86 protein-coding genes and 3 tRNA genes (2 of these 89 running past the window's edge) are annotated in these 115343 nt (G+C 61.6%); 59 read left to right on the plus strand and 30 right to left on the minus strand.

Going from position 1 to position 115343, the window contains the following annotated elements; translation table 11 throughout:
• Nucleotides 1-353, plus strand: the final stretch of a protein-coding gene (gene phbB, locus FHS81_RS05655) for an acetoacetyl-CoA reductase (protein ID WP_183751063.1). 376 nt of this gene lie to the left of the window's left edge; only the last 353 of its 729 coding nucleotides appear in the window; the start codon falls outside the window, past its left edge; it ends in the stop codon at nt 351-353.
• A gap of 78 nt (nt 354-431) precedes the next feature.
• Here phbB and gloB read toward each other — a convergent pair whose 3' ends face one another.
• On the minus strand, nt 432-1229 hold the full coding sequence (gene gloB / locus FHS81_RS05660) for a hydroxyacylglutathione hydrolase (RefSeq protein WP_183751064.1): 798 nt from the start codon (nt 1227-1229) through the stop codon (nt 432-434).
• Nucleotides 1230-1388: 159 nt separating this feature from the next.
• Between gloB and FHS81_RS05665 the strand changes: the two genes are divergently transcribed.
• Nucleotides 1389-2189 (plus strand): class I SAM-dependent methyltransferase, encoded by an 801-nt coding sequence (locus FHS81_RS05665; protein ID WP_183751065.1) that lies wholly within the window; start codon nt 1389-1391, stop codon nt 2187-2189.
• Between the two features lie 110 nt (nt 2190-2299).
• A complete protein-coding gene (locus FHS81_RS05670) occupies nt 2300-3253 on the plus strand; it encodes an acetyl-CoA carboxylase carboxyltransferase subunit alpha (RefSeq protein WP_183751287.1) in 954 nt (317 codons plus the stop codon).
• Nucleotides 3254-3314: 61 nt separating this feature from the next.
• On the opposite strand, the gene FHS81_RS05675 is transcribed toward FHS81_RS05670, so the two are convergent.
• A complete protein-coding gene (locus tag FHS81_RS05675; RefSeq protein ID WP_183751067.1) occupies nt 3315-4316 on the minus strand; it encodes an NAD(P)H-quinone oxidoreductase in 1002 nt (333 codons plus the stop codon).
• 6 nt (nt 4317-4322) lie between these two features.
• Entirely contained in the window at nt 4323-5198 is an 876-nt protein-coding gene (galU, locus tag FHS81_RS05680) for a UTP--glucose-1-phosphate uridylyltransferase GalU (protein WP_183751068.1), read from the minus strand.
• A gap of 390 nt (nt 5199-5588) precedes the next feature.
• On the opposite strand from galU, the gene FHS81_RS05685 reads away from it, so the two are divergent.
• The 3 genes from FHS81_RS05685 to FHS81_RS05695 all read left to right on the plus strand — a co-directional run bounded on the left by FHS81_RS05685 (nt 5589) and on the right by FHS81_RS05695 (nt 9114).
• Complete coding sequence (locus tag FHS81_RS05685; protein ID WP_246374763.1) at nt 5589-6953, plus strand: lytic murein transglycosylase; 1365 nt, start codon at nt 5589-5591, stop codon at nt 6951-6953.
• A gap of 290 nt (nt 6954-7243) precedes the next feature.
• Nucleotides 7244-8572, plus strand: coding sequence for an SGNH/GDSL hydrolase family protein (locus FHS81_RS05690; RefSeq protein WP_183751069.1), 1329 nt, complete (start codon nt 7244-7246; stop codon nt 8570-8572).
• A 410-nt stretch (nt 8573-8982) separates the two neighbouring features.
• Nucleotides 8983-9114: an aa3-type cytochrome c oxidase subunit IV gene (locus FHS81_RS05695; protein WP_343052427.1), complete on the plus strand. Its 132-nt coding sequence runs from the start codon at nt 8983-8985 to the stop codon at nt 9112-9114.
• A 12-nt stretch (nt 9115-9126) separates the two neighbouring features.
• On the opposite strand, the gene FHS81_RS18680 is transcribed toward FHS81_RS05695, so the two are convergent.
• Nucleotides 9127-9465, minus strand: coding sequence for a hypothetical protein (locus FHS81_RS18680; protein ID WP_210281559.1), 339 nt, complete (start codon nt 9463-9465; stop codon nt 9127-9129).
• A 44-nt stretch (nt 9466-9509) separates the two neighbouring features.
• On the opposite strand from FHS81_RS18680, the gene FHS81_RS05700 reads away from it, so the two are divergent.
• The 4 genes from FHS81_RS05700 (at nt 9510) to hisN (ending at nt 13854) form a co-directional block, all read left to right on the plus strand.
• Complete coding sequence (locus FHS81_RS05700; RefSeq protein WP_183751070.1) at nt 9510-10646, plus strand: Re/Si-specific NAD(P)(+) transhydrogenase subunit alpha; 1137 nt, start codon at nt 9510-9512, stop codon at nt 10644-10646.
• A gap of 57 nt (nt 10647-10703) precedes the next feature.
• Nucleotides 10704-11189, plus strand: coding sequence for a proton-translocating transhydrogenase family protein (locus FHS81_RS05705; protein ID WP_183751071.1), 486 nt, complete (start codon nt 10704-10706; stop codon nt 11187-11189).
• A gap of 5 nt (nt 11190-11194) precedes the next feature.
• Entirely contained in the window at nt 11195-12598 is a 1404-nt protein-coding gene (locus tag FHS81_RS05710; protein WP_183751072.1) for an NAD(P)(+) transhydrogenase (Re/Si-specific) subunit beta, read from the plus strand.
• A gap of 446 nt (nt 12599-13044) precedes the next feature.
• Complete coding sequence (gene hisN, locus FHS81_RS05715) at nt 13045-13854, plus strand: histidinol-phosphatase (RefSeq protein ID WP_343052428.1); 810 nt, start codon at nt 13045-13047, stop codon at nt 13852-13854.
• Here hisN and FHS81_RS05720 read toward each other — a convergent pair.
• Nucleotides 13821-14861 (minus strand): alpha/beta fold hydrolase, encoded by a 1041-nt coding sequence (locus tag FHS81_RS05720; protein ID WP_183751073.1) that lies wholly within the window; start codon nt 14859-14861, stop codon nt 13821-13823. The two genes, hisN and FHS81_RS05720, sit on opposite strands and share 34 nt — an antisense overlap.
• Before the next feature lie 300 nt (nt 14862-15161).
• Here FHS81_RS05720 and FHS81_RS05725 point away from each other — a divergent pair, with 300 nt between their 5' ends.
• From FHS81_RS05725 to FHS81_RS05740, 4 genes are all read left to right on the plus strand, one after another.
• Nucleotides 15162-15650 carry an Hsp20 family protein gene (locus FHS81_RS05725; protein WP_183751074.1) on the plus strand — a complete coding sequence of 163 codons (489 nt, stop codon included), beginning with the start codon at nt 15162-15164 and terminating at the stop codon, nt 15648-15650.
• An 827-nt stretch (nt 15651-16477) separates the two neighbouring features.
• Nucleotides 16478-21181 carry a glutamate synthase large subunit gene (gene gltB, locus FHS81_RS05730; RefSeq protein ID WP_183751291.1) on the plus strand — a complete coding sequence of 1568 codons (4704 nt, stop codon included), beginning with the start codon at nt 16478-16480 and terminating at the stop codon, nt 21179-21181.
• A gap of 11 nt (nt 21182-21192) precedes the next feature.
• Nucleotides 21193-22620, plus strand: coding sequence for a glutamate synthase subunit beta (locus tag FHS81_RS05735; protein ID WP_183751075.1), 1428 nt, complete (start codon nt 21193-21195; stop codon nt 22618-22620).
• 226 nt (nt 22621-22846) lie between these two features.
• Entirely contained in the window at nt 22847-23548 is a 702-nt protein-coding gene (locus tag FHS81_RS05740; protein ID WP_183751076.1) for a VIT1/CCC1 transporter family protein, read from the plus strand.
• An 84-nt stretch (nt 23549-23632) separates the two neighbouring features.
• Here the strand turns inward: FHS81_RS05740 and FHS81_RS05745 are convergent, their stop codons facing one another.
• The 3 genes from FHS81_RS05745 to FHS81_RS05755 all read right to left on the minus strand — a co-directional run bounded on the left by FHS81_RS05745 (nt 23633) and on the right by FHS81_RS05755 (nt 25410).
• A complete protein-coding gene (locus FHS81_RS05745) occupies nt 23633-24031 on the minus strand; it encodes a hypothetical protein (protein WP_183751077.1) in 399 nt (132 codons plus the stop codon).
• Between the two features lie 377 nt (nt 24032-24408).
• Nucleotides 24409-24486 (minus strand) — tRNA-Pro (locus FHS81_RS05750).
• 114 nt (nt 24487-24600) lie between these two features.
• The gene (locus tag FHS81_RS05755) at nt 24601-25410 is read right to left on the minus strand and encodes a SapC family protein (protein ID WP_183751078.1); all 810 of its coding nucleotides are present in this window, start codon (nt 25408-25410) and stop codon (nt 24601-24603) included.
• A gap of 562 nt (nt 25411-25972) precedes the next feature.
• On the opposite strand from FHS81_RS05755, the gene FHS81_RS05760 reads away from it, so the two are divergent.
• The 6 genes from FHS81_RS05760 (at nt 25973) to FHS81_RS05785 (ending at nt 33309) form a co-directional block, all read left to right on the plus strand.
• Nucleotides 25973-27808, plus strand: coding sequence for a DUF4214 domain-containing protein (locus tag FHS81_RS05760; RefSeq protein WP_183751079.1), 1836 nt, complete (start codon nt 25973-25975; stop codon nt 27806-27808).
• Between the two features lie 154 nt (nt 27809-27962).
• Nucleotides 27963-29516, plus strand: a complete 1554-nt coding sequence (locus FHS81_RS05765) for a methyltransferase regulatory domain-containing protein (RefSeq protein WP_183751080.1) — start codon at nt 27963-27965, stop codon at nt 29514-29516.
• Nucleotides 29517-29662: 146 nt separating this feature from the next.
• Nucleotides 29663-29998 carry a helix-turn-helix domain-containing protein gene (locus FHS81_RS05770; RefSeq protein WP_183751292.1) on the plus strand — a complete coding sequence of 112 codons (336 nt, stop codon included), beginning with the start codon at nt 29663-29665 and terminating at the stop codon, nt 29996-29998.
• A 38-nt stretch (nt 29999-30036) separates the two neighbouring features.
• A complete protein-coding gene (locus tag FHS81_RS05775) occupies nt 30037-31641 on the plus strand; it encodes a hypothetical protein (protein ID WP_183751082.1) in 1605 nt (534 codons plus the stop codon).
• Nucleotides 31642-31696: 55 nt separating this feature from the next.
• Entirely contained in the window at nt 31697-32152 is a 456-nt protein-coding gene (locus FHS81_RS05780) for a hypothetical protein (RefSeq protein WP_183751083.1), read from the plus strand.
• Entirely contained in the window at nt 32149-33309 is a 1161-nt protein-coding gene (locus FHS81_RS05785) for a glycosyltransferase family 4 protein (RefSeq protein WP_183751085.1), read from the plus strand. Before FHS81_RS05780 ends, FHS81_RS05785 begins: the two co-directional genes overlap by 4 nt.
• A 30-nt stretch (nt 33310-33339) precedes the next feature.
• Here the strand turns inward: FHS81_RS05785 and FHS81_RS05790 are convergent, their stop codons facing one another.
• The 5 genes from FHS81_RS05790 to FHS81_RS05810 form a co-directional block, all read right to left on the minus strand.
• On the minus strand, nt 33340-36120 hold the full coding sequence (locus tag FHS81_RS05790; protein WP_183751087.1) for a glycosyltransferase: 2781 nt from the start codon (nt 36118-36120) through the stop codon (nt 33340-33342).
• Between the two features lie 167 nt (nt 36121-36287).
• Nucleotides 36288-36551 carry a hypothetical protein gene (locus FHS81_RS05795; protein ID WP_183751088.1) on the minus strand — a complete coding sequence of 88 codons (264 nt, stop codon included), beginning with the start codon at nt 36549-36551 and terminating at the stop codon, nt 36288-36290.
• Between the two features lie 581 nt (nt 36552-37132).
• Nucleotides 37133-37208 (minus strand) — tRNA-Ala (locus tag FHS81_RS05800).
• A gap of 70 nt (nt 37209-37278) precedes the next feature.
• Nucleotides 37279-37354, minus strand: a tRNA-Ala gene (locus FHS81_RS05805).
• Nucleotides 37355-37577: 223 nt separating this feature from the next.
• Complete coding sequence (locus tag FHS81_RS05810; protein ID WP_343052429.1) at nt 37578-37970, minus strand: TIGR02300 family protein; 393 nt, start codon at nt 37968-37970, stop codon at nt 37578-37580.
• Between the two features lie 442 nt (nt 37971-38412).
• Here FHS81_RS05810 and rimP point away from each other — a divergent pair, with 442 nt between their 5' ends.
• From rimP to FHS81_RS05855, 9 genes are all read left to right on the plus strand, one after another.
• Entirely contained in the window at nt 38413-39144 is a 732-nt protein-coding gene (gene rimP / locus FHS81_RS05815) for a ribosome maturation factor RimP (protein ID WP_183751089.1), read from the plus strand.
• Entirely contained in the window at nt 39141-40781 is a 1641-nt protein-coding gene (gene nusA / locus FHS81_RS05820; RefSeq protein ID WP_183751090.1) for a transcription termination factor NusA, read from the plus strand. The genes rimP and nusA overlap by 4 nt, the downstream gene beginning before the upstream one ends.
• 68 nt (nt 40782-40849) lie before the next feature.
• Entirely contained in the window at nt 40850-41686 is an 837-nt protein-coding gene (locus FHS81_RS05825; protein WP_428982438.1) for an RNA-binding protein, read from the plus strand.
• Between the two features lie 26 nt (nt 41687-41712).
• Nucleotides 41713-44850, plus strand: a complete 3138-nt coding sequence (gene infB, locus FHS81_RS05830) for a translation initiation factor IF-2 (protein ID WP_183751092.1) — start codon at nt 41713-41715, stop codon at nt 44848-44850.
• Nucleotides 44851-44980: 130 nt separating this feature from the next.
• Nucleotides 44981-45421 (plus strand): 30S ribosome-binding factor RbfA, encoded by a 441-nt coding sequence (gene rbfA / locus FHS81_RS05835; RefSeq protein ID WP_183751094.1) that lies wholly within the window; start codon nt 44981-44983, stop codon nt 45419-45421.
• Entirely contained in the window at nt 45396-46520 is a 1125-nt protein-coding gene (truB, locus tag FHS81_RS05840; protein ID WP_246374767.1) for a tRNA pseudouridine(55) synthase TruB, read from the plus strand. Before rbfA ends, truB begins: the two co-directional genes overlap by 26 nt.
• Nucleotides 46521-46547: 27 nt before the next feature.
• Nucleotides 46548-46817, plus strand: a complete 270-nt coding sequence (gene rpsO / locus FHS81_RS05845) for a 30S ribosomal protein S15 (protein ID WP_183751095.1) — start codon at nt 46548-46550, stop codon at nt 46815-46817.
• Between the two features lie 388 nt (nt 46818-47205).
• Nucleotides 47206-49347 (plus strand): polyribonucleotide nucleotidyltransferase, encoded by a 2142-nt coding sequence (gene pnp / locus FHS81_RS05850; RefSeq protein WP_183751097.1) that lies wholly within the window; start codon nt 47206-47208, stop codon nt 49345-49347.
• Between the two features lie 198 nt (nt 49348-49545).
• Complete coding sequence (locus FHS81_RS05855; protein ID WP_183751099.1) at nt 49546-50586, plus strand: lysylphosphatidylglycerol synthase domain-containing protein; 1041 nt, start codon at nt 49546-49548, stop codon at nt 50584-50586.
• A gap of 9 nt (nt 50587-50595) precedes the next feature.
• Here FHS81_RS05855 and FHS81_RS05860 read toward each other — a convergent pair whose 3' ends face one another.
• Nucleotides 50596-51570 carry a quinone oxidoreductase family protein gene (locus FHS81_RS05860; protein WP_183751101.1) on the minus strand — a complete coding sequence of 325 codons (975 nt, stop codon included), beginning with the start codon at nt 51568-51570 and terminating at the stop codon, nt 50596-50598.
• A 193-nt stretch (nt 51571-51763) separates the two neighbouring features.
• Here FHS81_RS05860 and FHS81_RS05865 point away from each other — a divergent pair, with 193 nt between their 5' ends.
• The 6 genes from FHS81_RS05865 (at nt 51764) to murJ (ending at nt 59185) form a co-directional block, all read left to right on the plus strand.
• The gene (locus FHS81_RS05865) at nt 51764-53056 is read left to right on the plus strand and encodes a UbiH/UbiF family hydroxylase (protein WP_183751102.1); all 1293 of its coding nucleotides are present in this window, start codon (nt 51764-51766) and stop codon (nt 53054-53056) included.
• Nucleotides 53053-53595 (plus strand): hypoxanthine phosphoribosyltransferase, encoded by a 543-nt coding sequence (gene hpt, locus FHS81_RS05870; protein ID WP_183751103.1) that lies wholly within the window; start codon nt 53053-53055, stop codon nt 53593-53595. The genes FHS81_RS05865 and hpt overlap by 4 nt, the downstream gene beginning before the upstream one ends.
• Before the next feature lie 3 nt (nt 53596-53598).
• Nucleotides 53599-53958, plus strand: coding sequence for a response regulator (locus tag FHS81_RS05875; protein ID WP_183751104.1), 360 nt, complete (start codon nt 53599-53601; stop codon nt 53956-53958).
• A gap of 458 nt (nt 53959-54416) precedes the next feature.
• A complete protein-coding gene (locus tag FHS81_RS05880) occupies nt 54417-56615 on the plus strand; it encodes an EAL domain-containing protein (protein WP_343052430.1) in 2199 nt (732 codons plus the stop codon).
• A 261-nt stretch (nt 56616-56876) separates the two neighbouring features.
• Nucleotides 56877-57635 carry a peptidoglycan-binding domain-containing protein gene (locus FHS81_RS05885; RefSeq protein WP_183751106.1) on the plus strand — a complete coding sequence of 253 codons (759 nt, stop codon included), beginning with the start codon at nt 56877-56879 and terminating at the stop codon, nt 57633-57635.
• Nucleotides 57636-57640: 5 nt separating this feature from the next.
• Nucleotides 57641-59185: a murein biosynthesis integral membrane protein MurJ gene (murJ, locus tag FHS81_RS05890; RefSeq protein WP_183751107.1), complete on the plus strand. Its 1545-nt coding sequence runs from the start codon at nt 57641-57643 to the stop codon at nt 59183-59185.
• Between the two features lie 90 nt (nt 59186-59275).
• Here the strand turns inward: murJ and FHS81_RS05895 are convergent, their stop codons facing one another.
• From FHS81_RS05895 to mutS, 3 genes are read right to left on the minus strand one after another with little or no spacing between them, the layout of a single operon-like run.
• Nucleotides 59276-60658: a dipeptidase gene (locus tag FHS81_RS05895; protein ID WP_183751108.1), complete on the minus strand. Its 1383-nt coding sequence runs from the start codon at nt 60656-60658 to the stop codon at nt 59276-59278.
• A gap of 32 nt (nt 60659-60690) precedes the next feature.
• On the minus strand, nt 60691-62253 hold the full coding sequence (locus FHS81_RS05900) for a helicase HerA-like domain-containing protein (RefSeq protein WP_183751109.1): 1563 nt from the start codon (nt 62251-62253) through the stop codon (nt 60691-60693).
• A 27-nt stretch (nt 62254-62280) separates the two neighbouring features.
• Nucleotides 62281-65031, minus strand: coding sequence for a DNA mismatch repair protein MutS (mutS, locus tag FHS81_RS05905; RefSeq protein ID WP_428982432.1), 2751 nt, complete (start codon nt 65029-65031; stop codon nt 62281-62283).
• Nucleotides 65032-65188: 157 nt separating this feature from the next.
• On the opposite strand from mutS, the gene FHS81_RS05910 reads away from it, so the two are divergent.
• The gene (locus tag FHS81_RS05910) at nt 65189-67471 is read left to right on the plus strand and encodes an NADP-dependent malic enzyme (protein WP_183751111.1); all 2283 of its coding nucleotides are present in this window, start codon (nt 65189-65191) and stop codon (nt 67469-67471) included.
• Between the two features lie 198 nt (nt 67472-67669).
• Here the strand turns inward: FHS81_RS05910 and FHS81_RS19155 are convergent, their stop codons facing one another.
• Nucleotides 67670-69130, minus strand: coding sequence for a hypothetical protein (locus FHS81_RS19155; RefSeq protein WP_183751112.1), 1461 nt, complete (start codon nt 69128-69130; stop codon nt 67670-67672).
• Between the two features lie 462 nt (nt 69131-69592).
• On the opposite strand from FHS81_RS19155, the gene cckA reads away from it, so the two are divergent.
• Nucleotides 69593-72166 carry a cell cycle histidine kinase CckA gene (gene cckA, locus FHS81_RS05920; protein ID WP_183751113.1) on the plus strand — a complete coding sequence of 858 codons (2574 nt, stop codon included), beginning with the start codon at nt 69593-69595 and terminating at the stop codon, nt 72164-72166.
• Nucleotides 72167-72293: 127 nt separating this feature from the next.
• Here cckA and FHS81_RS05925 read toward each other — a convergent pair whose 3' ends face one another.
• Nucleotides 72294-73388, minus strand: a complete 1095-nt coding sequence (locus FHS81_RS05925; RefSeq protein ID WP_183751115.1) for an ATP-dependent DNA helicase — start codon at nt 73386-73388, stop codon at nt 72294-72296.
• A 273-nt stretch (nt 73389-73661) separates the two neighbouring features.
• On the opposite strand from FHS81_RS05925, the gene FHS81_RS05930 reads away from it, so the two are divergent.
• A complete protein-coding gene (locus tag FHS81_RS05930) occupies nt 73662-74522 on the plus strand; it encodes an ABC transporter ATP-binding protein (RefSeq protein ID WP_246374776.1) in 861 nt (286 codons plus the stop codon).
• Complete coding sequence (locus FHS81_RS05935; protein ID WP_183751116.1) at nt 74519-75253, plus strand: ABC transporter ATP-binding protein; 735 nt, start codon at nt 74519-74521, stop codon at nt 75251-75253. Before FHS81_RS05930 ends, FHS81_RS05935 begins: the two co-directional genes overlap by 4 nt.
• A 122-nt stretch (nt 75254-75375) precedes the next feature.
• Here FHS81_RS05935 and rfbA read toward each other — a convergent pair whose 3' ends face one another.
• The gene (gene rfbA, locus FHS81_RS05940; protein WP_183751118.1) at nt 75376-76272 is read right to left on the minus strand and encodes a glucose-1-phosphate thymidylyltransferase RfbA; all 897 of its coding nucleotides are present in this window, start codon (nt 76270-76272) and stop codon (nt 75376-75378) included.
• Nucleotides 76273-77001: 729 nt separating this feature from the next.
• On the opposite strand from rfbA, the gene FHS81_RS05945 reads away from it, so the two are divergent.
• From FHS81_RS05945 to FHS81_RS05980, 8 genes are all read left to right on the plus strand, one after another.
• On the plus strand, nt 77002-78783 hold the full coding sequence (locus tag FHS81_RS05945; RefSeq protein ID WP_210281560.1) for a glycosyltransferase family 2 protein: 1782 nt from the start codon (nt 77002-77004) through the stop codon (nt 78781-78783).
• A gap of 377 nt (nt 78784-79160) precedes the next feature.
• Nucleotides 79161-79715 (plus strand): dTDP-4-dehydrorhamnose 3,5-epimerase, encoded by a 555-nt coding sequence (rfbC, locus tag FHS81_RS05950; RefSeq protein ID WP_183751119.1) that lies wholly within the window; start codon nt 79161-79163, stop codon nt 79713-79715.
• 47 nt (nt 79716-79762) lie between these two features.
• Entirely contained in the window at nt 79763-80854 is a 1092-nt protein-coding gene (gene rfbB, locus FHS81_RS05955; protein WP_183751120.1) for a dTDP-glucose 4,6-dehydratase, read from the plus strand.
• Nucleotides 80851-81729, plus strand: a complete 879-nt coding sequence (gene rfbD, locus FHS81_RS05960) for a dTDP-4-dehydrorhamnose reductase (RefSeq protein WP_183751122.1) — start codon at nt 80851-80853, stop codon at nt 81727-81729. Before rfbB ends, rfbD begins: the two co-directional genes overlap by 4 nt.
• 5 nt (nt 81730-81734) lie before the next feature.
• A complete protein-coding gene (locus FHS81_RS05965) occupies nt 81735-82697 on the plus strand; it encodes a rhamnan synthesis F family protein (RefSeq protein WP_246374858.1) in 963 nt (320 codons plus the stop codon).
• Nucleotides 82698-82867: 170 nt separating this feature from the next.
• Complete coding sequence (gene panB, locus FHS81_RS05970) at nt 82868-83734, plus strand: 3-methyl-2-oxobutanoate hydroxymethyltransferase (RefSeq protein WP_183751124.1); 867 nt, start codon at nt 82868-82870, stop codon at nt 83732-83734.
• Nucleotides 83731-84588, plus strand: coding sequence for a pantoate--beta-alanine ligase (gene panC, locus FHS81_RS05975; protein WP_183751126.1), 858 nt, complete (start codon nt 83731-83733; stop codon nt 84586-84588). The genes panB and panC overlap by 4 nt, the downstream gene beginning before the upstream one ends.
• 135 nt (nt 84589-84723) lie before the next feature.
• Entirely contained in the window at nt 84724-85737 is a 1014-nt protein-coding gene (locus FHS81_RS05980) for an Ldh family oxidoreductase (protein ID WP_183751127.1), read from the plus strand.
• Nucleotides 85738-85855: 118 nt separating this feature from the next.
• Here FHS81_RS05980 and FHS81_RS05985 read toward each other — a convergent pair whose 3' ends face one another.
• The gene (locus tag FHS81_RS05985; RefSeq protein ID WP_183751128.1) at nt 85856-86557 is read right to left on the minus strand and encodes a hypothetical protein; all 702 of its coding nucleotides are present in this window, start codon (nt 86555-86557) and stop codon (nt 85856-85858) included.
• Between the two features lie 387 nt (nt 86558-86944).
• Nucleotides 86945-87970 carry an oxygen-dependent tRNA uridine(34) hydroxylase TrhO gene (gene trhO / locus FHS81_RS05990; protein WP_183751129.1) on the minus strand — a complete coding sequence of 342 codons (1026 nt, stop codon included), beginning with the start codon at nt 87968-87970 and terminating at the stop codon, nt 86945-86947.
• Nucleotides 87971-88213: 243 nt separating this feature from the next.
• Between trhO and FHS81_RS05995 the strand changes: the two genes are divergently transcribed.
• The 3 genes from FHS81_RS05995 to FHS81_RS06005 all read left to right on the plus strand — a co-directional run bounded on the left by FHS81_RS05995 (nt 88214) and on the right by FHS81_RS06005 (nt 92975).
• On the plus strand, nt 88214-89068 hold the full coding sequence (locus FHS81_RS05995; RefSeq protein WP_183751130.1) for a sulfite exporter TauE/SafE family protein: 855 nt from the start codon (nt 88214-88216) through the stop codon (nt 89066-89068).
• Nucleotides 89069-89418: 350 nt separating this feature from the next.
• Nucleotides 89419-90936 carry a catalase gene (locus FHS81_RS06000; RefSeq protein WP_183751131.1) on the plus strand — a complete coding sequence of 506 codons (1518 nt, stop codon included), beginning with the start codon at nt 89419-89421 and terminating at the stop codon, nt 90934-90936.
• Nucleotides 90937-91079: 143 nt separating this feature from the next.
• Nucleotides 91080-92975 carry a Na/Pi cotransporter family protein gene (locus FHS81_RS06005; protein ID WP_183751132.1) on the plus strand — a complete coding sequence of 632 codons (1896 nt, stop codon included), beginning with the start codon at nt 91080-91082 and terminating at the stop codon, nt 92973-92975.
• A 30-nt stretch (nt 92976-93005) separates the two neighbouring features.
• Here the strand turns inward: FHS81_RS06005 and FHS81_RS06010 are convergent, their stop codons facing one another.
• Complete coding sequence (locus FHS81_RS06010; protein WP_343052431.1) at nt 93006-93440, minus strand: MerR family transcriptional regulator; 435 nt, start codon at nt 93438-93440, stop codon at nt 93006-93008.
• 82 nt (nt 93441-93522) lie between these two features.
• On the opposite strand from FHS81_RS06010, the gene FHS81_RS06015 reads away from it, so the two are divergent.
• A complete protein-coding gene (locus FHS81_RS06015) occupies nt 93523-95766 on the plus strand; it encodes a heavy metal translocating P-type ATPase (protein ID WP_183751134.1) in 2244 nt (747 codons plus the stop codon).
• Nucleotides 95767-95910: 144 nt separating this feature from the next.
• Here FHS81_RS06015 and FHS81_RS06020 read toward each other — a convergent pair whose 3' ends face one another.
• A complete protein-coding gene (locus FHS81_RS06020; RefSeq protein ID WP_183751135.1) occupies nt 95911-96576 on the minus strand; it encodes a Ros/MucR family transcriptional regulator in 666 nt (221 codons plus the stop codon).
• Nucleotides 96577-96966: 390 nt separating this feature from the next.
• Here FHS81_RS06020 and FHS81_RS06025 point away from each other — a divergent pair, with 390 nt between their 5' ends.
• Entirely contained in the window at nt 96967-97929 is a 963-nt protein-coding gene (locus FHS81_RS06025; RefSeq protein ID WP_183751136.1) for a DMT family transporter, read from the plus strand.
• A 10-nt stretch (nt 97930-97939) separates the two neighbouring features.
• On the opposite strand, the gene FHS81_RS06030 is transcribed toward FHS81_RS06025, so the two are convergent.
• Nucleotides 97940-99055: an alkene reductase gene (locus FHS81_RS06030; protein ID WP_183751137.1), complete on the minus strand. Its 1116-nt coding sequence runs from the start codon at nt 99053-99055 to the stop codon at nt 97940-97942.
• Nucleotides 99056-99430: 375 nt separating this feature from the next.
• On the opposite strand from FHS81_RS06030, the gene FHS81_RS06035 reads away from it, so the two are divergent.
• From FHS81_RS06035 to FHS81_RS06045, 3 genes are read left to right on the plus strand one after another with little or no spacing between them, the layout of a single operon-like run.
• On the plus strand, nt 99431-100615 hold the full coding sequence (locus FHS81_RS06035; RefSeq protein WP_183751138.1) for a cell surface protein: 1185 nt from the start codon (nt 99431-99433) through the stop codon (nt 100613-100615).
• A complete protein-coding gene (locus tag FHS81_RS06040; RefSeq protein ID WP_183751139.1) occupies nt 100599-101543 on the plus strand; it encodes a DUF6384 family protein in 945 nt (314 codons plus the stop codon). The genes FHS81_RS06035 and FHS81_RS06040 overlap by 17 nt, the downstream gene beginning before the upstream one ends.
• 4 nt (nt 101544-101547) lie before the next feature.
• Nucleotides 101548-103011 (plus strand): coiled-coil domain-containing protein, encoded by a 1464-nt coding sequence (locus FHS81_RS06045; RefSeq protein ID WP_183751140.1) that lies wholly within the window; start codon nt 101548-101550, stop codon nt 103009-103011.
• Here the strand turns inward: FHS81_RS06045 and FHS81_RS06050 are convergent.
• From FHS81_RS06050 to ahpC, 3 genes are all read right to left on the minus strand, one after another.
• Nucleotides 102973-103926 carry a LysR substrate-binding domain-containing protein gene (locus FHS81_RS06050; RefSeq protein ID WP_183751141.1) on the minus strand — a complete coding sequence of 318 codons (954 nt, stop codon included), beginning with the start codon at nt 103924-103926 and terminating at the stop codon, nt 102973-102975. The two genes, FHS81_RS06045 and FHS81_RS06050, sit on opposite strands and share 39 nt — an antisense overlap.
• Before the next feature lie 5 nt (nt 103927-103931).
• Nucleotides 103932-105500, minus strand: a complete 1569-nt coding sequence (gene ahpF, locus FHS81_RS06055; protein WP_183751142.1) for an alkyl hydroperoxide reductase subunit F — start codon at nt 105498-105500, stop codon at nt 103932-103934.
• 393 nt (nt 105501-105893) lie between these two features.
• The gene (ahpC, locus tag FHS81_RS06060) at nt 105894-106457 is read right to left on the minus strand and encodes an alkyl hydroperoxide reductase subunit C (protein ID WP_183751143.1); all 564 of its coding nucleotides are present in this window, start codon (nt 106455-106457) and stop codon (nt 105894-105896) included.
• Nucleotides 106458-107135: 678 nt separating this feature from the next.
• Between ahpC and FHS81_RS06065 the strand changes: the two genes are divergently transcribed.
• Nucleotides 107136-108599 (plus strand): YncE family protein, encoded by a 1464-nt coding sequence (locus FHS81_RS06065; protein ID WP_210281561.1) that lies wholly within the window; start codon nt 107136-107138, stop codon nt 108597-108599.
• 215 nt (nt 108600-108814) lie between these two features.
• Here the strand turns inward: FHS81_RS06065 and FHS81_RS06070 are convergent, their stop codons facing one another.
• Nucleotides 108815-109123, minus strand: a complete 309-nt coding sequence (locus tag FHS81_RS06070; RefSeq protein WP_183751144.1) for an RcnB family protein — start codon at nt 109121-109123, stop codon at nt 108815-108817.
• 570 nt (nt 109124-109693) lie between these two features.
• On the opposite strand from FHS81_RS06070, the gene FHS81_RS06075 reads away from it, so the two are divergent.
• From FHS81_RS06075 to FHS81_RS06085, 3 genes are read left to right on the plus strand one after another with little or no spacing between them, the layout of a single operon-like run.
• On the plus strand, nt 109694-111637 hold the full coding sequence (locus tag FHS81_RS06075) for a PrkA family serine protein kinase (RefSeq protein WP_183751145.1): 1944 nt from the start codon (nt 109694-109696) through the stop codon (nt 111635-111637).
• A 7-nt stretch (nt 111638-111644) separates the two neighbouring features.
• On the plus strand, nt 111645-112949 hold the full coding sequence (locus FHS81_RS06080) for a DUF444 family protein (RefSeq protein WP_183751146.1): 1305 nt from the start codon (nt 111645-111647) through the stop codon (nt 112947-112949).
• Complete coding sequence (locus FHS81_RS06085; protein ID WP_183751147.1) at nt 112949-114520, plus strand: SpoVR family protein; 1572 nt, start codon at nt 112949-112951, stop codon at nt 114518-114520. The genes FHS81_RS06080 and FHS81_RS06085 overlap by 1 nt, the downstream gene beginning before the upstream one ends.
• Before the next feature lie 75 nt (nt 114521-114595).
• Here FHS81_RS06085 and FHS81_RS06090 read toward each other — a convergent pair whose 3' ends face one another.
• Nucleotides 114596-115343, minus strand: partial view of a PHA/PHB synthase family protein gene (locus FHS81_RS06090; RefSeq protein WP_183751148.1) — the 3' end only. The gene runs 1067 nt beyond the window's last position; only the last 748 of its 1815 coding nucleotides appear in the window; its start codon lies off the right edge, out of view; it ends in the stop codon at nt 114596-114598.

Here is a 115343-nt window from a genome sequence, read left to right on the forward strand (position 1 = left end):
GGGGCCGCATCATCAACATCTCGTCCATCAACGGCCAGAAGGGGCAGGCCGGGCAGACGAACTACTCCGCCGCCAAGGCCGGCATGATCGGATTCACCAAAGCGCTGGCGCAGGAAAACGCTGCCAAGGGCATCACGGTGAACGTCATCGCCCCTGGCTACATCGACACCGAGATGGTCGCCGCCGTGCCGGAAGACGTGCTGAAGAAGATCATCGCCACCATCCCGACCGGCCGTCTTGGCCGCGCAGAGGAAATCGCCGCCACCGTGGCATTCCTCGCATCGGAAAAAGCAAGCTTCTTCAATGGCTCCGTGCTGACCGTCAATGGCGCGCAGTACATCGCCAACGGCTGATCCTGTCAAAAAATCAGGGCGGGCTGCGATGCGGCCCGCCCTTTTTGATTCGGGCTTCGATCAAAAGCAATTGCTGCTTCAGGATCGATTTTTGCGCTCGCGCAGTTCCGCGAACACGGAAACAGCATCCGCCCCATCGAGACCCACGGCCCGTGCAATCGCCGGATCGTCGGCACGCAGGAACGGGTTGAGCGCCTTTTCATCTCCCAGCCGCGCCGGAATCGTCAGGCGGCCCTCTGCCCGCGTTTGTTCGGCGGATGCGGCATAGGCGCGCAGTGCGGCATTGTCCCCGTCAAGCGAGAGGGCAAAGCGCGCGTTCGATAGGGTATAATCATGCCCGCAATACAGCCGCGCCTCATCCGGCAGGTTGCGCAGCACTTGCAGCGCGCCCCACATGTCACCGGGCGAGCCTTCGAACAGGCGACCACACCCAAGGGAAAACAGGGTGTCGCCGGCGAACAGCGCCTCGTCGCGCGCAAACCAGTAGGCCACATGCCCAGCCGTATGCCCCGGAGTTGCGATAACGCGTGCTTCCAGCTCCCCGACCTTGACCGTATCGCCATCTGACACCGTCACGTCGACCAGCGGGATGTCATCTTTCTCCGCCAGCGGCGCGACGACACGCACGCCGGGAAAACGCTGTTTCAGCTCCGGGATGCCATCAATGTGGTCGGCATGCTTGTGGGTGACGAGGATATCCGTCAACGTCCAGCCTGTGTGGGTGAGCGCGGCCAGAACGGCTCCGGCCTCGGGCGCATCCACAGCGGCAGTCGCGCCGGTGGCGGGATCGTGAATCAGAACGCCGATATTGTCGGTGCGGGCCGGAAAGACCTCGATCTGTGCCGGTTGCTGTGCCGCCTGCCTGTCATCAGCCATAGCCGTATCCTCTCGTCAGTCTTCGTCGATCATGCACGCCGTGTGACGTCATGTTGCATCTACCATCTCGCTGCATCATGCCACGGCAACGCACTCTGTCGCCAGAACGATGCATGTCGGGGCTACGATTATGCCCGAAGATGATCTAGTCTGCGGCCCATGAGCCTCGATGTGGTCGACCTGAGAAATTTCTATTCCAGCCCGCTGGGCACAGTCGCGCGTCGGCTGGTGTCGAAGGCGGTCGAGCGAATCTGGCCCGATGTGCGCGGCCAGAACGTTCTGGGCTTCGGCTATCCGACGCCTTATCTGGCCTCGTTGCGCGCCAGCGCGGACAGGGTCGTGGCCTTCATGCCCGCGACACAGGGTGTGACGCATTGGCCCCGGCAAGGCCCCTCAGCAACGGCGCTGGTCAGCAGGGGCGCGTTGCCACTGCAGATCGGCAGTGTCGACCGGGTGATTCTGGCGCATGCGCTGGAAACCACGGATTCGCCACTGGCGCTGATGGAGGAAATCTGGCGCGTGCTGACGCCCGGCGGCCGGGTGATCGTCATCGTGCCGAACCGGCGCGGCCTGTGGGCGCGCATGGACAGCACCCCCTTCGGCCACGGGCAGCCGTTCAGCCGCTCCCAGTTGACCGCGCTGATGCAGCAAAGCCTGTTTGCGCCTGAAACATGGAGTGAAGCGCTCTATATACCGCCCGTGCCGCGCCGGCTGGCGCTGCGCTCTGCCGTGGCGTTCGAGCGAATCGGCGCTGGCCTGTCGCTGCCGTTTGCAGGCGTCCATGTGATGGAAGCGGTGAAACAGCTCTATCGTCCGATTTCGGTGCCAAGGCCCGTGCGGGCGGTTCGCCTGTCGCCGGTTATGGCTCCCGTTCCATCAACCCGTGCGGCAACGAGCGAGCCGTCTTCCACGCTGCGCACGCCGACACCAACGCAAACCTCCCCCCATACAACTGCCTGACTTATGCTTGACTTGCCACCGCCACGACGCCAAGGTCCGCTCGTCAAGCGCCCGCGCCGGGGGCGCGGGGCGGTCTCACCTGTGGCATTCAACCGGCAGCTGGCGGAATGATGCGAAGCTACCTCGACTTTGAAAAACCCGTTGCCGAACTCGAAGCCAAGATCGGGGAATTGAGAGCGCTCGGCGATTCGGGAGACGCTGTCGCCATCCATGATGAAATTGCGCACCTCGAAACGAAAGCGCGCAAGGCGCTGAACGATCTTTACGCCGCACTGACGCCCTGGCAGAAAACGCTGGTGGCGCGTCATCCCCAGCGCCCGCATTTCATGGACTATCTCGATGGTCTGATAACCGATTTCACGCCGCTGGCGGGCGATCGCAAGTTCGGCGAAGATGAAGCCATTCTCGGCGGTCTCGGACGCTTCCGGGGTGAGGCCGTCTGCATTATCGGGCAGGAAAAGGGCTCGTCCACGGAAACCCGCATCCGCCATAACTTCGGCATGGCCCGGCCGGAAGGCTACCGCAAGGCGGTGCGCCTGATGGAACTCGCGGGCCGCTTCAACCTGCCGGTCATCACCTTCGTCGATACGGCGGGCGCCTATCCCGGCATTGGCGCGGAAGAGCGCGGGCAGGCTGAAGCCATCGCCCGCTCCACCGACGCGTGCCTGCTTCTGCCGACCCCCAACGTCTCCATCGTCATCGGCGAGGGCGGCTCCGGTGGCGCAATTGCGCTGGCCACGGCCAACCGCGTGCTGATGCTGGAACACGCTATTTATTCAGTGATCTCGCCGGAAGGCGCGGCCTCGATCCTGTGGCGCGATCCCACCCGTGCGCAGGATGCGGCCACCGCGATGAAGATCACCGCGCAGGATCTTCTCCGGCTGCACATTATCGATGCTATCGTGCCCGAACCGACGGGCGGGGCGCACCGCGATCCTGAAACCGCCATCCGCACGGCGGGCGACGCCATCGCCGCATCGTTGCAGGAACTGTCTGGACTGAGCGAAGAGGCAATCAAGCGCGACCGCGCCGACAAGTTCCTCGACATTGGCCGCAAGCTTTAAGAACCAAGCTTTAAGAACAGAGTGTTTCCGATCAGACGATTCCATCTGATCGGAAGGCGCTTCAGTTGACAGCCAGAACGATCTTGCCGATGTGGCCGCTCGACTCCATCAACTCATGGGCGGCAGCGGCTTCCTCAAGCGGCAACACGGTATGGATCACCGGCAGGCATCGCCCGGTGCTCAGCAGCGGCCATACCTTTTCCCGCAGGGCTTCAGCAATCACGACTTTTTCCGCCAGCGGGCGCGAACGCAGCGTGGAGCCGGTGTGCGTGAACCGTTTCAGCATCAGCCGCGTGAAGTCGATTTCCACCTTCGCACCTTTAAGAAAGGCGATCTGCACGATACGTCCATCCTGCGCGGCGGCCTGATAGTTGCGTGCGATGTAATCGCCGCCGACCATGTCGAGGATAACGTTCGCACCCCGGCCATCGGTCGCTTCCTTGACGGCGGCAACGAAGTCCTGCTCGCGATAATCGATGGCCAGATCGGCGCCCAGCCGCAGGCAGGCGGCGCATTTCTCAGGCGAGCCAGCTGTTGTCAGAACCCGTGCGCCGAAGGCCTTGCCGAGCTGGATGGCGGTCGTGCCGATGCCGGATGTACCGCCGTGGACGAGCAGCGTCTCCCCGGCCGCGAGCCGCCCGCGGTCGAATACGTTCGACCATACGGTGAAGACGGTTTCGGGGATCGCCGCGGCAGCGACGAAGTCGAGCCCGTCGGGGATGGGCAGCGCAAGCGCGGCGTCGGCGATGCAATATTGCGCATAGCCGCCACCCGTGACGAGCGCGGTGACATGCGCACCGAGAGCCGGCTGCGTCACCCCCTCGCCAACCGCGACGACTTCCCCGGCCACTTCAAGGCCGGGAATATCCGAAGCTCCCGGAGGGGCGGGATAGCGGCCCTGCCGCTGCACCACATCCGGCCGGTTGACGCCGGCCGCGCGCACGCGCACCAGCACCTCTCCCGGCCCCGGACGCGGCACTGGCCGGCGCTCGGGGACGAGCACCTCGGGACCACCCGGCGCGGAAATGCCGATAACGGTCTGCTCTTCGGGAAACGATGCCATGGCGGCTCAGCGATCCAGCAGCTTGCTGAGAGCGGCGCGGAAATCGCCGGCCAGATCCTCGCGCGCCAGTGCATAGGCGACATTGGCAGCGAGAAAGCCGATCTTGGAACCGCAGTCGTAGATATCGCCATCAAAGCGATATGCGGAGAACTCCTGCGTCTTCGCCAGCGTGATCATGGCGTCGGTGAGCTGGATCTCGCCACCCGCGCCATGCTCCTGCTTCGCCAGAATGTCGAAGATCTCCGGCTGTAGAATGTAGCGTCCGGAAATGGCGAGATCGGAAGGCGCCGTACCGCGAGGAGGCTTCTCGACCATGGCCCGGATAGGCGACACCTTGGCGCTCGGGTCTTCGACGTCTACGATTCCGTATTGGTGCGTCTGGTCCTGAGGAACCTGATACACACCGACGATGTTGCCGCCCGTCTCGTTATAGGCTTCGATCATGCCGCGCAGGCATGGAACGGGCGCGTGATGCAGCATATCCGGCAGCAGGAGGGCGAAAGGCTCATTGCCGAGGATTTCGCGCGCGCACCACACGGCATGCCCGAGTCCCAACGGGTTCTGCTGGCGGGTGAAGCTGGTCTGGCCGGGGCCGGGCAGATCGCGCAGCAGCGCTTCCAGTTCCTTCGTCTTGCCGCGCTCCTGCAACGTGCGTTCAAGTTCGAACTGGTTGTCGAAATGATCCTCGATCACAACCTTGTTGCGCCCGGTGACGAAGACCAGATGCTCGATCCCGGCAGCGCGCGCCTCGTCCACCACGTGCTGGATCACGGGCCTGTCGACCACGGTGAGCATTTCTTTCGGCATTGCCTTGGTCGCCGGGAGAAAGCGCGTGCCAAGGCCAGCGACGGGAAACACTGCCTTGCGGATAGGTTTGTTCATTGCCGTTCCGACTTATGGGGGCGTTAAAGACCGGCGGACAGCGCCCCCTTCGACACTGCCCGCCCACATGAATAACGGCATCATCACCGCCAAATTTCACCGCGTCCTGTATCATCATGACGCGAAATGAGCAAAGCGTGACATGCACTGTACTTAATCGTTGAAGACTGTTTCATCCGTTCAACAATTTCTAAACCATATTTGCGCAACGATAACACCAGCATGAAACTGTTTGCTAAAGAGTTCGGTGCGATCGACAAACATGGGGAGCGATGCTGCCCTCCGGGTTGCCCGTCATCCGGCACAGGCCAAGCGTGACGAGCAGGCGGCTATCGCGGAAAGATATTGCGCGAAAAAATATTGCGCGAGACGATATTGATGGAGCGGCAGATGACGCGTGACAGGCAGTTCCCCGCACAAGAGCAGGAAGCCCTCCGGCCGCTGGCAGGCGGAAGGGCATACCCGGCCGCGCATCTGGGAATAACCATCGCCGCCGCCACCCTGCTGGCCTCGTGCTCGTCCTTCGGCTTTTTCTCCGCCACCACGGTCGATACGGTGACGACGGCGTCGATTCCCGCGTCCCGCACGGCGGCTCCGGCTCCGGCAATGCCCTATGTGTCATCCGCTACGCAGGACGCTTCCATGCAGAGCTTTTCGGATTTCACCCGCGGGCTGTGGCCGGAAGCGTCGGCACGCGGCGTCTCGCGGCGCACGTTCGACACCGCCCTCGCGGGTGTGGAACCGAATGCGCGTATCATCGCGCTGACGAAAAAGCAGTCGGAGTTCGTCAAGCCGGTGTGGGACTATCTGGAGTCGGCCACTTCCGCGCAGCGGCTGTCGCGCGGACGCGCCGCGACAACGCAGTGGCGCGAGACGTTCGTCGCCGTCGAGCAGCGATTTGGCGTAGATCGAAAAGTAATTGCCGGCGTGTGGGGCATGGAGACCAATTTCGGCTCCACCATGGGCAGTCATTATGTCATCGAGGCGCTGGCAACACTGGCGCATGCGCAATATCGCGGACCATTCTTCCGCAACGAACTGCTGACCGCGCTCAAGATTCTGGATGAAGGCCACATCAACCGCGAAGGGATGATCGGGTCGTGGGCCGGCGCGATGGGGCAAACCCAGTTCATGCCCACCAGCTTCATGCGCTATGCCGTCGACTTCACCGGCGAGGGCCGGCGCGACATCTGGACATCCGTGCCGGATGCTCTCGCCTCCACCGGCAACTACCTGCGCGAACACGGCTGGGTCACGGGTCTGCCATGGGGCTTCGAGGTCAAGCTGCCGCAGAACTACAATTACCGCCAGCGCAACGGCGATTTCGGCACCTTCGCATCGGCCGGCGTGCGCCGCATGGATGGCAAGGCCATGCCGCGTACCGGCGAGGCGCGGCTGTTCATGCCAGCCGGCGCACGCGGCCCGGTGTTTCTGGTGACGAAGAACTTCGATGTCATCAAGCGCTATAACAACTCCGATTCCTACGCGCTGGGCGTGGCCCTGCTCGGCGACATGATCCACGGCGGTCAGGGCGTGCAGGCTGCATGGCCCCGCGACGAAAAACCGTTGAGCCGCAATGAGCGCGAGGATCTGCAACGCTATCTGGCCCGGCTCGGTTACCCTGTCGGCGAGCCGGACGGGCGAATCGGCACCCAGACCCGCGCGGCGATCACCGCCTATCAGGAGCAGCGAGGCCTCGTGCCGGACGGGCATCCCAGCACCGCCCTGCTCGCGCATCTGCGACGCAACATCTGAGCAGCCTGGAGCGCCTTCAAGCGAAGCGGATACCGCTTTGCTTGAAGAAAACACGTAAGACCAATAAGATAGAGCACTTCTGCGTTTCAACGAAATGCCGAAATGCTCTAACCTCTTTTCTTCATGCGCGATTCACCTTGTCGCCCGTGATACGGGATAACGATACATGGCAGACGGGACTCGCGTGTTCCGATGCCGTAGGATAAATAGTTGTGCCCGATCGTGTTGGCGATGCGGAGAAAAGACGTCGAGACGTTTTCCGTCACCCAACACTTCATAATGAGTAGTCCATGCCGATGCGTCGGAACAGGTTTCCAGCAAGAGGGCGAAAATGCCTGCTGGTTGCAGGTCTCGCAGCGATTATCGCTGCGGGAGGAACGACGTATGCGGCAGCAGATCCGCTGACGCGCTTTCTCGACGGACTATTCAAACAGGAGCAGCCGCAAGCGCAGCCGCAGGCCAAGCCCCGTGCGGCGCCACAAAAACCGCGCCCGGCGACCCGGCAGGTGCCGCGCAAGCCTCAACCCGCGACCGTGATCGTGCGTGACGCCCAACAAAAGCGCGAGGCCAATGCCTTCATCGCCGTGATCGGCGACTCGCTGGCCGAATCGCTGGTCGGCGGTCTGCGCGACGCGTTCGCCGCAACGAACGAAATCGCAGTCGTCAACCGCGCATCCAACCGCAATGCCCTGGGGCGCACGCAGGATGAGGACTGGAAGTTTCTCACCCGTGATTATATGCGCGACAGCAACGCCGCCACGCAGCCCATCACACTCGGCGTTGTATTATTCGGCGCGGATGACAAGCAGAGCATTCTCGACGGGACCGGCAAGCCGGTGCCTTTCGGCACGCCGGAATGGCAGGCGGCGATGTCCGCGCACATCGACACGGCCATCCGCGCATTTGCGGACCGTGGCGTGCCATTGGTCTGGGTCGGCCCGCCGCCGATGAGGGCCGAGGCGCACAACGCCATGTCCGCCGCGCTGAACGCTTTGTATCGCGAGGAAGTGCTGAAGGCCGGCGGCGTGTTCGTCGACATCTGGAGCGCTTTTTCCAGCGAAGACAAAGGGTTCATCGCCAATGGCCCGGACGTCAGGGGGCAGGATGCACGTCTGCGTACCGCAGATGGCGTCGGCCTCACAGCCAGCGGTGCGCGCAAGGTGGCGCATTTCACCGAAATCGAGATCCGGCGCCTGCTGCAAGCGCGCGGCATAGCGACGGTGATCGCCTCCCCTACCGGCGCCACGGACAACCAGAGCACCGGCGGCCCGTCCGACGCGCTTCTGTCACTGCCGGACATGCCTGTGCCGGTGGTGATTCCGGTCAAGCCCGTGGCTGGTCCGATTCTGCCGCTGCTGGCGCTTCAGCCGACGCCCGATGGCACGCTGCTGCATAATCGCCCGGCGGCCAAGGGAGACGCGGCAGCGCTCATTCACCGTGTCTACGGCGAAGGACGCGCGCCGGAACCCGTCACTGGCCGGGCTGACGATTTTTCCTGGCAGAACAATGCCATAGCAGGCGATTTCGTACCGGCCTCAGTGCCGGATCACGCTGCCCTGCCTTCCACCGACGATGGCGGAAACGATCCCATGGCTGTCGCGGCCCGCAGCGCGCCTTGAAACAACCGCCGAAACCGCTGAAAATGTGAAAAAACCCGCCCTGCGCCGCAGGACGGGTTTCGCATCTTGAACGATGCTGTTCAGAAGGGCGCTCTGGATACGCCGTTTGTTGCCTACCCTTATAATCGGGCGTTGCTTCCCTAGACCTGGGCCGCTGCGTCGAGGCGCGCGGTTCTTATCGTTTCGCAATCCAGGATAGGGGCCCTTAGAGGCAACCGTTCTTGGATGTCTATAGTTGCGCACGAAACTTAATCGAATGCAACATTTTTTTGCATGCCCCGCCTGGAAGGCGATACAAAAAGCGACATGGCTTTGAAATTTACCACAAAAACGCTTCCATGAATTGTGGCCATTGCAAGGCTGCACGCCTTGCGTTACGACTTTCGACGAAAGAGTAAGGGGAGCATGCCGTGGTCACAGATCACGCGGACATGGATTATCGCGAACATGAACGGACCTACGCGGGTTTCGTCCGCCTGTTGAGGTCCGTCACGCTTGCGATTGTTGTTGTCCTGGTTCTGATGGCGGTCGTCCTCATCTAATACGGTTTGCGTTCACATCGATTCAGCGAATTGAATGCAAGATGCGGTAAAATATGGAATTGAGGACGCCGGATGTTCTGGGCCCGTCTGGTCATCGTACTGCTTAAAATAGTTCCAGCAAAAATTGGTGCTGTTTTTATTGCCGAAGTTGCGCTGGAACAGTGAGATGAAATATTCCTGCGCTATGGAATGAAGACTGGGATGCTTTGTCGCTGCCGTGCTGTCATCCTTGTTTGTTATTCGACGTATAATCCGCTTGGCGATACCCGAAAACAGCGGATCGAACCGGGGCGGAACACCGCTCTTTACCTTTTGGCGCAATAGTGCCGGACATTTCGCCGTATCCGGCAAATCCCGGAATTAACGCTGTCTCGTACTGCTCTGGAGTGAATGCCATGCTGGTCGCCATCCCGAAAGAAACCGTGGCCGATGAGAGCCGCGTCGCCGCAACACCTGAAACGGTCAAGAAATTCGTGGCGCTCGGCGCCGGGGTGCGAGTGCAGTCGGAAGCGGGCGTTGCATCGGGCATCCTCGACGCCGACTACGAGGCGGCAGGCGCATCCATCGCCGCCGATGCGGCAGCAACCCTCGCGGACGCGGACATCGTGCTGAAAGTACGCCGCCCCGATGCCGCCGAAACCGCGTTGCTCAAGCGCGGCGCCATCCTCATCGCGACACTCGACCCCTATGGCCATGAAGACGCTATCCGCGCGCTGGCCGATGCGGGCATCGTCGCCTTCGCCACGGAGCTGACGCCGCGCATCACGCGTGCGCAGGTGATGGACGTGTTGTCCTCGCAGGCCAACCTTGCCGGTTACCGCGCCGTGGTCGACGCCGCCGCGGAATACGGCCGCGCACTGCCGATGATGATGACGGCGGCCGGCACGGTGCCGGCGGCGCGTGTGTTCATCATGGGCGCGGGCGTGGCCGGTTTGCAGGCCATCGCTACGGCGCGGCGTCTGGGAGCCATCGTCACCGCGACCGACGTGCGCCCCGCCGCGAAGGAACAGGTCGAATCGCTCGGCGCGAAGTTCATCGCCGTCGAGGACGAGGAATTCAAGCAGGCCGAAACCGCTGGCGGTTACGCCCGCGAGATGTCAGACGACTACAAGCGCAAGCAGGCGGATCTGGTTGCTTCCCACATCGCCAAGCAGGACATCGTCATCACCACGGCGCTGATTCCCGGCCGTCCGGCTCCGCGCCTCGTGACCGACGCGATGGTGCGCTCCATGAAGCCCGGTTCCGTCCTTATCGACCTGGCGGTCGAGCGCGGCGGCAACGTCGAGGGTGCACAGGCCGGTGAGGTCGTGACGGTGGAGGGCGTGAAGATCGTTGGTCACCTCAACGTGCCGGGACGCCTCGCCGCCACGGCATCGACGCTTTACGCCAAGAATTTGCTGGCCTTCGCCGAGCAGGTCATCGACCGGGAAACGAAGGCAATCGCCGTCAACTGGGACGACGAGATCATCAAGGCAACGGCGCTCACGCGTGACGGCGCCGTCATCCACCCGGCCTTCCAGCCGAAATCCTGAACCAGACCCTCGCGATAAGTCCCTTCATTATTCGTCGCTCTCGAAAGGAAACGCGTCATGGCGGATTCCACGGTTAATCTCACAGCTTCCCTGGCGTCAGCCGCCGCTCCCGAGAACGCGCTGGAAAAAGCGCGCCTCGCAGCCGATGCGGCGCGCGCTGCCGCCGACGCGGCGCAGGTCTATGCCGATCAGGCCGCTGCGGCCATCGGCGCTTTCGCCCACACGGCCACCGGCGGCGCGGTCGACCCGACCGTGTTCCAGTTGGCAATCTTCGTGCTCGCGGTATTCGTCGGCTACTACGTGGTGTGGTCGGTGACGCCCGCGCTGCATACGCCGCTGATGTCGGTCACCAACGCCATTTCCTCGGTCATCGTCGTCGGCGCGCTACTGGCTGTCGGCGTCGACACCGCCTCGGCGCTTGAGGGCAGCTCGGTGTGGGCGCGCGTGTTCGGCTTCCTCGCGCTGATCCTCGCCTCCGTCAACATCTTCGGCGGCTTCCTCGTCACCCAGCGCATGCTGGCCATGTACAAGAAGAAGGGCTGAGCGCCATGTCCGAAAACATCTCCGCCCTGCTCTACCTGGTTTCAGGCGTTCTCTTCATCCTGGCGTTGCGCGGGCTGTCGTCGCCGTCAACATCGCGTCAGGGTAATCTTTACGGCATCATCGGTATGGCGCTGGCCATCGTCACCACGCTCGTCGGCCATCCGCCGGCCGGCCTAGGGGCATGGGTGCTGATCATCGCCGGCATCGCCATCGGTGGCGGTATCGGCGCGGTGATCGCGCGGCGCGTGCCGATGACGGCCATGCCGCAGCTCGTCGCGGCGTTCCACTCGCTCGTCGGCCTCGCCGCCGTGCTGGTGGCCGCAGGTGCGCTTTATGCGCCGCGCGCTTTCGGCATCGGCGACATCGGCTCCATCAAGGGTGCGAGCTTGTTCGAGATGGGCCTTGGTCTCGCCATCGGTGCGATCACCTTCTCCGGCTCCATCATCGCCTTCCTCAAGCTTGACGGACGCATGTCCGGCAAGCCGATCATGCTGCCGAACAGGCATCTCATCAACATCGTGCTGGCGCTGCTGCTGGTGGTGCTTTTCGGGCTGTTCATCGGCACGGAAAACCACCTCATCTTCTGGCTCATCGCGATCGTCAGCCTCGTGCTCGGCTTCCTGCTGATCGTGCCGATCGGCGGCGCCGACATGCCGGTCGTGGTGTCGATGCTCAACTCGTATTCGGGCTGGGCGGCGGCCGGCATCGGCTTCACGGTGGGCAATCTCGCGCTCATCATCACCGGCGCGCTGGTGGGTTCTTCGGGTGCGATCCTGTCCTACATCATGTGCAAGGGCATGAACCGCTCGTTCATCTCGGTGATCCTCGGCGGCTTCGGCGGCGATGACGCTGCGGCAGGCCCCGGCGGCGAAGTGGAAAGCCGCCCGGTGAAGCAGGGTTCGGCCGAAGACGCCGCCTTCCTGCTGAAGAACGCCGGCAAGGTCATCATCGTCCCCGGCTACGGCATGGCGGTTGCGCAGGCACAGCACGCGCTGCGCGAAATGGGCGATCTGCTGAAGGCCGAAGGCGTCGAGGTCAAGTACGCCATCCACCCGGTGGCGGGCCGCATGCCCGGCCATATGAACGTGCTGCTGGCCGAAGCCAACGTGCCCTACGACGAAGTCTTCGAGCTTGAGGACATCAACTCGGAATTCTCGCAGGCGGATGTTGCCTTCGTCATCGGCGCCAACGACGTGACCAACCCGGCCGCCAAGACCGACCCGTCATCGCCGATCTTCGGCATGCCGATCCTCGATGTCGAGAAGGCCAAGACCGTGCTGTTCAGCAAGCGCGGAATGGGCTCGGGTTATGCGGGCGTCGAAAATGAGTTGTTCTTCCGCGACAACACGATGATGCTCTTCGGCGATGCCAAGAAAATGGTCGAAACCATTTTGAAGTCGCTGAACTGACGCTTTTTGATGTCCAGATCCACCTGTCATTGCGTTCGCGCAATGACAGGGTTTTGGTCGGACCATAAAAAAGGGGCCGCACATTTACATGTACGGCCCAAGTCTAGGGAGGAAACGCCCAAGGAGGGCAGCGATAAGGCGACGCCATCGCCATATCGCACTGCAACAATATGCCAGTGCGCTGCACAAAAAACAAGGCGCATCGGTGTACATTTTGTTGCCCGCAGGCGTTTCCGTGGCCGGTCGCCATCGTCCGGTCCACAGGCGAGTATCATAATCCGGCAAGAAATGGCCGGTTATCAAAAGGATAAGGCGGATAGCATCAAGCTGTCCGCCTTCTTGCCGTTTCCATCTCCGTGCTGCATTTTTCTTCCGCGCGCTGTTGCGTCTGCAAGCTTAAGTGCGTCTGCAAGTCAGGTGCCTCTGCAAGTCCAAGGGAGTTTCCGGTGCCTTCCTCAGTCTTCGCCACTGAAATCGCAACTTTCGCCGACAGGCTCGCTGCCGCTTCGGCAAATGTCACACTGCCGCTGTTCCGTACCCCGCTCGATGCGGATGACAAGTCTGACGATGGCGTGTTCGACCCCGTTACTGCCGCTGACCGGGACGCGGAAACCGCCATGCGGGCGCTCATTCGCGATGCCTATCCCGAACACGGCATCGAGGGCGAGGAGCATGACGACGAACGCACGGACGCAGATTACGTCTGGGTGCTCGATCCCATTGACGGGACTCGTGCCTTCATTTCCGGCCTGCCACTGTGGGGCACGCTGATCGGGCTGAAACACAAGGGCAAGCCTGTGTTCGGACTGCTGCATCAGCCCTTTACCGGCGAGACTTTCACAGGCGCCACCTTTCCCGGCGAAGAGCCTGTGAGCCTTTATAGGCGCGGTTCCATCCGGCATGATCTGCGCACGCGTGCCCGTCCCGAGCTGTCGGAAGCGACGATTTCAACCACGTCGCCGCGGCAGTTCTCCGGAGCGACGCTGGAGGCCTATGACCGGGTGGAGCGTCAGTGCCGCCTCGCCCGCTATGGCTATGACTGCTACGCTTATGCGATGCTGGCGGCGGGGCATGTTGATCTGGTCGTCGAGGCCGGCCTCAAGCCGTGCGATATCCTGCCTCTGGTGCCCATCATCGAAGCGGCGGGCGGCATCGTGACCACGTGGGACGGTGCGCCGGTAACGGCGGGCGGCACGGCGATTGCCGCCGGCGACGCGCGGCTTCACGAGGCCGCGCTGGCGCTGCTCGGAGCCTGAACGCTGGCCGGCGGCTCGCTGCCGATCAAGCCCTTGCCGGGAATAAAGGCATCGAACGCCGCCCAGAAAACCTCGCGATAATCGTCGCTCTCGATCAAAATTTCGTGCCGCGCGTGCGGTAATACGAGGGCGTTGCCGGTTTTCAGCCGGGAACCGAAGCGTTCGATGGCAGGCGTCGAGACGACCTTGTCGTCGCCAGCGGCGATAATCAGCGTCGGCGTGGCGACACGCAGGGCAAAACCGGGAGACGCCAGACGCCCCATCGCCCGGTAGGCCGCGGCCAGCCAGCCGAAAGTGGGGCCGCCGGACACGATCCACGGCGCGCGCTCGATCACCGCACGCAGACGCTGGAGCCGGGCGGGATCGTGGCTGATGGCGTTGTCGCCGGCAGCGCGCCGCGCCCGCACCGCCGCGCGATAATGCGGGACGACGAGCCGCCCGAGCCCTATGGCGGCAAACAGGCCCGCGAGCGGCCCCGTGAATGCCGGCGCGGTATGCCGCGACAGGGCAATCATGGGCGACACGGCAACAATGCGGGTAAAATCTTGTCGGGGGCGCTGACCTGCCTCGGCGCGCAACAACGCGACAGTGCCGCCCATGGAATGGCAGAGAGCAAAATTCGGGCCGCCGAGCGGCGCAACGACCTGCTCCATCACGGCATCGAGATCGCGCTGGTAGGCGGCAAAATCTCGCACCGGCACCCGGCGCATGCGTCGGCCCGCAGCGCCGTGACGCTTGAGGGGGCGCGAGCCGCCCTGCCCGCGCCAGTCGAACGCGACGACATGAAACCCGCGAGCGCGCAGATCGGCAATCGTCTCGAAATATTTTTCAATAAACTCTCCCCGCCCCTGCAGGAGAGTGACAACGCCCTGTGCTTCACCCGCCAGCGGCGACCATGATGCGGCGCGCAGGCGCAGACGATCACGCGTCTTCACCTCGTGCAGGGTTGCACCGGCCGGGATGGGATTATCGGGTGTCGCGACGAGATCCAGATCATATTCTGACATGCCGATGCCGCATCCGTTCCTGTCGTAACCTTGGGCAGATCATAAGCTTGGGCAGACGGATTCGCCGCCACCAGCCGCCTGCGCATATTTCAGAAAACCCGCTTCCCGGTCAAACACGCGGACGCGCCGATAAACAATTCCGTAAAGCCCAAAAAGGCTCTTGAAAACGGTTCGCCCCGAACTATTTCAGAGCCGTGCAGGCCATTGCGGCTGCACGCGAGCCCGATGATCCCCGGCCCGGCCATATGGCGGGCAGGATATCGGAAGCTTAATCATATCGCTTCATCAGGAGGATGTGTCATGCGTCATTTCGATCTTTCCCCCCTTTATCGCTCCACCGTGGGCTTCGACCGTCTGTTTTCGTTGCTGGATCAGGCAAGCGGCGTCGACCAGTCGCCGACCTATCCGCCCTACAACATCGAGCGCACCGGCGAGAATAACTATCGCATCTCGCTCGCGGTCGCCGGGTTCACGCAGGATAACCTGACCATCGAGACCCGGGATAACGCGCTCACCGTGCGCGGCGACAAGCAGGCCCAGACGCCAGCCGAAGGCACCGCCGAAGAGCCGGCAGAGGTGCTGTATCAGGGCATCGCCTCGCGGGCGTTCGAGCGCCGCTTCCAGCTTGCCGACCATGTGCACGTGACCGGCGCGACGCTTGAAAACGGGTTGCTGCACATCGATCTCGTCCGCGAGATCCCCGAGGCCAAGAAGCCGCGCCTCGTGCCGATCGGCGCTCCGTCGCGCCGTGTCGAGACCATTCAGGCCGACACGCAGCAGGCGGCCTGACACACGCAACGGCGATGATCGTACTTTCGGGAAGGGCGCCTCACGGCGCCCTTTTTCATGCCCGGCTTTCCATAATGCGTTCCGTGCGAAATTGTTCCGAAACGGGATCAAAGCGGGGCAACGGCGCAAGCTAATAATTTTATTCCAATTTATCCCAATTCCTCGCACCAAAATTTCCGGCACCGATGCCCTGGCAGCAACTTCGGACAAAAAAGTCGAAATTCGGTGCTTGTAATGCTTCAAAAAGTCTGCCATTGTCCGCCACGGATTAGGACAGCCTTACTGTCCCATTCCGGGTGCGGCCAATCGGCCGAGATCCATATCCGGGCGGACGGCCACGCGATTCGAATCGTTATCGCGAATGCCGGAACCGCATGTTTCGAGGCGCGTTGGCTATCATGGCACGCATTATTGTCGCTCCGTTCTCGGTTGCTCCATTCGAGACAGAGCCTGCCATCCGTAAAGACGGTACGCGAACGGGCGGATAAGCGGCGTGATCCCGCGTCCCGCCCGATGCGTGAAGACGCAAACGGTGCGGGCGTGAATGCAGGCGCTCCCGCGCCAGAGTTTTCCAGACAAACCACCTGCCAACAAACAAGATGATCGGTTCAGGCGTCGGGCCAGCCCGCTGCCTGCCCAGTCGACCCCGCAAGAAACGGACACGAACGACGGATCACTTTCCCGGCGAGCGTAGACGCGACTCTCGCGCCCATCGCGATAACCAAGGAGGCCGTAACGGCCGCATACAGGATCGAATTATGAGCCATTTCAACGAGATGCCCCATCATGGATCGCAGCAGCCGCAGCCCGCATCCCGCGCGCGCGACATGAGCGCCGCAACATCCATTGACAGGACGGCCTCCGTTGACAAACAGGCCGACAACGGGCGCATTCGCTGGGCCGCCGCTGGCCGACCGGCGGCGCAAGGACTTTACGATCCATCGCGTGAGCACGATGCCTGCGGCGTCGGCTTTGCGGCGAATATCCATAATGTGGCCTCGCACGATATCGTGCAGCACGGCCTCACCATCCTGAAGAACATCGATCATCGCGGTGCTGTGGGCGCTGACCCGCTGGCCGGCGATGGCTGCGGCATGCTGGTGCAGATCCCGCATGAATTCTTCGCGGAAGAAGCTGCAGCGCTTGGCTTTACCCTGCCCGCACCGGGTGATTACGCCGTGGGTCATCTCTTCATGCCGCGTGACGGCGAGGGCTTTCGCATCGTCACCGACATTGTGGAGAAGGTGTTCGCGGACGAGGGACTGACGGTGCTCGGCTGGCGTGCCGTGCCGGTCGATCCTTCGGGATTGGGCGAATCCGTGCGCCCGACCGAGCCGCAGCAGCGGCAGATCTTCGTTGCTCCCGGCCCCGGCATCGCCACTGGCGACGAGTTCGAGCGCCGGCTGTTCATCGCCCGCAAGGTGGTGTCGAACGCCGTTTACGGCATGAACGATCCGCGTGTGGATGATTATTACCCGGTCAGCCTGTCCTCGCGCACGCTGGTATACAAGGGCATGCTGCTGGCCACGGGTCTTGGCGACTATTATCTCGATTTGCAGAATCCGCGCTTCAAAAGCGCCATTTCGCTGGTGCACCAGCGTTTCGCCACCAACACCTTCCCGACATGGTCGCTGGCGCATCCCTACCGGATGATGGCCCACAACGGCGAGATCAACACCCTGCGCGGCAACGTCAACTGGATGGCGGCGCGGCAGGCTTCAGTGGATTCCGAGCTGTTCGGCAATGACATTGCCAAGCTGTGGCCCATCTCCTACGAGGGCCAGTCCGACACCGCATGCCTCGACAACGCGCTGGAATTTCTGGTGCGCGGCGGCTATTCGCTGGCCCACGCCATGATGATGTTGGTGCCGGAAGCCTGGGCCGGCAACCCGCTGATGGACGAGGAACGGCGCGCCTTCTACGAGTACCACGCCGCGCTGATGGAACCGTGGGATGGGCCCGCGGCGCTCATTTTCACAGACGGGCGCCAGATCGGCGCGATGCTGGACCGCAACGGCCTGCGCCCCACCCGCTATGTCGTGACCGACGACGGCCTCGTGGTCGGCGCGTCTGAAATGGGCGTGCTCGACATCCCGCAGGAAAAGATCGTCGAGAAGTGGCGGCTGCAACCGGGCAAGATGCTGCTCATCGACCTTGAAGAAGGGCGCATCGTTCCGGACGAGGAAGTGAAGCGCGCCTACAGCAGCGCCCACCCCTATCGCGAATGGCTGGACCGCACGCAGCTGGTGCTGGAGGAACTGCCCCCTGTGCAAGCGCGCGAATCGCGCACGGATGTCAGCCTGCTCGACCGGCAGCAAGCGTTCGGCTACACGCAGGAAGACCTCAAGCTGGTGCTGCCGCCCATGGCCGTTACCGGCCAGGAGGCTGTCGGCTCCATGGGTAACGACGCGCCGATCTCGGTGCTGTCGCGCCATTCAAAGCCGCTCTATTCCTACTTCAAGCAGAACTTTGCCCAGGTGACGAACCCGCCGATCGACCCGATCCGCGAGGAACTCGTCATGAGCCTCGTGTCCTTCATTGGCCCGCGCCCCAACATTCTCGACCTGGAGGGCACCTCGCGCAAGAAGCGGCTCGAAGTGCGCCAGCCGATCCTCACCAACGAGGATCTGGAGAAAATCCGCTGCATCGGCCATTACGAAGACCGCTTCGACACCAAGACACTGGACATGACCTACCCGGCGCTGCAAGGCGCGGCCGGCATGGAGGGCGCGCTGGAGCGCCTGTGCGAGCGCGCGGAAGCCGCCGTGCATGGCGGCTACAACATCATCATCCTCTCCGACCGGCAGGTGGGGGCTGATCGCATCGCCATTCCCGCGCTGCTGGCCACCGCTGCCGTGCATCACCACCTGATCCGCAAGGGCCTGCGCACCTCCGTAGGGCTCGTGGTTGAATCCGGCGAACCGCGCGAAGTGCATCACTTTGCCTGCCTCGCCGGTTATGGCGCGGAAGCGATCAATCCATATCTGGCCTTCGACACGCTCGCCTCGATGCACGAGGCGCTCGATTTCCCCGAGGAAGTCTCCGAGGATGAAATCGTGCATCGTTACATCAAGTCCGTGGACAAGGGGCTGCTCAAGGTCATGTCCAAGATGGGCATTTCGACCTACCAGTCCTATTGCGGCGCGCAGATCTTCGATGCCATCGGCCTCAGCAGCGATTTCGTGAACCGCTACTTCTTCGGCACCGCGACCGGCATCGAGGGCATTGGCCTTGCCGAAATCGCGGAAGAAACCGTGCGCCGCCACCGTGCCGCGTTCGAGAATGTGCCGGTGCTGCGCCACGCGCTCGATGTCGGCGGCGATTATGCCTATCGCATCCGCGGCGAGGACCACGTCTGGACGCCGGACACCGTGGCGGAGCTTCAGCATGCCGTGCGCCTGAATGCGCAGGATCAGTACCGCTCGTTTGCCCGGCGCATCAACGAGCAGGACAACCGGCTCACCACCATTCGCGGCCTCTTTCGCCTCAAGAGCGCGGCGGAGCTGCACCGCAAGCCGGTGCTGCTCGAACTCGTCGAGCCGGCGTCCGAGATCGTTAAGCGCTTTTCCACCGGCGCGATGTCCTTCGGCTCGATCTCGCGCGAGGCGCATGAAACGCTGGCCATCGCCCTCAACGCCATCGGCGGTAAATCCAACACCGGCGAGGGCGGCGAGGAGGCGGAACGCTTCACTCCCGATGCTGACGGACGCTCGCGCCGCTCGGCCATCAAGCAGGTGGCCTCGGGCCGCTTCGGCGTCACGGCGGAATATCTCGTCAACGCCGACATGATGCAGATCAAGGTGGCGCAGGGCGCAAAGCCCGGCGAAGGCGGCCAGTTGCCCGGCCACAAGGTGAACGCGGTCATCGCACGCGTGCGCCACTCAACGCCGGGTGTCGGTCTCATCTCGCCGCCGCCGCACCACGATATCTACTCCATCGAGGATCTGGCGCAGCTCATCTTCGACCTCAAGAACGTCAATCCGGCGGCTGACGTGTCGGTGAAGCTGGTGTCGGAAGCGGGCGTCGGCACCGTGGCGGCCGGCGTTGCCAAGGCACGCGCCGATCACATCACCATTTCCGGCTACGAGGGCGGAACGGGTGCAAGCCCCCTCACCTCGCTGAAGCATGCCGGTTCCCCTTGGGAGCCGGGGCTGGCGGAAACGCAGCAGACGCTGGTGCTGAACGGCTTGCGCAGCCGCGTGGTGTTGCAGGTCGACGGCGGCCTTCGCACCGGCCGCGATGTGATGATCGGCGCGCTGATGGGTGCGGATGAGTTCGGTTTCTCCACCGCGCCGCTGATCGCCGCCGGCTGCATCATGATGCGCAAGTGCCACCTCAACACCTGCCCCGTGGGCGTGGCGACGCAAGACCCCGTGCTGCGCAAGCGCTTCAAGGGCCTGCCGGAGCACGTCATCAACTACTTCTTCTTCCTCGCCGAGGAAGTGCGTGAGTTGATGGCCGAGATGGGCTTTACCCGCTTCGAGGATTTGATCGGCCGCGCCGACCTCATCGACCAGCGCGAGGCGGTGTCGCACTGGAAAACGAAGGGCCTCGACTTCTCGCGCCTGCTGCATGTGCCGGAAAGCGACGAGCCGCTGCATCACGCCATCCGCCAGCACCATCCGATCGACAACGTGCTCGATCGCGGCCTGATCACGGATGCCAAGGCCGCTATCGAGACGGGCGAGCCCGTGGTTCTGGAGCGCAGCATCCGCAGCGTCGACCGCACCACCGGCGCGATGCTCTCCGGCGAGATCGCCAAGCGCTACGGCATGGATGGCCTGCCCGACGACACCATCACCGTGAAGCTCACAGGCACGGCGGGACAGAGCTTTGGCGCTTTCCTCGCGGCGGGCGTCACGCTCGATCTCGAAGGCGAGGCCAACGACTATGTCGGCAAGGGCCTGTCCGGCGGCAAGATCATCGTGCGCCCCGCGCCCGCCATGCAGGTTGCCCCCGAGCGCGCCATCATCGCCGGCAACACCGTGCTCTACGGCGCCATCGCCGGCGAGTGCTATCTGCGCGGCAACGCCGGCGAACGCTTCGCCGTGCGCAACTCCGGTGCGGTCGCTGTTGTCGAAGGCACCGGCGATCACGGCTGCGAATACATGACCGGCGGCGTGGTCGTGGTGCTGGGCGAAACCGGCCGCAACTTCGCGGCAGGCATGTCCGGCGGCATCGCCTATGTCCTCGACGAGGACCGCACGTTCGCCCAGCGCTGCAATCTCTCCATGGTCGATCTCGAACCCGTGGAAGAGGAAGAGGATCTGATGGAGCGCCTCCACCACCACGGCGGCGACCTCGAAACCAAGGGACGCATCGACATCATGGCCGACATGTCCGGCCACGACGAGGAAAGGTTGCGGCAACTCATCGCCAACCACGTTCGCGCCACCGGCTCGGCGCGCGGGCGCACCATTCTCGACAACTGGCAGGATTATCGCACCAAATTCGTGAAGGTGATGCCCGTCGAGTACCGGCGCGCGCTACGCGAGATGGAACGGGCGCGTGTGTTGCAGGCAGCGGAATAAGGGAGGCCACGATGGGAAAAGTCACCGGATTTCTTGAATACGACCGGCAGGATGCCAAGTACGAGCCTGCCTCTGACCGCGTGCGCCACTACCGCGAGTTCACGCTGCCGCTGGACAACAAGGATGTGGAGCGGCAGGCCGCCCGCTGCATGGACTGCGGCATCCCCTTCTGCCACGGCGACACGGGCTGCCCAGTTCACAACCAGATCCCGGACTGGAACGACCTCGTCTACCATCAGGACTGGAAGGACGCGGCGCTCAACCTGCACTCCACCAACAACTTCCCCGAGTTCACCGGCCGCGTCTGCCCCGCCCCCTGCGAGGAAGCCTGCACGCTGAACCTGGAAAATACGCCGGTTGCCATCAAGACCATCGAGCAGACCATTGCCGACAAGGCATGGGAAGAAGGCTGGATCGTGCCGGAAATCCCGGCGCAGCAGACCGGCAAGCGCATCGCCATCATCGGCTCCGGCCCTGCTGGCCTCGCAGCTGCCCAGCAGCTCGCCCGCGCCGGACACGAGGTGCATCTGTTCGAGCGCGAGCCCAAGGCCGGCGGCCTGCTGCGCTATGGCATTCCTGACTTCAAGATGGAGAAGCACCACATCGACAGGCGCGTCGCGCAGATGGAAGCGGAAGGCGTGCGTTTCCACTACGGCGTCAACGTCGGCGTCACGCATCCGTTCGACGATCTGGTGGAAGGCTTCGATGCCGTGCTGCTGACGGGCGGGTCGGAAAAGCCGCGCGACCCGCAGTTGCCGGGCACCAACCTGAAGGGCGTCTACTACGCCATGCCCTATCTCATCCAGCAGAACCGTCGCAACGGCGGCGAGAGCCTGCCGGATCACGAGGAGCCAATCCTTGCCACCGGCAAGCACGTGGTTGTGGTGGGCGGCGGCGACACGGCGTCGGACTGCGTCGGCACCGCGTTCCGTCAAGGCGCGCTGTCGGTGACGCAGCTCGACATCCGCCCCATGGCCCCGATGCTGGAAGACAAGCTCACCGTGTGGCCCTATTGGCCAACGAAGTTCCGCACCTCCTCCAGCCAGGCCGAAGGGGCGGAGCGCGAGTTCCAGGCTGCGACCCTGGGTCTTGAAGGCAAGAACGGCCTCGTCACCGGCGTACGCTGCGCCCGTGTGGATGAACGGCGCAAGCCCATTCCCGGCACCGAGTTCGTCCGCAAGGCCGAGCTGGTGTTCATCGCCATCGGATTCGCCAGCCCTGTGCACGAAGGCATGCTGGAGCAGGCGGGTGTTGCTTTCGACCGTCGTGGAAACGTTGCCGCCGATACGCTCGCCTATCGCACCTCCCGCGACAAGGTTTTCGCCGCCGGTGACATGCGGCGCGGCCAGTCGCTGGTGGTATGGGCCATCCGCGAAGGCCGGCAGGCAGCCCACGCCATCGACACGTGGCTGATGGGCACGAGCCTGCTGCCGCGCTGACGTGACAACATCGGTCAGAGCGATCTCACGATCTGACCGATAAAACCTCGCCCACACTCAAAAGCGATCTGATACCGCGCCCCGGGAGGCTGAACGCCTTTCCGGGGCGATGCATGTCTGACCTGTAAATAAAAGTTATTATAATTCCAATAAAGTGAGCGCAGACTGACTTGAAGGTGATCCGCGGGATTCGCGCGACATCTTTGACATCAACGGGCGACACGACATGCAAGACAACGCCGGCCATCGGGAAAATCATCTTGTCACACGTATCGGCTGGCTGCGCGCGGCCGTTCTTGGCGCCAACGATGGCATCATCTCCACCGCAAGTCTGATTCTGGGCGTGGCCGCCGCGGAACCATCCGGTGAGGGAGTGCTACTGGCGGGTGTGGCGGGGCTCGTCGCCGGCGCCATGTCGATGGCGGCAGGGGAGTACGTTTCGGTCAGTTCGCAGTCGGATACTGAAAATGCCGATCTCGCCCGCGAGAAGCGTGAACTCGAAACCGATCCGGCCTATGAGCGGGAAGAACTTGCGAATATCTATATCGCGCGCGGCGTCGACAGTGTGCTTGCCCACCAGGTCGCCGATCAACTCATGGCCAGGGATGCCCTGGCGGCACATGCCCGAGACGAACTGGGAATATCGGAGATCAGCGTCGCACGTCCGGTGCAGGCCGCGCTGACATCCGCCGCAACCTTCACCGTTGGCGCAGCCGCACCGTTGATTCTTGCGCTCGTTTCGCCGGAAGAATGGTTGTGGACAGCGGTCGCCGCGGGATCGCTGCTGTTCCTTGCGGTGCTCGGCGCGGTAGGCGCAGTGGCTGGCGGTGCTGGCATCGTGAAACCCACCATCCGGGTAACGTTCTGGGGCGCGCTGGCCATGGCCCTGACATCCGCGATCGGCGGAATATTCGGCACTGTGGTATAAACGTTTACGCGTCAAACGATTATGGCCTCCCCGGACCAGTATCCGGAAAGGCCAATATTCAGAGTGATGATGACGGACCGGGTATTACCAATATCCGGGAGCGCCCCACGGTCCGAAAGCCCCCCAAGGACCCATATCGAACGCGGTCTGCTGATTCATCGCGGCGGTCAACTGACGCTCGTCAGCGAGGCTTTTCTGCAGGCGAAGCTGCTGATAAGCTTGATAATTCTGCTGTGTGCCATAGTACAGGCAGCTGCACACCGTCGGGTCCGCATAGAAATAAATCGGCTGGTCATTCTTGACCTGCACAAAGAATTTGTGCGGCGGAAGCTTTTTGAGCGAGGCAATCTGATCCGATGTAGCTGCCGGCCGCATCTTGAAGCCCGCGGCGGACAGCATGTCCTCCCTGCTCTGTTCAGCGGTCACGCAAGCGCCCAGGCTGACGCCGATCAAAGCCATAACGGCAATGGAAGCCCGTTTCATGTGCAGTCCCTTCCAGAATACATCGGTTAACTGAAACGAAAAATTGAATAACCACTGATTATGAAAGACGCAAGACATCAACAGACAACAATTTCAGTATTCATGGATATATAAATTTGAATCATAAAAATAAAGATGCTGCGTTTTCCAGCCATGAAAACTGAAAACCTTCACCGCGCGCATTATGAAATTGAATGCTCACAAGAGAATACTCCGAGCATAGTCATGCGCCGACATCCGCGGATAGCGGTTGCCCGTTATCCCGGAAAAAATCTGAAATGATCGGAATGAATGATGCGGCTGTCGAACGCGTTTTTGATTGTGAGTGCATTTTATAGGTCGGATGAGTTTATCCGACCATAAAGCGTTCTCAATAATGGTCGGAGCGAGAGGATTTGAACCTCCGACCCCTAGTCCCCCAGACTAGTGCGCTAACCGGGCTGCGCTACGCTCCGTGACCAGATTGCGGAATCAACGCCGTTTCCAGCATGCCACCTGCCTGTCTTTATGCAAAACCCAGGCCGGTGGCAAGAAAAAAGCACGATATTTTCCACATGCTCATCGCCGGCTCACAATTTGCCGTCGCTGAGAACGGCGTCCCAGTCGATCTGGATAGTGCCGTCCGTATCGAGGCCGAAGGTGGAGGCTACCTGTTTCTGGTGTTTTTGGGCAGCTTCCGTCTCATGTGCATGCAGCGTTTCAAGCTGGGCAAGCACCTGTGCATTGTCCGTCGATAACAGATGCGCATAAGCCAGCGCCAGCGCGCCGCTGTCGCGCAGATCGGCGAGAGCGTCCGGCCCCAGAGCATTGAGACGGGCCTCATTGACGCGCAACAGGCCATCGACACCGATCAAACCTTCGCCCTCTCCCACGCGAATCGGCCACGGCTCCAGCACATCATGAGCCTGCAGTTTTTCAACGGCCAGGGTTGCGGCTTCAAGCCCCTGACGGATATTCAGAAGGAACTGCAATGTCTGGCGAACACGATCCGCAGGCTGGCCATCGGCGTTGAAGAACGGCTCGCCTTCCCCCGAAAGGCGGAGCAACCCGCTGTCGACATCATACCCCAGCGCGAACTCGCCGCTGCCGGCCGTCAGCAGCCGGAACGGGTAACCGCGCAGCACGGCGGGCACGTAAGGCCCACGCCATTTGCCATCCAGCCCGACAAACAGGTTGCTTCTCTGCCTCAAGCCGAGCAAGGCGACGAAGGTCGGGCGCTCACCGGGCAGAAAACCGAGCAGAAAGCTGCCAACCGCCTTGCGAAGCTCACTTGCGGTGATCCCGGCAACCTGCATGCCGGCGGCGAAATCGAGGCTATCGAAAGGTTGCCATGCCTTGTCGCCGAAGCCGGAGAACGTGATTGCCTGAATGTCCGCCATTATTGGTTTCTCCATCTGCATACGGGAGGCACTTCGCGTCGATACCGTATAAATCGACCAGAGACTTTATATAGGCCCGCCGCCGCGCAAAGACATCCGTAAAGTGTGGCATATTTGTTATATTGAGCACGCATTTCATGCGCGGCAACGGCACCACGATCTGCCGCGGGCATCAGACGCCAGCGACCACACCCCTCACCCGGCCCCAAACCAGCTCTATACACCATAGGCAACTTTGGATAACAGGTTGAAAAATATCATTTTCAATCAATGATGACGTCATAGGTACGATGCATCGAATTTACGAAACGATTCACCAATAAAATTCTGACATCGCTGATCGGAAACTTTTTTTCGCTGTACAGCCCACTGTGTGTAGTGTATCTGCTGTACATGTTTCCTGCATACCCTGAGAGCCTGTGGCTTCCTGCCGGTATGAAGGACAACATTTGAAGCCACATCCGCACGCATCGGAATTTTCCGGGCGCGCTCAAGCTGTTAATAAAGAGGTTCTGAAATGGCTACTAATGCAGAGCAGATCGCCCAACTTTACGTTGGCTACTTGAACCGCGCTCCCGAGCCGGAAGGCCTGAACTACTGGATCGGCCGCCTTACGGACCCGGTCAACCCGCTGACGATCAGCCAGATTGCCAACAACTTCGCCACGCAGCCCGAGACGACGGCGCTCTACCCCTACCTGCGCTACCCGAACCTGTTCGATGGCGACACGGAAGCCTTCGTCACCGAGATCTATCAGAACCTCTTCGCCCGCGCACCGGAAGCAGAAGGTCTGGCATACTGGACCGCACAGCTCGAATCCGGCGCAGTCGCAATCGGTGACTTCATTCTCACCGTCATTCAGTCCGCCCGCAACTTCGATGGCGGTCAGGACCTGACCACGCTCAACAACAAGACCGCTGTTGGCATTTCCTACGCCGAGCAGGTGGCCAAGGCAAACGCAGAGTGGACGCCGGAAAGCGCACGCGCCGCAATCAAGGACGTCGACGCAACGGCTGCTTCCGTTACCGCTGCTGAAGCCAACATCACGGCTTTCGTTGCTACGGGCTCCTGGCCGGGCGCAACGGGTGAAAGCTTCACCCTGACGACGGGCATTGACGCGATCGTTGGCACCGCAGCTGACGACACCATTCAGGGTGTCGTGTCTGGTACGGCCTCTGCATCCACGCTGAACCCGCTGGACAGCATCAACGGCGGCGCAGGCGTTAACACGCTGAACCTGGTTGCTCAGGACGCTCCGGCCGGTAAAGCCATTCAGCTTCCCGGCGCTGCGACTGTCACTATCGAAAACATCCAGACCGTGAACATCATCAGCAGCACCGGTGACGATGTTGTTACGACCAGCGCTACTGCCTTGGAAGCTGCTTACTTTGGTGGTCAGGTTCAGGAAATCTGGCAGATCGGCGCCGACAAAGCCAGCACTGTTGTTCTCGCCAAGAATGATCAGGTCGCCGGCTTCTCTGGTACGACCGACGTGGCGTTGAATGTTACGGCTGCCAAGGGCGTTGAATCTGTCGGCGTTGCACTGAAGGACGTTGCGGACAAGTCAAAGATTACCTTTGACGGCGCCAAGGACAGCGACAGCCTCACGACCGTGACCATTTCGGGCAAGGCTGGCGCTGAGTTGTTTATTGACACTGACGCACAGAAAGCCAACATCGAGGTCGACACCATCAACCTCGGCCTGACCAGCAAGACAACCGTCGACTTCACTGTGGAAGAGGGCGTGGTTGAAGTCGTCGATGCTTCTACGTCGACGGGAGCTCTGACCTTCGACTTTACCGCCGCAGAGTTCACAAACCTCCAAGAAGTTAAGGGCGGCTCGGGCAACGATACTATCGAAGCTTCGATTGCAGTTCTGAAGGACAGCACCGGTCTCGTGATCAACGGTGGCGCTGGCGTTGATACGTTGCAGCTTATCATTACTGCTGCACCAAACAATGCAACGAAGGTTTCCCTGATCGGCGGCGAGGGCAAGGATACGTTTGAGCTCGCCAGCGGAGCAAAGGGCAATCTGTTCGGTGCTATCACCAATGATCAGAACCTGATCGACAACCTCGTTTCCGTAGAAGACTTCGCTGCGGCAGACGATGTTCTCAGCATCAAGGACATCGGCGCCGGTCTCGGCAATCGTGTCGCCAATAACACCGTCGAGCAGGCTATCACAAAGGCCGGCGCCACGACGCTGTTTGAGACCGTTACGGCTGTGGCTACGACCACTGTTGGAAATGCCAAGGACTTCGCTGTGTTTAACTTCGAAGGTTCCGCGTATATCTATGTCGATCTCGACGGTGCAGCTACCCTTAAGGATGATGCATTGATCAAGGTGACAGGCGTTTCCAATAGCGCACTGACTGACGCTAACTTCATCATCGCCTGAGCAGCCTAAATATTGATCTAAAAACACTACCCCGCCGTGGGAACACGGCGGGGTTTTTTAAAAAACACTACAATATTGCTGACATCAAAAAAACCACCTGATAGTCAACTATTAGATAAAAATTTCTTGCATCACTTGAAGAAAGGAAGGACCCGTGACCGATTGGAACTCCGGCTATGTGATCGACCTCGGTTATACTCACGGCTTCTACCGGGAATTGGCGCCCTCCATCCTGAGGTTTGCCGCCCTCGCCAAGGGCATATCGACTTCAACATCGGGCGATGCCGATACAAGCTACTGTGAGCTCGGTTGCGGGCAAGGTTTCAGCGCCAATCTTCTTGCGGCGGCCAACCCCGATTTCAGATTTTACGCCACGGATTTCAATCCGGCGCAGATCGCCGGAGCGCGGCAGTTGGCCGATGCGGCAGGCACGAAAAACATTCATTTCTTCGACGACAGCTTTGCCCAGTTCGAGGCCCGCACGGATCTGCCGCAGTTCGACATCATCGCTCTGCACGGCATCTATTCATGGATTGCCGCCGAACATCGCGAAACCATCGTCCGGTTCATCGACAAGCGCCTGAAACCGGGCGGCCTCGTCTACATCTCCTACAACTGCCTGCCGGGCTGGGCCGCAGCCGCCCCCTTGCGACAGTTGATGTATTTTCATGCCAAAGCCGCGAGCGGCCCCACCGGCGGAAAACTGGAACCCGCCCTTGCCTTCGTAGAAAAAATGTTTGCCGCGAACGCGCGCGGCCTCGCTGCCGCCGGTCTCAGGGAACGCTTCGACAATCTCAAAGGCCAAAGCAGAAACTATGTCGCGCATGAATATTTCAATGATGCATGGGAGCTGTTCTATCACTCCGAGGTCGCGGCGGATCTGTCATCTGCGCGCTGCACATTTGTTGGCTCATCGAATCTTCTTGAACATGTCGATGCCGTCAATCTGACCGAGCCTCAGCAAGCCATCCTGAAAGAGACACCCGATCCGGTGCTGCGCGAAACCTTGCGCGACTTCATGGTGAGCCAGCAGTTCCGTCGCGATATCTTCGCACGCGGCGCCGTCGCGCTGTCCCCTGGCGAGGCAATGGAAAGCTGGCTGGACACCCGGTTCGCGCTGATCGTCCGTGAAGGCAGTGTTTCGCTGACCGTCAAGGGCGCCTTGGGTGAGGCGAACCTTCAGGAAGATGTGTACAGGCCTGTCGTCGATGCATTCGCCCGGCAGGCTGCCAGCGGCAAATCCGCGGCCATCAGCCTGAGGCAGCTTCTGGCCGAAAACCCGAAAGTGGCGGAACTCGGCTGGGGCCGTATTCAGCAGGCTATTATCATTCTGGCGGGGGCCGGTTATCTGCATCCATGCCCCGTGGACGCAAAGAATGACGGTAAAAGGCGCGAAAGCGCCAAACGCTTCAACCTCGCCGTCATGGACAAAGCACGCTATACGGCTGATCTGCAAGCGCTTGCCGCCCCTGTCATCGGCGGCGGCATCACAATCGGGCGCTTCCAGCAACTGCTTTTGCTTGCGCTGATCAACAACGAGAAAGATCCGGCAGGTTTCGTCTGGCGCATACTACAGGCGCAAAACCAGCGACTTGCCAAGGAAGGCAAGGCGCTGGAAACAGAGGAAGACAACATCGCCGAGCTGAACCGTCTCTATTCCGACCTGCAGCAAAGCCTGCCTACACTCAAAACCCTCGGCGTCATCTAAACCGCATGGTTGCGGCATCCGGAAGCGTTGCGCACAGGTTAATAAAGTGTTAGTAGGTGTACAGTAACTTGCAAACTTGAACCGGAAGCGTTGCGTAAGTGCGCGAGCGGTCTTTTATGGGTCTGCCGCACCCTGTCGAGGATGAAATGAGCAATCACAGCCAGCGTCGCTTGTCTGACGATGCATTGGAGTTGCGGCGCGAGGCCGGTCGCTGGCTGAAGCAGCGCCGCGAGGAAGTCGGCCTTTCCCAGCGCGAACTGGCGGCGCTTGTCGGAGCGGAATATTATACGTTTGTGTCGCAGCTCGAAAGCGGACGCGGGCGCGTGCCGCCCGAGCGCTATCGCGCATGGGCAACCGCATTGCAGATGCAGCCGCGTGATTTTGTCCGTACCATTCTACGCTACTATGATATATTGACTTATGAGATCCTGTTCGAGGATGAAGAGGTGCAGGCCACTGCCCCTCATGCCGGGCGGGTCTGATCTCATCCTTCAAGTGATCCTCCTGAAGCGGGCAGGGTATGGTCGTCAGCAATGTGATTTCCCTGTTCCAGCCGCGCGTTCTCAACCGTGACTGGAACAATCAGGAACTTGCCGAATTCTACCGCGTCGAAAGCGCGCTGATCGCGGTCGGGTTTCATGTCGACACGGATCGCGGCCTCTCGGACGAGGGCGACCCGTGGTTCGTGTTCGTCGACGCCGCCACCGACAATGTCATCGTGCATTGCGCGCGCTGCGACGGGGCCTATCTCATTGCCAGCCCCGCATTCGACTCCGTATTGCGCGGCTTCGACTTCCGCTCGCTGGTGGAAGGCTTCCTCGAACGCCAGCCAATGGTGTTGCCCAAGGCAGACACCCCGGAAAAGAAAAGCAACATCCGCCTGCATCCCAGCGTGCTGCTGGTCGCGCTGGTGGCAACCGCCTTCTTCAAGCTTTCATCGACGGAAACGGAAGCCGCCACCATCGATGCCGCTTCCCTCGACGACGGCGATACTGATGCGCGCACAAATCGCGACCAGTTGAAAGCCGCCAAAACCGATCTTGAAATCGACCGCCAGCAGGCGCTGGTCGTACTTGCTGCGGTTGCAGTGGTAACGGGCGAGCTGAAACTGCCCGCCAACGATGCATGGCCTACGCTGGCTCTGTTTCCTGAAGACGACGCTGCCTTGAGTGTGTCCAGGGCCGGCGAAGCCAGCCTCGTGGTGCTGCCCGCCGCCCATGAGCAGGCAGCTCAACATGCAAGTGACGCTGCCGCAGTCGCAAGCGGTGACGTTGCCGGGGCTGCCATCACCACCTATACGGCTGGTCGGGCCATCACAGACCTGCTCTCCGCCAATACGGATGAAGGCACTGTAATCGACATCGCAACCTTCAAGCTCCTCGACCACGCCACTGGCAATTCATCTGCCGCACGGAACGAGACAAGCAACCCTCATCCGTACAACCCCGCCAGCGATGCCTTCACGGCAAAGAAGCATGCCGCTAGCGTGCTCACGGACGGGAGCAACAGCGAGATCACGAATAGTTCAGCCGGGTCAGATGGAGCCGGCGACAAGGATCTGAGCGCAGTAACTCCGGCGGATACCCGCAGCACATCTGCGGATGCGGATAACAGCAGTTCCTCGACAAGCCTGACGGCCTCGATCAAAATGAGTGTGACGCCGGCGATGCCCGCACGCTCCGCCACATCAGCCACGGTCGCCCCCTCCTCCGACGAGAAAGGCCCGGATACCACCGAGTTGTCCCACGCGCCGGAAGAAACGCAGCAAGAGACCGCGCCCGTCGAAACGGACGAGGAAAGTGTTCAAGAGGATCCCGTCGAGCCGATCGACATCGATGTAAGCGCCATTCTGTCAGCCGTTGCGCCCCGTCTCAACGTCAGTGCCAGCCGCGTCACGTATTCCGAGAACGTGCAGGCATTTGACGATTCGGCACGGGATTTGATCGGGGATTTCGTACGGCAGGAAGGTGGTATCTCTACTTTCCGTAACGGAACCGATATCGTGCTTTACGATTCAAGTATAACGGCCTCCGCATCAAAGACCGTCAATCTCGTCACCTGGTCCTTCGAGGATGGCTCCTCCATCAGCCTCATAGGCGTCTTCGATTACGACCATATGGCGTAAACACAACCTGGTCATTCAGATTGCATGCCCGTCGTAAGGATGATGGCCATGCTTCGTGACTGTTTGGGCAACGCTCGCAGCGGAACTATGGGAGTCGGCTTTGAAGTCAGCCCTGAAAAAAAGTGCAAAGCAGTTGCTCGGCCCCGTATGGCGACCGCTGTGGAATGCAATCGAGCGCAACGTCACCCACATGATCGACAGCCGTGTCAATCCGCTGGATGAGGCGGTTGGCAAGCGTATCTCACACGTCGAACAGGAGCTGTACGCCAGAGCGGGCACGCTGGAGGGCCGTGCAGACGGCATCGAGGCGCAGATCGACCGCGTGGCCAAGCAAATAGACCGGATCGAGGCGCAACTGCTTCGCCTTGAAAATGGCTGGCGTCACCATACCCCCACTTTCGTCAGCTCGGTTGCCAGCGTCGTGGCGCTGGAACATGACGTCTCCAGACTGCGCGAAGAACTAAACGCCCGCGCGCCGCTGAACACTGCGCACGGACAAGAAAAACCATGAGTAACTTGTCGACCGATAGTCAGCTCGCTCGCAAAAATGTTCTCATCATCGTGCCGTCCGTGTCGCATTTCGACGCCATCTCGACTTCGGTGCGGCATACCTGGGAAGCACTTGAAGCAATGCCGGGCGTAGACGTCAAGATCATGTCCTGGCGTTGCGATCTGACGGAACTGCCATGGATCAGCGCCGGTGATCTGTCGGATCTTTTGCTGGATGATACGTTTCTCAAGGCAAACCTCATCATCTATCATTTCGGCGTGCACGTGAATCTGTTCGATGCGATGGTCATGGGCAATGGCCATGGCAAACAGGCCGTGTTCTTCCACAATGTTACCCCCGCCCGCTTTTTACCCGAGCAATCTCAGGATTTGATCGCGGCGTCCCTCCGCCAGATAGAGAACTTCCGCCGCGTTGACGAGATATGGCCAGTCAGCCAGATCAATGCGGAGGAACTTTATCAGCGTGATTTTGACCCATCCCGAGTCCACGTCATCCCACTGGCGGTGGACACGCCCGCCCTTGCTCCGCTGGCCGACAAGGATGTCAAGCCGCTAGAACTGGTTTTCGTCGGCCGCATCGTCAGATCCAAAGGCGTGCTCGATCTGATCGCCGCCATGAAACAGCTTTCCGGGCGCGTGACGCACCCTGTTCGCTTACGCATAGTGGGCAATCTGGAATGGTCGGATACGGATTATCTTGCCGAGGTCAAAGCTGCAATTGCCGGATCGGGCCTCGCGCCATCCATCGAACTGGTCGGCACCGCCAGCGATGAAGAGCTGCAACGTATTTATCACCAAAGCCACATTCTCGCGATTCCTTCATATCACGAAGGTTTCTGCAAGCCAGTGATCGAGGCGTTGCGCGGCGGGTTGATACCGGTGGGATACGCTGCCTATAATCTACCGCATATCGCTGGCGGCTTCGGAAAACTGGTTCCTCCGGGTGATATCGATGCGCTGGCGGATGCCCTCGCCACTTTGATAAATGCACTGCCCCAGGCATTTGCCGCGCCGGAAGCCCCCTTGCTTCCTCTGGATCGGGGCGCAACCAGTCTCACACTTTTCGATGCCGCTTCGAAGACTTACGTCGACCGTTTCACGCTATCGCAATTCATGCGCGCGGTAACTGAGAGAGTTCGATTGCTGCTGGATCAGTAGTCCGAACGTAGCCGCGTCCTTCTCATGCGGCTACGCAAGCGGAGCGCCATAACCGGCCATGCGCTTATCCAGAAGAATGCCGCGTATCACACCCTCAAGACGATTGCGGATCACCGGCCAGACAATCTGGCGCGACCATTGTGCCTGCATTTCGGCCTGTTTAGCCAGCACACTGCGATCCGCCAGCATATCGGTCAGCCCGGAAGCCAGATCTTCGGGAGAGATACCCGGCAGCGTACGAACAACAGCGGCGATATCCTCAAATATTTGCAATGGAGTACAGGCTACGGGAGTGCCCGACGCAAGGCCAAGGCGCACTGCGCCGCTCGCCGATTCCTGTGTGTTCTGATACGGGTAAACAACGATGTCCGCGGCCGACAGACGAGATATGATCTCGCCTTCCGACAAGAAACCGGCCTCGATGGTAATGCAGTGCTCCAACCCCTCGGCACGTATCAGGGCCTTGCATGCTTCCAGTTCCTCTCGCGACACGTCAGCCGGATAGAGGGCGTTCAACATCATCAGGTGAATGTCAGGGTTGGAATGGCGCATCAAACCAACCGCCCGAATAATTTCACGCAACCCCTTGTGCGGCAACAGGAAGCCGAAAGTTGCCAGCACAACTCGATCATCGACGCCCAGGGTCCGGCGTATAGCTTTCCGGTCGCCGCCGAAAGGCTCCGGCAATCCGTGGGGAAATAGCATCACATTGTCCACCAGGCCGATATTCTTCAGCCGATTGAGATCGCTCACAGTGTGCACCACGACACGCGTAGCCCGCGAAAGACTTGCAAGCCCGTCTGCAAGGCGCACGTAGCCGCCCATCGGTCGTTCCACATCCATAGTGGAATGGAAAAACAGAAAAACCGGAATACCATCCGCCTCAACTCTGTCCACCAGCCTGCATAGCGCATTGAAAGGAAAGAAGCTGAGATTGAACTGCAAGACCAGCGCCTCGACACCCTCCGCGCGGATGGCTGCATAAAGCTCCTCAAGATCATCCTCAACCCAGCCCTGCGTCCAGCAACGTCTGACATTGGCAGCGTCCGAACCTTCAAGCGTGGCGTTGCGGCTGGCGAAAATGGTCAGCAGATCAGGCGGGAGCCCGAATGTTAATGCCTCCGAATAGGTGGCGATGCCGCAACGTGTGTTCCAGGTAGACACCCAGCCAATTTTCGGCATGCGCAGGACTGTGCTGTCCAACTTTTCCAGTGCTTCAATTGCAGCCCGGGTTTTGCGCGCAACCAAATCCCAGCGACAGCGCTCACGTAAAAGAGCCTGACCATTGTTGACGCGCCGCGCGATCTCTTGCGACGAGGCCGCACGCACCTCATGCATGGCCTCAATGAGCGAACCCTCGTCCGGCGCCGCCAAAACCGACGCAGTGATTCCCAGATGCGACCGCGAATATGAAAAGCCGAAATCACACAGCCACGCGGTGTCTGGCGTACAAATACCCCAACGGCCGCCGAAAGACGTAGATACCACTGGTTTACCATGCCCCAGCGCTTCAACGAGCGGTTCTTCTCCACCCTCTCCCCATATCGGGCAAACCACGGCGTCAGCCATGGCATAAAGTGCATGCAACTGGTCTACAGCGACATCCTCATGGATCAACCGGACAGGCGCATGGTGCGGATAATCAAGGTCCAATGCGGCGATCTGGTCACCCACCTGTTCATGGAAGTCTGAGACCGTCCTGACGAGAAGCTCCACCCCATCCGCCAATGAAAATCCTTTGCCCCATGCAGCCAACAGTGCCCCCACGCCTTCGGGGTGGAGCGGCGATGCCACATGCAGGAAACGAAATACGTCATCGGGCTCGCGATTTTTCGTCACTCCCGCAAGCGGGGCGGAAACACCGTGGCCCACCACTGCGATCGGCACTCTGATGCCGTTGTCTCGCAATGTTTTAGCGACGAAACGATTGGTCACGGTCACAAGATTGAGCGAGGAATTGAATGCCGATACAAAATCTACGGGTAAACCGCTTTCTTTCCAGTCATAATTCACCAGCACACGGGTAAGACCACGCATATCCAGCACAGAGGGTGGATAAAGGTTGCGCAGAACGACATCGCGCGAAAGCACGAAATCCGCTCGTTGCCACATGCGCTCTATCTCTGGTTCTCGCGCCAGAAAAGCCGGATCTGGCGCAAGCGGTCCGAGCCCTTTGAGACTGACAAGGTCGACTTGCTGACCGTCCTCCTCAAGTGCAAGCGCGAGTGATCTATTGACAACAGCTTGACTACAAAAATCGTCGAATGGCCCTTCCAGGAGCCAGTCATAGCTCCCGGATACTCTTGCCGGTGAGCTATCGGATTCAACCCGAAGGATCGCTGCTACATATGCAGAGTCACAACTTTCAAGAAACGCACGTTGCCGGCGCACAAGCTCGCGCCTCAGCCAGGGTTCAGTGAGGACGAGCCGAATCGCGGCCGCGATATTGCCCGGTTCACTCCCCGTCACCTCAAGCCCGGCATTCTGAATTGCCGTCCCCGCCAAGTGAAGGACAGGCAAATCTGCCGCCATCGCACGAAGACCATACCGACGCCCAATCTCGGATCCGTCCGTCAAGATAAGAGAGGCTTTGGCGAGGAGCGGCCAGATTTCTGCCTGCTCATGATTGAGCACTTGCACCAGTTGCAAAGGGACACTGCCAGCCTCTTGCAGAAATGACAAACTGGAGGACAGCGATTGCTTATTTGCAACTCCAGCATAGACCACAAGCAGATGGTCGCGAGGAATATGGATTTCACGTCCAGCCAAGTGCGGAGCTACGAAAGCGTGGTAAATTTCAGCAAATTGCACGGCCTACATCCTGCTTGAAGAATCTTCAGCAAAGCAGACACCTATTTGCATGAAGAAAACGCTGAACAGCAAAAATTATAGTTTCTGAAGATTTCGATGAAAAGCTGAATTGACATTGAACAGGCCTGCACAGGCGCTGCCTCAGGAAGCGCATGCTGCGCAATTCATCAATGCTTGTGGCGAAACCAGTCTCGAACCCTTCGGGCACCGGGAATACGCTTTGCGGCCTGGCGCAGGAAACGAAGCGGAGTTGCAGGTCCATAATCCATCATCGTACCCTTCGATTGATTTGGCTGAGATTCGACCAGAGCCTCTTGTTCGACCCAAGTCTCTCGCAACTGCCGGAACTCATGCATCAAGACAAGCTTGGCAGAATCTTGCTCAAGACGCGTAGAAATTAAGTTTGAATCAATAACCCTGGCGACAGACATGCATCATCCTCGCAAACACGATCTAAAATATACCTGCTTCGCTGTCAGTCAACCACTATAGACGACACTGTATCATGTCGGACACAAATTCTTGAAAGGGCGCAGTGACTTAGAACCCCTGATAAAACCTCGGAATTGATGATGGTCGAATGAATTTGACCATCCTGCAAGGCGCCGAAAGCAGTCGACGCCGGCTGCGTCGGCGAGGGTTTATCAGGGGCTCTTAGACAACGGCGGGAATGATGCCGCGTGACTGTACCGCCTGCCAGTTGGCCTTGCTGGCGTCGCCCTTATCGGCAACGACCGCCCCCGGATCGACTTCGGTGTGGAACCCGAGAAAGATGGCGAAGCGCGGTGTGTCGCTTTTCTCGCCGCCAGTCGGGTCGAAGGTGATCGGATGGTCGCCGAAGTTGGTCTTCAGGTGGATTTTGTGGAGAAGTCGTTGTGCGCCCGGTCACTCTGCCCCTTGCGCCTACTGCCGGGACTGAAAACCATCGATCTACGGCTATAGCAGTGGCTTACTTACGCAAGCGATCAATGTTTATAGAATATATATCAACTAAAAGGTGTTAATTCATGAGTGGTGGAGCCAGGCGGAATCGAACCGCCGACCTCTTGAATGCCATTCAAGCGCTCTCCCAACTGAGCTATGACCCCATAAACACATACAATCGTACAGACCAAATTTTGGTCATATGCCTGTTTGCTTTCAGGCAAATTTAAAAAATGGTGGAGCCAGGCGGAATCGAACCGCCGACCTCTTGAATGCCATTCAAGCGCTCTCCCAACTGAGCTATGACCCCATAACCACCAGCGCAACATCGGACAATGCTGCGCAAAAACGCTTCTGACGAGAATGGTGCGAGATATGGTGAAAGTGTCTTGGGAAACACTCTGCGGACAATCCCGCTACACCATTCCATCCCACCGAAGCAGCAGTTTTCTGCATTCCGCCGCTTCTATATATCGCTTTGGAGACAGTCAAGCCTCCCTGCACCTTTCACATGTCGTTTTCCAACGACCGGATCAGTTTTCGTCATCCGACTCGATATCGCCATCGATCAGATCGGCAACATCGTCATTTTCCTCGTCCTCATCGGCGAGGAATGTAGCCTCATCGTCGTCATCCGGGATGTCGTCATCGCCAATGTCGATGTCTTCATCACCCGTCTTGACGGCGGCTTCTTCACTATCCGCGACGTCGTCGAGAGAAACGATTTCGACGACGTCGGTCTCGGCATCCGTCTCATCTTCGACCGCAGTCGCAACGACTGGCGCAGTACGACCCGCGCTCACCAGAAAGGGCGCGCCGCACTTCGGGCAAAGAATCGGATCCCTGTTGAGATCGTAAAACTTGGCGCCGCAGTTCTGGCACAGGCGCTTGGTTCCGAGTTCCGGTTTCGCCACTGTCAAATGCACTCCGTTTCCTGCGAAGCGATCCCGTTAATGGTCTTCATGACGCATGTCAACGCCTCTCGCAGGAAATATTGAACATCACCAAATTATGTCTCTGCGACGGGTGTGGAAATTCGGGCCTTGCATCAGACGCCGCATGGGGTTAGAGTAACTCATCCATCACGGAGTTCATTAGGGCTGTTGCGATGAGTGGTTCTCTCCGGGGCCGCTCCTTTTTGCATTGTCGAAACTCCGCAAGTGGGCCAAGCCATCCGACAGGCCGGTATGGCCGCTGGATGAAGCGGAGTAATCGTCCGCTGCTGGTTTCGAATTGACGCGTCTCTCCGCCGCGAAGCGTTACATGCTTTGCCTGAGGACGCTTTATCAAAGCAATCGCCTGCCACAGGCAACGATGGATTGCTTTGGCTGCATGATACTGAACGAACGGAAGCAAGACACCGAAACGATGGAACCGACTGGCGACGACCCTCAATTTCATGCCTCCCCCCTGGGGGAGCCACGCATCGTGACCGAAACCGGCGTGGCGGCTCGCGTGGCGGCGATTGTCGAACCTGTGCTCGCTGACGTCGGCTACCGGCTGGTGCGCGTCAAGGTATCGGCGCAGAATGGCAGCACGGTCCAGATCATGGCCGAGCGGCCGGACGGCAGCATGACCGTCGACGACTGCGAGGTGATCAGCAACGCCGTATCGCCGGTGCTGGATCTCGAAGATCCGATTTCGGAAACTTACAACCTCGAAATTTCTTCTCCGGGCATAGACCGGCCTCTGGTTCGCGCCAGTGACTTCGCGCGCTGGGCCGGTTTTGATGCCCGCATCGATCTGGCCCTGCCACTTGAGGGACGCAAGCGTTTTCGCGGCATCCTGCGCGGTATCGAAAACGACGCCGTGCGAATCGAGCTGGCGAATGTTGCCGAGGGTAGCGACCCGGTGGCCGTTTTGCCGCTGCGCAACATTGGTGAGGCCCGCCTGATCCTGACCGATGCCCTGATCACGGAAGCGTTGCGGGCAGCAAAAGCGGCTGTGCGCGAGGCGCCTGAAGGCGAATCGCTGCCGGACGCCGACAACGACAATGCGCCGGATAGCGGTGGTCCCGACGATGGCAGCCCCGCCAGCGGCAAGGGCAAGGGTAACAAGTCCCGGTCAGGAAAGAAGTCCAACGGAAGGAGTGACGGATGACCGTCAGCGCCAACAGGCTCGAACTGCTGCAAATTGCGGACGCCGTCGCGCGCGAGAAGGTGATCGACCGCGCCATTGTTCTGGCAGCCATGGAAGACGCCATCGCCAAGGCAGCGCGCTCGCGCTACGGAGCCGAGACGGACATTCATGCCGAGATCGACCCTCGCACCGGCGAGCTGCGCCTGTCGCGCCATCTGCTCGTGGTCGAGGATCGCGAACTGGATAATCCTGCAACGCAGATCAGCCTCATCGACGCGCATCGCCACAACCCGGCCGCGCAGATCGGTGATTCGATCTCCGACACGCTGCCGCCTTTCGATTTCGGCCGCATCGCAGCTCAGTCGGCCAAGCAGGTCATCGTGCAGAAGGTGCGCGAGGCCGAGCGCGACCGTCAGTATGACGAATACAAGGATCGCATCGGCGAGGTCATCAACGGCATCGTCAAGCGTGTCGAATATGGCAACGTTATCGTGGACATGGGACGCGCGGAGGCCATCGTGCGCCGTGATGAACTGATCCCGCGCGAAACGTTCCGGCCCGGCGACCGCATCCGCGCCTACATCTATGACGTGCGCCGCGAAACACGTGGGCCGCAGATATTCCTGTCGCGCACGCATCCGCAGTTCATGACGAAGTTGTTCGCGCAGGAAGTGCCGGAGATTTACGACAACGTCGTGGAGATCAAAGCCGTCGCTCGCGATCCGGGATCGCGTGCCAAGATCGCTGTGATATCGCGTGATTCGTCCATCGACCCTGTCGGCGCCTGCGTCGGTATGCGCGGCTCGCGCGTGCAAGCCGTTGTGCAGGAGCTGCAGGGTGAAAAGGTCGATATTATCCCGTGGTCACAGGATTCGGCGACGTTCATCGTCAATGCACTCCAGCCTGCCGAGGTTGTGAAAGTCGTGCTTGATGAGGACAGCGAGCGAATCGAAGTGGTTGTGCCGGACGAGCAGCTGTCGCTCGCCATCGGTCGTCGTGGCCAGAACGTGCGGCTTGCATCGCAGCTCACCGGCTGGGACATCGACATTCTGACCGAGCATGAAGAATCCGAACGCCGGCAGAAGGAGTTCACGGAACGCTCCACGACATTCATGGAAGCGCTCGATGTCGATGAGGTCGTGGGCCAGCTTCTTGCGTCGGAAGGTTTCCGGTCGGTTGAGGAAATTGCATTCGTTGAACTGGACGAGTTGACTTCGATCCAGGGCTTCGACGACGAAACCGCCACAGAGATCCAGTCGCGCGCGCAGAACTATCTTGCACGCATTGAAGCAGAGCAGGATGCGCGCCGTCGAGAGCTGGACGTGGCGGACGAGCTGCGCTCCATCGATGGCGTGACAACGGCAATGCTTGTTGTCTTCGGTGAAAACGAGATTCGCACCATCGAGGATCTCGCTGGCTGTGCGACGGACGATCTGGCTGGATGGACCGAGCGCAAGGGCCAGGAGACCACGCGCCACAAGGGAATTCTCGATGGCTTCGAGATCTCGCGGCAGGAGGCGGAAGCCATGATCGTCGCCGCCCGTCTGGCCGCTGGCTGGATCGAGGCGTTGGACGAAGAGGAAGAAGCGGCGGAAGCCGAAGATCCTTCAGCGACTGCCGATGAGGCACAAACGGAGCAGGACCAGAGCGCCGTCTGACACAGCCTCTTTCCCGCACGCAAACTGCCATGAAATACGCCGGGGCAGGCAATTGTGTCCGCCCCGTTGTGTCCCAACAACTTTTATGCCTCACGAGCATTTCGGCATTGTCCGGAAATCGTGGCAAGGAGAAAGAATTGTCGCACCCAGAGGGTGATGCACCGCCGCAGAACGATAAGGACCGGGAAGACAGCCGGACTTGCGCGCTGAGTCGTCGTGCAATGCCGAAGGAAGCGATGATTCGATTCGTCGCTGGTCCCGACGGTGCGCTCGTGCCGGATATTCGTGCCCGGTTGCCGGGCCGGGGCGTCTGGGTCGAGGCAACGCGCGAAGCGGTGTCGCAGGCCGCGCGCCGCAAGATATTTTCGCGGGGGCTGAAGACTGGTTTATCCGTTTCCCCGTCTCTGGCCGATGATGTCGAGGCGCTTTTGTTGCGTGACATGCTTCAGGCGTTGGCGCTGGCCAACAAAGCGGGAGCTGTGGTGACAGGTTTCGGCAAGGTGGAAGATCTTCTGGCCCGTCGCGACGGTAAGATCAGCACCGCCGCCTTGTTGCACGCCAGCGAAGCAGCGCAGGACGGTCGTCGCAAGCTGGCGCAGGCACTGAATCGCGGACGGCAAACGTTGCAGGATGGTCACATTCCGCCGCCGGATACCATCCCCGTCATTGATTGGATTGCCGGTGAAGATTTGGATTTGGCTTTAGGCCGCATACATGTGATACATGCAGCTCTTGTTGCCGGAACGGGAAGCGACGGATTTATGACGCGCTGGCGCAGGCTGGACCGTTATCGCATGGCAGACACATCGACGCCTTCCACGGACGTTTCCGCAACAATGGCCTCCCGGACAGACGGGCCATCGGGCGAAGCGCACGATGACAGGGCGATTACAGGGCAAGAATGAACGCGAAGGCGCAGGACACGGACGTAATGAGTGACACAAAGAACCCGAACGACAAGACGCTGAGCGTGACGCCAACGAAGACGCTGACGCTGAAGCGGCCTGTCGAGCAGGGCGTTGTGCGTCAAAGTTTCTCGCACGGCCGCACCAAGGCCGTTGTGGTGGAAAAGGTCAAGCGCAGGGTCATCGCCTCGTCGGCTGAGGTTAAAGAAGCACCGGCCAAGGACGTGGCGAAGGAAGCCGCTCCCGCGCAGACCGCATCACCCGCCCCTGCGCCAGCGGCACGGGCCCCTGCGGCCCCCGCACCGGCAGCACCAGCCGCAAAAGCGCCGGCCCCGGTTGAGGCTGCAAAGTCTCCGGCTATTGCGCCAGAAGCGTCTGCAGCTGCCGAAGTAAAGGCCGCTCCCGCTGTCGTGAACACGCCTGCGCCTGAAAAGGTCGTGGCTGAACAGCCCTCCGAGACGGCTGCCAAGACGACTGCTGCGACGGCCGAGGTGGCTGTTGACAGCAAGCCTGCTGCCACACCCGCTCCGGCGGTTAGTGCAGCGGAGACGCCTGCGGCTGTAGCGCCCAAGCGCAGTGCGCCGGCCCGTGAGACAGCGGCTGAAGCTCCGGCTATTAGCCAGTCCCGGCAAAATACACGCACGCCTCCTGCACCTCCGCCGGCGCGCACGCCTCCGGCACCGCAGGGCCGCCAGCCCGCCGCGGGTCGCGGTGGTCCCAATCGTGGCGGTAACCGTCAGGGTTCCCAGCGGGGTGGGTCTGGCGTGGTTCTGCGCACCTTGACGGATGATGAGCGCGATGCGCGCATTCAGGCGCTCACCGAGGCCAGAAAGCGCGAGGAAGAAGATCGTCGCCGCGCCATAGAGGAAGCGAAGCTGCGCGTCGAGCGTGAAGCCCGCGAAAAGGTTGAGCGTGAGGCTGCCGAGGCGCGCAAGCGTGAGGAAGACGAACGCCGCCGTCAGGAAGACGAGATCAAGCGCCGTTCTGAAGAGGAAGCTCGTCGCCGTCTTGGCGCCGAAGGCGGTAGTGCCGCGCCGGCGGCCCGGACCGACAGGCCGCAGCAGGCCCGGCCCGCATCGGCGACACCCGGAGCCGCCGCGCCGCGCCGTCCGGCCGGCGCTGCAACTCCCGGTACCGCCGCCCCTGCCGGTCGCCCCCGTGCTGCCGAGGCGGAAGACGATTCGCCGCGCACAGCCCGGCGTCCGGGTGTGCGTGCGGCATTGCCGCCGGCACCCAAGCCTGCCAAGGGCGTGGGCGACGAACGTCGCCGTGGCCGTCTGACGGTTTCTGCCGCGACCTCCGGTGATGACGGAGAGCGCACGCATTCTGTCGCCGCCTATCGCCGGCGTCAGCAGCGTATGCGCGGCCAGCAGGTGCAGGAGCCGAAGGAAAAGATCAGCCGCGAAGTGATCATTCCGGAGACGATCACCATTCAGGAACTGGCCCTGCGTATGGCCGAGCGTGGCGTCGACGTGATTCGCCTGCTGATGAAGCAGGGAGAGATGCATAAGATTACCGATGTGATCGACGCGGATACCGCCCAGCTTCTAGCGGAAGAGCTTGGTCATACGGTCAAGCGCGTGGCCGAGGCCGACGTCGAGGAAGGTCTGTTCGATACGACCCCCGAAAACCCGGAAGATCTTGCACCCCGGCCTCCGGTGGTCACGATCATGGGCCACGTCGACCACGGCAAGACGTCGCTGCTCGATGCGATTCGCAACGCGAATGTCGTGTCCGGCGAAGCTGGCGGCATCACGCAGCATATCGGTGCCTATCAGGTGAAATCGCCGCTCGGCGGCAAGATCACCTTCATCGATACACCCGGCCACGCCGCGTTCACCGCCATGCGCGCCCGTGGTGCAAAGGTCACCGATATCGTCGTGCTCGTGGTTGCTGCCGATGACGGCGTCATGCCGCAGACGATCGAAGCCATCAACCATGCCACTGCGGCGCAAGTGCCGTTGATTGTCGCGATCAACAAGATCGACAAGCCGGATGCGAATCCGCAGCGCGTACGCAACGAGCTTCTCCAGCACAGCGTGGTGGTGGAATCGATGGGCGGCGAAACGCTGGAGTTCGAAGTATCGGCGAAGGTCGGCACCAACCTCGACAAGCTGCTGGAAGGTCTGCAGTTGCAGTCCGAAATTCTGGAGCTGAAGGCGAATCCGGAACACTCCGCGGAAGGTACGGTCATCGAGGCCAAGCTGGATCGTGGACGCGGTCCCGTCGCGACGGTGCTGGTGCAGAAGGGAACGCTCAGGGTTGGCGACATCGTTGTCGCGGGCGCGGAGTGGGGACGCGTGCGAGCGCTGATTGCGGACACTGGCGGTCAGATTCGCGAGGCGGGCCCGTCAGTGCCGGCAGAGGTGCTCGGTTTCAACGGCACGCCCGAGGCTGGCGACCGCGTTGCAGTGGTCGAATCGGAAGCGCGTGCCCGTGAAATCACCGGCTACCGCATTCGCCAGAAGCGCGATCTTGCTGCGGTGCGCGGTGCAGGTGCATCCCGTTCGCTGGCGGACATGATGCGCGATCTCAAGGAAGGCGCAGGCCGCAAGGAATTTGCGCTTGTCGTCAAGGCAGACGTGCAGGGTTCGTCCGAGGCTATCGTCGGCATGCTGGAAAAGGCAGGTAACGAGGAAGTTTCGGCACGAATCATCCACTCCGGCGTCGGCGGGATCACCGAATCGGACATCACGCTGGCGGAGGCTTCCGGCGCCGTGGTGATCGGCTTCAACGTTCGTGCCAACAAGGAAGCGCGTGAGGCTGCCGAGCGGGCGGGCGTTGAAATTCGCTACTACAACATCATCTACAACCTCGTGGACGATGTTAAGGCGGCAATGTCCGGTCTGCTGGCCCCGACCCTGCGCGAGCACATGCTCGGCAATGCCGAAATCCGTGAGATCTTCAGCGTCTCGAAGATCGGCAAGGTGGCGGGCTGCCTCGTCACCGATGGCGTGGTGCAGAAGGGTGCGAACGTGCGCCTCATCCGCGACAACGTCGTCATCCACGAGGGCAAGCTGTCTCAGCTCAAGCGCTTCAAGGACGACGCCAAGGAAGTCGTGGCCGGCCAGGAATGCGGTATGTCATTCGAGAGCTACCAGGACATGCGCGTCGGCGATGTCATCGAGTGCTACACCATCGAGGAGATCCGTCGCTCGCTGTGACGGACTTCCGACGGTCGAATCAGCGACCCATCTGTTGCAAAAAGCCGGCGCGATCTCTTGCGCCGGCGTAAAAGTTTGGTTTCATGCATAATGGAAAGGCCCCGGTCCGACTCCGGGGGTAGATGAGTGAATGTCTCGAAGAAAACCTGAAACGGGCAGCGGCCCGAGCCAACGCGTATTGCGCGTCGGCGAGCTGGTGCGTCATGCGCTGGCCGAAATCCTGATGCGCGGCGAGGTGCATGATGACGTGCTCAGCTCGCACGTCATCACTGTGCCGGAAGTGCGCATGTCACCGGATCTGCGCCTCGCCACCGCCTACATCATTCCGCTCGGCGGCAAGGATGTGAAGCCCGTGCTGGCGGCTCTGGAGCGCAACCGCAAGATCATCCGCACCGAACTGGCTCGCCGGATCAACCTCCGATACGCGCCCGATATCCGCTTCCGTTTCGACGAATCGTTCGATGAGGCGGGGCACATCGATAGCTTGTTGCGCTCCAACAAGGTAACCGGCCACAACCATATAGACGAGGACGACAGCGTAGAAGATGACGACGGCGATCATGACCGCTGAGAAGGATGAGGCCGCGACCTCCGACCAGACCGCTGCGACCGCACCCCGCGCCGAAAACAGGCAGCCTCACCCCGGCCGCGCCGATGGTGGAAGACAGGGCAAGGGCCAGCAACAAAGGCGCCGGCAGAATGAAGGCCGCTCCCGCAAGCTGGATATCAACGGCTGGCTCATCCTCGACAAGCCGATCGGGATGACGTCCACCCACGCTGTCGCTGTCGTGAAGCGCATTTTCAATGCCCGCAAAGCAGGGCATGCCGGCACGCTCGACCCGCTGGCGTCGGGCATTCTGCCGATTGCGCTTGGCGAAGGCACGAAGACGGTTCCCTATGTCATGGACGGTCGCAAGGCCTATGCCTTCACCGTGAGCTGGGGCGCAGAGACGAATACCGACGATACGGAGGGCGAGGTTACAGCGCGCAGCGACCGCCGTCCGACGCGCGAGGAGGTGGAAGCGCTTCTGCCGCGTTTCACCGGCGAACTGATGCAGGTGCCCCCGCGCTTCTCGGCGATCAAGATCGATGGCGAGCGTGCTTATGATCTGGCGCGGGACGGCGAAGAGGTTGAGCTGGCAGCGCGGCCTGTGCTGATCCACAGGCTGACGCTGGTCGAGCACACCGGCGACACCAGCACGCTGGAAGCCGAATGCGGCAAGGGCACCTATGTTCGCGCCATTGCGCGCGACCTTGGGCGCGCCATCGGGTGCCTCGGTCATGTGGCCACCTTGCGGCGCACCCGTGTCGGGCCGTTCCGGCTGGACCGGACGATTTCACTGGCGGCATTGCAGGAATTGAGTCATAAGCCTCCGGTTGACAACGAGCCTGGTGAGACGGTCGATGATCGGACGATCGCACCTGCATTGTTGTCGCAAGTACTTCTGCCCGTTGAGACCGCGCTGGACGACATCCCGGCGCTGGCCGTCAACAGGGCGGACGCGGTTCGGCTCGCGCGGGGCCAGACCGTACTGCTGCGCGGACGGGACGCGCCGATCATCGAAGGCCCGCTTGCCGTGACCTGCCAGGGACGACTTGTCGCCGTGGCGGATCTGGAAGCGGGAGAGATCGTTGCCCGCCGTGTTTTCAACCTCAGCGGCGCTCACTGAAGCGCCCTTTACTCGAAAGGAACACCGATGTCGATTACGCCTGAGCGCAAACAAGAACTCGTCAAGGAATTCGCCCGCGTACCTAACGATTCCGGCTCGCCGGAAGTGCAGGTCGCGATCCTGACGGAGCGCATCACCAACCTGACTGGCCACTTCAAGACCCACGCCAAGGATAACCACTCCCGCCGTGGCCTGCTCAAGCTCGTTTCCCAGCGCCGCAAGCTGCTGGATTACGTGAAGGGCAAGGATGTAGAGCGCTACCGCACGCTGATTACGCGCCTCGGCATCCGCCGCTGAGCACACAGCACGCATACGCTATTGCGCCCCGGGAGACTTGCGTCATCCCGGGCGTTTTATATGATGCACACCCGTTTCTGATCGATGAGGCGATTTTCCGTCCGATTGAAACAGGTTCAAACGCGGCTTCCGGACAACGTCGTCCACTGGCAGATTTCAACGTTTCGCTGAAATGTCGAAATAAGGCTTTAAGGAAGCTGTGAGACTGGCAGGGCCCGCAGCCGCGGCTGTGCCTCTTCCGCCGGAAAACGGCCATGGCAGGATCGCAGGGCGCTTCATTGCAGGAGCGCCGCGCCGTCTTGCTCATGGCTTTCCGAAAATACGGTGCGCCGGTTTACCGCGCCCGGAAACCATGGCCGTGCAAGCGGCCCGAGCAAAAGAGAGAAGCATGTTCGATATTCAACGCGAGGAAATCACCTGGGGCGGCGCCAAGCTCACGCTGGAAACGGGCCGCATCGCCCGCCAGGCTGACGGCGCTGTTCTGGCCACGCTCGGTGAAACCACCGTGCTCGCCACCGTCGTTTCCGCCAAGGAGCCCAAGCCGGGCATCGACTTCCTGCCGCTCACCGTCAATTATCAGGAAAAAGCCTACGCCGCTGGCCGCATCCCGGGCGGCTATTTCAAGCGCGAAGGCCGCCCGAGCGAGCATGAGACACTGGTGTCGCGCCTCATCGACCGTCCGATCCGTCCGCTGATCGTCGACGGCTGGCGCAACGACACCCAGATCATCGTCACGGTGCTGACGCATGACCTTGAAAACGATCCGGACATTCTGTCGCTGGTCGCGGCCTCTGCCGCGCTGACGCTGTCGGGTGTCCCGTTCATGGGTCCGGTCGGTGCGGCACGCGTCGCGTATGCCAATGGCGAGTACATCCTCAACCCGACTTCGGCGCAGCGTCAGGATACCGCTCTCGATCTGGTCGTGGCCGGCACGAACGATGCCGTCCTGATGGTCGAATCGGAAGCCAGGGAGCTGTCCGAGGACATCATGCTGGGCGCAGTGGTATTCGGCCACAAGGCTTTCCAGCCGGTGATCGAGGCCATCATCCGCCTTGCCGAGAAGGCCGCCAAGGAGCCGCGCGACATCGCTGTCGATGACGTGTCCGAAATCGAGAAGGCCGTGCTCGAGGTTGGCGAGGCAGATCTGCGCGCAGCCTATCAGCTTGTCGACAAGCAGCAGCGTTATGGTGCGGTTGACGCAGCCAAGACGAAGGTGCTTGCAGCGCTCTCCGATGGCGAAAACCCGCGCTTCGATGCCGAGAAGGTCAAGGCCGTCTTCAAGGAAGTGCAGGCGAAGATCGTTCGCTGGAACATTCTCGACACCGGCACGCGCATCGACGGCCGCGACGTGAAGACCGTGCGCCCGATTCTGGCGCAGGTCGGCTTCCTGCCGCGCACGCACGGTTCCGCTCTGTTCACGCGTGGCGAGACGCAGGCCATCGTCGTGGCGACGCTCGGCACCGGCGACGACGAGCAGTTCATCGATTCGCTGGAAGGCACCCGCAAGGAAACCTTCCTGCTGCACTACAACTTCCCGCCCTACTCCGTCGGCGAGACGGGCCGCATGGGCTCCCCCGGCCGCCGCGAGATCGGCCACGGCAAGCTGGCATGGCGCGCCGTGCACCCGCTGCTGCCGCTGCACCATGAGTTCCCCTACACGATCCGCGCCGTCTCGGAGATCACCGAGTCGAACGGTTCATCGTCGATGGCCACCGTGTGCGGCACGTCGCTGGCGCTGATGGATGCGGGCGTGCCGCTGCGCCGTCCCGTCGCCGGTATTGCCATGGGCCTGATCCTTGAAGGCGAGCGCTTTGCCGTGCTTTCCGACATTCTGGGCGATGAGGATCACCTCGGCGACATGGACTTCAAGGTCGCGGGCACCGATTCGGGCATCACTGCGCTGCAGATGGACATCAAGATCTCCGGCATCACGGAAGAGATCATGCGCGTCGCGCTGGATCAGGCACGCGCCGGCCGTCTGCACATCCTCGGCGAAATGGGCAAGGCGCTTACGTCCGCCCGTTCGGAGCTGGGCGAATACGCACCGCGCATCGAGACGCTGAAGATTCCGCAGGACAAGATCCGTGAAGTGATCGGCTCCGGCGGCAAGGTTATCCGCGAGATCGTCGAGAAGACCGGCGCGAAGATCGATATCGGTGACGACGGCACGGTCAAGATCGCCTCGTCCGACACCAAGTCGATCACGGCTGCCATCAACTGGATCCGCTCCATTGCCGCGGAGCCGGAGCTGAACGCCATTTACGAGGGCACAGTCGTCAAGACGGCTGACTTCGGCGCATTCGTGAACTTCTTCGGTGCGCGCGATGGTCTGGTGCACATCTCGCAGCTTTCGGCAACGCGCGTTGCCAAGGTTACGGACGTGGTCAAGGAAGGCCAGAAGGTCAAGGTCAAGCTGCTTGGCTTCGATGATCGCGGCAAGGTTCGCCTGTCGATGAAGGCTGTCGACCAGGAGACCGGCGAGGATCTGGAAGCCAGCCAGAAGGCTGAGAACGACAAGCAGGCGGATTGATCCGCAATTGTCCTCGTGACAATCGTTTCATCCCCCGGCGGTCTTCCGCCGGGGGTTTCCTGTTTTTCGGCTCCCCGGCATCGCTGAAGATAAAAAAAGAACGCGTATAGCGGGCCTTGGATCATTTCTAGCGTGGCCTATCTTATGGTACAGAGACCACGCGTTCCGGATCATGCTTGACTGCCTGTTGGGATCCATATGCCGACCGATGACACCGGATCGATCTCCGATTCGCAGAGAAGACGTGAACGGTGGGAAAAGCTGACGCGCCGTCGGCGACACCTGTCGATGCTGGGCATTTTGCTGAGCGCCGGCATCTTTCTGGCCGCGCTCGTCGCGCTCTGGCATCTCGCTCATGAAATGGATGCCGCGCAAGTCAGCGCGGCGCTGCGCTCCGCCAGCCCCCGGCAGGAAATGCTGGCGCTGCTGTTCACCGTCGTCAGCTACACGTTGCTCACGGGTTACGATTTTTTGGCCCTGCGCCAGCTTGGCGAACGCATTGCCTATCCCGTCACGGCCCTTGCCTCTTTCACCAGCTATGCGGTGAGTTTCACGCTCGGCTTCCCCCTCCTGACGTCGGGCACGGTGCGCTACTGGATCTATTCGCCGCATGGCCTGAAGACCTGGAAGATCGCGTCTCTGACGGTGATCGCCGGTATCACGTTCTGGCTCGGCATGGGATGCGTGCTGGCATGGAGCCTGTTGCGCGAGGCGGAGGCGCTGAGTCCCATCCTGCGGCTGCGCCCTTCCCTGTTGCATGCCGCAGGGGCGGGCGTGATCCTGCTGCTCGTTGGCTATTTCATCTGGATCTCGCTGAAACAGCGTGCGGTTGCCGTGCGCGGCTGGCGGCTGGATCTGCCGGGGTTCAAGGTATCGCTGGGGCAGACCATTCTCGGCGCGGGCGACGTCTGCGCCGGTGCCGCCGTGCTGTTCATGCTGCTGCCCGCCGGGCACGGCATGAGCTTCGACACGTTCCTCGCCGTCTATGTGCTGGCCTGCATGCTTGGCATCGTGAGCCATTCGCCCGGCGGTCTTGGCGTGTTCGAGGCGACGATGCTGATCGCGCTGTCGCATCTGCCGCGCGAGGGGGTGCTCGGCGCGGTGTTGCTGTTCCGCGTGTTCTACTATCTGCTGCCCTTTGTGCTGGCGCTGGTCATGCTGCTGATCCACACCGGATGGACGCGCATGCGGGGGAAGGCCGCGCGATCTTCCCCCGGCGGGTCTGCCAGTCCCGACTGACGACGGCTTTTATGTCGGCAGCAGCACCGTCGCGCCTGTCGTCTGACGGCTCTGCAGGGCGCGGTGGGCATCGGCTGCCTGCGCCAGTGGATAATGGCCGTTGATGGCAACCTGCACAGCGCCGTCACCGATGACATGGAACAGGCGTTCGGCCTGCTCCAGCAGGATCTCACGATTTTTGGTGAAGGTACCGAGCGTCGGCCGCGTCACGAACAGCGAGCCCTTCTGCCCCAGCAGGAGGATGTCGAAGTTGTCGATGACGCCGGAGGCGTTGCCGAAACTGACGAAAAGCCCCAGCGGACGCAGCACATCGAGCGAGGCCGGATAGGTGGCCTTGCCCACGCCGTCATAGACGACATCGACGCCCCTGCCCCCGGTAATATCACGTACAGCGGTGACGAAATCATCCTTCGTGTAGTCGATGACGTGGTCGGCTCCCTTGCTGCGCACCAGTTCCACCTTCTCTGGCGAGCCAGCCGTGGCGATCACGGTCGCGCCCAGATGCTTGGCCCACTGTGTCAGAATGAGACCGACGCCGCCAGCTGCCGCATGAATGAGAATCACGTTGCCGGGAGAAATATCGAACGTGCGGTGCAGCAGATATTCAGCCGTCAGCCCCTTCAGCAGGCTGGCAGCCGCCATCTCGAAGCCTACGGACCCCGGCAGTTTCACGACCAGCTCGGCCGGCACCACGGTTTGATCGGCATAGGCGCCGAGATGGCTGGTATAGGCCACGCGATCGCCGGGGGTGAATTCGGACACGCCCTCACCGACGATCACAACCTCACCCGCGCCCTCGTTGCCTGGCACGAAAGGCAGCTGCGGCGCCTTGTAAACCCCGGAGCGGAAATACGTATCGATGAAGTTGACCCCGATCGCCCGGTTGGCGATCAGCAGTTCGCCCGGACCGGGCAGGCGCTCCGGCACGGATTCGTAACTCAGAACCTCAGGCCCGCCGTAGGCGTGGACGACAATCGCGTTCATGAACCGCTCCTCGGTGAATGGGTGTTGTCGGAAAACTGTACCGGATAGGTTACGTGGTGGCGCGCTGGTGTCCAGTCGATTTGTGCCGGCTGATTCGCGCGAGGAACGATTTGCGAACCGGCGCGGGAACGGCTATTGACTAAAAGCTGTTGGGCTTAAAGCCGTTGCGCTGCATCAGGGCCGGGAAAACACCATGACGGCAATCGATTTCGACATCATCGTCGCCGGCGCCGGCCCCGCCGGGCTCGCGGCCGCGCTTGCCTTCGCACAGGAGGGGTTTTCGACCGCCCTTGTCGGCACGACGGATGCACCGCACGATGCCCGCACCGTTGCGCTACTGGATGGCTCCGTGCGCTTTCTGGCCGCGCTGGGTGTGTGGGAGCGGATCGAGTCCGACGCCGCGCCCATGCGGTTGATGCGCCTCGTCGATGCCACCAACAACCTGTTCCGTTCGCCGCCGGTAGAGTTTTCATCGCGCGAGATCGGTCTCGATGCCTTCGGCTACAATATCGAGAATGTGCGGCTTGTGGCTCATCTGGTGGACGAGGCAGCGAAACGCCCTCACCTGATGTTGTTCCCTCAGCGCGTCGCCGGTTTCTTCGCCGATTCGCAGGTTGCCACCGTCACGCTGGATGACGGACGCAGATTGACGGCACGCCTTGCCGTGGGCGCGGAGGGTCGCCGGTCGCCGCTGCGTCAGGCTTCGGGCATCGGCACACGCAACTGGAGCTATCCGCAGACAGCCGTCACGGCCATCCTGTCGCACACGCGCGAGCATCACGATTCATCGACCGAGTTCCACACCCGCGCCGGGCCTTTTACACTGGTGCCCTTGCAGGGCCGGCGGTCGAGCCTCGTCTGGGTCAACCGGCCGGAGGATGCGACGCGGCTGGCGGCTCTGGATGACGACGCCTTCGCACGCGCTGTCGAGGAGCGGGCGTCGAGCCTGCTCGGCGCAATGCGTCTGGATGGTCCGCGCGGGGCGGTGCCGCTGTCCGGCATGAAGGCGACGCCGCTCGTTGCGACGCGGCTGGCGCTGGTGGGCGAGGCTGCGCATGTCTTCCCGCCCATCGGTGCGCAGGGACTCAACCTCGGTCTGCGCGACGGAGCAGCGCTGCGTGACGCGCTCGTCGATGCGCGCGCAGCAGGATACGATATCGGTACGCCGCGCGTGCTGGAGCCGTTCGGCCGGGCGCGCGCGACCGATACGGCGATGCGCACCAACGTCATCGACATGCTGAACCGCACCCTGCTCAGCGATTTCCTGCCGGCGGATCTTCTGCGCGGGGCCGGGCTGCTGACATTGAGCCTTTTTGGCCCGCTGCGCCGCGCTGTCATGCGCGAAGGATTGACCCCTTCGCTGGCCACACCGCGCCAGATGCGCCGCGAAACGCGAAGAAATGACGGCAAGACACCGAACGGGACTGGAACGACGCACGGCGAAGTGGTATCCGGCGCGCGCGAGCATAACCGGAATCACGCATGAACCCCTCCTTTACAATCGCCCCGCTGTTTGACGAAGCCGAGATCGCGGCCCGTAATGAAGCAATCGCGCAGGCGGTGGCTACCCAAGCCCCGCACAATCTGCTGGTCGTTGCCGTGCTGAAAGGCAGCTTCATGTTCGCCGCCGATCTGATCCGCGCGCTGCATCGGGTTGGTCTGTCGCCGCAGGTGGAGTTCATCCAGCTGTCGAGTTACAAGGACGCGTTGGTGTCATACGGCACCGTCACCGTGTCCAAGGATATCGACAGCGACGTGGTGGGGCGCGATGTGCTGCTGCTTGACGATATTCTGGAATCAGGGCGCACGCTGGCCTTCGCCAAGGATCTTCTGGTAGCGCGTGGCGCGCGACGGGTGATGACGGCCGTGCTGCTCGACAAGCCGGGCCACCGGGTGTCGCATATCCAGCCCGATTTCGTCGGCTTTCAGTGCCCGGACAAGTTCGTCGTCGGTTACGGCATGGATGCGGCCCATTCCTTCCGCCAGTTGCCCTACATCGGCATCATCGAAAAAGACGGGAAGTAACCGATGGCGCGCATTCTGCTTGTCGACGATGAAGCCAGCGTGCGCAGCTTCCTCAAGCGCGGTCTCGAACTCGATGGCCATCAGGTTGAAACCGCGGGCGACGGCGCGGAAGGGCTGGAAGTGCTCACCGCGGAAGACGGCGCTTTCGACCTTCTGCTGACCGACGTGCGCATGCCCCTGCTCGATGGCATCGCGCTGTCCCATGCCGTGCAGGCGCGGTGGCCCGATCTGGTGATTCTCATCATGACCGGCTTCTCGGATCAGCATGAGCGCGCCCAATCCCTCAACAACCTGGCTGGAATCTTGCTGAAACCTTTTTCTCTGGGCGACCTCCGGCAGCAGGTCGCACGGATCGTCGGCTAGAGCATTTCGGCATTTCGTTGAAACGCAGAAATGCTCTATCTTATTGGTTTTAAGCGTTTTAGGGCAGCTTGTATTTGCGTCGATCCATCCGATTGAACGCAGGCTGCGGCAAAATAAGAAATCTGGAACGCGAGCGCTGATCGCGTCACAGAGTACTGGCGCTCCGATGCGATTTCCGGGAATACAGGCATGTTCCTGGCTTTTGCCCGTACACCGATGGCCCGAAAGCGGGATAAACCGCTGTTTTGCCGGGAAACATCTAGCATAAAAGCTATTGATGGAAATCTATACAACACACCGACATCAAGTTAAGCTAGGTTAAATAGCAGTATTTTTTGCCATGCTGGTGTGAGGGTCGAGTCATTCCCCTTTTTTCCGACTCCACCACTACGATAACGTCTGTTCACCCGTCGCAGGCAATTCCTTGCAACTGGTGGCGGGGCCTTGTTTGCTCCGCTGTGTGGCTTCTCGCGGCGATTCTTTTTCAGGTGGCTCCCTTCGGCGACGATGTCATGAACATCTTCTGGCCACCGGATGGCATCGCCGTGGGGATGGTCATTGCTTACGGCCCCCGTCTGCTGCCGCCTCTGGGCATAACGATCTTCCTGTGGAACCTGGCTGGTGGCAAGCCCCCAGTCGAATCACTGGTGGGGTGTCTGGCGCTGGTGCTGGCCCTGCTTGCGGTGTGGCAGGCCGTATGGTGGGATCGGCGGCAGAACAGGACCACGTCGCCAATTGCCACGATGGTCCGGTATCACTGCCTCACGGTCATCCCGGCCGTGGTAATCCTCAGCATTTTTGGTAGCTGGCAGTTCATCGGTCAATCCAACTCTCGGTCGATAGCCCACATCGTGGTGATCATGGCCATTTCGGAGACGCTGGGCATTCTGCTCTTTGCCCGTCTCAGCGAGTTGTCCATCTATATTCTGGAATCGAAGGGGCCGGCATCGGGCTTGCCGTCCGCGTCGCTCAATCCGCGCAAACTGCTGCGGGCGACTGTGCTGATGATTGCGATGACGCTCGCCGTTTTCGCGCTGGATGCCGCCCCGCTGCCCGAAAGCGTCCACAACTATATGTCCGCATCGCGTTATCTGACGTTCGCACTGATTATGTGGGCAGCCTACCGGGGGCAGCCGTTTCTCGTGCATTTGGCCGTGGCGGTGTCGGCCATCATTCTGATCTTGTTGACGCCCAAGGGCGCTTACGACGACACTTGGCACTTGCTGGACCACACGCTGTTGCTATGCAGCGTGGCGCTGCTGGGATTTCTCGCCTCGGCCAGCATGGAACATCGCGCGTTGCTGGCGGACGAACAGCGGGCGCGGGCGCGGCGAGACCCGCTGACCGGGTGGATGAACGAGCGAGGTCTCGTTGCCGCATTGGCGGAAACGCCACGAAGCGGATATCTGATCGGCGTGGACATCCAGAACATCCGGCAGATCATGGAGTTGATCGGTCTGCTGCTTGCCCGGCAGATCGAAAAGGACATCACCACGCTTTTGCGCCTCAATGTCAACGAAGGTATTGCGTTCGCCCGACCATGTGACGGTTTTTTCGTCATGGTCCTGCCTACGGAGGCAAATGCCAATGGCTGCCTGTCACGATTGAAGGCGCTGCTCACCAATCGCCGCTACGATCAGGGCATGTCGAGCGTGCGCATTGAGGTGGGCATCGCCGTCCTGCCGCTCATGGACCGGCCAACTTCGGAAAGCGTGGCGGACACACTGGCGACGCTCATGCTGACGTGCCAGTTGTCATCGTTCGGTCAAAAAAGGGGAGCGCTACTGCCGCGCAGTGGCAGCACGGGACAATTTTCTCTGGGCGACATGATCAAGGCACGGCAAGGGCAACTCGTCATGCTGGAAGACCTGAAGGAGACGCTGCAACAGCCATCGGGTTCGCCGGATTCACCGGGTCTGTGGCTGGCCTGCCAGACGATCCAGCCGCTGAAGCAGGACGTGACCACATACAGCTTTGAAATCCTGATGCGATGGACCCTCCCAGATGGCACGGTTCGCGGGCCGGCCATCTTTCTGCCCATCGCCGAGCATTACGGTCTGATGCCGGACATCGACCGCTGGGTGATCGCCGAGGCGATGCGCACGTTCGCGGCCATTCCGGAAAAGACACACCGGAAGCTGTCGAAGGTGTCCATCAACCTCTCGGGCGCGTCCATATCAGAGCCCTATCTGCTCGAATTTATCCAGGCGACGATCCGCGATAACAGCCTGTCCCCCAGCCTGTTCTGTTTCGAAATCACAGAAACCGCCGACATCGTTCAACGCGAGAATGCCATCTCCCTGCTGACGCGAATGCGTGATATGGGCATTCGTACGTCGCTTGACGATTTCGGCACTGGCCTTGCTTCGTTCGATTATCTCAAGTCATTGCCACTGGACTATGTGAAGATCGACGGCAGTTTTATCCGCCATCTCGACGCAAGCCTGGTCGATCAGGCCATCGTCAAGGCCATCTGCAGGGTGGCGCGGATTCTGGATCTGGAAACGGTGGCCGAGTTCGTGGAAACGCCGCGGCAATACGCCCTGCTGGAGGAGTGGGGCGTGGACCATGTTCAGGGCTACCACATCGGCAAGCCCGTCTACATCGGAGACCATCTGAAAAGCATCGGCAAGAATGAAGTGCGAATCGTCACCTGACAGTGATGCCCCACCTCCAGGAACGCTCGCGCTCTTGATCTCGCACGTTTTTCCGGCCAGGCGATGCATACGGCGTTCAAAACGCTTTAGGGTTCGCTTAATCATGACCGTCTTATAATGGCCGTGGTTGGCTGGAGGTTGCGGGAGAGTCCCTCCCCCGTCCGCTGGCCGTTCGTGAAAACGGGTGGGCAGAAGGTTCCGCGTCCGGCCGCAAGGCTTGCGGATCGTTGCCGCTCCCCATCAGGAAGTGTAGCCGGTCCCTTGCGCGAAGCCCTTGCCCGTTCCGATTTCGATGCTGTGCGTCGCTCTCCCGCCTCTGCAAAGGCGCGCCGGCCGGCTGCCTCCGGCCCCCGTGCGCAGGGACGGGGCAAGACGAAACACGCCGCCGGCATCGGCAGCATCGCAGCCGGTCTTCTCACTTCGGCTCTGGCCTTGGTCGGAGGCTTGCTTCTGACGCTGGCGCAACTTGCGCTCAAAGGCGTGTTGCTGCGCCCGGTGTCGGTCATCGGCGGCCTGCTGGCGGTTTCGCTGTCGGCGGCGATCATCGTGAATGCCGTATCGATGCAGGAAGGCCAGCACCCTTCACCCCTGTTCGGCGGACAAACCGCGACGGAAAAGCCTGCCGTCCGCGCCGTGCAGGCACCGTCTCAGCCACAGGTTGCCGCGCCGCCCGCGGTTGCCCCCACGCCCGTCGCCAGACCGGCGGCGGCTGCGCAACCCGCAACGCCGCCGGCCCCGAAGCCGGCAGCCGCGCCGCCTGCTAACGATCCCATCGCGCATCTTCTGGCAACGGGTGCGCCGCCAGCCGCTGCCAAAACGAGCGATACTGGTCTGCTCGGCGTGCAGAAGGCGCTGGTGAAACTGGGATACGGCATCACGGCGGATGGGCTCAACGGCCCTGCCACCCGGCGGGCTGTCTCGGAGTTTGAAAAGCTGGAAGGGCTGCCGATAACCGGCGATCCGACGAACGTGACCATGCGCAAGGCGCTGTCGGTGGCGTCCGGCATAACGCTCGACTGACCGCGATGCTGAAACATTTCCTGTCTGTCAGCGGTCTGACCCTGCTGTCGCGGGTCACCGGCCTCGCCCGCGATCTGATGACCGCCGCCATTCTGGGCGCGGGACTGTTGGCGGATGCGTTTTTCGTCGCGCTGCGGCTGCCGAACCATTTCCGGGCCATTTTCGGCGAGGGCGCTTTCAGCGCCGCTTTCGTGCCGATTTTCACCCGTCTGCACGAATCGGAAGGGGTCGCGGCGGCACGACGATTCGCCGACAATGTCTGGACAGGGATGCTGCTCGTCCAGACCGTTGTTTTCGTGCTTGCCTTCACATTCATGGAGCAGGTCGTTGCGCTGCTTGCGCCGGGCTTCGCTGCCGATCCGGAAAAATTCGCGCTGGCGGTCAACCTGACGCGCATCACCTTTCCCTACCTGTTTTTCATCACGCTGGTCACGCTGGTATCCGGCATGCTGCAAAGCATCGAACGGTTCGTAGCCGCCGCTTTCACGCAAGTTCTGCTCAATGTGTCGATGATCGTGGCGCTGGCGCTGGCGTGGCTTTTCCCCTCTGCAGCCTACGCGGCCGCGTGGGGTGTGGCGGTTGCGGGCGCGTTGGAGTTGGCGCTTGTGTATGCGGATGCCGCACGCGCCGGCATCGCCCCTCGTCTTGCCCGGCCGCGCCTTGACCCCGGCATGCGGACGTTCCTGAAAACGCTTGGCCCTGCCATCATCGGCTCGGCGGGCGTGCAGATCGCGCTATTTGCAGACACCATCATCGCCTCGATGCTGCCCACGGGCGCGGTGTCGTCGATCTATTATGCCGACCGGCTCTACCAATTGCCCATCGGCGTCATCGCCATCGCGGCGGGCACGGTGCTGGTGCCGCTGATGAGCCGCCTCGTCGCCGCCGGAGACGAAGCCGCCGCCCATGCCGCCCAGAACCGGGCACTGGCGCTGACGTTGGCGCTTGCCATACCGTGCATGGTGGCCTTCCTGCTGGTGCCGGAGCCCATCGTTTCGGCGCTGTTTGGACGCGGCGCATTCACGCAGGAAGACGCCCAGGCCGCCGGCGCGGTTCTGGCAGCCTATGCGCTGGGATTGCCCGCGATTGTCGCCATTCCGGCAGTCGTTGCGAGCTTCCGCGCCCGGTTGGATACGACGACGCCCGCTATCGTCGCGTTGATCGGCATCGGCATCAACGTGGCGCTCAAGATCGCGCTGGTGAGCAATATCCTCGATGTGCAACTCGGCGCGCCAGGGCTGGCGCTGGCCACCGCTGCCGGAGCGTGGGTGAACTTCGGCCTGCTGTTCATTCTCGCCCGCCGCCGGCGCTGGAATGCCCCGGACAGCACCCTGCTGCGCACACTCGCAGCCATCTCCGCCGCCTCGCTTCTACTTGCCGCTGTGACGGCAGGCGTGGACGCTGTATTGTCACCATGGTCGGACACGTTGCCGCATGCGCGCGCGATTATCCACATCGCCATCGTGGCGCTGGCAGGTGCCGTAGCCTATGGCGTGACGCTCATCGCGACGCTTCGGCTGGCTGGCGTGCCACTGCCGAAGTTGCGGTAAACGGTTTGCGTCCAATTGAAGGATCGGCTTGAACGCGAATTGCTCTGGACCACCTCCCTGCCGCAATAAGCCGGGAGGTGGCCGATGCGCTTACTCCGCCAGCGCTTGCAGGATGCGCGCCCACGAGCGCGTGCCCTTGTGGAAATTCGTCAGCGAATATTTCTCATTCGGCGAATGAATGCGGTCATCCTCCAGCCCGAAGCCGACCAGCAGCGGTGTTGCGCCCAGCCTGTTCTGGAAGGTCGCGATGATCGGAATGGAGCCGCCGCCGCCAATGGTCACGGGTGGTTTGTTCCATTCATCGCGCAATGCGCCAGCGGCTTTCGCCAACAGCGGACTGTCGAGCGGCACCGATACCGCTCCCGCGCCGTCGCCCGCACCGAAAGTCACCGATGCATCGGCGGGGATCAGGCTGCGGACATAGGCGCGGAAAGCGTCCCGCACCTTCACCGGATTCTGCTCGCCGACGAGACGGAATGTGATCTTGGCGCGCGCCTGCGCCGGGATCACCGTCTTGGAGCCTTCGCCGGTATAGCCGCCGATGATGCCGTTGATGTCGAACGCCGGGCGGGACTGGATCTGCTCGATGACGTAACGGTCCTTCTCGCCCGCCGGCTCGGACAGGCCGACCGGCCCGAGGAACGTGCGTGCGTCGAGGCCAAGGCCTCGCCACTGCTCGCGCACCTCTTCCGGAATCTCCGGCACCCCGTCATAAAAACCGGGGATGGTGATGCGCCCTTCTCCGTCGCGCAGCGCTGCGATGACGCCGGCAAGCACCTGAATGGCGTTTTGCGCCGCGCCGCCGAACAGGCCGGAGTGAAGATCTCGGTCGGCGGTGCGGATGATGATCTCGTCATGCACCAACCCGCGCAGACCCGTGGTGATGGCAGGCGTATCGGCATCCCACTGGTTGGTGTCGCACACCAGCACGGCATCGGCACGCAGGCGGTCGAGATTGGCGTCGACGAAAGCCGGCAGGTTGACGGAGCCGACCTCCTCCTCGCCCTCGATCAGCACCGAGACATTGACGGGCAGGTCGCCGGTAACCGCCTTCCACGCCCGCACAGCCTCCAGAAAGGTCAGGATCTGGCCCTTGTCGTCGGCAGCGCCTCGCGCGCGGATGACCTTCGATCCATCGGCCAATGTTTCGATGCGCGGCTCGAAGGGCGGATTGGTCCACAGATCGAGCGGATCGACCGGCTGCACGTCATAATGACCGTAGAACAGCACACTCGGCTTGCCCTCGCCCTGCTGATGACCCAGCACGACCGGATGCCCCGGCGTCGCATGCACTTCGGCAGCGAAACCCAGTCCGTCAAGCTCAGCCTTTACGTGCTCGGCAGCGCGGCGGCAGTCCTGCGCATGGGCAGGGTCGGTGGAGATCGAGGCGATGCGCAGGAACGCGAACAGCCGCTCCAGCGAGGCGTCGAGATTGGCGTCGATGTGGTCCAAAACCTTATCAAGCTGCGACATGTCGATGTGTCCTTCGAAAAATCCCGATCCGGTCAACGCCGGAGAATACCGCCGAGCGTACCGCGCACGATGGCGCGCCCGATGCTGCCGCCGGCCCTGCCGCCGACCTTCTTGCCGATATCAGCGGCGAGTTGGCCCAGCACGGTATTGGTGACCGTGCGCGTCACGTCACGTGCGATCACCTGCCCCGTGCTCAGGCGCTCGCCGCGCGGTCGGCTGGTGCCGAGAATGGACCCGAGAAGATCGCCGATGCCGCCAAGCGCGCCCTCCTGCGCCGGTGGCGCTTCCGCAGCTTCCGTGGCCTGCTGCGTGCGGGCGGTGAGCACCTCATAGGCGGACTCGCGATCGATGGGCTTGTCATAGAGACCGCGCAAGGGACTGCTACCGATGAGCTGCGCCCGCTCCTCCACCGTCAGCGGCCCGACGCGGGCGGACGGCGGCGCGATCAGCGTGCGGCTGACGATCTCGGGCGCACCCTTGGCATCGAGCAGCGACACCAGCGCCTCGCCGACAGCCAGCTCGCCGATGACCTTTTCAGTGTCGAAGGCCGGGTTCTGCCGGAAGGTCTGTGCGGCGGCGCGCACCGCCCTCTGATCGCGGGGGGTGTAGGCGCGCAGCGCGTGCTGCACCCGGTTGCCGAGCTGGCCAAGCACCGTATCCGGCACATCGAGCGGATTCTGTGTGACGAAATAGACGCCAACGCCCTTGGAGCGGATGAGCCGCACAACGCGCTCCACCGCCTCCAGCAACGCCTTGGGCGCGCAGTCGAACAACAGATGCGCCTCATCGAAGAAGAACACCAGCACCGGCTTGTCGGGATCGCCGACTTCAGGAAGATGCTCGAACAGCTCCGACAACAGCCACAGCAGGAAGGTGGCGTAGAGGCGCGGGTTGTTCATCAACTGATCGGCAGCCAGAATATTGATGAAGCCGCGTCCAGCGCGGTCGGTGCGGATCAGGTCGCCGATTTCCAGCGCGGGCTCGCCGAAAAACTTTTCCGCGTGCTGGTTTTCGAGCACGAGCAGGCGACGCTGGATGGTGCCCACCGATTGCTTGGCGATATTGCCGTATTCGCCGCTGAGCGCCGCCGCGTTATCGTAGACATAGCCGAGAAGCGCGCGCAGATCTTTCAGGTCGAGCAACAGCAGGCCCTGCTCGTCGGCGACACGGAAAACGATGTTGAGGATGCCTTCCTGCGTCTCGTTGAGATCGAGCAGGCGCGACAGCAGCAGCGGCCCCATGTCTGAAATGGTGGCGCGCACCGGATGGCCCTGCTCGCCGAACACGTCCCAGAACACCACCGGGAAGCGATCCGGCTGATAGTCCAGCCCAAGCTCCTGCGCCCGCTTGACGAAGGGCGGCTTGCCGTCTCCATCCGCTGCGAGGCCGGCGAGGTCACCCTTGACGTCCGCCGCGAACACCGGCACGCCAGCGTTGGAAAACCCTTCCGCCAATACTTGCAGCGTCACCGTCTTGCCGGTGCCGGTGGCGCCGGTGATGAGCCCGTGGCGGTTGGCGCGCTTCAACAGCAGTTCCTGCCCCGCGCCGCCGTGCTCGATATCGCTTCGGCCGATGAACACGCCTTCACTCGCCATAACGTCGGACCTCTTTACAAGACAGGATCAGGATATTGTTTCACCGGCCTCGTCACGGCGCAAGCCCTTGAGGCGATAGAGCGCTTCCAGCGCCTCGCGCGGCGAGAGTTCGTCCGGCAGGATGGCATCGAGCGCATCGCGCAGCATATCCGGCGCTGACGGCGCGTCGGACGCCGCGGGACGGGCAGCGATGGCCGAGAATAGCGGCAGGTCGTCGATCAATGCGCTGACCGGCTTTTCGCGCTCGCTCTTTTCAAGCTCGGTCAGGATGTCGCGCGCCCGTGCGATCACGCGTGGCGGCAGGCCGGCCAGCCGCGCCACCTGAATGCCATAGGAGCGATCCGCCGCGCCGGGGACCACCTCATGCAGAAACACAACGTCGCCGTGCCATTCGGTGACGCGCACGGTGGCGTTCGACACCCGCTTGAGCCGGTCGGCCAGCGCCGTCAGCTCATGATAGTGCGTTGCGAACAGGGAGCGGCAGCGGTTGGCCTCGTGCAAATGCTCGATGGCGGCCCATGCGATGGACAGACCGTCGAAGGTCGCGGTGCCGCGCCCGATCTCGTCGAGGATCACCAGAGAGCGCTCGCCTGCCTGATTCAGAATGGCCGCCGTCTCGATCATCTCCACCATGAAAGTGGAGCGCCCGCGCGCCAGATCGTCCGCCGCGCCGACGCGCGAGAACAGCCTGTCCACCACACCGATGCGCGCCGACCGCGCCGGCACGAAGGCCCCCATCTGCGCCAGCACCACGATGAGCGCGTTCTGGCGCAGGAAGGTGGATTTACCCGCCATGTTGGGGCCGGTGATGAGCGTGATCCGTCCCCATTTTGCCGAGCCGGGCGGGGAGAGGTCGCAATCGTTGGCCACAAACGCCACGCCGTTGCGCCGGCACGCCGCCTCCACCACGGGATGCCGGCCACCGTCGACATCGAAGGCCAGCGAATCATCGACCTGCGGCCGCACCCAGCCCAGATCGGCGGCAAGTTCAGCCAACCCCGCCGATACGTCGATGACGGCCAGCGCCTCGGCCGCCGCCTTGATGGCCTCCGCATGGCGTCCCAGCAGTTCCACCAGCGCGTCGAACACCGCAAGTTCAATGCCCTGCGCCCTGTCGCCCGCCGAGGCGATGCGGCTTTGCAGTTCCGACAGTTCCACCGTCGAGAAACGCATCGTGCCGGCCATAGTCTGCCTGTGTACGAAGGTGTCGTTAAGCGGCGGCCGCACGAAAGCCTCGCCAGCTGCCTGCGGCACCTCGACGAAATAGCCGATGAGATTGTTGTGCTTCACCTTGAGCTGCCGGCAGGCGCTTTCCTCGGCATAGCGAGCCTGCAACGCGGCGATCACCTTGCGCGAATCGGCCTGCAACAGCCGGGCCTCGTCCAGATCGGCGTTATAGCCCTCGCGCACGAAACCGCCATCGCGCCTGAGCAGCGGCAGATCATCGGACAGCGCCGCCGCCAGCGCCTCGCCCCATGCCGGATCGAGCGCCTCAAGGCTGGCGCGTGCTCCCGCAAGCTCTGGCGAGAGCGCCGGCGCGCTTTCCAGATAACCGCCAATAGTCCGTGCGGCGGAGAGGCCATCCCGCAGCGCCGCGAGATCGCGCGGGCCGCCGCGCCCGACGAGCAGCCGCGACAGCGCCCGGGCGATATCGGGCGCGGCGCGCAGCAGACTCCGCAGCCGATCACGCAGCGCGACATCTTCATGCAGCGCCGCCACGCTCTCCTGCCGCGCCCGAATCGCCGCCGGATCTGTCAGCGGCCCGGCGAGACGTTCAGCGAGCAACCGGCCGCCGCCCGGCGTCAACGTGCGGTCGATGGTGGCCAGAAGACTACCCGCCCGCTCGCCGGACAGGGTGCGCGTGAGTTCGAGATTGGCGCGCGTCGCCGCATCGATAGCCAGCCCGGAGCCCTCGGCGGCCCGCACCGGCGGCGACAGCGGCGGTCGCGAACCCAGCTGCGTGCGCTCGACATAAGCGATGATGGCCGCACAGGCCGCCAGCTCCGACTGGCTGAACTGGCCGAAACCCGCCAGCTCCGCCACGCCGAAATATTCCTTCAGCCGCCGCTCGCTGGATGCCGGATCGAACCCCTCGTGCGCCACCGGCGTAATGGCGGAGCGGTGCTCGTCCCAGAAGGCGCGCAGCCCGTCATCGTCGTGGATGGCGTCGGGCACGATGATCTCGCGCGGCTCCAGCCGGGCGATCTCCGCCATAAGTGCGGTTGCCGGGGCTTCCGACACGATGAACCGGCCGGTCGAGATATCCGTCGCGGCAACAGCATACACGAATTCGCCGTCCGAGAGCTTGCGCCGCGCCACCGCCGCCAGCCAGTTGGGGCGTCCGGGCTCAAGCAGCCGGTCTTCGGTAATGGTGCCTGGCGTTACGAGGCGCACCACCGCGCGGCGCACGACGGATTTGCTGCCACGCTTGCGCGCCTCGGCCGGGTCTTCCGTCTGCTCGCACACGGCAACCCGGTGGCCTGCGGCGATGAGACGCTCCAGATAATCCTCGGCCTTGTCCACCGGCACGCCGCACATGGGGATATCCTCCCCCTGATGCTTGCCGCGTTTGGTGAGCACGATGCCGAGCGCCCGCGACGCCACTTCCGCATCGCCGAAGAACAGTTCGTAGAAATCGCCCATGCGATAGAACAGCAGCGTGTCGGGGTGTGCGACCTTGATCTCGATATATTGCTGCATCATGGGCGACGACTTGTCGCCGGCGGCGGGCAAATCGGGTGTCGGCGTCGATGATGTCATATTCGCTAAACGGATCATGGGGCAACGGTAGCAGACGGCGTTTGTGCTTTCATCATGCACAAGCGCCCGGAAAGCACGGAAACGGTGGAGAACCCGGCTTGAGAGGAAAGGTTCGCTCCGTTATCCTCATAATCACCACAACACAACGGCTAACGCCAGAGAACGCCAGAATCCGATGACAGACCGCAAGAAACGTACCCGACTGACCTACACGGATCAGGAAGCGCTGAACTATCACTCCGGCGGCCGCCCCGGAAAACTGGAGGTCGTCGCCACCAAGCCGATGACGACGCAGCGCGATCTGTCGCTGGCCTATTCGCCGGGCGTCGCGGTGCCGGTGCGCGCCATCCACGAGAACCCTGCGACCGCCTATGACTACACGGCGCGCAGCAACCTCGTCGGCGTCATCTCCAACGGCACGGCCATTCTCGGGCTCGGCAACCTCGGCGCGCTGGCTTCCAAGCCGGTGATGGAAGGCAAGGCCGTCCTGTTCAAGCGCTTCGCTGACATCGACGCCTTCGATCTGGAAGTCGACACCGAGGACGTCGATGCGTTCATCAATTCGGTGCGCTATCTCGGCCCCACCTTCGGCGGCATCAATCTGGAAGACATCAAGGCCCCCGAGTGCTTCGTGATCGAAGAGCGTCTCAAGGAGCTGATGGACATCCCGGTGTTCCACGACGATCAGCACGGCACGGCGATCATCGCGGCGGCGGGCATCATCAACGCCCTGCACCTTACGGGCCGCGACATCTCCGAAGCGAAGCTCGTCGTCAACGGCGCGGGCGCTGCCGGCATCGCCTCCATCGAACTGGTGAAGGCACTCGGCTTCCGCAACGAGAACGTCATCCTGTGCGACACCAAGGGCGTGATCTACAAGGGCCGCACCGAGGGCATGAACCAGTGGAAATCCGCCCATGCCGTCGAGACCCCGGCGCGGACACTGGCCGACGCCGTACAGGGCGCCGACATCTTCTTCGGCCTCTCGGCCAAGGGCGCACTGACGCCGGAGATGGTGGCCGGCATGGCCGAAAACCCGATCATCTTCGCCATGGCCAACCCGGACCCGGAAATCACCCCCGAGGAAGTGTCGAGGGTGCGCGACGACGCCATCATGGCGACCGGCAGGTCTGATTATCCCAACCAGATCAACAACGTGCTCGGCTTCCCCTACATCTTCCGTGGTGCGCTGGACGCACGTGCGACAACGATCAACATCGAGATGAAGATCGCCGCCGTCCACGCGCTGGCCCAGCTTGCGCGCGAGGACGTGCCGGATGAGGTTGCTGCCGCCTATGAAGGCGCGCGCCCCCGGTTCGGACGCGACTACATCATCCCCGCGCCCTTCGATCCGCGCCTCATCCACGTTGTGCCGCCCGCCGTGGCGCAGGCCGCCGCCGATACCGGCGTCGCACGCCGGCCGATCGACAACATCGAGGTCTACAAGACCGAGCTGTCCGCCCGTCGCGATCCGGTTGTCAGCGTTCTCAACACCGTGTTCGAGCGTGTGCGCCGCTTCCCCAAGCGCGTCGTGTTCGCCGAGGGCGAGGAAGAGGCGGTCATCCGTGCCGCCCTCTCTTATGTGCATCAGGGCCTCGGCACGGCCATTCTCGTTGGCCGCGAAGAGCGCATTCGTGAAACCGCTGCGCAGGCCGGCGTCGACATCGATGCACGTCCCGGCATCGAGATCCACAACGCCGCCCGCTCGCAATATAACGCCCTTTACACGCAGTTCCTCTACGAGCGCCTGCAGCGCAAGGGGTTCCTTCTGCGCGACTGCCAGCGCCTCATCAATCAGGACCGCAACCATTTCGGCGCCGCCATGGTCACTCACGGCCATGCCGATGCCCTCGTGACCGGCGTAACGCGCAACTATCACTCCGCGCTGAACGACGTGTTACAGGTGATCGATGCCCGCCCCGGCCACCGTATTCTGGGCGTCTCCATCGCCATCACACGCGGGCGCACGGTGCTGGTGGCGGATACCGCGATCACGCAGCTTCCCACCGCCGAGGATCTGGCGGACATCGCCACGGAAGCCGCCGGCGTGGCGCGGCGTCTTGGCTATGAGCCGCGCGTTGCCCTGCTGGCCTTCGCCAACTTCGGTCAGCCGCGCGGCGAGCGCGCCACTCATGTACAGGAAGCCGTGCGCATTCTGGATGAACGGCGCGCACGTTTCGAGTACGATGGCGAACTCAGCGCGGAAGTCGCCCTCAAGCCCGGCGCACTGGCGGCTTATCCGTTCTGCCGCCTCAAGGGGCCGGCGAACGTGCTCGTGATGCCGGCGCTGCACTCGGCTTCGATCTCCACGCAGATGCTGGAAGAGCTGGGAGCATCGACCGTTGTCGGGCCGCTGATCGTGGGCCTGAACAAGCCTGTGCAGATCGTGCCTCTCGGCGCCAGAGACACCGATATCGTCAACATCGCTGCTCTCGCCGCCTATAACATCGGCGGATAAAGCTTCGGGGCGCAGGTTCTGAAATTCTTGTTCGACAGTGACTTACGTTCAACACAGTGACTTGCGTTTAACGCGGCAGATTGGTTTGAACGCAAGACAAATTCGATACTCCAAATAGAAAAGGCCGGTGAGTTCCCCTCACCGGCCTTTTATAATGCACTGCTCCCCGTATTCACGGGCAGCATGATGATTGTGGCGTTACTTGTCCTTGCCTTTATCCTGCGAGGTCCGTCCCAGCAACCGGGCGAACTCCGCTTCGATGTTCTCCAGCGAGGACATGTCGAATGGGTCAGCGGAGGCCGGCTTGTCGGCTTTCGCACCGGACGGGCTTACGGCAGCACGCGGCACCTCGAACGTATCGGCCGAATCAATGGACTTGCGCTGCGCCGGCGGCGGCGTCTCGCCCGTCGGGACAGAGGTGGCAAATCCGGGAGCGCTGCCAGCGCGGGGCGGAGCAGGCGGCGGGCTGGCCGGGCCGGACGATAGCGAGGAGAAGGGTTCGGTCCGTGCCGGCGGGGCCGGCACGCGGGGCGGCGCACCAAAGGACAGTGAATCGAGGCCCTGAACGGTTTCGGGCCTCACAGTCGGCTGCCGCTCGCCTGCAACGGGCGCGGCCTCGGCGGGAGGCGCGCTGCGCTTGACGGGACGTGCCGGCTCCGGCGCCTGAATGCTGGGGCTGGCCTCATCACGCGCAGGAAAACGCGGCGGGATCGGTAGTTCGGCGCGCTGGGGCGGCGCGGGTGCCGTCGCCGGGGCATCGCTGACGGATTCCGTGGTGAGGGGAGCCGACGTCTGGACAGGCTTCACCGGAGCTGCCGCGGAAGGCGCGCGTGACGTTTCGCGGGCGGCGGGAGCGGTTGGGCTGTCGAGATCGATTCCGGTGGCAGGGGAAGGCCGTACTGCGGCGAAGGGGCGCTTGAGCGCCTCCTCAAGCTGCGATGCGACGGCGCTGAATGCGCCCTTCGGCTCCTTCGCCGGTTCGGGAGCAGGGGTCTCGGCCTTGACGGAAGGCTCTCTCTTGATGGAAGGCTCTCTCTTGGGGGAAGGCTCTCTCTTGGGGGATGCCGGAGTCTGCGCAGGCAAGGAAGCGAAAGGATCGGCCTCGGGGAAAGACGGAGCTGCCGGCGGCTGGCGGGATGCGACGGGTGTCGCCTGCGAGCGCGGCGGCGGAGGAGGAGGAAAGGCCGGCGGAGGCGGCAGAGGTGCTGACGGAGGCGAAGCAGCCACGAAGGGCGGAGCGATATCTGACGCAGACCGGACAGGATTCCCGGCAACTTCGTCAACGGCGGACGGCGACAGGTCGCCGGTTTCCGTTTCCGAACGGGGCTGAGGTTGCGGCGGCTGGAGCGGCGCGCGATAAGCACCCCGGCCAATGCCGCTTTCAACGAGCAAATCGTTGGGGCCGCCAATCAAGACCAGATGTTCGACGTTATCCCGACGCAGCAGCAGCAGTTGCCGCTGCGCATCGATATCCACGGCATCGATGACGCCCAGCCGCTGCTGCTGGTTATGACGCCCGCCGGAACCGGCATAAGCCACCCGGCCTTTGTTGCCGGTGATTCGGCGCAGAGCGGCGGCAAGAACCGCGAGAAGACCCAGTATGATGGCAAAGGCCAGCACATACTGGATAATTGCCGGTAGATTACCGAATAGTTGCACGGTCTTGCTCCCCTGCCTCTGAAACAACCGGTTCCCCGGCAAGTGAAGGCCCGCGAGGCAAGGCCCGGCAGACACTTCGCAACTCTCTGTCGGGCAAATCCCGAACGCCCCGGTTGCGCAGGATCGTTCAGCAACCACCCTTGCCAACCACCTTATACGACGGCAATGCCTCCCTGTCGGATTCACCACCGCCCAATAAATCGCATTTAATGCTGCTTTTGCAAAGTCTTCATTAGCCTCTTGCGATTAATCGTTTATGTAGAAATCCGGCAACATAGAGGGAATGGGGCGATTTCTGCCGGTCACAGCTTCCTCCGTACAGTCACTTCAGGTATCGCCAGCGAGATCAGCGCATGTTCCCGGCAACGCTTTCCCTGTTATATACACCGGCAACCATGCATGAGCAGCGGCAACGCCCGACGCGGCGATTGAACACGGACGCGACACGGGATATCAGACATCATGAGCGAGATGCGCATGGATAATTCGGCCGACCGTGGAGACCCGCGTCCGGGCCATACGGGCCTTATCGTGCTGCTGTCGCTCGCGCTGGCCGGCGCGGCGGGTTGGGCCTATTTCAGCGGCCATCGCCTCAGCGAGCCCGTCATGCTCGCCATTCTGGCCGGCTGCGCGGTGGTCGGCGTCGTGCTCGGTCTCGCTTTCGCGCTGGGCATTCTGCAAATAGCCGGCCGTGGCCAGCAGGATCTGGGCCGCATCGTGGTAGACAGTGCCGACACCGGCCTGCTCGTCGTGGAAAACGACGGCCACATCGCCTACCACAACGATGCCTACACCGCGTTGGCGGAACGCCTGAAAAGCGACGACGTACCCGGCCCTCCCACCATCGAACGGTTGTTCAACGGCACGCCGGATATTGCGGAGGCCGTCTACCGTCTGGCGCAGGCCGCCCGAGAGGGCCGTGCAACAGCGGAGGAAATTCGCGTCGTGCCACGCACGGCGCAGGGTGGCGACAGAAGCGACACTGCTTTGTGGTTCCGCGTTGCTGTGCGCCCGGTTCATCCGCCGGGCCGCCGCAGGGCCACGTTGTGGAGTGTCGCTGACATCACCCGCGACCGGGAGCGGCAAGAGAGCGTTTTTCGCGAATTGCAGCACGCCATCGATTATCTGGACCGCGCGCCCTCCGGCTTTCTCTCGCTCACCGCCGGCGGCAATATCGTCTATATGAACGCCACGCTCGCCCGCTGGCTGGATTACGACCTCGCGCAAGTGGGATCAGGCGGGCTGACGCTGGAAGAAGTGGCGCCGCCGAGCGCCACGGCGCTGATCGGCTCCGTCGCCGGTGCGCCCGGTGAGGAACGCACAGACACCCTCGACGTGGATTTCCGCAAGCGCGGCGGCCAGAGCCTGCCGGTGCGGTTGTTCCATCACGTCGCCTTCGACACCGAAGGGCGTCCGCAACCGTCCCGCACGTTGGTACTCAACCGCTCGCCCGGCGAGGATGTCGCCGAAGGTCAGCGCGCGGCGGAAGTGCGTTTCTCGCGCTTCTTCAACAACACGCCGGTCGCCATCGCTGCGGTCGACCGGCAGGGCCTGATTTTGCGGTCCAACGCTTCTTTCGCCAACCTGTTCAGCGTACGTCCGGGGGATAGCAGCGCACGCCGCTCCGTCCTCGGTGTCGTCGCCCCGCGTGATCGCGAGGCTCTGGCGCAGGCCATCGAAAAGGCGGCGGAAGGAATCGGCGAGATCCCGCACATCGATGTCGTTGTCGCGGGCAAGCCGGGTGCGGCGACCGCAAGCCCTGGCGTCAACCAGCAGGAACGATCTGCGCGTCTTTACTTCAGCGGCATCGATGACGGCGATGGCGACGGCGAGGCCGCCATCGTCTACGCGCTCGACATCACCGAGCAGCGGGCGCTCGAAGCGCAGTTCGCACAGGCACAGAAAATGCAGGCCGTGGGGCAATTGGCCGGTGGCGTGGCGCACGATTTCAATAACGTGCTTCAGGCCATCATCGGCTACTCGGATCTGCTGCTATCGCATCAGCGCCCGACAGATCCCAGTTTCCAGGACATCATGCAGATCAAGCAGAACGCCAATCGCGCTGCCGCCCTTGTGCGGCAGTTGCTGGCGTTCTCACGCCGCCAGACCCTGCGTCCCAACGTCATCCAGCTCGGCGACGAGTTGTCTGAGCTGTCCCAGATGCTCCGCCGCCTGCTTGGAGAGCGTATTGAGCTGGAATTGCGGCGCGGCAACGATCTGTGGGAAGTGAAGGCCGACACCACGCAGTTCCAGCAAGTCATTCTCAACCTAGCCGTCAACGCGCGCGACGCCATGCGCGACGGCGGCAAGGTTGTGATTTCGACAAGCAACGTGCCCGCTGGCGAAAGCAACCATTTCGGTTATGCCGAAGCATCGCTGCCGCATGCAGATTATGTGCTCATCGAAGTGTCCGACACCGGCAGCGGTATTCCGCCGGATGTGCTGGACAAGATTTTCGAGCCTTTCTTCACCACCAAGGAAATCGGCAAGGGCACCGGCCTCGGGCTGTCCACCGTCTACGGCATCGTGCAGCAGAGCGGCGGCTTTATCTTCTGCGACAGTGTCGTGGACGAAGGCACAGTGTTCCGCATCTTCCTGCCGCGTTATGTCCGGCCCGCGGCCGCCGAAACGGTAGTGCGCGCAAAGGTGCCGGAAGCGGTGGATGTCACCGGGCGCGGCACGATACTGTTGGTGGAGGATGAGGAGGCCGTGCGCAAATTCGCCGCCCGCGCCCTCACCGGGCGTGGCTACACCGTGATCGAGGCCGTTTCGGGAGCCGATGCGCTGGCCATCGTCGACAAGCTCGAAACGCCGGTGGATCTCGTGGTGTCGGACGTGATGATGCCGGAAATGGACGGCCCGACACTGCTGTCGCATCTGCGCGGGCGCCATCCCGATCTGAAAGTGATTTTCGTATCGGGCTACGCCGAGGACGCTTTCGAGAAAAACCTTCCCGCGGGCGAGAACTTCACTTTCCTGCCGAAGCCCTTCGACCTCAAGGAACTGGGCGAAGCGGTGAAGAAAGCGCTGGGATAAAGTGATTTGCCGAGCCGATGGGAAGCATCCCATCGGCAAAAACTCACCTGAACATCGGCCACCGCCTGCGTTCAACATGGAAATGCCGGAACAACCGGCCCAGCGCACCGTAGGGTCCTGGTCTTTCTCAGGCCACCACGGTCAGCCTTTCGGCAGCGCGGGTGATACCGGTATAGAGCCAACGCGCGCGGTGCTCGCGAAATGCCCGTGATTCGTCGAACAGCATCACTTCGTCCCACTGCGAGCCCTGCGCCTTGTGCACAGTCAGGGCATAACCGTAAGTGAATTCATCCGAATCGCGCCGCATCGCGAAGGGAATATCCTCCTCCGCGCCCGTAAAAAAATCCGTCAGCACGGATACATCCACGCCCCGGCGCACGTTTTCATCTTCGGGGGCGACCTCCATTTTGATGAAGCCCTTCGCCTCACCGCGCAGAGCGCGCACCGACCACGTGCTGCCATTAAACAGGCCCTTGGTTTTGTTGTTGCGCAGGCACACCAGCTTTTCTCCCGCCGCCGGCAGCGGATCGCGAAACCCTTGCAACTCCCGGATGCGCCCATTGTAAAGGCGGCGTGTGCGGTTCATGCCCACCAGCACCTGATCGGCCCGCATCACCAGATCGGCGTCAATCTCGCGCCGGGAGATGACCCGTGCTCCCTCCTCCCGCAACGGCGGCAGATCGCCCCCCTCGCGCACCGCCATCGACAGACGAATGATGGGATTGTCGCGCGCCTGGCGGTGAACTTCGGTCAGCATCACATCAGGCTCGGCCTCGGTGAAAAAGCCGCCGCCACGCACAGGCGGCAACTGCGCCGGATCGCCAAGTACGAGCACCGGCACCTGAAACGACAGCAGATCCCGCCCCAGCGCTTCATCCACCATCGAACATTCATCGATAACGATCAGCGCTGCCTTGCCTGCTTCCGCCTGCCGGTTGAGTACGAAGGATGGCGCATCCTCATCGTCAGTGGTGCGAGAGCGGTAAATGAGGCTGTGGATGGTGGCCGCATCCTCGCAACCACGCGACCGCAACACCGAAGCGGCCTTGCCGGTATAGGCCCCGAAAATAACATCGCCATCGACATCCTCGGCGATATGCCGCGCCAAGGTCGTCTTGCCCGTGCCGGCATAACCGAACAGGCGGAACACCTGCGGCGACCCATCTCGCAGCCACCGCGCGACCGCCTTTAACGCATCATCCTGCTGTCCGGACCAGTTCATACAGCTCTCACCCGAGAAAAATCATGTTTTGTTCTATACAATCGGTCCGGAAAAGCAAGTGAGAGGCACCGGCGCCAATTGCCGAAATGGATTTGACCGTTATGCCCATTCGTCGGATAAGGCGATGCTGGCTTTGCTGTCGGCTGACGCGGGAGGCGTCTTGCTTTACCTCATCGACTTTCGGAGAAAGCCCGTGTGGTGCTTGCGTAACACCATCGCGCGAACGGTTCCCGGCCGGGAGCATCTGTATGACTTCAGCGTGGACACTTCACCATGACCGCCAAGCAGATGCATTTCGACCGCGAGCCTGCGAACCCGGCATCTGCACCCGTCTTGTTGCAGGTTGATGGCGTAGGCAAATCGTTCGGCGGTGTGCGCGCCAACGCGGACGTATCATTCGGGCTGCACGCGGGCGAACTGCTGGCTTTGATCGGTCCCAACGGCGCGGGAAAATCAACGCTGTTCAACATGATCAACGGCCAGCTACGCCCGGATACCGGCTCCATCATCTTCGACGGGACGGATATAACCGGCCGGTCGCCGCGTGCCATCTGGCGGCTCGGCATCGGCCGGACCTTTCAGGTCGCGCAGCCCTTCCAGTCGATGACAACGATTGAAAACGTCCAGACCGCGCTACTGTCGCGCGACAGGCGGCTGTTCAACATCGTGTCGCGCGTATCAGATTACGCGCGCGAAGAGGCGCTGGCGCTACTCGATCTGGTCCAGCTGGCGGATCAGGCCGACAGGCCCTGTAGCGCCATGGCTTATGGCGATATCAAGCGGCTGGAACTGGCTGTGGCGCTGGCGCATCGCCCCCGCCTGCTGCTGATGGACGAGCCCACTGCCGGCATGGCGCCGCGCGAGCGCATCGATCTGATGGCTTTGACTCGCGATCTCGTGCAGCGTCTCGGGACAGCCGTTTTATTCACCGAACATAGCATGGACGTCGTTTTCGGTTATGCCGACCGCATTATTGTCCTGGCGCGCGGACACATCATAGCCGACGACACGCCAGCGGCTATCCGGGAGAACCAGCTTGTCGCGCAGGTATACCTCGGCTCCGGAGCTGCCCTCGGCCAGGATCTGGATGCAGGCAGAGACATCGACCTCGACCGGCACAGGGAGATATCATGACGGCATCCCCTCCCCTATTATCCGTACGCGGTCTGCGCGCATGGTATGGCGCTGCACAAATCTTGTTCGACGTCGACCTCGACGTGCAACGTGGAGAAGTCGTCGCCCTGATGGGCCGCAACGGCGCGGGGAAATCGACAACATTTCTATCGTTGATAGGCCTCGTCACCCGCCGCGCCCGGTCGGCTACTTTTATGGGCAACGATATATCGAGCAGCGAGCCAAATCGCATTGCCCGTCTTGGTATGGGATTTGTGCCGGAGGATCGGCGCATTTTTACAGACCTGACGGTGGCCGAGAATCTTGAAGTCGGCCGCCAACCTCCCCGTGTCTGGCCCGATGGCACGTCGCTTGCGCCATGGACTCCCGAAAGGCTTTTTCGGCTGTTCCCTAATCTGAGCGAAATGGCCGGTCGCGGAGCGGGCCGTATGAGCGGCGGCGAGCAACAGATGTTATCCGTCGCCCGCACACTGATGGGTAACCCCTATCTGGTTCTGCTTGATGAGCCTTCAGAGGGAATAGCTCCCGTCATCGTCGAGCAAATGGCCGCGGCAATTGTGGAGCTGAAAGCGCAAGGAGTGAGCATTCTCCTATCCGAGCAAAATCTATATTTCGCATCTCTCGTTGCGGACAGAACATACATTCTGGAAAAAGGCCAAATCCAGTTTGCCGGGACCATGGCAGAGATCACAAATAACACCGAAAAAAGAACGGCATTGCTTGGTGCCTAAATGGCGTTCTTTCCGTGAAATCAGAAAACTTTATCTTTTAATTCTGATTTCACATAAGGGACCATCAATATTTCATTGACGATCCCATAAAAAGAACACCCTCATCGAAGTAAAAGTCTATGTTAAAAATGTAATTTGGGCAAGCCACTCAGATCCTGTTCAGCCAAGCGCTGAAGATAGATACCGTACTGGCTTTTACCAAGCGCCCGCCCTAGTTCCAGAAGCTGTGTGCTATCGATCAGGCCAAGTCGGAAAGCAATTTCTTCGGGGCAAGCGATCTTGAAGCCCTGCCGCGTTTCGAGCGTGCGAACGAAGCCAGCGGCTTCCAGCAGTGAATCGGGAGTGCCAGTGTCCAACCATGCGTACCCACGCCCCATGCATGACACCTTGAGCGTTCCCTCTTCCAGATAGAGGCGGTTGAGATCGGTGATTTCAAGCTCGCCCCGAGCTGAAGGTTTGAGTGTTCGTGCGAGCTGTGGCGCACGGCCATCATAGAAATACAGCCCCGTTACGGCCCAGTTCGACTGAGGTTTCAGCGGCTTTTCCTCAAGGGAGATCGCGTGGCCAGCCTCGTCAAAGGATACGACGCCGTACCGCTCGGGATCGGTCACGCGATATGCGAATACCGATGCCCCGTTGAGATTGGCTGCCGCGTCGCGCAGAAACTCAGGCAAGCCGTGCCCGTAGAACAGGTTATCCCCAAGGATCAGGGCCGAAGGCTCGCCGGCAACGAACTCCTCACCGATGATGTACGCCTGCGCCAACCCGTCCGGACTGGGCTGCTCCGCGTAGCTCAGAGACAAGCCCCACCGCGCCCCATCACCAAGCAACGCCTGAAAGCGCGGCAGATCATGCGGGGTCGAGATGATGAGGATATCACGAATGCCGGCAAGCATAAGCGTCGACAGCGGATAATATATCATCGGCTTGTCATAGACCGGGAGGAGCTGCTTGGACGCCGTAAGCGTGATCGGATGCAGGCGCGTACCGCTGCCACCCGCCAGAATAATGCCCTTCATCTGCCCCTCAACCGTATTCGGAAATCGCCATTTGCGGCGATATAACGCCTCGACTCATATAGAGCAAGATAAAATTGTCGACACAACTTAACCAGAGTGGATATTTATTAAAATTTATTACTTGTATTGATGCAAGTATTATCAGATTATAAATATAATTACTTGTTATAATTTAAATTAACTTCTTATATTGGCGATTAAATACAAATTTTTAGATTGAAAATTAATTATTGCTACTGCGCAGGCTCTGTAATGTCTCTCTTTTTAGTTTCGCTTCTGTCGGGTTTCTGATGGCATGTCGCCAATTTGTAAATACAAAGCAAAATGATAGTTCCTGTTCATTTATCGCCCTATCGATGACAGCTTAGCCTAATATAATGAATTTTTGCATGCAAATATGCTTGTTTCTTGGCCAGTCTGCGTGTACGCATGCCCCCGTTTCCTTTATCGTAAGCGGCTTGCAGGCGAAAAATCCAGCGCCTTCCAGATTGCGATATCATCATTGCCAGGCAATTATTCCTGAAATACAGGTGAAAACTGCCGGAACCGACTGTCCCGAGAGGTGACATCTTGAACCAGAAGCCGTCCACGACTCTCCTTGCGAGGTTTGGGAGATTGAAATCGTTAGCGCGCATTGTCCGGCTCGGGTCCAGGCGCCTTGCATCGCCCGGCGACATTCCCCGACTTACACGTCGCACAATCGCGCTCTATCGGGAAGGTGGCTGGCCTTTGCTGCGCGGGCTCATCGCCCGGGATGCAGCGCTGCTCGACGCCCATCTGGATGGAAGAGGGTACGACAAATGGGTCAACCTGTATGACACCTTCACGCCCGCGCAACAGGAAACGCTACGCCACGACGCGGCAAACCTGGCAAGATCTCCGCTCATCTCGATTATTATGCCGGTGTACAATCCCCCGCAACGATTTATCGAGGCAGCGATCAACAGCGTCCGCGCGCAGATATATCCGCATTGGGAATTATGTATCGCCGACGACGCCTCGACTGCACCGCATGTCCGCGAGATCCTGGAACATCATCGGCAACGCGATAAACGTATCAAGATCGTGTATCGCCCCCAAAACGGCCATATCGCACAGGCATCCAATTCGGCGCTTGAGTTGGCAACGGGCGACTGGATCGCGATGCTTGATCACGACGACCTGTTGCGCCCGCACGCGCTATATGAAGTCGCAGCCGAGATTAATCGGCACCCCGACGCAACTGTCATCTATAGTGACGAAGACAAGATCGACGAGAATGGACATCGTTTCGATCCTTTCTTCAAGCCGGATTACAGCCCGGAAACACTGCTGACGATGAATTACCTCAACCACCTGACTGTCCACCGCACGCAACTTGTCCGGCAGGCGGGCGGATGGCGGGTCGGATTCGAAGGCAGTCAGGATTATGACCTGAACCTTCGTATTCTCGAACATGTGCGGCCCACCACCGTCCGCCATATTCCGAAAATATTGTATCACTGGCGGGCCATCCAGGGCTCAACCGCAACGTCAGTGGCGGAAAAGCCCTACACTTGGGAAATCGGGCGGCACGCGATCCAGGAGCACCTGGCGCGAACCGGGGTTGCGGCGACGGTCGAGCCCGCGCCCGCAACCCCGTTTTACCGGATTCGCCCTGCAATCCCACAGCCCGCGCCCATGGTGAGCCTCATCATACCGACGCGCGACGGCGTCGATCATCTGCGCAAGTGTATCGAATCAATTCGAGGCAAAACAACTTACCGCCCATATGAAATCATCGTCGTGGACAATGGATCGACCGACCCGGAGGCGCTCGATTACCTCGCAAGCATCGCCTGCTACGATAACGTCAGGATATTGCGGCACGACGCTCCATTCAATTACTCTGAAATTAATAATATTGCTGTGAGAGAAGCCAGGGGGCCGATCGTCGGTCTGATCAACAACGACATCGAAGTCATTTCCCCCGAGTGGTTGTCAGAAATGGTCGGCTGGGCATCCCTGCCGCAAATTGGCTGTGTCGGCGCTAAACTGCTGTACGGGAACGATACCATTCAACATGCCGGAGTGATTCTAGGATTGAATGGCGTCGCCGGTCATTCGCACAAATACGCCGATCGCAACACTCCGGGCTATGCCTGTCGCCTGAAGGTGTCGCAGAATCTGTCGGCCGTCACGGCCGCATGCCTGCTGGTCCGCAAGGAGACATACGAAGCCGTCGGCGGACTGGATGAAACCCACCTGAAAGTGGCTTTCAACGATGTCGACTTCTGCCTTAAAGTTCGCGAAGCGGGCTATCGGAATCTCTGGACGCCGTTCGCCGAACTCTATCATCATGAGAGCCTTTCGCGCGGAGCGGAGGACAATCCGGAGAAGCTGGCGCGGTTCAAAAGCGAGGTCAGGACAATGCAAAGCAGGTGGGGAGACAAGCTGCTGGTGGACCCATATTATTCTCCCAACCTGACAATTGGGCGCGAGGATTTCTCGCTATCTTTTCCCCCACGCGTCATGACAGTCGATAAACGATGAGAGTCACGACATATATGTCGCAATAAAAAATTCATATCGATAATAAACACCAAAAAAATTTTCAGATAACACCGCTGAGATATAATAAATAATGCAAATTAAATTATTTAAACAAATTATAATGAATTAATTTTAAAAGAATTTCTAATACAATATTTTATAATTTTTATTTTTTATTGATTTTTAAAATCAAATACTGCATATTTATAATATGCTACGAAATATAACTTTATATTTTATGATTTCTGTTTTTGATTTCTGCGTGGCGCGAATTAGGATTGCAAATCTGACGCGAATGTCGCAAGAAATATCCAACCTGAAAGGGCGCGGATCGCCTGCTGGCCTCCGCCCCATCCCTGACTTTACGAGGACTGTGAATGCCTGCTGTTCGCCAACTGGATATTCCGGATGTGCTTGAGATCAAGCCGAAAGTATTTGGCGATGATCGTGGGTTCTTTTCGGAGACGTTCAACTCCAACAAGTTCCGTGAAAAAGGCATCACTCTGGACTGGGTTCAGGATAATCAATCGCTGTCGCGTGAAAAATATACCCTACGGGGCCTTCATTATCAGGAGCCGCCGTTCGCTCAGGCCAAACTCGTGCGCGTGTTGCGCGGGCGAATCCTCGATGTTGCCGTGGATATCCGCAAGGATTCACCGACTTTCAGGCAGTGGGTGACCCTTGAATTGTCAGCGGAAGAATTCAACCAGATCCTGGTGCCGATCGGATTCGCCCATGGTTTCCTGACGCTCGAACCGGACACCGAAGTCCTTTATAAGGTCTCCGCGCCATACTCCGCCGCTCATGACCGCTCCATTCGTTTTGACGATCCCGACATCGCGGTTCAATGGCCTCTGGCTGACCATGCGCCGGTGCTGTCTACCAAGGATGCAGCCGCACCGGTGTTACGCGAGATTGCCGTACCGTTCTGATTGACCCGCCGCGTGCATGCGCATTCTGCCGTATCGGGAGGCTTCCCATGAAAATACTCGTCACCGGAGGCGCAGGCTTCATCGGTTCTGCTGTTTGCCGCCATCTGATCGGGAATACGGACCATTCGGCGGTCAATCTCGACAAGCTGACTTACGCCGCATCGTTGTCATCGCTTGAGTCCATTCAGGATTCACCACGTTACCGCTTCGTCAAGGGCGACATCCTCGACCGGGAACTGGTGCGCACCCTGCTGCGGTCGCATGACATCGACGCCATCATGCATCTGGCGGCGGAGAGTCATGTCGATCGCTCCATTGACGGTCCGGGTGATTTCATCAGCACGAACATCGTCGGCACCTATGCCCTGCTTGAAGAAGCCCGTGCATACTGGAGCGAACTGAGCGCCGAGAGGCGCGAGGCATTTCGCTTCCATCATATCTCTACCGACGAAGTATATGGTGACTTGCCGCTCGACGATTCGCTGTTCACAGAAGACACGCCCTACGCGCCTTCCTCGCCGTATTCGGCCTCCAAGGCATCGTCTGACCACCTTGCGAATGCGTGGTACCACACCTATGGCCTGCCCGTGGTGTTGTCGAACTGCTCCAACAATTACGGGCCATTCCACTTCCCCGAGAAGCTCATTCCGCTTGTGATTCTGAATGGGCTGGAGGGCAAGCACCTCCCGGTTTATGGACGTGGCGAGAACGTTCGCGACTGGCTGTTCGTCGAGGATCACGCGCGCGCGCTGGAACTGGTGGTGACCCGTGGTGTGCCCGGCCGCTCCTATAATATCGGCGGGCGCAATGAGCGATCCAATCTCGCCGTGGTCGAGACGATCTGCGATGAGCTGGACCAACTGTCGCCACTGGCGAACGGCCAACCGCGCCGCTCGCTGATTGATTTCGTCACCGACCGTCCCGGCCACGATCTGCGCTATGCCATTGATGCGTCGCGCATCGAGCGGGAGCTTGGCTGGAAGGCGCAGGAAACGTTCGATACCGGACTTCGCCGGACTGTCCGCTGGTATCTCGACAATGAAGCTTGGTGGCAACCGATTCGCGAGCGCTATGCCGGTCAAAGGCTTGGCGTGAAGACTGCCGCGCGCGTCGAAACAACGAAAGACGCAGCGCCATGAAACTTTTTGTCTCCGGCCGCGAAGGCCAGCTTGCGCGTTCGCTGCTGGCATTGTCCGCCGCTGATGTCGACGTGGTGGCAATTGGCCGCCCTGAACTCGACATCACGGATCGCGCATCGATTGAGCGAGCGCTTGACGCTCATAAACCGGATATCGTGGTGAACGCGGCAGCTTATACTGCGGTTGATCGCGCTGAAAGCGAGCGGGATCAGGCCTTTGCCATCAACCGCGATGGAGCGGAGAACGTGGCGTTGGCGGCTGCCGAAGCCGGCCTGCCCGTCATTCACGTATCCACGGATTACGTGTTTTCCGGTAGTGCCGATGGCTGGCGGCACGAGCAGGATCCAACTGGTCCGCAGAACGTTTATGGCGCCTCCAAGCTTGCCGGGGAGCAGGCCGTTGCGGCTGCAAATCCGGCACACGCGATCCTGCGCACAGCATGGGTCTATAGCCCCTATGGCGGCAATTTTCTGAAGACCATGCTGCGGCTTGCCGGCGATCGGGAGCGGGTCGGTGTCGTTGCCGATCAGTTCGGCACGCCGACCTATGCGCCGGACATCGCCGAGGCGATTTTGGTAGCAGCGCGCGCCATTGTGGCCGATCCGCAAAACAGCGATCTGCAAGGTGTGTTCCACCTCACGGCGCAAGGTGAGGCCAACTGGGCTGATTTTGCGCGTGAGATCTTCCGCCAATCGGCCGCGCGCGGTGGGCCTTCAGCAGCGGTAGACGCCATCACCACGGCGGATTATCCGACGCCTGCCCGGCGCCCGGCCAATTCACGTCTGGACACGACGCGCTTCGCGACATCTTTCGGGCACAAGTTGCCGGACTGGCGCGATGGTGTCGCACGCTGCCTTGCCGCATTGGGTGACTGATCGTGATGGCCGCGTCGGAGCTGCCGCCACTGATCTTTGTCCATGTACACTATCCCGATATCTGGGAAGAAATGGCACGGGACATCGCCAGCGCAGTCAATGTTCCATTTGGGCTGGTATTGACCCATTGCGGGCAAAGCACGCTGGCGAAGCCGGATACACCTTACCTTGTCGATTACCGTGAAATCGTTGTGCAGAATCGTGGGCGGGATGTATTGCCCTTCCTCACGGCCTTGCGCGGGGATCTGCCACCTTATGACATTGGCCTGAAGTTGCACACCAAACGCTCGCCTCATCGTGACGATGGAGCCGAGTGGCGGCGTTTTTTGACACGCTCGCTCCTGTCGCGTGGCGGTAATGGGCCGGGGCCGATGGCTCTACAGACGCTGCGCACAGAGCCACATCTTGGTCTGATTGCACCGGAGGGACATTTGCTTCCGCTGCAAGGGCGTCTGGCGCTCAATGAAAAGCCCATGGCGGCCATGTTGTCGGCGCTCGGCATTTTCATGCGCACAAGTGAACTGCATGAAGGCCGCTTTGCCGCCAGTACGATGTTCTGGTTCCGGGCGGAAGCATTGTCACCATTTAGTGCCGCTGAGCTGGATCCGCTTTTCGAGAACGAAGCCGCCCAGCTCGACGGCACCGCCGCCCACGCCGCAGAGCGGTTATTCGTCAAAGTGTGCGAAAGTCAGGGATTTGCCGCCAGTTCCATGGAGGCCCTGCCAGCCATCATTTGCGCCGGAGACGAGCAACGGGGGATGAATACACTGGATCGCGACACTTTGCGAAATCTGACAGACGCCGCCATCAGCACGGCTGCCAATCCGTTTTCCCTTCCAATGGCGGACTTCTGGTCTCGTCACAGGCGACTGCTGCGTCTGGCGCACCTCACTTATCGCCGCGTGCCTCCGCCTCTATGGCGCGCGATGCGCCGGCTGGTCCGGCGCTATGCCTCGCGCCACGCCTGACGCTACGACAGGCGCCAAGAGCATCGCGCACTCTGTCGTTGCCGGCGAACAATCATTGCGGATCGTCGCTTGCGCGGCGCCGACGGGGCGGTTATCTCATCAATAGCAAAAGTAGCGTCGGCAACCGGCGTCTGCATATAAAAAGCCGCCACGGGAGAGAAGGGCTGCGTATGAGCGCGCATATTTCATCTGAACCGATTGCAAGCGGCCCGGCCCGGCGCAAACCCGTGACACCGCCGGACATTGCCGGTCGCAAGGGCGGCGAACCGATTGTGTGCCTTACCGCTTACACGACGCCGGTTGCCCGCATGGTGGATGATCATTGCGATGTCGTGCTCGTCGGTGACAGTGTCGGCATGGTGCTGCATGGCCTGCCCTCGACACTCGGCGTCACGCTCGACATGATGATCATGCATGCGCAAGCTGTGCGGCGCGGCGTTCGCCATGCGCTTGTCGTAGTCGACATGCCCTTCGGCAGCTATGAGGAAAGTCCGGCGCAGGCGTTTCGCAATGCTGCCCGCATCATGGCCGAGACGGATTGCGCCGCCGTCAAGATCGAGGGCGGTGTGGCCATGGCGGAAACGATCCGCTTTCTCGTCGCGCGCGGTGTTCCGGTCATGGCGCATGTCGGGCTGACGCCACAAGCCGTCAATGCCTTTGGCGGGTATGTGGTTCAGGGGCGCGGTGAGGATGCCGGGCGCGTGCTGGCGGATGCCCAGGCTGTCTCGGACGCCGGGGCGTTCGCCGTCGTGCTGGAGAAGATCACCGCCCCGCTGGCAGACAGGATCACATGCGACGTGGCGATACCGACCATCGGCATCGGCGCATCGCCGGCCTGTGACGGCCAGATCCTCGTCGTCGATGACGTACTGGGCCTGTTTCAGGATTTCAGGCCGCGCTTCGTCAAGCGCTATGCCGAGCTTGGAGCCGATGCGGATACCGCTATCGCCGCCTATGCTGCGGATGTTCGGGCGCGGCGTTTTCCCGCCGCCGAACATCTCTTCGACGCGCCCTCCCCCACGGGTGAGCCGGCATGAGTCTCGCCATCGTCCGCTCGCCTGCAACGCTGCGTTCCGTGGTGACGCGCTGGAAGCGCGCCGGAGACAGCGTCGCGGTGGTGCCGACGATGGGCGCGCTGCATGAAGGGCACCTCTCGCTCGTGCGTGCGGCGCGCGGGCTGGCGACGCGGGTGATCGTGACACTGTTCGTTAACCCCAAGCAGTTCAACGACGCTGGCGATCTCGCGAATTATCCGCGCACCGAACAGACCGATGCTGCCAAGCTGACACCGCTTGGCATCGACGTGCTCTATGCCCCTGACGCAGCAGCGATGTATCCGGCGGGTTTTTCCACCACGGTATCGGTAACAGGTGTCAGCGAAGGCTTGTGCGGCGGGCATCGCCCCGGCCATTTCGACGGGGTCGCAACCGTGGTGAGCAAGCTGCTGCTGCAAACGGGTGCGGATGTGGCGCTGTTTGGAGAGAAGGATTTCCAGCAGTTGCAGGTCATCCGTCGGCTCGTGCGCGATCTCGATATTCCGGTGGATGTGCGCGGCCTCCCCACCGTGCGCGAAGCGGACGGATTGGCCATGTCGTCGCGCAATCGCCGCCTCTCTCCTGAACGACGTAAAACTGCCGCGCAACTTTTCCGCATTCTCTCAGCCGCCGCCGACAAGCTGTCGGCGGGCGAGATGGCGCAACCTGTTATCGCCGAGGCGCGCGCCGCCTTGCTTGCGGCAGGTTTCGGATCGGTTGAATATCTGGAGTTGCGCGGCGAGAGCGACCTTGCGCCTCTCACGCATGCCGATACACCGGCGCGTTTGCTCGCTGCAGTTTGGCTCGATGACGTCCGTCTTATCGACAATGTCGCCGTCAAGGCATCTTCAAGTTGAACGACCTTGCTCGGCTGGCAATAGTTCGGCTTGTATTTTTGTCGGGTTAAAATACTGCCTGAACGTCTTCTTCATAACAATACGCGTGGTCCACGAATGATCGCGTCATAAGGAAACGTCCAAAGGAAACGCCCAATGAACACTCAAGCCGTCCTGTCTCTCGACGATGCCCGAAACCTCTCTGTGCGCGTACTGACGCGGCATGGGTTTTCTGCTGCACAGGCCGATAGCATCGCGCAGGTTATCGTCGCCGGGCAGCGCGATGAATGTCATTCGCATGGGCTTTACCGTTTGCCGGGCATTGTCGAGACTGTCAAAAAGGGCAAGGCCGATCCTGCGGCTGTGCCTGACGTCAGCGACCATGCCCCCGGCGTCGTGCGGGTTGACGCGCGGCGCGGCTTCTCGCCGCTGGCTTTCGATCTCGGTCTGCCTTTGCTGGTGGAAAAGACACGGCGGCAGGGAATTGCCGCGCTGGCTATCAATCATTGTTTCCATTTTACGGCGCTTTGGCCGGAGGTTGAGGCCATTGCTTCAGAAGGCCTGGCTGGGCTGGCGATGACGCCGAGCCATAGCTGGGTAGCGCCGGCGGGCGGCAGGCTGCCGGTGTTCGGCACCAACCCGATTGCCTTCGCATGGCCGCGGCCGCAAGGACATCCCTTCGTTTTCGATTTTGCCACCAGCGCCATCGCGCGCGGCGATATCGAGCTGCATCATCGCGACGGCAAGCCGTTGCAGCCCGGCTGGGCCATCGACGCCGAAGGCAACCCGACCACAGATCCGGCAGCCGCACTGGACGGAGCCATGCTGACGTTCGGTGGGCATAAGGGTTCGGCGCTGGCGGCCATGGTGGAGTTGCTTGCCGGACCGCTGATCGGCGATCTCACAAGCACGGCCTCTCAAGCCTTCGACGATGGGGCCAAAGTCGCACCGCTGCACGGCGAACTCATTCTGGCATTCGATCCAGCGCTCTTTCCCGGCGCCGGTGCGCCGGAGAACACGGAACGAGCAGAGGCATTGTTCACGGCCATTGTGGATCAGGGCGCACGCTTGCCGTCTCAGCGGCGGTTCGCTGCCCGGACGCGCTCAGACGCCAGTGGTGTGCATATTCCGCAGACGCTTCACGACACGCTGGTCGCGCTTGCCAAATAAGCTTGCAAAGTAACGCTTGCCAAGCAATGCCCGCCAAGTAACTCAGCCGGACAAGGCAGATCCGGAATATTGCCGCGCCTCAAGACGAAGCGGACATATTCAGGGGGTTACACGCCGTTCAGTCACGCGCAGCATAGGACCGCAAACGACGCTTCCAGAAATCCTGGCGGCGACGCTTGCCGATAGGCGGGGCATCCACCTCGGCAGAGACCGGATCTGAACCAGCTTCGTCCGCCTCATGGGCAGCGGGCAAGCCGGATGTCTCATCCGTGCCGGAGCGAAGGCGCAGGCGCCCCTCTACCATCGCGCGGATATATCTTGCGTCGAACGCACCGCCGGTAACGGCCTCAGGCTCCGGAGCGGCAGGCTCCACCGCGGTTGATTGCAGATTGCGCGGAGCTTTTTCGGGCTGCAAAGGCGCGCGGCGCGTCGGTGCCCTCACCTTTCGGACGGGAGGCAAGTCATCATCGTTCGCGAGATGATGGGCGTCTTCCTCATGCTCCGGCGTGGACGACGGCGTCTCGACAGGGAGCAGGGATGGCAGAATGCGCGGCGTGACGGCATCCACTGCCGGATCACGATCGACTACGGCAACCGCATGTGTCTTTTCCGGCGCGGGCTCGAACTCTTCCGGCAGATCGGCGGCAAGGCCGATGTCGTCCACCGCGCGGGTGATCAGATCACCCCACGACAACTGCGCCGGTGCAGCCGCCGAAAAACTCTGATCGCGCCGGACTTTGACATCGGTCCCGGCGGATTCGCCCGCACGCGAGCGGGAGCGTTTGACCTCTACAGTAAACGATCGAGACGTGCGTCTCATAAAAAGATATCTCCTGACTCCCGGAGCGAACAGACCATGCCCCGGTCCGTGACAATATAAGTAATGCTCAACAATAATACAAAACAACTGCCGCGTGAATCGCTAATAGGCACTTCATATGCCTGATGGCATAATATTCACAAAAAATGCGATTTTCTACAGCGCAGCAGCACTGCCCACAAGTGATCTATCGCGAGCGGAACGCGTTCTGACGAAATCGCATTATATCGGCTAAAGCGTTTTCAAGCAAAGCGGATAACGTTTTACGTGAAGAAAACGCGTAAAACCAATAAGATAGATCATTTCCGCTTTTCAGCGAAATGCCGAAATGCTCTAAATCTCATATTTTACCGCAAGTTGCGCGAAGGCTCCGCGCGTCGCCTCTGGTTATCCCGCAGTTCCCTCGCCTGCCCGGAGCACTCTTGACTGTTCGGCGCGGCGGCTTTTCCGTGCCTTGCCGATGTCGGCGGCCCGGGCTGCCTCATCCCCAAGATGGGCCAGGCCACGACGGCGGGCAATCTCGATCTGCCGCTGGCGCTCTGCAGCGCCGGATTGCCGGTCTTCATCGATGCACCACGCGCAGGATATGCCTTCGCGGAAGGCGACGTGAGCACGGTCAGCTGCTGTGAGGGGGTGACGGCAGGCGCGGCACAGGGTCGCATCGCCCTCGACGAGGCCATGGCCGATCGACACCCGATCATCGAAGACAAAGCACTCACCGTCAAAACGGCTGTCGGTTTCAGGCACCTGTTCGAGATAGGCAAGAATGCCGCCCTTCAGGTGATAGACCTCCTCGAAGCCCTGCGCCAGCATGTAAGCCGATGCCTTTTCGCAGCGAATGCCGCCGGTGCAGAACATCGCCACCTTACGGTCCCGCGCGGGATCGAGATTATCGGCAACGAACTGTTTGAACTCGGTAAAAGTCTGCGTATGCGGATCGATGGCGCGGCGGAAGGTGCCAAGCCCGACCTCATAGTCGTTGCGCGTATCGAGCACGACCACGTCATTGCGTTCGATCAGGCTGTTCCAGTCCTGCGGCTCGACGTAAGTGCCGACGATCTTTGCCGGATTGGCCTCCGGAGCGCGCAGGGTGACGATTTCGGATTTCAGCCGCACCTTCATGCGCAGGAACGGCATTGAAGTTGCAGCGGAATATTTGATCTCGGCGCCTGTGAGCCTGTTGCCGAACGGCCCGTCCGTCAACAGGAAACGCTCCAGCGCATCAATGGCGGCGGGCGATCCGGCAACCGTGCCGTTGATGCCCTCTGGCGCAAGAAGAAACGTGCCGCGAATACCGTGAGAGCAGCAGAAATGCGCCAGAAGAGGCCGGATATCGGCAGCGTCGGGCAGGTCGGCAAATTTGTAAACAGCCATCACACGCAGTGGTGCGGCGGCTTCGGCAGTCGTCGTCATTATACAGTCTGGTTCCCGGTGTCGCGCGTCCGGCGGCGGGCATCCGGCCGGAGGCCGATGTTCTGCGCCATTGCCCGATCCAAGTCAAGGAGCAGACCCGGATCATGACATCCGCAGCGCAATCATGCAGAAGGAATGCACACAATATCAGTTTTATGCAACCGTGGCCAGAGCGTGCGGCATTGCTTTGCGGCGGAATGCGGTCGTATCAATAGAACGGTATTTTCATAAAGGATGACCGCCATGCTGTTAGAAACCTTGGGGATCGATGCCTTGGGGGCGGACTGGTCGCAGTATCTGTTCTGGGTAGGATCGATTGCTTTCGCGGGCCTGCTCGGCGGCTTGCTGGCAGGGTTGCTCGGCGTCGGCGGCGGCATCGTCATCGTGCCGGTGCTCTATCATATCTTCTCGGCCGTCGGCATCGAGGAAACGCTGCGCATGAAGATCGCCGTCGCGACATCGCTGGCGACCATCGTTGCGACATCTGCCGTCTCCGTCAAAAGCCATTATGCCCGAGGCGCCATCGATATCGGATTGCTGAAAAGCTGGAGCCTGCCCATCGCGATCGGCGTGGTGGCCGGGGCGATCATCGGCAGCGAGGTCAAAGGCCAGGTGCTGAGCTTCGTCTTTGCCACGGTGGCGCTGTTCGTCGCCGTGCAGATGACCTTCAGCGGGCAGGGAACCCGGCTTTACGACGACTTCCCCAACGTCGTCGTCAAATGGGGATCGGGTCTGTTCGTCGGCGTCATATCGGCGATGATGGGCATTGGCGGCGGCAGCCTCAGCGTGCCGATCCTGACCACGGTCGGCTACGACATCCGCAAGGCCGTGGGCACGGCATCGGCCATCGGCTTCGTCATCGCCATTCCCGGCGCGCTGACTTATGTCTTCGCGGGACAGGGCGTGCCCGGGCTGCCGCCATTTTCACTGGGATACCTCAACTGGCTCGGCGCGCTGGTGCTGGTGCCGCTGACCATGGTGATGGCCCCGGTCGGCGCGCGGCTTGCTCACTCCATTCCCCGCAGGGCGTTGCAGATATCCTTCGCGGTGTTTCTGGCGGTGACATCGGCGCGGATGTTCTACGATCTTTTCGGCTGAAACGGTTGACGGCCAGCTTGATGGGTCGACCTGAACGCAAAATCATTTAGGCCGCCGACTTAATAAAGCAGACAAAAGCCCCGGCAATAATAATGCCCTGCCAATATAGCGTGATTGGCAAGGCATTTTCATATCCGCCAAAGAATGCCGGACATGCGGATTCGCACCCGGAGCGTACGATATTCTCCAATCAATCAAATCTATTGCGCTGATAAATAGAATATATTTGTAAAAATTGGAAATAAAACTATTCTTATGTGATCGTGACCGGCAAAAATTGCCCGCCATATCCGGTGAGCGCAATGCGGTGTCCGTTCTGCGCCGGTCCAGAGTGTGAAAGGCCCGATTCCATGACTGATTCCAGGTTCACGACCACCACGGCGGGCGCTCCCGTCGCTTCCGACGAGTTCTCGCGCACTGTCGGTCCGGATGGGCCGGTGCTGCTGCATGATGTGTACCTGCTGGAAAAGCTCGCCCAGTTCAACCGCGAGCGCGTGCCGGAACGGGTCGTGCATGCCAAGGGCGGCGGCGCGTTCGGCGTGCTGACGGTGACCGAGGACGTTTCCCGCTATACCCGCGCGGCCCTGTTTCAGCCGGGCACGCAGACGGATATGCTGATTCGCTTCTCGTCGGTCGCGGGGGAACTCGGCTCGCCGGACACTTGGCGCGACGTGCGCGGCTTCGCGATGAAGTTTTACACGTCCGAGGGCAATTATGACCTCGTGGGCAACAACACGCCGGTATTCTTCATCCGCGACGGCATCAAGTTCCCGGACTTCATCCGCTCGCAGAAGCGCCTGTCCGACACGCACCTGCGCGATGCCGACATGCAGTGGGATTTCTGGACGCTGTCGCCGGAGAGCGCGCATCAGGTGACTTACCTCATGGGCGACCGGGGACTGCCAGAGTCCTGGCGGCATCTCAACGGCTATGGCTCGCACACATACCAGTGGATCAACGCGGCAGGAGAGCGCTTCTGGGTGAAGTACCACTTCCACAACCAGCAGGGCGAGCGCAACATCACCGGCGACGAGGCCGAGAAGATCGCCGGCGCGGACTCCGATCACTACCTGCGCGACCTCTTCGACGCCATCGAGCGCGGCGATTTTCCCAAGTGGACCGTCTCGGTGCAGATCATGCCCTATGAGGATGCCCGCACCTATCGCTTCAACCCCTTCGATCTGACCAAGGTGTGGCCGCATGGCGACTACCCGCTGATCCGGGTGGGTGAGTTCGTGCTCAACCGCAACCCGGAAAACTACTTCGCCCAGATCGAACAGGCGGCTTTCGAACCTTCCAATCTGGTCCCGGGCATCGATGTCAGCCCGGACAAGATGCTGCTGGCGCGCGTATTCTCCTACGCCGACGCCCACCGCTACCGCATCGGCTCCAACTATAACGAACTGCCCGTGAACAGGCCGAAGGCTCCGGTTCACAGCTATGCCAAGGATGGCCACCTGCGGCATGTCTGGGCAGAGCCGAAACAGCCGGTCTACGCCCCCAATTCGCTCGGCGGCCCCAAGGCCGACCCCGCGCGTGCCGCGGAAGGGCCGGGCTGGCAGACGGATGGCGAGCTGATCCGCTCCGCCTACACCCTGCGCCAGGACGATGACGATTTCGGACAGGCCGGCGCGCTCATCCGCGACGTTTTCACCGACGAGCAGCGTGCGCGCTTCGTCGATACGCTGGTGGGGCAGTACAACAGCCTGACGCGCGACGCGGTGAAGGAACGCTTCCTGTGGTACTGGACGAGCATCGACAAGACCACGGGCGAGCGTATTCGTGCGCGCGTTCTCTCTAGCGGCAAAGCTGAGGCGGACAAAGCGGTTAGAGCCCCCGATCTCGTCTCCGCGCCGGTTGGGGCATAAACGCCACACCCGTTGACAGATAGAACCCCGGCGGCTTCTTGCGCTGCCGGGGATATTGCATGCAGCTTTACCGGAGGGCGGTATTTCTGATACCGCATGGCTTGCGCTTCACTGCACACAGCCACCCCCCTCCGGAGGCCGACATGACAGCAGACATCGTGAGCCATGACGGCCCCGACACTGGCGACAAGCTGCGCCGCTATGCGTCGAATATCATCATGGTGCTTCTGGTTGTGGCGCTTGCGTGGAGCTTCTGGTCCAACGCCTACTGGATGCAGCTGTGTGCCGGTCTGGCATTCTTCATCTTCGGCATGCAATGCCTTGAAGAAGGCCTGCGTGACCTCGCCGGGGACAAGCTTGAGGCCACCCTCGCCCATTCGACATCCACACCGCTGCGCAGCCTGGGGATAGGCATCATCGGTACCACCGTGCTGCAATCCAGCACGCTGGTATCCCTGATGACGATCGCGTTTATCTCCACCGGCCTGATCGGGCTGGCTGCGGGCATCGCGATCATCTTCGGCGCCAACCTCGGCGCGACGACCGGCATCTGGCTGCTGGCGCTGGCAGGGCAGAACTTCAGCCTGAGTCCGCTGGCCCTGCCGCTGGTCATTTTCGGCGTGCTGGCAAGTTTCTGCGGTCCTCAAGCCAGGGCGGCGGGCCGTATCCTGCTCGGCATCGCCTTCATCTTTCTCGGCATCGACGAAATCCGCGGCGGCTTCTCCACCGTCACGCAGAACCTCGACCTCACCCAATACCAGATTGGCGGCGTGCTCGGGCATTTGCTGTTCGCAGCCGTGGGGCTGGTGCTGACGCTGGTGCTGCAATCGACGCATGCCACGCTCATGCTGACGCTCACCGCCCTCTCGCTCGGGCAGGTGGATCTGACGCAAGCAGCCGACATCGCCATCGGCGCGAATGTGGGCAGCAGCGTCACCACCGGCCTGGCCGGGGCGCTCGGCGGCAACCGCAGCGGCCAGCGCCTGGCGCTCGCCCATGTGTTGTTCAACGTGGTGACGGCTGTTCTCGCGCTACTGCTGATCCAGCCGCTTGTGTGGCTGGCGCAGGTGGGTGCGGGGCTGATCGGCTTCGGCGGCAATGATCTGTTGATGCTGGCCGTTTTCCATACACTGTTCAACACCATGGGGATTCTGGTGTTCTGGCCTCTGCGCGGTCAGCTCGCGGACTGGCTGACACGCGTCCTGCCGGACGTTCCAGAACCTGCCGTGCTGATCGGCGAGCTGGAAACGCCCGCATCATCAGCGGTTCCCGTCGAGCGTACACGCGCGCGCTATCTCAACCGGCAGGCGCTGCGCTCCTTCGACACAGCGGCGAGCGCCGTGGTGCACGAGTTGCAGCATCTGGGCCGGCTCAGCATCGAGGTCATCTGCCACGCGCTTTATCTGCCGCTGGAAGAGCTGGACAAGATCTCCCACGACACCACCCTGCTGCGTGCCCCGCCGGAACAGCAATATCTGGACGCGGAAACGCTCTACCAGCGCCATATCAAAGGCGTTTACAGCGACTTGCTGGCCTTCATGGGGCGGGTGGAGACACCGGACGAGGAAGACGAGCGGGCATTCTGGGTCGCCTGCCAGATGGTGGCCTTGCACCTTGTCGAAACGGTGAAGGACGTCAAGCACCTGCAAAAGAACCTCGGCCATTATCTGCGCGGCCCCGACACCCCGGCACGCGATGCCTATATCGAGCTGCGCCTTCATCTCATCTGCCTGTTGCATGATGTACGCGAACTGGGCCGCAGCGGGCCTCAGGCTCCGGGATGGCAGGCGGGTCTTGCTGAAATCGATCGCAAGCAGGAGGCGTTCGAGACGCGTTTCCGCAGCCACGTCTTCGCCGCCGTGCGCGAGGACAGGTTGGACGGCCTGCAACTCAGCTCACTCATCAACGATCTCGGCTATGCGGGCCGCATCGCGCGGGGTCTGCGCGGGTTGCTCCAGATTCGCGCCGATGAGGATTCCACTTTGCTGTTCCACAACATCGACCTCGCCCTCCCGACGCCGGACACCGCGCCGGTCTGACGTCACCTGCGCCGTATCAGGTGCGCCGTGTCAGGCGGGGTCGTCGCGGTGCTCGCCGACGCAGAGCGCATGGTTGGCCAGCACCTCGATCACGCGGCAGTCGCAGACCCGGCCATGGCCGCACTCGTTCACCATCCGCGTCAGCTCCGCCTTCAGCGCCAGAAGGCGGGCGATGCGGCGCTCCACCTCTTCCAGATGCTTGCGGGCGATGCTGTCCGCCGCGTGGCAGGAGGCTTGCGGGGTGCCGGTCATCGTCAGCAATTCGCGGATGTCGTCGATCTCGAACCCGAGGTCGCGCGCATGCCGGATGAAGTTGAGCCTTTCAACGACCGCTTTGTCATAGCGGCGCTGGCCGCCTTCAGTCCGTGGCGGAGCCTGAAGAAGACCGATCTCCTCATAGTAACGGACAGTCGGCACCTTCACCCCCGTCCGGCGCGACAGTTCACCGATGGTGATTTCCATCACATCACTCCCAAAAATCGCTTGACCCTCTAGTGACTTGAGGTCCCATACCTCACGCATATGGCACTGAAACGGAGATACGGCAATGTCCGTGGCTGGCGATGAGCGGGTACGATATCAGGTCGGGGGGATGGACTGCCCCTCGTGTGCAGGAAAAATCGAACGGGCCGTGGCCCGGCTTCCCGGTGTCAGCGCGGTCGAGGTCTCGGTCGTCACGGGGGCATTGTACGTCCATGGCGGCGACGCTGCGAGCATAGGCCGACAGGTCGAGGCGCTCGGCTATAGCTTCGACGCCGGCACGACGCCCGACGCAGTGCAGGCATCAGCCGGCGCTGCCGATCCGCATGAGCATGATCATCAACATAGCCACGGCGACGGACACGATCACGGCGCAGGTGAAGACAGCGGCGGCGGGCATGGTCACGATCATGCATCGCCAGGCGGCGTCTGGTGGAAATCGGCGAAGGCACGGCTCGTTCTGCTGTGCGGACTGGCGTTTCTGGCAGCCTATATCGCGGTTTCACTCGCGCCCGGTCTTGGTCAGTGGCCTTATCTGGTTGCCCTGCTGACCGGCCTCGTGCCGATTGCCCGCCACGCCTGGGCCGGTGTGCGATCCGGTTCGCCCTTCTCCATCGAAACGCTGATGACCATTGCCGCCGTGGGCGCGGTCTTCATCGGCGCCATGGAAGAGGCGGCGATGGTCGTGCTGCTGTTCATGATCGGCGAGATGCTGGAAGGTTTCGCCGCCAGCCGCGCGCGGGAAAGCATCAAGGAGCTGACGCGCCTCGTGCCCGACACCGCCCTCCGGGACCATGACGGCACGCTGAGTGAGATTGCGGCCAGCGCATTGTCGCCCGGTGATATCATTATCGCACGCCCGGGAGACCGGATCGCCGCCGATGGCGTCATCGTCGACGGTGACAGCGAAATCGACGAAGCACCCGTGACAGGTGAAAGCGTGCCCCGCCGCAAGGGGCCGGGCGAACGCGTTTTTGCCGGCACCATCAATGCCGATGCGGTGCTGCGCATCGAGGTGACATCGCGTGCCGCCGACAATACCATCGCCCGGATCGTCCGTCTGGTCGAGGAAGCACAGGAAGCCAAAGCTCCGACCCAGCGGTTCATCGACCGCTTCGCTGCCCGCTATACGCCGGCGGTGCTGGTGCTGGGCGCGCTTGTGGCTGTCGTCCCGCCGCTGGTCGCCGGGGAAGACTGGGTGACGTGGATCTATCGCGGGTTGGCCGTGCTGCTGATCGGCTGCCCGTGCGCCCTCGTGATCTCAACGCCTGCCGCCATCGCCGCCGGTTTGTCGGCGGGCGCGCGGCAAGGACTGCTGCTGAAGGGCGGCGGCGTTCTCGAATCGCTGCGGCGCGTCCGCACAATTGCCTTCGACAAGACGGGCACCCTGACACGCGGCCGCCCCGTGGTCACGGACGTCATTCCCTTCGGCACGGAGGATACCGAAGCCGTCATCGTCCGAGCCGCGGCACTCGAACGCGGATCGAGCCATCCGCTGGCGCAAGCCATCCTGACCCGCGCCGAAGGGCTGCCCGAACTGGCGGCGGCATCGGTGAAAGCGCAGGCCGGCAAGGGCGTGACAGGCACGGTGGACGGCCAATCCATCGCCCTGCTGGCTCCACGCGCTGTTCTGGCGCAAACACCGGAAGCCGAGGCGCATCTGGACGAAGCGCAAGCGGCCGCTGTCGAGGCGCTGCATGGCGATGGAAAGACCGTGTCGGTTCTCGTCGTCGATGGCCGGGTCGCGGGCCTGATCGCGCTGCGTGATGAATTGCGGCCTGATGCCCGCCCGGCTCTCGACGCGCTCAAGGCGCATGGTGTGAAAGCGGTGATGCTCACCGGCGACAATCGCGCTGCCGCCAACGCCATCGCTGCGGAACTCGGCATCACCGCCCACGCAGAACTGTTGCCGGAAGACAAGAGCCGCATCGTGCGCGAGCTTCAGGCCGGTGGCGGAGCCGTGGCCAAGGTTGGTGACGGCATCAATGATGCCCCGGCGCTCGCGGCAGCAGATGTTGGAATCGCCATGGGTGGCGGCGCGGATGTCGCGCTGGAAACGGCGGATGCGGCAGCGCTCCACGCCCGCATGGGCGATATCCCCGCCATGCTGGCGCTCTCCCGCGCGACGATGACGAACATCTGGCAGAACATCACACTGGCGCTGGGGCTCAAGGGTGTATTTCTGGTGACGACGGTTCTGGGGATCACGGGACTGTGGCCGGCCATTCTCGCCGATACCGGCGCAACCGTTCTGGTAACCGCCAATGCCCTGCGATTGTTGCGCTGGCAGGCGCCCGCCGAACGCTCATGAAGGCTGCCGTATCAAGGCGGTTCATATGAAACAGGGCGTTGCTCGATATCGCAACATCGAGCAACGCCCTGCAATTGCCGCTTCGGAGCCGCTTGCGTTCAAACCGATCCACCGGATTGAACGCAAATTGCCTTGAAGGTGAAGTTAACTGCGCGTACGCGCCTTCCCCAGACCCTGTGCCTTGGCATATTTCGACCGCGACGTGCTGAAAGCATGCGTCACCAGCGGATAATAATCCGTCAGGCCCCACTTGCGCCGATACGTGTCCGGCGTCATGCTGAATTCCGTATCAAGGTGGCGCTTGAGAACCTTCAATGCCTTGCCATTTTCCAGACAGACGATGCTGTCCGCCTTCACGGTTTTTTCGACAGGCACGACCGGCTTGCGATCGACATATGCGTCGGTGTCGATCCAGGCAGGGTCGAAAACGAAGCCATCCTCATCCGGCACGAGTTCCTCGAACTCCAGCGGCCGCAAGGCACCCGTGCGTGGATCGACGGGATTGGGCGGGTTGCGGCGGCGTGCAGCCTCAAACAACTTCTCGTCAACCTGTTGCGTGGGCAGGGTCTTGTCGGAAGCCTCCCCGTCCTCACCCGGCGCACCGGCTTCGCTGCCGGCGTGGCCCCCAACCCGCGTGGCGCTGCCAGTCTCGCTGGACTGAAGCCGCGAAAAGGTGGCGTGGACGCCCTCGATAAAATTCAGGACCTCTGTTGGCGGAAGGCTGTTATTGGCCACGTAAGCCGCGACGATGTCCGCTGTCACCGAGATAAGTCCGGCCTTGCTCAACACCTCTCCGGCATCGTTGCTCATTCCATTGTCTCCAGCATCGACCATATATGTCATATTGTTTACATGCCGCTTATCAAGATGACATTCAAGCGGAATCGCTAACATTGTCCAATATTAAACACTTAAATTTCGTCCAGGTTCCATCCATGTCAGCCGCGATGGAAAGAATTGGACGGCGATTCGATACCACGTTGCGTCGCTGCCGTGGCATTCTTTCCGTGCCGACCGGGTTGCAAGGACTGCAAGGGTGACGTGAGCGGCAAACCTGTAGGCTGCGTCGCCTTGTCGCGCTATTGAATGTCGTGCTGTTATTTTCCGAAGGGCCGCATGAATCCGTTTCTCGAACAGGTCTGCGTGTGCATACCGCGCTATCGCACGTCCGGGACGGTCACTGCGAACGGAGTTGTCGTCTTGACACATGCTTCCGACGATTCATCCACACAGGCCTCCATGACGGCCGGCAGACTCGACCGGCGAGGGTTGGGCATCCTGCTCGTCATTACAGGCTCGCTGTCACTGACCTGGGTTGATTCGTCCGCGAAATGGCTGCTGCTGCATGGTCTTGACGCCGGACAGGTGATTTTCATCCGGTTTCTGCTGCCGTGCATCGTGCTGTCGATCGTATTTCTGCCGCGCCGCGGATTTGGCATCCTGCGGACGAAATCGCCGAAGATCGCGTTTGCCCGCGCCATGTGCATGATTGCGACGACATTCTTCAATTTCATGGCGCTGCGCTATCTGCCGATGACCATCACCGGCGCCATAGCTTTTACTTCGCCGCTCATCCTGTGCCTGTTGTCCGGGGTAGCGCTGGGAGAGCGAATCGACTGGCAACGATGGATTGCCGTCATCGCCGGCTTCATCGGCGTGCTGATCATCATCAGCCCGGATTCGGTTCCCCTGCATCCGGCCATGCTCTACTCGGTGGGCATGGCGGTGGCGCTGGCGTTCTATGCCATTTTCACGCGCAAGCTGGCTGGCGTCGATTCCAACGTCACACAGCAGTTTCACGCATCGTTCGCGGGGCTTCTGTTCTCGCTGCCGTTCGCGTTTCAGGAATGGACGTGGCCGCAAGGAACATGGTCCCAGGTCGCGTTGGACTGGTTTTTCTGCGCGCTGATCGGCAGCGCCGGCCTGTTTGGCCACACGCTTTATTCGGCAGGTCATAAATTCGCACCCGCCACTACGCTCGCGCCTTTCACCTATTCCCAGTTGATTTTTATGGCGCTGGTGAGCTGGGCGGTGTTCCAGCAGGGGCCGGATGTCAACTTCTTCGTCGGCCTGCCGATCCTGGTGGGGTCGGGACTGTTCATCTGGTACCGGGAGGTCCGCATCGGAACGCGCATGCGGCCAGCGGCGCGGCCCCCCCGATAAAATCGTTCGTTCAACCGAGCGTCGGATAATCCGTGTATCCGTGCTCGCCGCCGCCATACAGCGTGTCCGGGATAATCTCGTTGAGGGGCGCGCCCTCACGGAAGCGGCGCACCAGATCCGGATTGGCGATAAACGGCTTGCCGAAGGCCACGAGATCCGCCCGCCCCTCTTCAACCGCCGCCTGCGCCAGCTCCAGCGTGTATCCGTTGTTGAGAATCCATGCGCCCTTGCCGCCCGCGTCGCGGTAAGCCGCCTTCAGCGCGGCGTAGTCGAACGGTTCACTGCCCTGCCGATAGTCGCGATCACCGCCGGTCGCGCCCTCGATGACGTGAACATAAGCGAGGTCGAGCTTGGCGAGTTCACGGACATAAGCCTCGAACAGCGGCTGCGGGTCCGGGTCGCTGGCGTCGTTGGCCGGGGTGACGGGCGAAATGCGGATGCCGGTGCGGTTGCCGCCGATAGTTTCGACGATGGCGCGCGTGACCGCCAACGGAAAACGGAGACGGTTTTCGATGCTGCCGCCATATTCATCGGTGCGGTGGTTCGAGCCGGACCGCAGAAACTGGTCCAGCAGATAACCGTTGGCCGAATGCACCTCGACACCATCGAAACCGGCGGTGTCGACAGCGCCGCTCACGGCCTTGCGGAAATCCTCGATGATGCCCGGAAGCTCCGACGCCTCAAGCGCCCGCGGCGTCGACGTGTCGACGAATCCGCCCTTGCCGTCAGCATCGGCGAGATAGGTTTTTGCCTTCGCCGCAATGGCGGAAGGGGCCACGGGAGCCTTGCCCTCCGGCTGGAGGGAGTTGTGGGAGATGCGACCGACATGCCAAAGCTGGACATAGATATGTCCGCCTGCCGCATGAACGGAGTCCGTGACCTTGCGCCAACCGGCAAGCTGCTCCGGAGAATAGAGGCCCGGCACGTCGGAATAGCCCTGCCCCTGATGGGTAATGGCGGTGGCTTCGGTGATCAGGAGGCCGGCTTCGGCGCGCTGGGTATAATAAAGTGCCGTCAGCTCGGTGGGCACAGCGCCCGGCGAACGGTTGCGGGTGAGCGGCGCAAGCGCGATGCGGTTCGGAAGGGTGAGATCGCCAACGGTCACGGGATCGAACAGGTTCGTCATGATCAACGTCCTCATGCTGGCGCGAGGCGGGCGGAGGAACCCGTCTGCCATACGCGGATTGCTGCATGAGCGAAGCATAGCACGGCGTTGCAGCAAGTCTGCAAGCGTTCCAATGACGATACGTGCGCGCTCGCACACGGGCGGCCTCGAACCGGCGCCGGTCATCGACTACCCGGAAATGACGATTGCCGGCATCAACCACATCGCCGGTGGATGAGTGCCCGCATTGGAAAACCGCCAGATGACGCCCGGAGACGGACGCCGCGAGAAAACGGTGTATTCGCCGGTTTTTGCGTGGGGCTTATTGCACTTGTCATCATGGCTTCGTAACATCCGTCAAGCTTTCACGAAACGCCCCAGCGAAGGAACCTTCCCATGAGCGAGATCGCGGTCAGAACGCCCCTGCAATATCTCGACAAGGCCATCGGCAGCCTGCGCGAGCTGGGCCTCGTGCAGAACAACCCCACCGAAGAGTCGCCGATCACCGGCCTGTTGCAGAAGATCGCCGATATCGAGCCTGAGAAGATCGCCATCATCACCCGCACCCTGCAGCAGCAGAGCGTGTTCAACGAGGTGGTGCGCAATCAGGTGGCGCAGATGTCCATCGGCGAGCGCTACGAGACCATCGCCCGCTCGTTCGACTCCATCCGCGACGACGCCAAGCGCCTCGTCGACCAGCTCGACGATGGCAAGATCGACCTGTTCGAGCGCGCCACGAACGTATGGGTGAAGGTCTCGCGCGGCGACATCGGCGGCCGCTTCGACACCATCAAGGACACCTATATCGAGGTGTCGAGGGATACGCGCGAGAACATCGAGCGCGAGCACACCATTCTGGAAGCTTACCGCGATTTTCGCGGCGCGCTGAAGCAGGCCGAGGTTGCGGCGCTGGAAATCCTCAAGACCGCCGAAGGCAAGCTGGAAAGCGCCCGCGCCGGCCTGAAGACCGCCTCTGACAACGTCTCCAACTTCCCGGCTGACGGTGACATTTCCGAACGGGCGAAGCTCGAACTGCTGCGCGACGAGCACCTGCGCCACGTGCAGAATGAAGAAGGCCGCTACCAGATCGCCAAGGATCTCGCGGACAACCTCACCATCAGCTACAACACCTCGGAGGTGGTCATTGCACGTCTGATGCAGACCACGAACGCCAAGGAGCGCGTGTACCAGCAGGCCGTGAGCTTCTTCACCACCAACGAATCGGTGCTGACGGCCCTGCGCGCTTCCTTCACCGGCCTGTTCGGCCTGCACGAAGCCACCGAGACGCTGAACGAACTCAAGGAAGGCGTGTCCAAATCTCTGGAAACGCTGGCAGAAATCGGCGGCAAGGTGCAGGAAGAGGCGCTCAAGGCCGGTTACGGCCCCACGGTGCGCGCCGACGCGGTGAAGAAGCTGGTCGACAGCGTGGTGAATTATCAGGTCCGCTCCATCGAGATCGTGAAGGAGCTGCGCGAGCAGTCGACCAAGAACAGCGCGGAAATCCGCGAGGCCGTGGAAGAAGGCAAGCGCCGCATCGCCCGCCTCGCCGAGGAGGGCAACGCCCTTGTCATCGACGGCTGACGCGCCGCGCGCCGCGGGCGGCGGCAAGCTCGATGAGGTCATGCTGGCCATGGACGTGGTGGATACACTGCGTCACAACGAGAATGTCGCCCTTCGCGAGCTTGAACAGGACGGCCGCGACGAAGACCTCAAGGAACGCCTGCGCCGTATTTACGAAAGCCAGGGCCTTGAGGTTTCCGACCAGATCCTCGACGAGGGCATCAAAGCGCTCAAGGAAAGCCGCTTCACCTACGAGCCGGCGAAAACCGGCTCGCGGACGCTGGCGCATATCTGGGTGCGGCGCAGCCTTTACGGCAAGATCGCCGGCGTTGTGGTGCTGCTGCTCGCGGCATGGATCGGCGTCTCGTCGTGGCAGCATGCCAGCCGCGAACAGGCCATCCAGGCAGCGCGCGTCGAGCTGGAACAGACCTTGCCGCAACGGCTGAAGGACATCGCCGACCGCGCCCTCACCGAGGCGCGCACCGACGATGCCAAGGAGCGCGCACAGGATCTGCTTCATGACGGGGTGGCGGCGCTGTCGGACAAGAACGTCGAGGCCGCGCGCGGCGCTATCGCCGGGCTTGAGCGCCTGCGTGCCGATCTGGCGCAAACGTATCGGCTGCGCATCGTCTCGCGGCAGGGAGAGGACACCGGCGTATTCCGTATCCCGGATGTCAACAGCAACGCCCGCAATTACTATCTGATCGTCGAAGCCGTGACACCGGAAGGCAAGGTGCTGTCGCTGCCGATCCGCAGCGAGGAAACCGGCACGGTCAAGACCGTGACCCGTTGGGGTGTACGCGTACCGGAGCGCACATTCGAGACGGTGCGGCGCGACAAGGTGGACGACGGCATCCTGCAGAACGACACACTTGGCGAAAAGCCGCGCGGGGCGCTGGATCCCGTTTACAGGATGAACGTGTCGCAGGGGGCGATTACGGAATGGTGAAACCATGCTGAGCGCGGGCGATACCTTCAAGGCCATCGAGCAGGCCACCGGACGCGTGCAGGCTGACGAGAGCCGCGTCGCCTCGGTGATGGAGCAGACGACGGCGGAAACCGCCAGACTGCGCGGCGAACAGGCTGCGCTCTACCGCGAACTGGCGCGTATGCGGCTCGATGCGCTGGACCAGCAGCAGGTGGCTGGCGGCCTCGATGCGGCGGAGCGTCAGGCGCTGGCAACGCTTGAAGCGCACAACCGCCAGGTAGCGGCGATTCGCCAGCAGCACGATGCGCTTGCCGAGGATCTGGCTGAACTGCGCAGTCAACGCGGCGAGCGCGCGCAGGCCGTGCAGGATGCTGCGGCCAGGGTCGATGCCCGCGAGGCCGAAACCGCAAACCGCCTGACCGAAGATGTCGCCTGGCAAGCCCAGACCGCGCGGCTGGAAGGCGCGCAGGCACGCGCGCACGCTGCCGAGGATAAGGCGCAGCAGTCGGAAGCCGACCGCGATGCCAAGTCGAAGCCCTATCTCGCTGACAAGCTGTTCGTCTATCTATGGGAGCGCGGTTACGGCACCCCGGCCTATCGCGGCGGTTTCCTGACGAAATGGGGCGATGATTACGTCGCCCGTCTCATCCGCTTCGAGCCGGCGCGGCAGAATTTCCATCTGCTCAACGAAATGCCAAAACGCCTGCGCGACCACGCAGACCGCCTGCACGCCACCGCCGAGGACGAAGCGCGAAAGCTGGCCGCACTGGAGCGCGCGGGACTGGAAACGGACGGCATCGCAGCGCTCGAAGCCGCCCACGCGGACGCCGTCGCGGCACTGGAAGCCCATGACGCCAAGCAGACTGAGCTTGAGCGTGCGCTTGCGGCAACCGACGCCCGCCGCACCGCCATGATGGAAGGCGAAACCTCCGGTCTTGTTCAGGCACAGGAGGGACTTGCGGACTCCCTGAAGCGGGAGGATCTGCGCAAGCTGCTGCGCGAGGCGCTGGCCACCCCGACGCCGGAAGACGAGCGCATCGTGCATCGCCTGCAAGACATCGAAACCGGGTTGGAAAAGCTGGCGAGAGAGGCGGAGCAGGCGCGCAAGCTGGCGCTCGACCTTGCCCGCAAGCGGGTAGAACTGGAGCGCTCGCGCGATAGCTTCCGCCAGTCCGGCTATGAGCAGCAGGGCGGCGGTTTCGTCAACGACAAGCTGATCGGCGATATTCTGGGCGGCATCATCGGCGGCGTGCTGTCATCGCGAGATCTGGGCGATGCCCTGCGCAGCGGTTATCGGCGTGGCAACCAGCCCCGCGACCAGCGCTGGAACCGGCCGCCGCCGTCATCAGGCGGCGGTGGTTTTGGCGGTGCTGGCGGCTGGGGCGGCGGCTTCGGCACCGGCGGTGGTTTCGGAGGCGGTTCTGGCCGGGGGCGCTCGTCCGGCGGCTCTTCAGGCGGTGGCGGCTTTCGCACCGGCGGCCGGTTCTGACACTGCATCGGAACGGTCGCCGAGCAACGATGCCGCGACATCGCGGATAACGTTGGCGACATCGCCCAGCACGTCATCCAGCGCCGAACTCTTGCGCCAGAACAGTGCCACGCGCCGTCCGGGCGGCTGGCCGGTAAAATGCAACAACCGCACGCCGTCGGCATGGGGCGTCGGCGCGGTAGCAGCCAGTTGCGGCAGCAGCGTGATGCCGGAACCCGCCAGCACCATCTGCCGCAATGTCTCAAGGCTTGTGGCGCGGAAACGCGACGCCTCGACCCCGCCTGCGAGATGGCACACGTCAAGCGCCTGCTCCCGCAGGCAATGGCCATCTTCCAGCAGCATCAGGTTCTGATCCGCCAGCTCCGCGACGGCAATTGCGGAGCGGCGGGCCAGAGGATGGCTGCCGGGCACGGCGAGCAAAAACGGCTCGTCGAACAGCGGCTCGGCATGCAATTGCGCATTCTGGATGGGACTTGCCAGAATGGCGGCATCCAGCCGGCCCTCTTCAAGGTGCTCCAGCAGCACGTCGCTCTTGTCCTCGACCAGCAGCAGCTCCAGCAGCGGGAAGTGTTTTCCGATCCGTGGCACGACATGGGGCAGCAGATACGGCCCCAATGTGGGAAACACGCCAAGGCGGATCGACCCGGCCCCCGGTTTGCTGCGCCTGCGGGCGGCAATACGGATCTGCTCCACCTCGTGCAGCGCGCGGCGGGCGCGCTCCACAATCTCGATGCCAGCCGCCGTCAGCATGACATTGCGCGGGGCGCGCTCGATTAACGTCACGCCCAGCTCTTCCTCCAGCTTGCGGATCTGGGTGGACAGCGTCGGCTGGCTGACGCAGCAGACCTCCGCCGCCCGGCCGAAGTTGCGATGTTCGGCCAGGGCAACGAGGTATTGCAGCTCTCTCAGGTTCATGCGCGTCAGGCGTCCGCCGCACCGGATGGCGTGCGGATCAGATGATCGAAGGCTGCCAGCGACGCCTTCGCCCCCTCCCCGACGGCAATCACGATCTGCTTGTAGGGCACCGTCGTCGCATCGCCCGCCGCGAACACGCCGGGTAGAGACGTCTGGCCGTGCGCATCCACGACGATTTCGCCACGCGGCGTCAGCTCAAGCACATCCCTCAGCCATTCGGTGTTCGGCAGCAGGCCGATCTGCACGAAGATACCTTCCAGCGTCAGCGTGCGCAGCTCACCGGACTTGCGGTCCTCATACACGAGGCCGTTGACCTTCTGGCCGTCGCCGGTCACCTCTGTCGTGCGGGCGGATGTGATGATGTCGACATTCGCCAGCGTGCGCAGCTTGCGCTGCAACACTTCGTCCGCACGCAAGGCGGAATCGAACTCGATCAGCGTGACATGGTTGACGATGCCGGCAAGGTCGATGGCCGCCTCGACGCCCGAGTTGCCGCCACCGATCACCGCGACGCGCTTGCCCTTAAACAGCGGGCCATCGCAGTGCGGGCAATAGGCAACGCCCTTGTTGCGATAGGCATCCTCACCGGGTACGTTCATCTGCCGCCAGCGCGCGCCGGTGGCGAGAATGACCGTCTTGGAGCGCAGCTTCGCGCCGCTCGCCAGCCCCACCTCGACCAGCCCGCCCGTCGCCGACAGGCGCTCGGCGCGTTGCAGGTTGATGATGTCGACCTCGTACTCGCGCACGTGCTGTTCCAGCGCAGCGGCGAGCTTCGGCCCTTCGGTGTGCGGAATGGAGATGAAGTTCTCGATCGAAAGGGTGTCGAGCACCTGCCCGCCGAAGCGCTCCGCCACTACGCCGGTGCGGATGCCCTTGCGCGCGGCATAGATCGCAGACGCAGCGCCAGCCGGTCCACCGCCGACCACGAGCACATCGAACGGAGCCTTCTCGTTGATCGCCTCGGCAGCACGCGCCGCAGAGCCGGTGTCAATCTTCGCGATGACTTCCTCAAGGCTGGTGCGCCCCTGCCCGAAAACCTCGCCGTTGAGGTAAACGGTGGGAACGGCCATCACCTGCCGGGCCTCGACCTCCTGCGGGAAAGCCGCGCCGTCGATAGCCACGTGCCTGACGCGAGGGTTGAGAACCGCCAGCAGGTTGAGCGCCTGCACCACATCCGGGCAGTTCTGGCAGCTCTGCGAATAATAAGTCTCGAACGTGAAATCGCCCTCGATGGCCTTGGCCTGATCGATCACGGCCTGCTCGACCTTAGGCGGGTAGCCGCCAACCTGCAGCAGCGCCAGCACCAGCGACGTGAACTCATGACCCATCGGCAGGCCAGCGAAGCGCACGCTGATTTCCTGGCCGGGCGTCGTCAGGGCGAAGGAAGGCGTACGTTCGCCATCGCCGGAGCGTTCTTCCACCGTGATCTTGTCGGATTGCGCGCGGATGTCGGCGAGCAGCCCCTGCAACTCGCGCGAGCGTTCGCTATCGTCAACCGAGGCGATGATGTGGACCGGCCGCACCAATCGCTCCAGATAAGCCTTGAGCTGGGCCTTCAAGCCATCGTTCAGCATGATCAACCTCCGGAATCAAGAGAAAGAGAGAAAGTGTCGAACAGTTTGCGCTCAAGTCGATCCAGCGAGTTAAACGCAAGCTGCGGTAAATTACGGACACTGGAACGCGTGCTCTGATTTCCTCAGAGCATCCAGCGCTCCAGGCGGCAAACCGCAGGCCGCCGCTTGGTGCGGCGCGGGAGCATCGTCGCGGCGGCGACAACGCACCTTTTCAAAAGACGGCCTGCGGTTTGCGGCCTGATAGTCCCTGTCAAAGCCTCAGCGCCGGGGCGTCCAAATGCCGGTTACATCGGCCATTTGGGCGAGACTGAACCCGGCGAGACTGAACCCGGGTGGAACCCCGCGGCAGGCCAGACCGCCGCGGGAAAACCTTTCAAACGCAGATCGTGCCGATCAGATCTTGCCGACGAGGTCGAGCGAAGGAGCAAGCGTCTCCTCGCCTTCCTTCCACTTTGCCGGGCAAACTTCGCCTGGATGCGCGCGGACGTACTGGGCAGCCTTGATCTTGCGCAGCAACTCTTCGGCGTCGCGGCCGATGCCTTCGGCAGTGACTTCGACGAACTGGACCACGCCATCGGGATCGATGAGGAACGTGCCGCGATCGGCAAGGCCCTGATCTTCGCGCAGCACTTCAAAGTTGCGCGACAGCGTTGCCGTGGGATCGCCGAGCAGCGGGTACTGAACCTTGCCGATGGTGTCGGAGGTGTCGTGCCATGCCTTGTGCGTGAAGTGCGTATCGGTGGAAACGCCATAGATCTCGACGCCGAGCTTCTGGAACTGCTCGTAATTGTCGGCCAGATCGCCAAGCTCGGTCGGGCAAACGAAGGTGAAGTCAGCCGGATAGAAGAAGAAGACGGCCCACTTGCCCTTCACATCGGCATCGGTCACCTCGATGAACTTGCCATTGAGGTAGGCCTGCGCCTTGAACGGCTTGATCGTGGTATTGATCAGAGACATGACGGCTCCTTGAGAGTTGAACATAAAACCGGGAGGCGGAAGAGCCGCGCGCTGCGTCCCTTTCGCCATCGCAATGCAACATATGGGAAGGTTTACTGAAAGAGAAATAGATAAGATAACAGCATATCAATAGACAGCGCCTATCGCACTGCACTCCTGGAGGGGCTGAACGCCTGTCTCACAACGGCTCAGACCCGCAAATGCCTTTTCCGGCAATGAATTGCGATAAAGAATACCTGATATGCGTAAATTGCATATCTAAAGCTTTTCCGGGATTCATATTCCGGTGCGACAGTTTGCCTCATACGACTGTATGAGGTCAATTTGCGGTAGGCTGTTCCGGGAGCGGTTAAGGAAAAAACATCAGGCGAAACGAAGTCTTTTCTCAGAATAATGCTTCAACCCGCATAAACTGGGATCAATAAATCCTGACTTAACATGAACTGTAGTTAATTTTTATAATAGTTATAATTAAATATTTCGCCAATTCTGTTGTGCTTACGGGAAGCGTCTTATAATCTCATCCGGCAGGCCTCATACTGGATTCATTGCAATCCAGATGCGGCCTAACTCGCTGATTTTGAGCGAATTCTTGACGTTCAGACGACTCGCTCCGACAAACAGGCGCTCCGGTCGCGTGACGGCAGGATTCAGAACATTTCGAGAAGGCCATTCACGATGACGCATCTTTCCCCTTCCGTCCGCCGCGGCAGCGCGCGGGCTATCGCCGCAGCGCAGACGCTGACCTCCGCCCCTGTCCTGACGGCGCGGATTCTGGGCCTTTGCGCCCTCGCTGCCGTGGCGGTCGCGCCTTCCGTCGCCATGGCGCAGCAGGCAGCTCCTTCGTTCGAGAAGCCGGATGCAGACTTCAAGGGCCGCATCGGCGCCGGCGGCGTCGTGGTGCCCGGTTCTGAAACCACCCTGCGCGGTCAGGCGTTCACCCCCGGCCAGACGGTGATTCTGGAACTTGATGGCGTTGTACTTAACGCGGACGGCAAGCCCTATACCGCCGATGAGAAGGGCGAATTCGAGGCCAAGATCACGATCCCTGAAACCGCCGCTCCCGGCCAGCACCCTGTCGTCGCGATCGTCTCCAACCCGCCCGCAGCAGCCGTGGTGCCGCTGAAGGTGTCGCCCGTCATCGCCGTTTCCGGTGCGGACAAGTTCACCGCCACCAGCGAGAAGCTGGTGCCCGGCCTTTATCAGGTGGCCTACAGCCCGAAGAACAACGTTCTCTTCGTCACTTCGGCAGTCGGCCGTCCGCCGGTGAAGCAGTCGAAACTGCTGAAGCTCAACGCCGACACGCTGGCAACCGAAGCAAGCGTCGACGCGCAGCCCGTCCCCGGCCGCGATGATGGCCACCTCTATGCCGTTTATGGCGTGGGCGTTGACGATGGCACCGACACCGTGTGGGCCACAACCACGCGTGACGGTTCGGTCGCGGTGTTCAAGCAGTCCGACCTGTCGCTGGTGAAGCAGTTCGAAGCCAATGCGGTGCCGCATTCGCGCGATGTCGTGGTCGATACGGATCACTCCCGCGCCTATGCCAGCGCGGTCGGCGAAAACAAGATTGCCGTGTTCGACACCAAGAAGGTCGAGAAGATCGGCGACATCGAAATTCCGTCGAGCAACCGCCGCGAGAAGTTCTCGCCCACCAGCCTTGCGCTCGACGCGAAGAACCACAAGCTCTACACGGTGAGCCTCAGCACGGCTGAAGCTGCCGTCATCGATACGGAAAGCGGCAAGGTGACGAAGACCTTCCCGCTGCCGGGCGCCAAGAGCCCCGTCGGCGTTGCCGTTGACGCCGACAACAACCAGCTCTACGTGGCCTCGCAGGGCAGCGATAACCTGCTGATCCTCGATATCGAATCCGGCAAGGTTCTGCACGATGTCGCCACCGGCGCCGGCGCGCTGAACGTGGAGTTCGATCCCGTCAGCAAGCTGGCTTTCGTGGTAAACCGCGGTGCAGGTACGGTCACGGTGGTCAACCCGCAGGGTGAGATCGTCGCCAACCTTGAGGCCGGCACGTTCCCGAACCACGTGCGGGCAGACGGCAAGGGCAACGTGTTCGTCATCAACAAGTCTCGCGGCCAGAACGACGAGACCGGCGACCGCGTTACGCGCCTGACGCCCAAGTCCTGATTAATCCAAGTCCTGATCAGGTTTTAGTTCTGATTGAACTGATAACCCGTTCCGGCCCGCACCAAGTCGCGAGCCGGAGCGGGCCAGAAACTAAAAAACACCGCCGGGGGTTCCGGCGGTGTTTTGTTGAGCTGTTTCCATTCGAACGCAGAATTGAGCCCGCACGGCCTGAGGTGATCAGACCGTTTGGCGCTCCATGCGGACGAGGGCTGCGATCAGACGTCGACGCGGTCGATGACTTTGCCGGTTTCGCGCTCGATCAGATAAAACGTGCGACCCACCTGCACCCACTGCTGGTCGCGCGGCGGCGGCTTCAGGCCCTGATGATAGGGGTTCTTCACCACTTTGGCGCGATAAGCTTCGGGCAATACGTCGCCGCGCGCGAACACACGCACCTGCGTCTTCGCCTGCGCCAGCACGATGCCGGCATCAGAGATGCGGGCAGGAGCATCCGCCGATGCCGCAAGAGCAGCGGCAGGCATCAGGCTGAGGCACGCAAATAAAATCCCTATTTTTTTGGACATCTCTGGCTCCACGCTGGATAAAGTTTCAGATGGCACGATGAGGTTGCTGTGGAATGAGTCTATACATCCAGCACGAAAGAAAGTATCGCGCAAAAAGCCCGATTTTTACTTCAGGTACATGAAATTTTTGTAAGATTTTATTGATTCAAAACAAGAGACACTCGCCGGTCAGCTCATCATCCTGCCGGCGAATATCAACGCCACTTTGCAGAGAGCATCAGGAGCCCGGATTGCCGTCGTATCTTGAGGAGAGTGCTGTCGCAAGCGGCGCACGGTGTGCCGGTCAGTAAAGCCACCGCTCGAAATATCCGTTGTACGGTGACTGATTCAGGCTCACAATCAGGAACGTGAAGAGGGATTCATACATTTTCCCTTCGAGCACGTATACTGTTTTCCGGTCGCGACACTTATGTGAAGTATCGGAGGATATCCACAACAGGGCTCTGCAGCCGGGAAACCGGAGCGCACGATAGCCCGGGAAGCTGAAGTCGAGGGGAGCAGACTTTCAGGGGATAAATTCAGAAAAGCGAATTTGCAGGGCGTCCATCAATTCAGGATTGAGGATTGGCAATGGCAGTGAACGGCGATCTCTTCTCCAGCTACGCGCAGGCATTCGAAGCGCGGCGTCAGGTCGAAATGTCCCTTGAGGAATACCTGAAAGGCTGTCGCAGCGACCCGATGTTCTACGCCAGCGCGCCCGAGCGTCTGCTGGCGGCAATCGGGGAGCCTGAAATCGTCGACACGTCGCGCGATCCGCGCCTCGGTCGCATCTTCATGAACCGGACGATCCGCAGATATCCGAGTTTTTCCGAGTTCCACGGCATGGAAGAGACGATCGAGCGCATCGTCTCGTTCTTCCGTCATGCGGCCCAAGGGTTGGAGGAGCGCAAGCAGATCCTCTACCTGCTCGGGCCGGTTGGCGGCGGCAAGTCGTCGCTTGCCGAGCGCATCAAGGCGCTGATGGAGGTGCATCCCATCTACGCGCTCAAGGCCGGCGATGAAGTCAGCCCGGTATTCGAAAGCCCGCTGGGGCTGTTCGACCAGTCATTGGCGCCGCGCCTCGAAGAAGACTACGGCATTCCGGCCCGCCGCCTTACCGGGCTGATCAGCCCGTGGTGCCGCAAGCGGCTGGAAGAGTTCGGCGGCGATATCTCGCGTTTCCGGGTCGTGAAAATCATGCCCTCGCGGCTGCGGCAGGAGGCCATCGCCAAGACCGAACCCGGCGACGAGAACAATCAGGACATCTCGGCACTGGTCGGCAAGGTGGATATCCGCCAGCTTGAACACCTGTCCCAGAACGATCCGGACGCCTACAGCTACTCCGGCGGGCTCAACCGCGCCAATCAGGGCCTGCTCGAATTCGTCGAGATGTTCAAGGCGCCGATCAAGATGCTGCACCCGTTGCTGACTGCAACGCAGGAAGGCAACTATGTCGGCACCGAGAATATCGGCGCGATCCCGTTCACGGGTATCATTCTGGCACACTCCAACGAATCCGAGTGGCAGAACTTCAAGAACAACAAGAACAACGAAGCCTTTATCGACCGTATCTACGTCATCAAGGTGCCCTACAGCCTGCGCGTGCATGAAGAGCAGAAGATCTACGAGAAGCTCGTGCGCGGGTCCGAATTGTCCGAGGCCGCTTGTGCTCCGGGCACGCTGGAGCTGCTGGCGCGTTTCTCGGTGCTGTCGCGGCTGCGCGAACACGAGAACTCCAACCTGTTCTCGAAAATGCGCGTCTATGACGGCGAAAACCTGCGCGAGGTCGATCCGCGCGCCCGCAGCCTTCAGGAATACAAGGATGCGGCGGGTGTTGACGAGGGCATGGACGGCATCTCCACCCGCTTCGCCTTCAAGGCGCTGGCGGCAGCCTTCAACCATGACACCACGGAAGTAGCGGCCGACCCGGTCCACCTGATGTATGTGCTGGAACACGCCATCCGTCAGGAGCAGCTCCCGGCGGAGACCGAGAAGCGTTATCTGGGCTTCATCAAGGGCGATCTTGCGCCCCGTTACGCCGAATTCATCGGCCACGAAATCCAGAAAGCCTATCTCGAATCCTACCACGACTACGGCCAGAACCTGTTCGACCGCTACGTCGCCTATGCGGATGCGTGGATCGAGGATCAGGACTTCAAAGATCCGGACACGGGGCAGTTGCTCGACCGCGAGTTGATCAACCAGGAACTGACGAAGATCGAAAAGCCGGCAGGCATCGCCAACCCCAAGGATTTCCGTAACGAGGTGGTCAAGTTTGCCCTGCGCACGCGCGCGCATCATGGCGGGGCCAACCCGTCGTGGACCAGCTACGAGAAAATCCGCGAGGTGATCGAGCGGCGCATGTTCAGCCAGGTGGAGGATCTGCTGCCTGTCATCAGTTTCGGCTCGAAAAAAGATGGCGAGACGGAAAAGAAGCACGACGAGTTCGTGAGCCGGATGACGGAACGTGGCTACACGGAACGGCAGGTGCGCCGTCTGGTTGAGTGGTACATGCGCGTCAAGCAGGCGGGGTGATGCTTCTGTGCATATAATCGATCGACGCCTCAATCCGGGAGGCAGGAGTTTCACCAATCGCCAGCGGTTCATCCGGCGGGCGAAAAATCTGGTGCAACGAGCGGTTCGAGAGGATTTCAAGAACCGCAGCATCAAGGATCTGGATCAGGGCGGGGAGATCAGCATCACCCGCGAAGGGGTGCACGAACCCGCCCTGCGTCGCGGCTCCGCCGGCGGGCGGCGTGATCACGTTCTGCCGGGCAACAAGGAGTTCATCGAGGGCGACAGCATCCGCAGGCCGCCACCGGGCAGCGGCGGTGCGGGCGGCCCCGACGCGGGGACCGGCAGCGGCGAGGATGCTTTCCGCTTCCTGCTGACGCGCGAGGAATATCTCGACCTGTTCCTCGACGATCTCGAACTCCCCAACCTCGCCAAGCGCAAGCTCACCGGCGCGGAAGCCAAGGAACTGCACCGCGCCGGTTACTCCACCACCGGCTCGCCTTCGGCGCTGTCGGTGACGCGCACGATGCGAAACGCCCTGTCGCGGCGGATCGCGCTGCGCCGTCCGGGGCGCGATACGATCCGCGCGCTGGAGGAGGAAATCGCCACCCTCACAGAAAGCGGCGCGGACCCGACGCGCCTCGATGCTCTGCGCATCGAGCACGAGCGCCTCGTGACCCGCAGCAAGCGGATTGCGTGGATCGACCCTATCGACCTGCGCTACCGCCGCTATGACCAGACGCCGCGCCCGGTGGCGCAGGCGGTGATGTTCTGCCTCATGGATGTCTCCGGCTCCATGAACGAGCAGATGAAGGATCTCGCCAAGCGTTTCTATGCGCTGCTGCACATCTTCCTGCGGCGCAGTTATCGCCATGTCGATGTGGTGTTCATCCGCCACACCGACCATGCCGAGGAAGTGGATGAGGATACGTTCTTTCACAGCCCGGAGACGGGGGGCACCATCGTATCCACGGCGCTGGACGAGATGCTGCGCGTCGTGCGGGAACGCTACAGCCCGGACGACTGGAACATCTACGTGGCGCAGGCGTCGGACGGCGACAACATCGGCACCGACAGCGGCCGGGTGGCCAAGCTGATCACCGAGGATATCCTGCCCATCAGCCAGTATTACGCTTATCTGGAGGTTGGGCGCGGCGACGGCCAGTTGCCGCTCGGCTCGGTGGCGCGCACCACGGACCTGTGGCGCACATACGAGATGCACGTGCCGTCAGGCGGTCATTTCGTCATGCGCAAGGTGTGGCACCGGCGCGAGATCTACCCGGTCTTCCGCGAACTGTTCCGGCGCGACGGCGCCGATGAAGGAGGCCCCTGATGGTCGCCATCGCAGAAAAACATCCTTTGCTCTTTACCGGCTCGGACTGGGACTTCGACACCATCCGCCGCATCCACGAAACGGTCGGCGAAGTCGCCGGCAGGCAACTGGGGCTCGACACCTACCCCAACCAGATCGAGGTCATCACCGCCGAGCAGATGCTCGACGCCTACGCCTCCACCGGCATGCCGCAACTTTACCGGCACTGGTCGTTCGGCAAGCAGTTCGCACACCACGAGATGGTCTATCGCAAGGGCATGAGCGCGCTGGCCTACGAGATCGTCATCAACTCCAACCCCTGCATCAGCTACATCATGGAGGAAAACACCGCCATGATGCAGACGCTGGTGATCGCGCACGCCGCGTTCGGCCATAACCACTTTTTCAAGAACAACTATCTCTTCCGCCAGTGGACGGATGCCGAAGGCATTCTCGATTACCTCGCCTTCGCCCGCAAATACATCGCCCAATGCGAGGAGCGGCATGGCCTGTCAGCGGTGGAGCGGCTGCTGGACATCGCCCATTCCCTGCAAAGCCACGGCGTGCATCGCTATCCGCGCCGTTCGCGGCTCGACCTCAAGGTGGAGCGGCAGCGCGAGGCCGAGCGGCACGCGTATCGGGAGCAGGTCTACAACGACCTGTGGCGCACGGTGCCGGGGCAGCCATCGCAGACGGCGGGGCGGTCGTCCGCAGAGCGGCGGCGGGCGATGTTGGGACTGCCGGAGGAAAACATCCTCTACTTCCTGGAAAAGACCGCGCCGCTCCTACAGCCTTGGCAGCGTGAGGTGCTGCGCATCGTCCGGCATGTGGCGCAGTATTTCTATCCGCAGTCACAGACCAAGATCATGAACGAGGGCTGCGCCACATGGTGCCATTATCGCATCATGACGCATCTGCACGAACAGGGCTCCATCGACGACGGCGCCTTTCTGGAATTCCTGCAGTCACATGCCAACGTCATCATGCAGCCAACTTACGACAAGCCCTATTATAACGGGCTCAACCCCTACGCCATCGGCTTCGCCATGATGCAGGACATCGTGCGCATCTGCGAATCACCGGAGGATGAAGACCGCGCGTGGTTCCCGGACATCGCCGGCAAGGGCGATGCCGTGACGGTGCTGAAACATGTCTGGGAGAATTATCGCGACGAGAGTTTCCTGTCGCAGTTCCTCAGCCCGCGGTTGATCCGCGAATGGCGGCTGTTCCATCTGGAAGACGATTCGACCAAGCCGACGCTGCGGGTGGATGCCATTCACGACGAGCGGGGCTATCGCCGCATTCGCAATGCGCTGTCACGCCAATATGACATCGGCTGGCAGCAGGCCGACATCCAGATCATCGACGTGGATCTGGACGGCGACCGGCAGCTGACGCTTCAGCATAACACCGTCAACGGCATTCTGCTGTACGAGAAGGACATCGATCAGGTGTTGCAGAACCTTGCCGCCATCTGGGGTTACAAGGTGGTGCTGCGCGAGGTCGATCCGGCAACCGGAAGGCTCATCAAGGAGCATATCGCCCGCACGCCGCAGCGCAACGGACCGAACGGCGAGGATCAGCTCTTCTGACGCGCCGGCACTGACCCCGGCGCATCTCCAGACCCGAAACATGTCCTGACCCGGATCAGGACATGTTCCTGCCGGTCAGCGTTGCAGCACGTAGCTGCCAGGTGCGTCTACCAGCGGCGGGAAACCCTTGTCGGCAGCGCCGGGTTCACGCGCGGGCACGTGCTCCGGCGTGGATTTGTCCGCAAGCCACTGCGCCCACGCCAGCCACCACGAGCCGTCGCGCCGCTCGGCGACCTCCGCCCACTCGCCGGGGCTCAGGCACACATCGTCCGTGCGCTTGAGGGCAATGCGGAACCGCCGGCGGGGACGTCCCGGCTCGCTGACAATGCCGGCGTTATGGCCGCCGCTGGTCAGCACGAAGCTAACATCCGTATCCGTCAGATAATGGATCTTGTAGACGGAACGCCACGGCGCGACGTGATCGCGCTCGGTGCCGACCACGAACAACGGCGCGCGGATGTTCTGAAGCGCCGCCGGACGGCCATCGACCAGGAAACGCCCGGCTGCCAGCTCGTTGTCAAGGTAAAGCCGCTTCAGATATTCGGCATGCATCTTGTACGGCATGCGGGTGGAATCGGCGTTCCACGCCATCAGATCGATCAGCGGCGAGCGCTCGCCCATCAGGTAGTCATGCACGAGCCGCGACCAGATGAGATCGTTGGAGCGCAAGAGCTGGAAAGCCGCCGCCATCTGTTCCGAATCGAGATAGCCGCGGTTCCACATCATGCTTTCCAGATAATCGACCTGGCTGTGATCGATGAAAAGCGCCAGTTCGCCGGGCTCGGAAAAATCCGTCTGCGCCGCCAGCAGCGTCACCGAGGCC

Source organism: Pseudochelatococcus contaminans (assembly GCF_014195635.1).
Classification (GTDB): domain Bacteria; phylum Pseudomonadota; class Alphaproteobacteria; order Rhizobiales; family Beijerinckiaceae; genus Pseudochelatococcus; species Pseudochelatococcus contaminans.

Coding starts and splice junctions, on each gene's coding strand:
- gloB (WP_183751064.1), bottom strand. CDS start 1,229: ATGGCTGATGACAGGCAGGCGGCACAGCAACCGGCACAGATCGAGGTC.
- FHS81_RS05665 (WP_183751065.1), top strand. CDS start 1,389: ATGAGCCTCGATGTGGTCGACCTGAGAAATTTCTATTCCAGCCCGCTG.
- FHS81_RS05670 (WP_183751287.1), top strand. CDS start 2,300: ATGCGAAGCTACCTCGACTTTGAAAAACCCGTTGCCGAACTCGAAGCC.
- FHS81_RS05675 (WP_183751067.1), bottom strand. CDS start 4,316: ATGGCATCGTTTCCCGAAGAGCAGACCGTTATCGGCATTTCCGCGCCG.
- galU (WP_183751068.1), bottom strand. CDS start 5,198: ATGAACAAACCTATCCGCAAGGCAGTGTTTCCCGTCGCTGGCCTTGGC.
- FHS81_RS05685 (WP_246374763.1), top strand. CDS start 5,589: ATGACGCGTGACAGGCAGTTCCCCGCACAAGAGCAGGAAGCCCTCCGG.
- FHS81_RS05690 (WP_183751069.1), top strand. CDS start 7,244: ATGCCGATGCGTCGGAACAGGTTTCCAGCAAGAGGGCGAAAATGCCTG.
- FHS81_RS05700 (WP_183751070.1), top strand. CDS start 9,510: ATGCTGGTCGCCATCCCGAAAGAAACCGTGGCCGATGAGAGCCGCGTC.
- FHS81_RS05705 (WP_183751071.1), top strand. CDS start 10,704: ATGGCGGATTCCACGGTTAATCTCACAGCTTCCCTGGCGTCAGCCGCC.
- FHS81_RS05710 (WP_183751072.1), top strand. CDS start 11,195: ATGTCCGAAAACATCTCCGCCCTGCTCTACCTGGTTTCAGGCGTTCTC.
- FHS81_RS05720 (WP_183751073.1), bottom strand. CDS start 14,861: ATGTCAGAATATGATCTGGATCTCGTCGCGACACCCGATAATCCCATC.
- FHS81_RS05725 (WP_183751074.1), top strand. CDS start 15,162: ATGCGTCATTTCGATCTTTCCCCCCTTTATCGCTCCACCGTGGGCTTC.
- gltB (WP_183751291.1), top strand. CDS start 16,478: ATGAGCGCCGCAACATCCATTGACAGGACGGCCTCCGTTGACAAACAG.
- FHS81_RS05735 (WP_183751075.1), top strand. CDS start 21,193: ATGGGAAAAGTCACCGGATTTCTTGAATACGACCGGCAGGATGCCAAG.
- FHS81_RS05740 (WP_183751076.1), top strand. CDS start 22,847: ATGCAAGACAACGCCGGCCATCGGGAAAATCATCTTGTCACACGTATC.
- FHS81_RS05745 (WP_183751077.1), bottom strand. CDS start 24,031: ATGAAACGGGCTTCCATTGCCGTTATGGCTTTGATCGGCGTCAGCCTG.
- FHS81_RS05755 (WP_183751078.1), bottom strand. CDS start 25,410: ATGGCGGACATTCAGGCAATCACGTTCTCCGGCTTCGGCGACAAGGCA.
- FHS81_RS05770 (WP_183751292.1), top strand. CDS start 29,663: ATGAGCAATCACAGCCAGCGTCGCTTGTCTGACGATGCATTGGAGTTG.
- FHS81_RS05775 (WP_183751082.1), top strand. CDS start 30,037: ATGGTCGTCAGCAATGTGATTTCCCTGTTCCAGCCGCGCGTTCTCAAC.
- FHS81_RS05785 (WP_183751085.1), top strand. CDS start 32,149: ATGAGTAACTTGTCGACCGATAGTCAGCTCGCTCGCAAAAATGTTCTC.
- FHS81_RS05795 (WP_183751088.1), bottom strand. CDS start 36,551: ATGTCTGTCGCCAGGGTTATTGATTCAAACTTAATTTCTACGCGTCTT.
- rimP (WP_183751089.1), top strand. CDS start 38,413: ATGGAACCGACTGGCGACGACCCTCAATTTCATGCCTCCCCCCTGGGG.
- nusA (WP_183751090.1), top strand. CDS start 39,141: ATGACCGTCAGCGCCAACAGGCTCGAACTGCTGCAAATTGCGGACGCC.
- infB (WP_183751092.1), top strand. CDS start 41,713: ATGAGTGACACAAAGAACCCGAACGACAAGACGCTGAGCGTGACGCCA.
- rbfA (WP_183751094.1), top strand. CDS start 44,981: ATGTCTCGAAGAAAACCTGAAACGGGCAGCGGCCCGAGCCAACGCGTA.
- truB (WP_246374767.1), top strand. CDS start 45,396: ATGACGACGGCGATCATGACCGCTGAGAAGGATGAGGCCGCGACCTCC.
- rpsO (WP_183751095.1), top strand. CDS start 46,548: ATGTCGATTACGCCTGAGCGCAAACAAGAACTCGTCAAGGAATTCGCC.
- pnp (WP_183751097.1), top strand. CDS start 47,206: ATGTTCGATATTCAACGCGAGGAAATCACCTGGGGCGGCGCCAAGCTC.
- FHS81_RS05855 (WP_183751099.1), top strand. CDS start 49,546: ATGCCGACCGATGACACCGGATCGATCTCCGATTCGCAGAGAAGACGT.
- FHS81_RS05860 (WP_183751101.1), bottom strand. CDS start 51,570: ATGAACGCGATTGTCGTCCACGCCTACGGCGGGCCTGAGGTTCTGAGT.
- FHS81_RS05865 (WP_183751102.1), top strand. CDS start 51,764: ATGACGGCAATCGATTTCGACATCATCGTCGCCGGCGCCGGCCCCGCC.
- hpt (WP_183751103.1), top strand. CDS start 53,053: ATGAACCCCTCCTTTACAATCGCCCCGCTGTTTGACGAAGCCGAGATC.
- FHS81_RS05875 (WP_183751104.1), top strand. CDS start 53,599: ATGGCGCGCATTCTGCTTGTCGACGATGAAGCCAGCGTGCGCAGCTTC.
- murJ (WP_183751107.1), top strand. CDS start 57,641: ATGCTGAAACATTTCCTGTCTGTCAGCGGTCTGACCCTGCTGTCGCGG.
- FHS81_RS05895 (WP_183751108.1), bottom strand. CDS start 60,658: ATGTCGCAGCTTGATAAGGTTTTGGACCACATCGACGCCAATCTCGAC.
- FHS81_RS05900 (WP_183751109.1), bottom strand. CDS start 62,253: ATGGCGAGTGAAGGCGTGTTCATCGGCCGAAGCGATATCGAGCACGGC.
- mutS (WP_428982432.1), bottom strand. CDS start 65,031: ATGATCCGTTTAGCGAATATGACATCATCGACGCCGACACCCGATTTG.
- FHS81_RS05910 (WP_183751111.1), top strand. CDS start 65,189: ATGACAGACCGCAAGAAACGTACCCGACTGACCTACACGGATCAGGAA.
- cckA (WP_183751113.1), top strand. CDS start 69,593: ATGAGCGAGATGCGCATGGATAATTCGGCCGACCGTGGAGACCCGCGT.
- FHS81_RS05925 (WP_183751115.1), bottom strand. CDS start 73,388: ATGAACTGGTCCGGACAGCAGGATGATGCGTTAAAGGCGGTCGCGCGG.
- FHS81_RS05930 (WP_246374776.1), top strand. CDS start 73,662: ATGACCGCCAAGCAGATGCATTTCGACCGCGAGCCTGCGAACCCGGCA.
- FHS81_RS05935 (WP_183751116.1), top strand. CDS start 74,519: ATGACGGCATCCCCTCCCCTATTATCCGTACGCGGTCTGCGCGCATGG.
- rfbA (WP_183751118.1), bottom strand. CDS start 76,272: ATGAAGGGCATTATTCTGGCGGGTGGCAGCGGTACGCGCCTGCATCCG.
- rfbC (WP_183751119.1), top strand. CDS start 79,161: ATGCCTGCTGTTCGCCAACTGGATATTCCGGATGTGCTTGAGATCAAG.
- rfbB (WP_183751120.1), top strand. CDS start 79,763: ATGAAAATACTCGTCACCGGAGGCGCAGGCTTCATCGGTTCTGCTGTT.
- rfbD (WP_183751122.1), top strand. CDS start 80,851: ATGAAACTTTTTGTCTCCGGCCGCGAAGGCCAGCTTGCGCGTTCGCTG.
- FHS81_RS05965 (WP_246374858.1), top strand. CDS start 81,735: ATGGCCGCGTCGGAGCTGCCGCCACTGATCTTTGTCCATGTACACTAT.
- panB (WP_183751124.1), top strand. CDS start 82,868: ATGAGCGCGCATATTTCATCTGAACCGATTGCAAGCGGCCCGGCCCGG.
- panC (WP_183751126.1), top strand. CDS start 83,731: ATGAGTCTCGCCATCGTCCGCTCGCCTGCAACGCTGCGTTCCGTGGTG.
- FHS81_RS05980 (WP_183751127.1), top strand. CDS start 84,724: ATGAACACTCAAGCCGTCCTGTCTCTCGACGATGCCCGAAACCTCTCT.
- FHS81_RS05985 (WP_183751128.1), bottom strand. CDS start 86,557: ATGAGACGCACGTCTCGATCGTTTACTGTAGAGGTCAAACGCTCCCGC.
- trhO (WP_183751129.1), bottom strand. CDS start 87,970: ATGACGACGACTGCCGAAGCCGCCGCACCACTGCGTGTGATGGCTGTT.
- FHS81_RS05995 (WP_183751130.1), top strand. CDS start 88,214: ATGCTGTTAGAAACCTTGGGGATCGATGCCTTGGGGGCGGACTGGTCG.
- FHS81_RS06000 (WP_183751131.1), top strand. CDS start 89,419: ATGACTGATTCCAGGTTCACGACCACCACGGCGGGCGCTCCCGTCGCT.
- FHS81_RS06005 (WP_183751132.1), top strand. CDS start 91,080: ATGACAGCAGACATCGTGAGCCATGACGGCCCCGACACTGGCGACAAG.
- FHS81_RS06015 (WP_183751134.1), top strand. CDS start 93,523: ATGTCCGTGGCTGGCGATGAGCGGGTACGATATCAGGTCGGGGGGATG.
- FHS81_RS06020 (WP_183751135.1), bottom strand. CDS start 96,576: ATGAGCAACGATGCCGGAGAGGTGTTGAGCAAGGCCGGACTTATCTCG.
- FHS81_RS06030 (WP_183751137.1), bottom strand. CDS start 99,055: ATGACGAACCTGTTCGATCCCGTGACCGTTGGCGATCTCACCCTTCCG.
- FHS81_RS06035 (WP_183751138.1), top strand. CDS start 99,431: ATGAGCGAGATCGCGGTCAGAACGCCCCTGCAATATCTCGACAAGGCC.
- FHS81_RS06045 (WP_183751140.1), top strand. CDS start 101,548: ATGCTGAGCGCGGGCGATACCTTCAAGGCCATCGAGCAGGCCACCGGA.
- FHS81_RS06050 (WP_183751141.1), bottom strand. CDS start 103,926: ATGAACCTGAGAGAGCTGCAATACCTCGTTGCCCTGGCCGAACATCGC.
- ahpF (WP_183751142.1), bottom strand. CDS start 105,500: ATGCTGAACGATGGCTTGAAGGCCCAGCTCAAGGCTTATCTGGAGCGA.
- ahpC (WP_183751143.1), bottom strand. CDS start 106,457: ATGTCTCTGATCAATACCACGATCAAGCCGTTCAAGGCGCAGGCCTAC.
- FHS81_RS06065 (WP_210281561.1), top strand. CDS start 107,136: ATGACGCATCTTTCCCCTTCCGTCCGCCGCGGCAGCGCGCGGGCTATC.
- FHS81_RS06070 (WP_183751144.1), bottom strand. CDS start 109,123: ATGTCCAAAAAAATAGGGATTTTATTTGCGTGCCTCAGCCTGATGCCT.
- FHS81_RS06075 (WP_183751145.1), top strand. CDS start 109,694: ATGGCAGTGAACGGCGATCTCTTCTCCAGCTACGCGCAGGCATTCGAA.
- FHS81_RS06085 (WP_183751147.1), top strand. CDS start 112,949: ATGGTCGCCATCGCAGAAAAACATCCTTTGCTCTTTACCGGCTCGGAC.